General features: G+C 71.6%; 93 protein-coding genes and 1 pseudogene (1 of these 94 running past the window's edge). 50 read left to right on the plus strand and 44 right to left on the minus strand.

Annotated elements, in window-relative coordinates:
* Positions 1-322: 322 nt before the first annotated feature.
* Positions 323-2,014, minus strand: a complete 1,692-nt coding sequence (locus ABZ404_RS27300) for a fumarate hydratase (protein WP_358837096.1) — start codon at positions 2,012-2,014, stop codon at positions 323-325.
* Between the two features lie 205 nt (positions 2,015-2,219).
* Here ABZ404_RS27300 and ABZ404_RS27305 point away from each other — a divergent pair, with 205 nt between their 5' ends.
* Entirely contained in the window at positions 2,220-2,924 is a 705-nt protein-coding gene (locus tag ABZ404_RS27305) for a DUF1707 domain-containing protein (RefSeq protein WP_358837097.1), read from the plus strand.
* A 149-nt stretch (positions 2,925-3,073) separates the two neighbouring features.
* Positions 3,074-3,430 (plus strand): WhiB family transcriptional regulator, encoded by a 357-nt coding sequence (locus ABZ404_RS27310; RefSeq protein ID WP_067163559.1) that lies wholly within the window; start codon positions 3,074-3,076, stop codon positions 3,428-3,430.
* Between the two features lie 125 nt (positions 3,431-3,555).
* Here ABZ404_RS27310 and glpX read toward each other — a convergent pair whose 3' ends face one another.
* Positions 3,556-4,587 carry a class II fructose-bisphosphatase gene (glpX, locus tag ABZ404_RS27315; RefSeq protein WP_358837095.1) on the minus strand — a complete coding sequence of 344 codons (1,032 nt, stop codon included), beginning with the start codon at positions 4,585-4,587 and terminating at the stop codon, positions 3,556-3,558.
* Positions 4,588-4,713: 126 nt separating this feature from the next.
* On the opposite strand from glpX, the gene ABZ404_RS27320 reads away from it, so the two are divergent.
* Entirely contained in the window at positions 4,714-5,247 is a 534-nt protein-coding gene (locus tag ABZ404_RS27320) for a DUF4245 domain-containing protein (protein ID WP_358837094.1), read from the plus strand.
* A 113-nt stretch (positions 5,248-5,360) separates the two neighbouring features.
* On the opposite strand, the gene ABZ404_RS27325 is transcribed toward ABZ404_RS27320, so the two are convergent.
* The 4 genes from ABZ404_RS27325 to ABZ404_RS27340 form a co-directional block, all read right to left on the minus strand.
* Positions 5,361-5,951 (minus strand): malonic semialdehyde reductase, encoded by a 591-nt coding sequence (locus ABZ404_RS27325; protein WP_358837093.1) that lies wholly within the window; start codon positions 5,949-5,951, stop codon positions 5,361-5,363.
* 853 nt (positions 5,952-6,804) lie between these two features.
* The gene (locus ABZ404_RS27330) at positions 6,805-7,038 is read right to left on the minus strand and encodes an exodeoxyribonuclease VII small subunit (protein WP_358837245.1); all 234 of its coding nucleotides are present in this window, start codon (positions 7,036-7,038) and stop codon (positions 6,805-6,807) included.
* 91 nt (positions 7,039-7,129) lie between these two features.
* A complete protein-coding gene (gene xseA, locus ABZ404_RS27335) occupies positions 7,130-8,344 on the minus strand; it encodes an exodeoxyribonuclease VII large subunit (protein WP_358837243.1) in 1,215 nt (404 codons plus the stop codon).
* A gap of 113 nt (positions 8,345-8,457) precedes the next feature.
* A complete protein-coding gene (locus ABZ404_RS27340) occupies positions 8,458-9,843 on the minus strand; it encodes an APC family permease (RefSeq protein WP_358837242.1) in 1,386 nt (461 codons plus the stop codon).
* A 72-nt stretch (positions 9,844-9,915) separates the two neighbouring features.
* On the opposite strand from ABZ404_RS27340, the gene ABZ404_RS27345 reads away from it, so the two are divergent.
* Together ABZ404_RS27345 and ppgK are read left to right on the plus strand one after the other, a co-directional pair.
* Complete coding sequence (locus ABZ404_RS27345; protein WP_358837241.1) at positions 9,916-10,905, plus strand: 4-hydroxy-3-methylbut-2-enyl diphosphate reductase; 990 nt, start codon at positions 9,916-9,918, stop codon at positions 10,903-10,905.
* A gap of 71 nt (positions 10,906-10,976) precedes the next feature.
* Positions 10,977-11,717: a polyphosphate--glucose phosphotransferase gene (gene ppgK / locus ABZ404_RS27350; protein ID WP_358837240.1), complete on the plus strand. Its 741-nt coding sequence runs from the start codon at positions 10,977-10,979 to the stop codon at positions 11,715-11,717.
* Positions 11,718-11,972: 255 nt separating this feature from the next.
* Here the strand turns inward: ppgK and ABZ404_RS27355 are convergent, their stop codons facing one another.
* A complete protein-coding gene (locus ABZ404_RS27355) occupies positions 11,973-12,458 on the minus strand; it encodes a DUF6542 domain-containing protein (protein WP_358837244.1) in 486 nt (161 codons plus the stop codon).
* A 390-nt stretch (positions 12,459-12,848) separates the two neighbouring features.
* Between ABZ404_RS27355 and ychF the strand changes: the two genes are divergently transcribed.
* A complete protein-coding gene (gene ychF / locus ABZ404_RS27360; RefSeq protein ID WP_358832525.1) occupies positions 12,849-13,937 on the plus strand; it encodes a redox-regulated ATPase YchF in 1,089 nt (362 codons plus the stop codon).
* 412 nt (positions 13,938-14,349) lie between these two features.
* On the opposite strand, the gene ABZ404_RS27365 is transcribed toward ychF, so the two are convergent.
* The 5 genes from ABZ404_RS27365 to ABZ404_RS27385 all read right to left on the minus strand — a co-directional run bounded on the left by ABZ404_RS27365 (position 14,350) and on the right by ABZ404_RS27385 (position 25,100).
* Complete coding sequence (locus tag ABZ404_RS27365; protein WP_358832551.1) at positions 14,350-16,512, minus strand: DEAD/DEAH box helicase; 2,163 nt, start codon at positions 16,510-16,512, stop codon at positions 14,350-14,352.
* 8 nt (positions 16,513-16,520) lie between these two features.
* Positions 16,521-17,855, minus strand: coding sequence for a BREX system ATP-binding protein BrxD (brxD, locus tag ABZ404_RS27370; protein WP_358832526.1), 1,335 nt, complete (start codon positions 17,853-17,855; stop codon positions 16,521-16,523).
* The gene (gene pglZ / locus ABZ404_RS27375) at positions 17,852-20,605 is read right to left on the minus strand and encodes a BREX-2 system phosphatase PglZ (RefSeq protein WP_358832527.1); all 2,754 of its coding nucleotides are present in this window, start codon (positions 20,603-20,605) and stop codon (positions 17,852-17,854) included. The genes brxD and pglZ overlap by 4 nt, the downstream gene beginning before the upstream one ends.
* Entirely contained in the window at positions 20,602-24,504 is a 3,903-nt protein-coding gene (locus ABZ404_RS27380; RefSeq protein WP_358832528.1) for a hypothetical protein, read from the minus strand. The genes pglZ and ABZ404_RS27380 overlap by 4 nt, the downstream gene beginning before the upstream one ends.
* A 245-nt stretch (positions 24,505-24,749) precedes the next feature.
* On the minus strand, positions 24,750-25,100 hold the full coding sequence (locus ABZ404_RS27385) for a hypothetical protein (RefSeq protein WP_358832529.1): 351 nt from the start codon (positions 25,098-25,100) through the stop codon (positions 24,750-24,752).
* A 218-nt stretch (positions 25,101-25,318) separates the two neighbouring features.
* On the opposite strand from ABZ404_RS27385, the gene ABZ404_RS27390 reads away from it, so the two are divergent.
* The 3 genes from ABZ404_RS27390 (at position 25,319) to ABZ404_RS27400 (ending at position 26,367) form a co-directional block, all read left to right on the plus strand.
* Positions 25,319-25,819 carry a Scr1 family TA system antitoxin-like transcriptional regulator gene (locus ABZ404_RS27390; protein WP_358832530.1) on the plus strand — a complete coding sequence of 167 codons (501 nt, stop codon included), beginning with the start codon at positions 25,319-25,321 and terminating at the stop codon, positions 25,817-25,819.
* On the plus strand, positions 25,765-26,031 hold the full coding sequence (locus tag ABZ404_RS27395; RefSeq protein WP_358832531.1) for a Scr1 family TA system antitoxin-like transcriptional regulator: 267 nt from the start codon (positions 25,765-25,767) through the stop codon (positions 26,029-26,031). Before ABZ404_RS27390 ends, ABZ404_RS27395 begins: the two co-directional genes overlap by 55 nt.
* A gap of 129 nt (positions 26,032-26,160) precedes the next feature.
* On the plus strand, positions 26,161-26,367 hold the full coding sequence (locus ABZ404_RS27400; protein WP_358832532.1) for a DUF397 domain-containing protein: 207 nt from the start codon (positions 26,161-26,163) through the stop codon (positions 26,365-26,367).
* A 73-nt stretch (positions 26,368-26,440) separates the two neighbouring features.
* On the opposite strand, the gene pglX is transcribed toward ABZ404_RS27400, so the two are convergent.
* The 9 genes and pseudogenes from pglX to ABZ404_RS27445 all read right to left on the minus strand — a co-directional run bounded on the left by pglX (position 26,441) and on the right by ABZ404_RS27445 (position 43,408).
* Complete coding sequence (pglX, locus tag ABZ404_RS27405) at positions 26,441-30,271, minus strand: BREX-2 system adenine-specific DNA-methyltransferase PglX (RefSeq protein WP_358832533.1); 3,831 nt, start codon at positions 30,269-30,271, stop codon at positions 26,441-26,443.
* 93 nt (positions 30,272-30,364) lie between these two features.
* Positions 30,365-31,843 (minus strand): hypothetical protein, encoded by a 1,479-nt coding sequence (locus ABZ404_RS27410; RefSeq protein ID WP_358832534.1) that lies wholly within the window; start codon positions 31,841-31,843, stop codon positions 30,365-30,367.
* Positions 31,840-33,255 carry an AAA family ATPase gene (locus tag ABZ404_RS27415; RefSeq protein ID WP_358832535.1) on the minus strand — a complete coding sequence of 472 codons (1,416 nt, stop codon included), beginning with the start codon at positions 33,253-33,255 and terminating at the stop codon, positions 31,840-31,842. Before ABZ404_RS27415 ends, ABZ404_RS27410 begins: the two co-directional genes overlap by 4 nt.
* Positions 33,252-33,758, minus strand: a complete 507-nt coding sequence (locus ABZ404_RS27420; RefSeq protein ID WP_358832536.1) for a hypothetical protein — start codon at positions 33,756-33,758, stop codon at positions 33,252-33,254. Before ABZ404_RS27420 ends, ABZ404_RS27415 begins: the two co-directional genes overlap by 4 nt.
* Positions 33,759-33,799: 41 nt before the next feature.
* Complete coding sequence (gene pglW, locus ABZ404_RS27425; RefSeq protein ID WP_358991000.1) at positions 33,800-38,215, minus strand: BREX system serine/threonine kinase PglW; 4,416 nt, start codon at positions 38,213-38,215, stop codon at positions 33,800-33,802.
* 515 nt (positions 38,216-38,730) lie between these two features.
* Positions 38,731-38,841 (minus strand): annotated as a pseudogene (locus ABZ404_RS27430) (Uma2 family endonuclease); the annotation flags it as partial.
* 226 nt (positions 38,842-39,067) lie between these two features.
* Positions 39,068-40,948 carry a DUF2075 domain-containing protein gene (locus ABZ404_RS27435; protein WP_358832538.1) on the minus strand — a complete coding sequence of 627 codons (1,881 nt, stop codon included), beginning with the start codon at positions 40,946-40,948 and terminating at the stop codon, positions 39,068-39,070.
* A gap of 110 nt (positions 40,949-41,058) precedes the next feature.
* Complete coding sequence (locus ABZ404_RS27440; RefSeq protein WP_358832539.1) at positions 41,059-43,116, minus strand: DUF2075 domain-containing protein; 2,058 nt, start codon at positions 43,114-43,116, stop codon at positions 41,059-41,061.
* Positions 43,117-43,279: 163 nt separating this feature from the next.
* Positions 43,280-43,408 carry a DUF6408 family protein gene (locus tag ABZ404_RS27445; protein ID WP_358832540.1) on the minus strand — a complete coding sequence of 43 codons (129 nt, stop codon included), beginning with the start codon at positions 43,406-43,408 and terminating at the stop codon, positions 43,280-43,282.
* Positions 43,409-43,664: 256 nt separating this feature from the next.
* Here ABZ404_RS27445 and ABZ404_RS27450 point away from each other — a divergent pair, with 256 nt between their 5' ends.
* The gene (locus ABZ404_RS27450) at positions 43,665-44,546 is read left to right on the plus strand and encodes a carbon-nitrogen hydrolase family protein (protein WP_358832541.1); all 882 of its coding nucleotides are present in this window, start codon (positions 43,665-43,667) and stop codon (positions 44,544-44,546) included.
* 17 nt (positions 44,547-44,563) lie between these two features.
* Here ABZ404_RS27450 and ABZ404_RS27455 read toward each other — a convergent pair whose 3' ends face one another.
* Positions 44,564-45,751 (minus strand): threonine synthase, encoded by a 1,188-nt coding sequence (locus tag ABZ404_RS27455; protein ID WP_358832542.1) that lies wholly within the window; start codon positions 45,749-45,751, stop codon positions 44,564-44,566.
* A 160-nt stretch (positions 45,752-45,911) separates the two neighbouring features.
* Here ABZ404_RS27455 and ABZ404_RS27460 point away from each other — a divergent pair, with 160 nt between their 5' ends.
* The 6 genes from ABZ404_RS27460 to ABZ404_RS27485 all read left to right on the plus strand — a co-directional run bounded on the left by ABZ404_RS27460 (position 45,912) and on the right by ABZ404_RS27485 (position 52,452).
* Positions 45,912-47,174 (plus strand): DUF4190 domain-containing protein, encoded by a 1,263-nt coding sequence (locus ABZ404_RS27460; RefSeq protein WP_358832543.1) that lies wholly within the window; start codon positions 45,912-45,914, stop codon positions 47,172-47,174.
* 136 nt (positions 47,175-47,310) lie between these two features.
* Positions 47,311-48,063, plus strand: coding sequence for a GntR family transcriptional regulator (locus ABZ404_RS27465; protein ID WP_358832544.1), 753 nt, complete (start codon positions 47,311-47,313; stop codon positions 48,061-48,063).
* Positions 48,064-48,487: 424 nt separating this feature from the next.
* A complete protein-coding gene (locus ABZ404_RS27470; RefSeq protein ID WP_358832545.1) occupies positions 48,488-48,667 on the plus strand; it encodes an SPOR domain-containing protein in 180 nt (59 codons plus the stop codon).
* 89 nt (positions 48,668-48,756) lie between these two features.
* Positions 48,757-49,185: a (deoxy)nucleoside triphosphate pyrophosphohydrolase gene (locus tag ABZ404_RS27475; protein ID WP_358832546.1), complete on the plus strand. Its 429-nt coding sequence runs from the start codon at positions 48,757-48,759 to the stop codon at positions 49,183-49,185.
* Between the two features lie 139 nt (positions 49,186-49,324).
* Positions 49,325-49,720 (plus strand): ATP-binding protein, encoded by a 396-nt coding sequence (locus ABZ404_RS27480; RefSeq protein WP_358832547.1) that lies wholly within the window; start codon positions 49,325-49,327, stop codon positions 49,718-49,720.
* A 167-nt stretch (positions 49,721-49,887) separates the two neighbouring features.
* Complete coding sequence (locus tag ABZ404_RS27485; RefSeq protein ID WP_358832548.1) at positions 49,888-52,452, plus strand: SpoIIE family protein phosphatase; 2,565 nt, start codon at positions 49,888-49,890, stop codon at positions 52,450-52,452.
* Between the two features lie 74 nt (positions 52,453-52,526).
* Here ABZ404_RS27485 and ABZ404_RS27490 read toward each other — a convergent pair whose 3' ends face one another.
* Both ABZ404_RS27490 and ABZ404_RS27495 read right to left on the minus strand, forming a co-directional pair.
* Positions 52,527-53,243, minus strand: coding sequence for a PspA/IM30 family protein (locus ABZ404_RS27490; protein ID WP_358832549.1), 717 nt, complete (start codon positions 53,241-53,243; stop codon positions 52,527-52,529).
* A complete protein-coding gene (locus tag ABZ404_RS27495) occupies positions 53,240-55,285 on the minus strand; it encodes a TPM domain-containing protein (protein ID WP_358991002.1) in 2,046 nt (681 codons plus the stop codon). The genes ABZ404_RS27490 and ABZ404_RS27495 overlap by 4 nt, the downstream gene beginning before the upstream one ends.
* Positions 55,286-55,529: 244 nt before the next feature.
* Between ABZ404_RS27495 and ABZ404_RS27500 the strand changes: the two genes are divergently transcribed.
* Positions 55,530-56,483: a glycosyl hydrolase family 18 protein gene (locus tag ABZ404_RS27500; protein WP_358836315.1), complete on the plus strand. Its 954-nt coding sequence runs from the start codon at positions 55,530-55,532 to the stop codon at positions 56,481-56,483.
* A 78-nt stretch (positions 56,484-56,561) separates the two neighbouring features.
* Here the strand turns inward: ABZ404_RS27500 and ABZ404_RS27505 are convergent, their stop codons facing one another.
* The 4 genes from ABZ404_RS27505 to ABZ404_RS27520 are packed head-to-tail and all read right to left on the minus strand — an operon-like array spanning position 56,562 to position 60,409.
* A complete protein-coding gene (locus ABZ404_RS27505; protein ID WP_358836313.1) occupies positions 56,562-57,335 on the minus strand; it encodes a succinate dehydrogenase/fumarate reductase iron-sulfur subunit in 774 nt (257 codons plus the stop codon).
* Positions 57,332-59,281 carry a fumarate reductase/succinate dehydrogenase flavoprotein subunit gene (locus ABZ404_RS27510; protein WP_358836312.1) on the minus strand — a complete coding sequence of 650 codons (1,950 nt, stop codon included), beginning with the start codon at positions 59,279-59,281 and terminating at the stop codon, positions 57,332-57,334. Before ABZ404_RS27510 ends, ABZ404_RS27505 begins: the two co-directional genes overlap by 4 nt.
* Positions 59,281-60,099, minus strand: coding sequence for a hypothetical protein (locus ABZ404_RS27515; protein WP_358836311.1), 819 nt, complete (start codon positions 60,097-60,099; stop codon positions 59,281-59,283). The genes ABZ404_RS27510 and ABZ404_RS27515 overlap by 1 nt, the downstream gene beginning before the upstream one ends.
* 22 nt (positions 60,100-60,121) lie before the next feature.
* Complete coding sequence (locus ABZ404_RS27520) at positions 60,122-60,409, minus strand: hypothetical protein (protein ID WP_358836310.1); 288 nt, start codon at positions 60,407-60,409, stop codon at positions 60,122-60,124.
* 312 nt (positions 60,410-60,721) lie between these two features.
* Between ABZ404_RS27520 and ABZ404_RS27525 the strand changes: the two genes are divergently transcribed.
* The 12 genes from ABZ404_RS27525 (at position 60,722) to ABZ404_RS27580 (ending at position 77,610) form a co-directional block, all read left to right on the plus strand.
* Entirely contained in the window at positions 60,722-63,244 is a 2,523-nt protein-coding gene (locus ABZ404_RS27525) for an ABC transporter family substrate-binding protein (RefSeq protein WP_358836309.1), read from the plus strand.
* 307 nt (positions 63,245-63,551) lie between these two features.
* Positions 63,552-65,459, plus strand: coding sequence for a translational GTPase TypA (gene typA / locus ABZ404_RS27530; protein WP_358836308.1), 1,908 nt, complete (start codon positions 63,552-63,554; stop codon positions 65,457-65,459).
* A gap of 454 nt (positions 65,460-65,913) precedes the next feature.
* Positions 65,914-67,533 (plus strand): ABC transporter substrate-binding protein, encoded by a 1,620-nt coding sequence (locus ABZ404_RS27535; protein WP_358836006.1) that lies wholly within the window; start codon positions 65,914-65,916, stop codon positions 67,531-67,533.
* 146 nt (positions 67,534-67,679) lie between these two features.
* Positions 67,680-68,606: an ABC transporter permease gene (locus ABZ404_RS27540; RefSeq protein WP_358836005.1), complete on the plus strand. Its 927-nt coding sequence runs from the start codon at positions 67,680-67,682 to the stop codon at positions 68,604-68,606.
* Positions 68,599-69,540, plus strand: a complete 942-nt coding sequence (locus ABZ404_RS27545; protein WP_358836004.1) for an ABC transporter permease — start codon at positions 68,599-68,601, stop codon at positions 69,538-69,540. The genes ABZ404_RS27540 and ABZ404_RS27545 overlap by 8 nt, the downstream gene beginning before the upstream one ends.
* A 14-nt stretch (positions 69,541-69,554) precedes the next feature.
* Positions 69,555-70,610 carry an ABC transporter ATP-binding protein gene (locus ABZ404_RS27550; protein WP_358836003.1) on the plus strand — a complete coding sequence of 352 codons (1,056 nt, stop codon included), beginning with the start codon at positions 69,555-69,557 and terminating at the stop codon, positions 70,608-70,610.
* Positions 70,603-71,751, plus strand: coding sequence for a dipeptide ABC transporter ATP-binding protein (locus tag ABZ404_RS27555; RefSeq protein ID WP_358836002.1), 1,149 nt, complete (start codon positions 70,603-70,605; stop codon positions 71,749-71,751). The genes ABZ404_RS27550 and ABZ404_RS27555 overlap by 8 nt, the downstream gene beginning before the upstream one ends.
* A gap of 198 nt (positions 71,752-71,949) precedes the next feature.
* Positions 71,950-73,575 (plus strand): ABC transporter substrate-binding protein, encoded by a 1,626-nt coding sequence (locus ABZ404_RS27560; protein WP_358836001.1) that lies wholly within the window; start codon positions 71,950-71,952, stop codon positions 73,573-73,575.
* Positions 73,576-73,647: 72 nt separating this feature from the next.
* A complete protein-coding gene (locus ABZ404_RS27565) occupies positions 73,648-74,571 on the plus strand; it encodes an ABC transporter permease (protein WP_358836000.1) in 924 nt (307 codons plus the stop codon).
* Positions 74,564-75,583 (plus strand): ABC transporter permease, encoded by a 1,020-nt coding sequence (locus ABZ404_RS27570; protein ID WP_358835999.1) that lies wholly within the window; start codon positions 74,564-74,566, stop codon positions 75,581-75,583. Before ABZ404_RS27565 ends, ABZ404_RS27570 begins: the two co-directional genes overlap by 8 nt.
* 13 nt (positions 75,584-75,596) lie before the next feature.
* Positions 75,597-76,571, plus strand: coding sequence for an ABC transporter ATP-binding protein (locus ABZ404_RS27575; protein WP_358835998.1), 975 nt, complete (start codon positions 75,597-75,599; stop codon positions 76,569-76,571).
* Positions 76,564-77,610: a dipeptide ABC transporter ATP-binding protein gene (locus ABZ404_RS27580; RefSeq protein ID WP_358835997.1), complete on the plus strand. Its 1,047-nt coding sequence runs from the start codon at positions 76,564-76,566 to the stop codon at positions 77,608-77,610. Before ABZ404_RS27575 ends, ABZ404_RS27580 begins: the two co-directional genes overlap by 8 nt.
* A 378-nt stretch (positions 77,611-77,988) precedes the next feature.
* Here ABZ404_RS27580 and ABZ404_RS27585 read toward each other — a convergent pair whose 3' ends face one another.
* The 5 genes from ABZ404_RS27585 to ABZ404_RS27605 all read right to left on the minus strand — a co-directional run bounded on the left by ABZ404_RS27585 (position 77,989) and on the right by ABZ404_RS27605 (position 84,184).
* The gene (locus ABZ404_RS27585) at positions 77,989-79,143 is read right to left on the minus strand and encodes a dipeptide ABC transporter ATP-binding protein (protein WP_358836805.1); all 1,155 of its coding nucleotides are present in this window, start codon (positions 79,141-79,143) and stop codon (positions 77,989-77,991) included.
* A 26-nt stretch (positions 79,144-79,169) separates the two neighbouring features.
* Positions 79,170-80,237 (minus strand): ABC transporter ATP-binding protein, encoded by a 1,068-nt coding sequence (locus tag ABZ404_RS27590; protein ID WP_358836806.1) that lies wholly within the window; start codon positions 80,235-80,237, stop codon positions 79,170-79,172.
* 65 nt (positions 80,238-80,302) lie between these two features.
* Positions 80,303-81,280, minus strand: a complete 978-nt coding sequence (locus ABZ404_RS27595; RefSeq protein WP_358836807.1) for an ABC transporter permease — start codon at positions 81,278-81,280, stop codon at positions 80,303-80,305.
* A gap of 64 nt (positions 81,281-81,344) precedes the next feature.
* A complete protein-coding gene (locus tag ABZ404_RS27600; RefSeq protein ID WP_358836808.1) occupies positions 81,345-83,126 on the minus strand; it encodes an ABC transporter substrate-binding protein in 1,782 nt (593 codons plus the stop codon).
* A gap of 29 nt (positions 83,127-83,155) precedes the next feature.
* A complete protein-coding gene (locus tag ABZ404_RS27605) occupies positions 83,156-84,184 on the minus strand; it encodes an ABC transporter permease (protein WP_358836809.1) in 1,029 nt (342 codons plus the stop codon).
* Between the two features lie 444 nt (positions 84,185-84,628).
* Between ABZ404_RS27605 and ABZ404_RS27610 the strand changes: the two genes are divergently transcribed.
* The gene (locus tag ABZ404_RS27610; protein WP_358991005.1) at positions 84,629-85,705 is read left to right on the plus strand and encodes a hypothetical protein; all 1,077 of its coding nucleotides are present in this window, start codon (positions 84,629-84,631) and stop codon (positions 85,703-85,705) included.
* A gap of 27 nt (positions 85,706-85,732) precedes the next feature.
* On the opposite strand, the gene ABZ404_RS27615 is transcribed toward ABZ404_RS27610, so the two are convergent.
* Positions 85,733-87,862 (minus strand): prolyl oligopeptidase family serine peptidase, encoded by a 2,130-nt coding sequence (locus ABZ404_RS27615; RefSeq protein ID WP_358837332.1) that lies wholly within the window; start codon positions 87,860-87,862, stop codon positions 85,733-85,735.
* 202 nt (positions 87,863-88,064) lie between these two features.
* Between ABZ404_RS27615 and ABZ404_RS27620 the strand changes: the two genes are divergently transcribed.
* The 8 genes from ABZ404_RS27620 to ABZ404_RS27655 all read left to right on the plus strand — a co-directional run bounded on the left by ABZ404_RS27620 (position 88,065) and on the right by ABZ404_RS27655 (position 95,639).
* Entirely contained in the window at positions 88,065-88,259 is a 195-nt protein-coding gene (locus tag ABZ404_RS27620; protein ID WP_101389912.1) for a hypothetical protein, read from the plus strand.
* A 76-nt stretch (positions 88,260-88,335) separates the two neighbouring features.
* Positions 88,336-89,223: an N-acetyl-1-D-myo-inositol-2-amino-2-deoxy-alpha-D-glucopyranoside deacetylase gene (gene mshB / locus ABZ404_RS27625; protein ID WP_358837333.1), complete on the plus strand. Its 888-nt coding sequence runs from the start codon at positions 88,336-88,338 to the stop codon at positions 89,221-89,223.
* Entirely contained in the window at positions 89,223-89,645 is a 423-nt protein-coding gene (locus ABZ404_RS27630) for a DUF6113 family protein (RefSeq protein ID WP_358837334.1), read from the plus strand. Before mshB ends, ABZ404_RS27630 begins: the two co-directional genes overlap by 1 nt.
* Positions 89,646-89,810: 165 nt before the next feature.
* On the plus strand, positions 89,811-91,961 hold the full coding sequence (locus tag ABZ404_RS27635; protein WP_358991008.1) for a hypothetical protein: 2,151 nt from the start codon (positions 89,811-89,813) through the stop codon (positions 91,959-91,961).
* A 135-nt stretch (positions 91,962-92,096) separates the two neighbouring features.
* Complete coding sequence (locus ABZ404_RS27640) at positions 92,097-93,020, plus strand: ABC transporter ATP-binding protein (RefSeq protein ID WP_358834775.1); 924 nt, start codon at positions 92,097-92,099, stop codon at positions 93,018-93,020.
* Positions 93,017-93,757 carry an ABC transporter permease gene (locus ABZ404_RS27645; RefSeq protein ID WP_358834776.1) on the plus strand — a complete coding sequence of 247 codons (741 nt, stop codon included), beginning with the start codon at positions 93,017-93,019 and terminating at the stop codon, positions 93,755-93,757. The genes ABZ404_RS27640 and ABZ404_RS27645 overlap by 4 nt, the downstream gene beginning before the upstream one ends.
* Positions 93,758-93,762: 5 nt before the next feature.
* Positions 93,763-94,923 (plus strand): sensor histidine kinase, encoded by a 1,161-nt coding sequence (locus ABZ404_RS27650; protein WP_358834791.1) that lies wholly within the window; start codon positions 93,763-93,765, stop codon positions 94,921-94,923.
* 110 nt (positions 94,924-95,033) lie between these two features.
* Positions 95,034-95,639 (plus strand): response regulator transcription factor, encoded by a 606-nt coding sequence (locus ABZ404_RS27655; protein ID WP_358834777.1) that lies wholly within the window; start codon positions 95,034-95,036, stop codon positions 95,637-95,639.
* Between the two features lie 13 nt (positions 95,640-95,652).
* On the opposite strand, the gene ABZ404_RS27660 is transcribed toward ABZ404_RS27655, so the two are convergent.
* Together ABZ404_RS27660 and ABZ404_RS27665 are read right to left on the minus strand one after the other, a co-directional pair.
* A complete protein-coding gene (locus tag ABZ404_RS27660) occupies positions 95,653-96,492 on the minus strand; it encodes a transglutaminase-like domain-containing protein (RefSeq protein ID WP_358834778.1) in 840 nt (279 codons plus the stop codon).
* Positions 96,493-96,557: 65 nt separating this feature from the next.
* On the minus strand, positions 96,558-97,553 hold the full coding sequence (locus tag ABZ404_RS27665) for a GNAT family N-acetyltransferase (RefSeq protein WP_358834779.1): 996 nt from the start codon (positions 97,551-97,553) through the stop codon (positions 96,558-96,560).
* A gap of 141 nt (positions 97,554-97,694) precedes the next feature.
* On the opposite strand from ABZ404_RS27665, the gene fdxA reads away from it, so the two are divergent.
* Together fdxA and dapC are read left to right on the plus strand one after the other, a co-directional pair.
* A complete protein-coding gene (fdxA, locus tag ABZ404_RS27670) occupies positions 97,695-98,030 on the plus strand; it encodes a ferredoxin (RefSeq protein ID WP_067163693.1) in 336 nt (111 codons plus the stop codon).
* 104 nt (positions 98,031-98,134) lie between these two features.
* On the plus strand, positions 98,135-99,229 hold the full coding sequence (dapC, locus tag ABZ404_RS27675) for a succinyldiaminopimelate transaminase (RefSeq protein ID WP_358834780.1): 1,095 nt from the start codon (positions 98,135-98,137) through the stop codon (positions 99,227-99,229).
* Between the two features lie 100 nt (positions 99,230-99,329).
* Here the strand turns inward: dapC and ABZ404_RS27680 are convergent, their stop codons facing one another.
* Positions 99,330-99,779, minus strand: a complete 450-nt coding sequence (locus tag ABZ404_RS27680; RefSeq protein ID WP_358834781.1) for an ATP-binding protein — start codon at positions 99,777-99,779, stop codon at positions 99,330-99,332.
* Between the two features lie 289 nt (positions 99,780-100,068).
* Positions 100,069-101,031: a hypothetical protein gene (locus ABZ404_RS27685; protein WP_358834782.1), complete on the minus strand. Its 963-nt coding sequence runs from the start codon at positions 101,029-101,031 to the stop codon at positions 100,069-100,071.
* A 108-nt stretch (positions 101,032-101,139) separates the two neighbouring features.
* On the opposite strand from ABZ404_RS27685, the gene dapE reads away from it, so the two are divergent.
* Both dapE and ABZ404_RS27695 read left to right on the plus strand, forming a co-directional pair.
* Positions 101,140-102,219 (plus strand): succinyl-diaminopimelate desuccinylase, encoded by a 1,080-nt coding sequence (gene dapE / locus ABZ404_RS27690; protein WP_358834783.1) that lies wholly within the window; start codon positions 101,140-101,142, stop codon positions 102,217-102,219.
* Positions 102,220-102,298: 79 nt separating this feature from the next.
* Positions 102,299-103,057, plus strand: coding sequence for a TIGR00730 family Rossman fold protein (locus ABZ404_RS27695; protein WP_358834784.1), 759 nt, complete (start codon positions 102,299-102,301; stop codon positions 103,055-103,057).
* A gap of 45 nt (positions 103,058-103,102) precedes the next feature.
* Here the strand turns inward: ABZ404_RS27695 and folP are convergent, their stop codons facing one another.
* Entirely contained in the window at positions 103,103-103,963 is an 861-nt protein-coding gene (folP, locus tag ABZ404_RS27700; RefSeq protein WP_358834785.1) for a dihydropteroate synthase, read from the minus strand.
* 148 nt (positions 103,964-104,111) lie between these two features.
* Here folP and ABZ404_RS27705 point away from each other — a divergent pair, with 148 nt between their 5' ends.
* Together ABZ404_RS27705 and ABZ404_RS27710 are read left to right on the plus strand one after the other, a co-directional pair.
* Entirely contained in the window at positions 104,112-104,435 is a 324-nt protein-coding gene (locus ABZ404_RS27705) for a DivIVA domain-containing protein (protein WP_358834786.1), read from the plus strand.
* Positions 104,432-105,022, plus strand: coding sequence for a DNA-3-methyladenine glycosylase I (locus ABZ404_RS27710; protein WP_358834787.1), 591 nt, complete (start codon positions 104,432-104,434; stop codon positions 105,020-105,022). The genes ABZ404_RS27705 and ABZ404_RS27710 overlap by 4 nt, the downstream gene beginning before the upstream one ends.
* 99 nt (positions 105,023-105,121) lie before the next feature.
* Here ABZ404_RS27710 and ABZ404_RS27715 read toward each other — a convergent pair whose 3' ends face one another.
* Entirely contained in the window at positions 105,122-105,922 is an 801-nt protein-coding gene (locus ABZ404_RS27715; protein ID WP_358834788.1) for an enoyl-CoA hydratase-related protein, read from the minus strand.
* A 309-nt stretch (positions 105,923-106,231) separates the two neighbouring features.
* Here ABZ404_RS27715 and ABZ404_RS27720 point away from each other — a divergent pair, with 309 nt between their 5' ends.
* Positions 106,232-106,399, plus strand: coding sequence for a DUF3117 domain-containing protein (locus ABZ404_RS27720; protein WP_009997451.1), 168 nt, complete (start codon positions 106,232-106,234; stop codon positions 106,397-106,399).
* Between the two features lie 144 nt (positions 106,400-106,543).
* Here ABZ404_RS27720 and ABZ404_RS27725 read toward each other — a convergent pair whose 3' ends face one another.
* Positions 106,544-107,281: an O-methyltransferase gene (locus ABZ404_RS27725; RefSeq protein ID WP_358834789.1), complete on the minus strand. Its 738-nt coding sequence runs from the start codon at positions 107,279-107,281 to the stop codon at positions 106,544-106,546.
* Positions 107,282-107,399: 118 nt separating this feature from the next.
* Here ABZ404_RS27725 and sigE point away from each other — a divergent pair, with 118 nt between their 5' ends.
* The 5 genes from sigE (at position 107,400) to ABZ404_RS27750 (ending at position 112,829) form a co-directional block, all read left to right on the plus strand.
* Entirely contained in the window at positions 107,400-108,209 is an 810-nt protein-coding gene (gene sigE, locus ABZ404_RS27730; RefSeq protein ID WP_358834792.1) for an RNA polymerase sigma factor SigE, read from the plus strand.
* Entirely contained in the window at positions 108,206-109,144 is a 939-nt protein-coding gene (locus tag ABZ404_RS27735; protein WP_358834790.1) for a zf-HC2 domain-containing protein, read from the plus strand. Before sigE ends, ABZ404_RS27735 begins: the two co-directional genes overlap by 4 nt.
* Before the next feature lie 87 nt (positions 109,145-109,231).
* Entirely contained in the window at positions 109,232-111,367 is a 2,136-nt protein-coding gene (locus ABZ404_RS27740; RefSeq protein ID WP_358991011.1) for a trypsin-like peptidase domain-containing protein, read from the plus strand.
* Between the two features lie 166 nt (positions 111,368-111,533).
* Entirely contained in the window at positions 111,534-111,992 is a 459-nt protein-coding gene (locus ABZ404_RS27745) for a sec-independent translocase (RefSeq protein WP_358835416.1), read from the plus strand.
* 162 nt (positions 111,993-112,154) lie between these two features.
* Positions 112,155-112,829 carry a hypothetical protein gene (locus ABZ404_RS27750; protein ID WP_358835415.1) on the plus strand — a complete coding sequence of 225 codons (675 nt, stop codon included), beginning with the start codon at positions 112,155-112,157 and terminating at the stop codon, positions 112,827-112,829.
* 181 nt (positions 112,830-113,010) lie between these two features.
* On the opposite strand, the gene ABZ404_RS27755 is transcribed toward ABZ404_RS27750, so the two are convergent.
* The 3 genes in view from ABZ404_RS27755 to ABZ404_RS27765 are tightly spaced (at most 40 nt apart) and all read right to left on the minus strand, a layout consistent with a single transcriptional unit that may run on beyond the window.
* Positions 113,011-114,144 carry an Mrp/NBP35 family ATP-binding protein gene (locus ABZ404_RS27755; RefSeq protein ID WP_358835414.1) on the minus strand — a complete coding sequence of 378 codons (1,134 nt, stop codon included), beginning with the start codon at positions 114,142-114,144 and terminating at the stop codon, positions 113,011-113,013.
* A 40-nt stretch (positions 114,145-114,184) separates the two neighbouring features.
* Positions 114,185-114,766 carry a DUF1003 domain-containing protein gene (locus tag ABZ404_RS27760; RefSeq protein WP_358835413.1) on the minus strand — a complete coding sequence of 194 codons (582 nt, stop codon included), beginning with the start codon at positions 114,764-114,766 and terminating at the stop codon, positions 114,185-114,187.
* A protein-coding gene (locus ABZ404_RS27765) for a CBS domain-containing protein (protein ID WP_358835412.1) crosses the window boundary here: on the minus strand, positions 114,759-115,343 show its final stretch. The gene runs 687 nt beyond the window's last position; the window shows 585 of its 1,272 coding nt (coding positions 688-1,272); the start codon falls outside the window, past its right edge — the gene reads right to left on this strand; it ends in the stop codon at positions 114,759-114,761. The genes ABZ404_RS27760 and ABZ404_RS27765 overlap by 8 nt, the downstream gene beginning before the upstream one ends.

Raw genomic sequence — 115,343 nt, forward strand, 5'->3', positions numbered from 1 at the left:
GCCGATGGCCAAGGCCTTCGCGCGCGCGGGTTACGTGACCTTGGGGCGAAGGGGCGCTTCAAGGGGCGCGGGGAACTGCGCGACCAGCCCGCCACGGTCCGCAGGCGGCCTCCGTGCCCTGGGGGGCACCCCGGTTGCCTCCGGGCGCTCAGCCCCTCCGGCGTTGGAGGAGCCGGGTCCGGGGCGGAGCCCCGTGGTGGGGTGCAGGGGGCGCAGCCCCCGCGACAGGGGGCCCGGGGGCGTAGCCCCCGGGAGACCACCTCAACCCGCCCCACCCACCCCCGGAGGGTTTGGGGAAGGGGCGGGGAGGGGCCAAAACCCCCTACGCCTGCCCCACCCCCCGCACGGGAATGTTCAAGAACGTGGGCGCCTCAGCCGGAGCCTGGAAGAAATCGTTCCCCTTGTCGTCGACCACGATGAACGCCGGGAAATCCTCCACCTCGATCCGCCACACCGCCTCCATCCCCAGCTCCTCGTACTCGACGACCTCGACCTTCTTGATGCAGTCCTGCGCGAGCCGCGCGGCCGGCCCCCCGATCGACCCCAGGTAGAACCCCCCGTGCGCGTCACACGCCCGAGTGACCTGCGCCGACCGGTTCCCCTTCGCCAGCATCACCTTGGACCCGCCCGCCGCCTGGAACTGCTCCACGTACGAGTCCATGCGCCCGGCCGTGGTCGGCCCGAAGGACCCCGACGCGTACCCCTCCGGCGTCTTCGCCGGACCGGCGTAGTACACCGGGTGGTCCTTGAGGTACTGCGGCATCTCCTCCCCCGCGTCCAGCCGCTCCTTGATCTTGGCGTGCGCGATGTCGCGCGCCACGACCAGCGGACCGGTCAGCGAGAGCCGGGTCTTCACCGGGTACTTGGTGAGCTCGGCGAGGATGTCGTCCATCGGCTGGTTGAGGTCGATGCGCACCACGTCGGACGACTCGTCGAGGTGGTCGTCCGTCGTGTCCGGCAGGAACCGCGCCGGGTCCTTCTCCAGCTCCTCCAGGAACACGCCCTCGGCCGTGATCTTCGCGACCGCCTGGCGGTCCGCCGAACAGGACACGGCGATCGCGACCGGCAGCGAGGCGCCGTGCCGGGGCAGCCGCACCACGCGCACGTCGTGGCAGAAGTACTTGCCGCCGAACTGCGCCCCGATCCCGATCTTCTGCGTCAGCTCGAAGACCTTCTCCTCCAGCTCCGTGTCACGGAAGCCGTGCCCGGTCGCCGAACCCTCGGTCGGCAGCTCGTCGAGGTAGTGCGCGGAGGCGTACTTCGCGGTCTTCAGCGCGAACTCGGCGCTGGTGCCGCCGACCACGATCGCCAGGTGGTAGGGCGGGCAGGCCGCCGTACCGAGCGAGCGGATCTTCTCCTCCAGGAACTTCATCATGGAGGCCTCGTTCAGGACGGCCTTCGTCTCCTGGTAGAGGAACGACTTGTTGGCCGAGCCGCCGCCCTTCGCCATGAAGAGGAACTTGTAGGCGCCGCCGTCCGTCGCGTACAGCTCGATCTGCGCGGGCAGGTTCGAGCCGGTGTTCTTCTCCTCCCACATGGTGAGCGGAGCCATCTGCGAGTACCGCAGGTTGAGCTGGGTGTACGCGTCGAAGATGCCGCGCGAGAGGGCTTCCTCGTCGCCGCCCTCGGTCAGCACGTTCTGCCCGCGCTTGCCCATGACGATCGCCGTGCCGGTGTCCTGGCACATCGGCAGCACGCCCGCCGCCGCGATGTTCGCGTTCTTCAGCAGGTCGAGCGCCACGAACTTGTCGTTGCTGGACGCCTCGGGGTCGTCGATGATCCGGCGCAGCTGGGCCAGGTGGGCCGGGCGCAGATAGTGCTGGATGTCGTGGATCGCCTCGGCGGCCAGCTTGCGCAGCGCCTCCGGCTCGACCTTGAGGAACGTACGGCCGTCGGCCTCGAAGGTGGAGACACCTTCGGCGGTCACCAGGCGGTAGGGCGTGTTGTCCTCTCCCAGGGGGAGCAGGTCGGAGTACGCGAACGCAGGGCTGGGAGGGCGGGAGACGGGGGACATGTGTACGGCCATTCCTCACTCGGCAGACAGCGGCTGACCTCCATTGGCACAGCGCCCTCAAGCGTATGCCGCCGCCACCGCGCCGATTCTGTGAGGTAGGGCTCAGTCGCGGCGGGGTGACGCGCGCGGGACGGACGCGCCGACTGTCGCGAACCCCTAGTCGCGATCTATCGCGTTTGGGTACGCTGGCCGCGTGGACGATTCCGTGGACCTGGAGAAGCACGCCGAGCCGCAGCCCCCGAAGCCGCCGGAGGCCGCGCTCCTGCGCGCCTCCGACGCCGACCGCGACCGGGCCGCCGACATCCTGCGCGAGGCGCTCGCGGAGGGCCGGCTGGACGCGGAGGAGCACGCCGAGCGCATCGACGGCGTCTACCGCGCGAAGACGGTCGGCGAACTGGAGCCGCTCGTACGGGACCTCCCGGCGGCCGCCGGCGGCGCGCACCGCTTCGGCGCGCCCGCCACCGCCTCATCCGCGCCCGCGTACGCGACCGCACACGCCCCGGACGAGCCCGCCGGACCCGTCGCCGCCGAGAACCTGGTCGCCGTCTTCTCCAGCTCGACCCGCAAGGGCCGCTGGCGCGTCGGCCGCCGCACCAACGCCTTCGCGCTCTTCGGCAGCGTCGAGATCGATCTCACCGAGGCCTACTTCGAACAGCGGCTTTCCGTCATCAACGCCACGTCGATCTTCGGCAACGTGGAGGTCCGCGTCCCCGAGAACCTGACCCTGCGCGGCAGCGGGACCGGCGTTTTCGGCAACTTCGAAGTGGACACGCTGGAGGCCGAGCACCCCGAGGCGCCCGTGGTCGTCGTCAACGGATACTCGGTATTCGGCAACATCGAGGCGAAGCCGAAGCGCGGCAAGCGGATCGCCGACCTCCACGGCCGCCTGCGCAAACACCTCGGCTCCTGAGGCGTCGCGTCCGCACACTTCCGGTCAACGGCGCGCGTTCGCACTTCCGGACATCGGAACTCAGTGCATAGGCACGCGTACAGCGGGTAGGGACTGTCGCATCGTCGCTCGCTCGCGAAGCCGTCGTCAGCCGTCGTCAGGAGTTGGCCGTGCTGCATCCGCCGCATCAGTCCCTGCAGGTCGCCGTCGCCGTCCCGCCGCAGCGCGGCCCCGCTCGGGAGGACCAGGCGGGCCCGTGGCACACGGAGGCGGTCTGCCGCCGGGACGAGGCGGGGCTGTTCTTCGCCCCCTCCAAGGAACCGACGGCCGCGCGCCTGTCGCGCGAGGAGGCCGCCAAGCGGGTCTGCGCCCGCTGCCCGGTCATGGTCGAGTGCCGTGAGCACGCCCTGCTGATGCCCGAACCGTACGGGGTGTGGGGCGGTCTGACGGCGGCCGAGCGGCGTGTGGTGCTGGCCCGGCGGCGCCGGCGCGAGGTCGAGCTGAAGAAGGCGGCGTCCGCCGCCTGACGCGCGCGTACGTACGCGAAGGGGCGCCCCCGTCCGCACAACGGGAGCGCCCCTTCACGTACGTACGCGACCCGAAGCCCCGGGCCGGACCGGGGCTTCGGCCCCCCTACGCCGCTACCTCTGCGTCACTTCGCCCGGTCGAAGTCGATCTGGCTGTAGGCGCGCAGCTTCGAGAGGCGGTGGGTGGAGTCGATCTGGCGGATCGTGCCGGACTTCGAGCGCATGACCAGCGACTGGGTGGTGGCCGTCTCGCCGCGGTAGCGCACGCCGCGCAGCAGCTCGCCGTCGGTGATGCCGGTGGCGACGAAGAAGACGTTGTCGCCGGAGACGAGGTCGTTGGTCGACAGGACCCGGTCGAGGTCGTGCCCGGCGTCCAGCGCCCGCCGGCGCTCGGCGTCGTCCTTGGGCCAGAGCTTGCCCTGGATGGTACCGCCGAGGCACTTGATGGCGCAGGCGGAGATGATGCCCTCGGGCGTGCCGCCGATGCCCATCAGCAGGTCCACGCCGGTGCCCTCGCGCACGGCCATGATCGACCCGGCCACGTCGCCGTCGGAGATGAACTTGATGCGGGCGCCCGTCTCGCGGATCTCCTTGACGATGCCCTCGTGGCGGGGCCGGTCGAGGATGACGACGGTGACGTCCTCGGGCGAGGAGTTCTTCGCCTTGGCGACGCGGCGGATGTTCACCGAGACGGGGGCGTTGATGTCGACGAAGTCGGCGGCCTCGGGGCCGGTGACCAGCTTGTCCATGTAGAAGACGGCCGACGGGTCGAACATGGTGCCGCGGTCGGCGGCGGCCAGGACGGCGATGGCGTTCGGCATGCCCTTGGCGTTCAGGGTGGTGCCGTCGATCGGGTCGACGGCGATGTCGACCTCGGGGCCGGTGCCGTCGCCGATGCGCTCGCCGTTGTAGAGCATCGGGGCCTCGTCCTTCTCGCCTTCCCCGATGACGACGACGCCGTTCATGGAGACGGTGGAGACGAGGGTGCGCATGGCGTTGACCGCGGCGCCGTCGGCGCCGATCTTGTCGCCGCGCCCGACCCAGCGGCCGGCGGCCATGGCGGCGGCCTCGGTGACCCGGACCAGTTCCAGGGCGAGGTTGCGGTCGGGAGCCTCGGGCGAGACCTCGAGTTGGGGCGGCAAGTTGTGCTCGGTCATCGGAGCGCACCTTTCTGTACGGCGACGGCCGGGAAAAAAGAGGGTGCCTGGACTCTATCGTCACGTCGACAAAATGAGCAGTGGGGGCCACGTATGAGCAGCGACATGACCTGAGACCATGGGTGCGTGGCAGGAACACGTGGCAAGCAGAGTGTGCGGAACATGCTGCAGTCGTTGGCGGTGATCGGTATCGCCGTGGCTGTGATCTACATGTTCGTCCCGCACGACGGGAAGAAGGACCCGGTCAAGGCGGTCGACTACCGGGTCGAGCTCCTGACGGTCCGGCGCGCCGCGCCGTATCCGGTGGCGGCGCCGGTCGGGCTGCCCGACCAGGACAAGTGGAAGGCGACCTCGGTCACCTACGACGGCCAGGCCGACAACGCCTGGCACCTGGGCTTCCTGGACCCGGACAAGGAGTACGTGGCGATCGAGCAGTCCTCGGCGCCCGACCACGACAAGTTCGTGAAGTCCGTCGCCAAGAAGGCGGCGAAGACCGAGCACACCCAGCGGATCGCGGGCGCGACCTGGCGCCGCTGGGAGGGCCCCAAGTACGACGCGCTCGTCCGCGAGGACAAGGGCTCCACGACCGTGGTGACCGGCACGGCGGGCTTCGCCCAGCTGGAGCGGATGGCGGCGGCGCTGGAGCTGAAGAAGGCCTAGGCGCGACGGCCCCCGGGCTCTGGTCCCCGGGCCCTGGGACCCCCAGTACGGCGAAAGGCCGCCGCACCCCGAGCGGGGGATGTGGCGGCCTTTCGCCGTACTGTCGCCGGGCCTCAGACGGTGGTGACGACCTCGTCGTACGCCAGGCGCGGGCTGCGCGGGTACGAGGCGCCCTCGCCCGGCTTGCCGATGTTGACGACCATCAGCGGGGTGTGGTCGCCGTCCAGGAACTCCTTCTGGAGCCCGGCGGGGTCGAAGCCGGTCATCGGGCCGGCGGCGAGCCCGGCGGCGCGGACGCCGAGGATGAAGTACGCGGCCTGGAGCGCGGCGTTCAGACCGGCGGCGTTCTCGCGGGCCGGGCGCTCGCTGTAGAACACGTCGGCGGCCTGCGGGAAGGCCGGGAACAGCTTCGGCAGCTCCTCGTGGAACTCGTTGTCGGCGGCGAGGATGGCGACCAGCGGGGCGGTCGCGGTCTTGGCCCGGTTGCCCTCGGACATGTGCGCCACCAGCCGCTCCCGCGCCTCGGCGGAACGCACCAGCACGATGCGCAGTGGCGTCTGGTTGAAGGCGGTGGGCCCGAACTTGACCAGGTCGTAGATCGCCTGCACCTGCTCCTCGCTCACCGGCTCCTCGGTGAACGTGTTGGCGGTACGGGCCTCACGGAAGAGGAGGTCCTGGGCGGCGGGGTCAAGGACGAGAGACATAACGAACCTTCCGGACTTACGGGGATTCCACTTGTGGGGATCAAGCGGTGGTGTCACCGTACGACGGAGATAGGTTAAGTTTCAACTAAGTGGGGGGTGGGGTGATGGGGCTCACAGGGAGGGGCGGTTTTCGGCCAGGTTGGTGGGGTGGGGTGGGGAGGGGAGGGCCGGGATGGGGTGGGTTTCCGTCTGCGGGCCGTGGGTGGCTGGCCGCGCAGTTCCCCGCGCCCCTTCAGGGCTCGGTGTTTGGCTGCGGGCCGTCCGTGGCTGGTCGCGCAGTTCCCCGCGCCCCTTGGGGGCCCGGTCTTCGTCTGCGGGTCGGTTGTGGGTTGCTCGCGCAGTTCCCCGCGCCCCTTGGGGGTTGCGGGTGCTGTGTCTGCGGATCCTCGGCGGGATGATCCAGCCCCTCCGACGTCTGAGGGACGGGCCGCAGGCCCGGCTTTCAGGGGCGCGGGGAACTGCGCGATCAGCCACCGACGACCCGCACGGTCAACGCCGAGCGGGATGCGGGGCCGCACTGCAGGCCCCGCTCGGAGGCACTGGCGTGCGGAGCCCCGGGAGCGAGGGGGGCGGGCCGCAGGCCCGGCTTTTAGGGGCGCGGGGAACTGCGCGACCAGCCCACGACGGCCCGCACGATCAACATCGAGCGGGGTTCGGGGGGCCGCAGGGCCCGCTTTGCAGGGGCGCGGGGAACTGCGCGATCAGCACACGACGGCCCGCAGGTCGGGGGCCAGCGGGGTGCAGGGGCCGCAGGCCCCGCTGGGGGTCGGGGGCGTAGCCCCCGGGAAACAACCAACCCACCCCGCCCCGCCCCACCCCCGGAGGGTTTGGGGAAGGGGCGGGGAGGGGCACCTCACCCCTCGGCCTCCAGCGCCGCATCCAACCGCGCCCGAGCCCCCTCCAACCACCGCCGGCACACCTTCGCCAGCACCTCCCCCCGCTCCCACAGCGCCAACGACTCCTCCAGGGTCGTCCCCCCGGCCTCCAACCGCCGTACGACGTCGATCAGCTCGTCCCGAGCCTGCTCGTACCCGAGCGACTCGGACGAGGCCGACGCCCCGGCCGGCCCTCCGGCCCCAGCCTCCACGGAGCCCGAGCCCGAGTGCGCACCCGCACCCGAGCCCGCACCCTCTCCGCCGCCCCCACCCGAACTAACCTTCGCTGCCATACCCGTCACCCTACGCATCCGTCCCGACGACAACCGTGAACTCCCCCTCGGCCACTCTGGCCCGCAACTCCTCGCCCCCGGCGACCTCCCCGGGGGCCCGCACCACCGCCCCGTCCGCCCGCTGGAGCACCGCGTACCCCCGCTCCAGCGTCGCCGCCGGCGACAGCGCGACCACGCGCGCGCGGGTGTGGGCGAGTTCGGAGTCGGCGCGGTCCAGCAGATGGCCCAGGACCCGGCGCGAACGGTTCACCAGCGCGTCCACCTCGTCCGCCCGGTCCTCCACCATCCGGTGCGGCCGGTCCATCCAGGGGCGGCCGAGCATCCCGGCGAGACCCCGCTCCTCCCGGTCGACGAGGCCGACGACATGGCGGCGCGCCCGGTCCCGCAGCATCCTGACCCGGTCCAGCTCCTCCCCGACGTCGGGGACGACCTTCTTCGCCGCGTCCGTCGGCGTCGACGCCCGCAGATCCGCGACCAGGTCGAGCAGCGGCGCGTCCGGCTCGTGCCCGATCGCCGAGACCACCGGCGTACGGCACGCGGCCACCGCCCGCACCAGCTGCTCGTCGGAGAACGGCAGCAGGTCCTCGACGCTGCCGCCGCCCCGCGCCACGATGATCACGTCGACCTCCGGGAGGCCGTCCAGCTCCCGCACCGCCTCGACGACCTGCGGCACCGCGTGCACCCCCTGCACCGCCACGTTGCGCACCTCGAAGCGCACCGCGGGCCAGCGCCGCCGCGCGTTCTCCAGCACGTCCCGCTCGGCGGCCGAGGCGCGGCCGACCACCAGCCCGACCAGCTGCGGCAGGAAGGGCAGCGGCTTCTTGCGGTCGAGCGCGAAAAGCCCCTCCGCCGCGAGCGACTTCTTCAACTGCTCCAGACGGGCGAGCAGCTCACCGATGCCGACGGGCCGTATCTCCGCGGCCCGCAGCGACAGCTGGCCCCGCGGCGCGTACCACTCCGGCTTCGCGTGGACCACGACCCGGGCGCCCTCGGCGACCACGTCCGCCACCGCGTCGAACACCTGCCGGTAGCAGGTGACCGACACCGAGATGTCGTGCGACGGGTCGCGCAGGGTCAGGAACACCACCCCCGCGCCCGGCCGCCGCGAGAGCTGGGTGATCTGTCCCTCGACCCACACCGCCCCCAGCCGGTCGATCCAGCCGCCGATGAGCCGCGACACCTCACCGACCGGCAGCGGCGCCTGAGCACTCGTATGCAGACCCATGCACGCAGGCTAACGGCCCCCACTGACACCCCACCCCGAACGCGCGGCCGGCGCCCGGCCGCCGCCGCGACCGGAAAGGTCCACCGGCCCGCGCCGCCGGGCACCCCGCAGCGCTAGCGCACCCGGCCGAAGCGTTCCGCCCCCTGCACCATCAACACCCCGATCCCCAGCACCAGCCATACCAGCCCGACCACCTGCGCCGTACGGGTCGCCTCCCACATCACCGCCACGATCACCGCGGCGCCGAGCAGCGGCAGCACCGCGTGCGTCAGCCAGTTCGGCGGGCCCCCGCGGCGCCGTACCGCGTACCAGGCGATCACCGAGGCGTGCAGCAGCAGGAACGCCGTCAGCGCGCCCATGTCGACCACCGACACCAGATGGTCCATGCCGTCGTCGCGCCGCGCCGCCCAGACCGCCGCCACCAGCGTCACCACCGCGGCCACCAGCAGCGCCGCGCGCGGCACGCCCGAGCCGGTACGCGCCAGGACCCCCGGCAGCCGCCGCTCGCGCGCCATCGCGAACACCAGCCGCCCCGCCGCCGCCTGCCCGGCCAGCGCCGCGAACGCCGCCCCGATCGCCTTGCTCACCGCGACCAGATCGTGCAGCCAGGTGCCCACGGATGCCTCGACGGTGTCGTAGAAGGCCGAGCCCTGCTGGACGGGATCGGCCGCCAGCGCGGCCGATCCCGACGGCTCCAGGAGCGCCGCCAGGTACGTCTGCGCCACGAACAGCACGCCCGCCAGCGCCAGACAGAACAGCACCGCGCGCGCGACCTTCTCCGAGCCCCCCGTCACCTCCTCCGCGAAGGAGGCGATCGCGTCGAAGCCCAGGTACGAGAGCACCGCCACCGAGACCGCGCCGAGCACCGCCGCGAGCGAGAACCCCGCGTCCCCGGCCAGCGGCGACAGCCAGTCGCGCCGCGCCCCGTCCCGTACGAGCACGACGGAGGCGGCCACCACGAACACCAGCAGGACCGCGATCTCCATCGCCAGCACCGCGAACCCGACCCGCGCCGCCGCCCGTACGCCCCAGAGGTTGAGCGCGGTGGTGATCACCACGGCCAGCGCGGTCCACACCCAGCGGGAGACCTCCGGGACCAGCGAGTGCATCGCGATCCCCGAGAAGAGGTACGCGACGGCCGGGATCAGCAGGTAGTCGAGCATCGCCATCCAGCCCGCCACGAACCCGGCCCCCTCGCCGAGACCCGCGCGCGCGTAGGCGAAGACCGAGCCCGCCTGCGGGGCGACGCGCACCATCTGGGCGTAGCTGGATGCGGTGAACGCCATGGCGACCGTCGACACGACGTAGACCAGGGCCACGGCCCCGTGCGACTTCGCGTCGAGCGTGCCGAAGATGCCGACGGGCGCCATGGGGGCGATGAACAGCAGCCCGTACACCACGAGGTCACGGAAGCCCAGGCTGCGCCGCAGCCCGCCGTCCCGCGGCGCCCGCGGCCCGCGCGCCCCGCCTTCCGCGCCTTCTTCGAGATGCGCACCCATGCGGCCAGTGTCGTCGGCCGGACGATCTTTGGCCCGCCGGGCAGGCCAGGGGTGTCGGACCCCGGCCGTACCATGGACCGCATGACTGCAACGCCTGCCCGCCGTGTCCTGCTCGCAGCACCCCGTGGCTACTGCGCGGGTGTGGACCGCGCCGTGATCGCCGTCGAGAAGGCCCTGGAGCAGTACGGGTCGCCGATCTACGTACGCCACGAGATCGTCCACAACAAGTACGTCGTGCAGACGCTGGAGAAGAAGGGCGCGATCTTCGTCGAGGAGACGGCGGAGGTCCCCGAGGGCTCGATCGTCATGTTCTCGGCGCACGGCGTGGCGCCGACGGTCCACGAGGAGGCGGCCGAGCGCAAGCTCGCCACCATCGACGCGACCTGCCCCCTGGTCACCAAGGTCCACAAGGAGGCCGTCCGTTTCGCCAAGGAGGACTACGACATCCTCCTGATCGGCCACGAGGGCCACGAGGAGGTCATCGGCACCTCCGGCGAGGCCCCCGACCACATCACGCTGGTCGACGGCCCCAAGGACGTGGCGAACGTCGAGGTCCGCGACGAGTCGAAGGTCGTCTGGCTCTCCCAGACCACCCTCTCGGTCGACGAGACCATGGAGACGGTCGACGCCCTCAAGCAGAAGTTCCCGCTGCTGGTCTCCCCGCCGAGCGACGACATCTGCTACGCCACGCAGAACCGCCAGATCGCGGTGAAGCAGATGGGCGAGGACGCGGACCTGGTCATCGTCGTCGGCTCCAAGAACTCCTCGAACTCGGTCCGCCTGGTCGAGGTCGCCCTCGGCGCGGGCGCGCGCGACGCCCACCTGGTGGACTTCGCCGACGAGATCGACGAGGCGTGGCTGGAGGGCGTGAGCACGGTCGGCCTCACCTCCGGCGCGTCCGTCCCCGAGGTCCTGGTCGACGGCGTCCTGGAGTGGCTCGCCCAGCGCGGCTTCGAGGACGTGGAGATCGTCAAGGCGGCGGAGGAGTCGATCACGTTCTCGCTGCCGAAGGAGCTGCGCCGCGACCTGCGCGCCGAGGCCGCGGAGTTGTCCGGGAGCTAGGTGTCCGGGAATCAGCCCTGGTCAGGCGGTTGTGTGGGTGACTGTCAGTGCCCGCCCGTAACGTGGGGTCCATGAACGTGTTCGGAGTGGACATCGGCGGGTCCGGGATCAAGGGTGCTCCCGTGGACCTGGAGCGCGGCGACCTGACCCAGGAGCGGTTCAAGGTCCTCACCCCGCACCCCGCGACGCCGGAGGCGGTGGCGGAGGGCGTCGCGGAGGTGGTCGCCCAGTTCGGCTGGTCGGGCCCGGTCGGCGTCACCTTCCCGGGTGTCGTCACGGGCAACACGATCCGCACGGCGGCCAACGTCGACAAGACCTGGATAGGCGTGGACGGCGCCCGCCTGCTCACCGACCGCCTGGGCGGCCATCCGGTGACGGTGATGAACGACGCGGACGCGGCGGGCGTGGCCGAGATGAGCTTCGGCGCCGGCCGGGGCCGCAAGGGCACGGTGATCCTGCTGACGTTCGGTACGGGCATCGGCAGCGCCCTCTTCCTCGACGGCCGCCTCGTGCCCAACACCGAGCTGGGCCACCTTGAGCTGCACGGCCACGACGCGGAGAAGCGCGCGTCGACCAAGGTCAAGGAGGACGAGGACCTGAGCTGGTCCCACTGGGCCCACCGCGTCCAGAAGTACCTGGCCCACGTGGAGATGCTGTTCTCGCCGGAGCTCTTCATCATCGGCGGCGGGGTGAGCCGCAAGGCGGAGAAGTTCCTGCCGCTGATCGAGGGGATCCGGGCGGAGATCGTCCCGGCGGAGTTGCAGAACAACGCGGGGATCGTGGGGGCGGCGATGACGGCGGGGCGGGGGTAGCCAGGGGGGGCGCGCCCGTGAGGGTGGCCGGCGGGGGCGCCGTGGGGCTGCGGTGCGGCCGTATGGCCCGCGGCCCTGTCCCCCTACGGCCCTGTCCGCCTACGGCCCTGTCCTCCTGCCGCCCTGTCCTCCTGCGGCCCTGTCCCAGCGTCCGGCGGCTTGCAGCGCCCGCAGTACCTCAGCACGCCCCGGCGGACGGTTCCACGGCGTCGCGGATGACGGCGGCAGCGGGCGGCGGGCAGCGGGAGGTGGCCCCTACCGCCGGGGCCCGGGACCGGGACCGGGACCGGGACCGGGCCCGGGGCCGGCGGGCCGTGGGGTCCGCCGCCCCATCAGCCGCAGCTTCCGTACGCTCGCGATCACACCCGCCACCAGCGTCCCCCCGTACAGCCAGCCGGCGTGCAGGGCGAGGGCGGTGACCACGGCCATGGCCTGGCCGCCGACACCGCCGGAGCCGCCCGCGATGGGCACGATGCCGAAGGCGAAGGCGATCGGGACGCTGATGGGGGCGCTGACCAGGTCGGCCGGGCGCACCCAGAGCGCGGTGACGGCGCTCACCGGCAGGAACAGCAGCCCGTACACGGCGGGCGAGCCGTCGAAGAGCAGCCAGTCCAGACAGCCGAGCAGGAACATCACGGCGGCGGAGAAGAGCCCGCCGCCGAGGCTGGTGAGGCGCGGCTGGGGGAGCCGGCGCAGGGCGAGGACGAACGGCGGGGCGGGCCGGGCCGCCACCCGGTACACGGCCGCCGCCTCCCCGGCGGGGACGGGCGGTCCGAGCGGGGCGGCCCGGCCGGGGGTACGGCCGGGCGCGCCCGCGGCCGGGCCACCGGCGGTGCGTGCTCGCTGTCCGGGCTGCGGGGTGCGCGTCCTGTATTGCTCCACCGCACCAACGTAGGTCGCAACAGGGGAGGAACGACCCGTGGGACACGCCCTTTGGGTGAGCTTGGCGTTGCGTTCGACGCGAAACCGACCCTCGGGGCGGTGGACGGGGGCCGGGGGCGGACCCGACGAGGGCCGTCGCCGACGCCACGGCGCGCCCGTAAACTGGTGAGTCGGCCCCCATCCGCGGGGGCGTCGGCCCCCGGCCCGGGGGCGGACGGACCATCACCCTCGTACCGGGAAGTCGCCAACGTGTCGCTCACGATCGGAATCGTCGGTCTGCCGAATGTCGGCAAGTCGACCCTGTTCAACGCCCTGACCAAGAACGACGTACTGGCGGCCAACTACCCGTTCGCCACCATCGAGCCGAACGTCGGCGTCGTGGGCGTCCCGGACGCCCGCCTCCACAAGCTCGCCGAGGTCTTCAGCTCGCAGCGCGTGCTCCCCGCGACGGTCGACTTCGTCGACATCGCCGGCATCGTGCGCGGCGCCAGCGAGGGCGAGGGCCTGGGCAACAAGTTCCTGGCCAACATCCGCGAGTCGGACGCGATCTGCCAGGTCATCCGCGCCTTCAAGGACGAGAACGTCGTCCACGTCGACGGCAAGGTGTCCCCGAAGGACGACATCGAGACGATCAACACCGAGCTGATCCTCGCCGACCTCCAGACCATCGAGAAGGTCCTGCCGCGCCTCCAGAAGGAGTCCCGGATCAAGAAGGACGTCGCTCCCAAGGTGGCGGCGGTCGAGGCGGCGAAGGAGATCCTGGAGAAGGGCGACACGCTGTTCTCGGCCGGGATCGTCCAGGGCTCGGAGAAGGCGGAGCTCCTCCACGACCTTCACCTCCTCACGGCGAAGCCGTTCCTCTACGTCTTCAACGTCGACGAGGACGAGCTGACCGACGACGCCTTCAAGGCCGACCAGCGCGCCCTGGTGGCCCCCGCCGAGGCGATCTTCCTCAACGCCAAGCTGGAGCAGGACCTCGCGGAGCTCGACGAGGCGGACGCGCTGGAGCTGCTCCAGTCCGTCGGCGCCGAGGAGCCGGGCCTGGCCACGCTGGCCCGCGTCGGCTTCGACACCCTCGGCCTCCAGACGTACCTGACGGCCGGCCCCAAGGAAGCCCGCGCCTGGACCATCAAGAAGGGCGCCACGGCCCCCGAGGCGGCCGGTGTCATCCACACCGACTTCCAGAAGGGCTTCATCAAGGCGGAGGTCATCTCCTTCGAGGACCTGGTGGAAATGGGCTCGGTCGCCGAGGCCCGCGCCAAGGGCAAGGCCCGCATGGAGGGCAAGGAGTACGTGATGCAGGACGGGGATGTGGTGGAGTTCCGCTTCAACGTTTAGGCGCAATTCCACCACATCGCTGATTTCAAACGTGCAGGTCAGAAGGGGCCCGAGTCTTCGTGATCGGGCCCCTGGTCGTTTCCCGTGCTGGGATGGTGCTGGGAGATGACCTGTCGTCACCTCTGGCCACCGCTGCTCATATCGCCGTGGCGGGGTGGCGCGGGGGTCTGGGTGGATTGTTCGAGGCCCTGCAGGACTCCAAGCCCGAGCCGCTCAGGTACCTATTGATCGGGTCGTAGTCGAGATGGACGGACAACAAGCACCGTCCCGCTAATCCGGTCACGGACGACGAGGTCATCGGTCTCGCGGCGTGGCGCCCCCACGACCGAGGTGGCCGCTGATCGTCGCCCGTAGTCATCGCTTATGGCATTTCGCACGCTAACCCGTGCTGCGTCGCTCGGACCCAACGCACTCAGGATTTGGCTGGAAGGGTGGCGAACCGGATCGGCTCTTCGAGGGTGCAGCGGGCACCCGGCTCGTCCATGGTGCGTGCGGCCAGCGTGGCCTCGGCGAGCCTGGCGGGCAGAGCCTCGGCGAACTTCAGGCCGCGCACAGCGCGCCCGTCGATCTCGGGCACGCTCAGGCCGTCCTCCGCCTGTGCCATGGCGCTTGCCCATTCGTCGCGGGTGAGGTCGTCCCGCAACCGGATCCAGTGGGCGTGGGAGCGCTGGTGGGGAGCCACGGCGGGCAGCAGGGTGGCGGCGAGCGTGGCGTTGGCGCGATGACCGGCCCAGGTCCACCAGCGGACGTCCCCGTCGGTGCGGCGGGTGATGACGGTGCCCCCGGGGTGCACCGCTTCCAGGTGCGTCTCCCTGGCCTCGGCGAGGCGTGCCGAGGCCCGCCCGGTGAGGCGTACGGGCGGGTCTTGGCCGAGGAGTACGTCGCGCGCAGCGCGGGTCAGCTCGAAGGAGAGGACCCGCTCGGCGCCGAAGCCGTTCCACCGGGCTCGCCCGCCATAGTCGGCCGGGGCGACGAAGCAGCGGCGCCGACTGAAGTCAATGTGGGTGACCTGCCAGCTGCGTCCGGCGAGCAGGAGCCTGCGGGGGCCCTTGACTTCCTCGGTGAGCAGGTCGGGGTCAGTGCGGCCGATCTCGTTGCGGCCGTTGAGGACGGTGAATTCGGGCGGGGCGGTGAAGACGGCCGTCAGGTTCATGAAATGGCGTTGCCCGTATCGGCGTTCCGCCTGCGGGCCGATGAACAGAAGACCCGATTCCTGGTCGAGGTAGCCCTGTTCGACCAGGTGCCGGACGACAGGTGCGGCTCCGGGGCCGAAGGGGCCCATTCCGCCCCACCACTCCTGCCACAGGTTCTCGCCGACCTGGTGTTCCTGGAGGCACAGCGCCAGCAGTTGCTGGGCGACGAGATGGCGGGGCTCAGGGGGCGGGGTGACGGGTTCCACCCAGTCGCGAGACCACTGCAGTAGCAGGGCCGCCGAGGCGAGGAGCCCTTCCTCGTCCAGCGCGAGGAAGAGGCAGTTGCGGCTGCTGCCGGGGCGCCGCCCGGTGCGGCCCAGTCGTTGGAGGAAGGCGGCGACGGTGCGGGGCGCGTCGAGCTGGATGACTCGGTCCAGGTCTCCGACGTCGATGCCGAGTTCTAGCGTGCTCGTCGAGACGATCACACAGTCCCGCGCCTCGGCGAACGCCGATTCGGCCCGTCTGCGTTCGTCCACGGAGAGCGAGGCATGCGAGAGGAACGTCGTGACCCCGCGCAGACGCAGCTGCTCGCCCAGCTCCTCGACGGTGCGCCGGCTCTCGCAGAAGACAAGGCGCTTTTCACCGTGGTGGAGAGCGGCGATGACGATGGCGGCATTGGCGACGGAGCCGACGTAGTCGAGTTCGATCTCTCCGGCCGGTTGCACGGTCCCCGCTGGGGGAGGCTGAGGCCGCGTGTCGGGGGCGATGACACTGCCGGGACGCTGCCCGTGTCCGGAACCCTGGAGCCAGCCCAGCAGCTCGGCGGGGTTTCCGATGGTCGCGGAGAGGCCGACGCGCTGGAGAGGACGGCCCGAGATGCGCGCCAGGCGTTCGAGTACGGCCAGCAGGTGCCAGCCGCGGTCGTCCCCGGCGAAGGCGTGGACCTCGTCGATGATGACCGAGCGCAGGCCGCCGAAGAAGGAGTGATGGTCGATGTGTGTGCTGACCAGCATCGACTCCAGGGACTCGGGCGTCGTCAGCAGGATGTCGGGGCGCTCGACGAGCAGCCGGCGGCGGCGCGAGGTGGTGACGTCACCGTGCCAGAGGCCCGTGTTGCGGCCCAGCCAGCCCGCGTACCTCTCCACACGCGGATGCAGGTTGTTCAGGAGGGCCTTGAGCGGACACACGTACAGCACGCTGGTGCCCTTCCAGCCGCGCCGGTTCATCCGGCTCAGCAGGGGGAAGACGGCCGCTTCGGTCTTGCCGCCCGCGGTGGGGGCGAGAAGTACGGCGTCCTCGCCGGCGAGAAGCGGGGCGACCGCCTCGCTCTGGAGGGGACGCAGGGTGTGCCAGCCGAGGGTGTTGACGATGTGGTGTCCAAGGACGGGGTCGAGCAGGTCCACGGCGTCGGGCGCGCGCCACTCGCCGCCCTCGTCGGACATTCGGTGGCTCACGGCAGGTCCAGGGGGATGTCCGCCGCACTGCTCGCCGCGTTGTGCTCGGTGACGCTGAGCTCGGCCGTGTGCAGGGTGAGGGAGTAGTGCCTGCGCGGGTCGAAGTGTTCGAACTCGTCGATGCGGTCCAGGACGTCGGCGACCAGCTTGCGCAGGTACAGGCGCGGTGCGATGCCGACCTTGCCGCCGAGCGCGCCGGTGACGGCGCGGGCCAGTTCGTCGAGGTAAGAGTCGTCCGCGCGCGCGGCCAGCCGATCGGGGTGGCGCGCGTCGGGCGCGTAGATGTCGCGCACCTTGCGCCCCAGTTCGCCGAGAGAGGCGAGGTCGAAGCCCGGCAGCCGCAACTGCACCGCCCGCGGGGAGTCGAAGCGGGGATCGGTGGTGAAGTCGGTTGCGAGGCGCTGGGCGAGAGGCGCCAGGCGCTGTACACCCTGCTGCCCGTCATAGAAGGCGGGGGTGCCGGTGATGACGAGGAACAGACCGGGAAAGCGCCCGGTGTCGATCTCGTCGAGGAGCTGGCGCAGCGCGTTCAGGGACTTTTCCCGGACGTCGCCGCGCACCCGTTGCAGCGTCTCCACTTCGTCGAGGACGAGCATGAGCCCGGGGTGCCCACAGTCCCGCAACACGGTGAGCAGGCCCTGCAGGAAGCCGAGGGCGGCGAAGTGGTCGAGGTCGCCGCGGATTCCGGCGGCACGCTTCGCGGCGGCGGCCACCGACTTCTGGCCGCCGAGCCAGGCGATCAGGGCTTCGGCGAGGGCGCCGTCGCCGGCCGCCACGGCCCGCCGGTAGCCGCGCAGCGCTGCCGAGAAGGCGGGGGTGGTGCGGGCGACGGCGGCCAGCCGCTGTTCCAGGAGTACGTCGACGGCGGCTGCCAGCGCCTCCTCGTCGTCGTCCGCCACGTCACCCCCGGCCAGGGCCTCCTCCTCCAGGGCATAGAACCAGGAGTCGACGATCGCACGCAGGGCGGACGGCTGGTGGGTGGCGGTGGCGAGCCGTTCGGTGAGTCTGCGATAGACGGTCTCCAGCCGGTGCAGTGGGGTCTCGGTCTCCGAGATCTGGACCTCGCTGACGGCGAGCCCGCGCCGTTTGGCCCGTTCGGCGAGCCACCGGGCGAAGAACGTCTTGCCGGAGCCGTACTCGCCGCGCAGGGCGTGGAAGGCAGCCCCGCCACGGGCGACGGTGGTCAGATCGTCGTCGAGTGCTCTCTCGAAGCGCTCCAGACCGACGGCGAACAGGCCGAGCCCTGCCTGCGGGACGGTGCCGCGACGCAGCGCGTCGACGACATCGCGGCGCCGCGCGGCGCTGATGTCGTCGAGGGCGGGGCGGGTCATGCGCTGCCCTCCGGGGACGGGAACTGCTGGCTTAGCAGGGCACGGTCGAGCTGCACGGTACGACCCGATTCGATCAGTTGGAGCACGGGGTAGCCGTCGATGTTGAGCAGCCGCTCCAGCATCGTGGCGAAGCGTGCCGGATTGCGCTGTGACTTGCCGGTGGCGGCCTGGGCGGCTGCGGCGACCGCTCCGGGCGACAGCTTCCCGCCCGCCGCGTCCAGGGCGTCGAGCGCGGCCTCGACGGCCTTGTCGGTGGGCGCGGCGCGCACGAACTCGCGCTGCGTCCGGTACGGGGCGCTGCGCACGGTCCGCTGCCCGAGGGTGAGCCGACCGGACACCGGGAAGGGGCGGGCGGGCCGAGCCTTCGGTTCGGTGGAGTCGACGGGCGGCTCCGACGCGCTCCGGGGCGCGTTCTCGGCCTCGGCTGCGGTGTCGGACTCCCTCCACCACGGGGGCTCGGCCGACTCGGGCGGCAGCAGCATCCAGCCGGACGGCACGGCCCCTTCCGACGGCACCAGAGTGATCACGGGAACGGTGACCTCGGCGAGTGAGGCACCGCCGTGGTAACCGGCCTGCCGCGCGGTGTAGCGCAAGTCATCACGCCAGGCGGCGGTGATACGCCGGCCGTCGGTCAGGACGCGCGGACCGGACAGGGCGACTTCCCCCTCACCGGGGTCCCCGGTGCGCCAGCGGGCGCCGCGCACTTCGGTGACTTCGGCGGGCTGGTGTCCGCGTTCGGTGCGGTCGATGATGTGGCCGTGGTCGGAGACGAGCACGACGGGACGCCCGTAGTCACGGGCGGCGTTGAGGAGGTCGGGCAGTTTCCCGATGTCGGTCAGGCCCCACCGGCCGCTGGTCCCCTCCCGTCCGTCGGCCAGCGTGTCGTCGATGGTGTTGACCACGACGGCGACGATGTCGTCGGAGGCGAGGACCTGAAGGAGTTCGGGGGCGAGCCGGTGACCGGGCGGGCCCTCGTAACCTCCTTTGTGGAAGAGGTGCGCGCTGCGGTGCCGCCTGCGCCAGAAGGCGGCGAAGCCGATGCGCTCAGCGCTCTGGCCGCCCTCGGAGGGACGGCCGCTCAGCAGTGACGCCCGGCTGACGCGGGTGACCGACGGCAGCATGGACACCGCCGCCTGCCGGAGCGGCAGGGCGCCCTTCGCAGCGGCGGGCACGATCTCGGTCCAGGCCCTTCCATCCAGTTCCCCCGCGATCCGGACGGCGACGTCCGCACTCATCCCGTCCAGGACGAGAACCAGAGGGCGGCCGCCGCCTTGGGCGAGCGGGGCCGCCGTCCTGGCAAGGACGTCCTCGATGAGCAGCGCACCGCCGTTCGCCTGCTGGCAGGCGGTCTCGGACCAGGAAGCGAGGAGGCCGGCGAAACGGGCGTCGAGAGCGGTACGGCGTTCCCGCGCCGCTCCTATCAACCGCCGGTACGCCTCGCCCACGGCAGCGTCGCGGGACGCGTCTCCCTCCACGAGGACACCGACAGCCAGGTCGGCCCAACCCGAGGAGGCGAGGTGTTCCCGCACGGCCTGCCCGACGGTCACCGGAGACGCGGGAGCGGTGGCCAGCCAGCGCATCAGACGGACGGCGGTACGGGCGGTTTCGGTGGACTCTGCGTACAGCGCGGCGAGCTGGTGTGCCTCCAAGTCGCGCAGGGCGGACTCGGCGAGTGCGGTCGCGCCCTCACTCGGGCTGCCGAGGCGGGCGGCCACGGTCCGCAGCCGCCCCAGGTAGCCCGACGGGAGCAGCCGGTCGCCGCGGACCAGATCGGTGAGGCGGGCGTCGGCGGCGAGCCGGTCGGCGCGCTCAAGGACGGCCACCACCCGGGAGCGGGCGGCCCCGGCCGGTGCGGCGGTGCCTTCCGCCTTGGCGATCCAGCGGGTAAGGACGCCGGTGGCGGCGCCGGCGAAGGGCCGCAGCGTGTCGAAGGAGGCGAGGGCCGGGCCGAACAGGGTGCCCAGGGCGAAGCCCGCGGCCTCCGCCGAGCGTGAGCCCAGGGCGGCCGAGGCGAGCACGCCCAGCGGCAGCGCGTCACTGCCCCGGCCCTCGGCAGCGAGCGTGAGCAGAGTGGGGGCGGCGGGCCCGACGGTCCGAGCCAGCCAGGCCTCCAGTCCGCGCTGCTCCTCCTTCGGCAGGGCGGCGTAGAGCGAAGGCCCAGCCGGGGTACGGGTCCAGGCGAACAACGCGTCGGCGTCCAGGTCCAGGGTGTCGGACGCGGGGTTGCCGAGCCCGAGGCGTGCACCGAGCAGGGCGCGTACGGCCCGGTCGCGGGTGAGAACGGTACCGACCCGGGGCCAGCCGTCGAGGGGCTCGGCCTGGAGCAGCGCGTCGAGCAGCCAGTGCTCGCCCAGCATCCGCGGATCCAGGTCGGCCGCCCCGAAGAGCTGGGCGACGATCTCGGCGCGGTCGACGGGCAGCGGATGCCTGCGTACGGCGTGGGCGCGCAGGTCCAGCCCGAGCTGGTCGGGCGGGACGGTTCCGGTGACGACCAGGACACTGTCGTCGTCCCCCGTGCCGCCCGCCAGGTGGCGGTGCCAGGCATCGGTGACGCCGAGCGGGGAGTGCTGGTCGGTGACGACGACGCGGCGGCGCTCGCCGCCGACCGCGACGGTGAACTCGGTGTCCTTCTCGTCCGGGTCCCAGACCGCGTCGACCAGGACGAGGCGCCGGTCGGGCGCGTGCTGCAGCTCGGTCTGGAGCAACACCTCGACGGCGCGCCGGCCGGCGACGGGCCGGGTGGCCGTCACCGGCTCTCACCGTCCGGCTCGGCACGCCAGGAGATCTCCACCGGCGTGTCCGGGTGCAGGGCGCGGAACGCCTCGATTTCCTCGCGTACGGCGGCGAGGTCGGCGTGCAGCGCTGCGGGGCCGGGGGCGATGGTCCGGCGGGCGGCCCGCGGCGGACCGGACTTCTCCGTGCCGGTCCCGGTCTCTTCGGGGTCCCAGGACAGCGGCTGCTGCTCGCCCTTGACTGCCCCTCCGGGATCCGAGGAGACCGGTGGGGCGCCGTGCTCGGACAGAGTGATCCGCCCGGCGTCCGTCACCGGGCCCGGCCCGGTGGGCACGTCGGCGAGGGCGGGCCGCTCCAACCGCAGGGCGGCGTCCAGCAGGGCGTGCCCCGTTTCGCGGGCCTCGCCGAGCACGGGGATCAGGGAACGCTCGCGCTCGGGGGCGCGCGCGGCCTCGCCGATCCGGTCCATGAGCCGCTGCGCACGGTCGCCGATGCTGTCGTCGCGGCCGGTCAGCCCGTGCACGCTGGCCAGCAGCCGCCAGTTGGTCCCGTCCAGGGCCGCCAGCACGTCGGCGGCGCTATCCATCGCGTGGGATAGCTCACGGGCAGGCGTCTCGTACGAGACGGAGGCCAGCTCGCACACCAGGCCGGTGGCGTCATCGGTGTGGCGCACGAGGCGGGCCAGGAGGGCGGCGGCCTCGCGCAGGACCGCGCTGCGCGCAGCCGTGCCCTCCCCGTCGAGTCCGAGCAGCGTGGCATGCCGCTTGAGCACGGTCCGCACGTCGCCGACGCTCTTCTCGTACGCGGTCGTCTTGGCCAGGACATCGGCGGCGAGCCGGTTGACATTACGGGCGAACAGACCCGGCTTGGCGGTGACGCCGAACAGCCGCCCGGCGCGGTCCCGGGCCGTGGCGTACTCCTCCTCGGTGGGCAGCTGCTGCGCGCGCAGCTTCCAGCCCAGGCTGATCTCGGACAGCTGCGGTGGCGTGGTCTCGGTGCCCGAGTACAGCACCCAGGAGCGGTCGTCGAGCAGGGCGTAGGCGGCGATGAGCAGGCTGGAGACGTGCTTGTCCAGGCCGCGCAGGCCGAGATCGTCCCTGATCCAGTTGCGGATGTCCTCCACGGCTAGTTCGCCGTGCTCGCCGTGCGCGGAGGCGGCCTGGTTGATCCGCGCGCGCAACTGGTCGCCGCGCACGACGAGCGGGCCGTCGTGGACGGTGCCCAGCTCCAGCGCCTCGACGATGCGCTTGACCGTACGCAACTCCTTCGGCTCGACCTCGGCCCGGCCACCCTCGTCCATGGCCCGGGTGAGCCATTTCAGGGCCGTGCCGAGCTCGGCCGGGGTGACGGCCCGGGGTGTGGTGCCCGGCCCCGGTCCGAAGTCGGGGTGCTTGTCGTAGAGGGCCGAGAACAGCCCGTCGGCGAGCTGCGCCACCGCCTGGTCGAACGGCTTGCTGCCCTCCGGCTGCGGGCGCGGGAACTCGGGTTGGAGGGACAGCACGTGCCGCCCGTCGGGCACCTCGGCGCCCCGCGTACCGTCCTTGGCCTCGGCGAGCCCGTACACCTCGCGCAGCGAGTCGACCAGGGTGCGGGTGAGGTTGTCGCGGGCGTGCTCCAGGCTGCGGCGAGCCTTGAGGCGGTCGTCCGGCGGGAAGTTGCGGGTGTAGTCGGACAGCCGATCGCGGTCCAGCAGGAAGTTGATCCGCATCAGGCGGCCGAGCTGGGCCTTGCGCTGCTCGGAGAAGTGGTCGCACAGCCAGACCAGCACGGGGGCGCCGGGGTGCGACTTGCGTAGCTCGGCGACGCGCCGGTAGGCGTCGTCGGGGGAGCGGCCCGGTTCCTCGTCGAAGGGGCAGTCGAGGATGATCCGCATGTTGCCCGCGGTGGCCGGGTCGAAAGCCTCGTCCGTGACACTGCGCGGGTCACGGACCGTACCGAATACGAACTCCACCGTGCGCTCGGAGCCGCGCCACACGATCTTCTTCTCGTCGAAGAGCTGACCCTGTCGACCGGTGAGGCCCAGCTCCTCCCACAGCCGCTCGCGCAGCCAGGTGCGCCGCACACCGCTCTTGTCCTCACCGACGACGGCGTCGAGGATCGGCTCGATGTCCAGGTCGGACAGGTGGAGCGAGAAGACCGGGTCGTCCTTGCCCTCGGAGCGCAGTTCGCTCGGGAACTCGCCCTGCAGGGCCTGCATCCGCTCGACGACCTTGTCCCGTACGGGCACGGCCCGCGAGCGCACCGAGCCGTGGTTCAGGGCGGCGAGCCGCCCGGCGGTCAGGCGGCGCAGCGCGGGCACGTCGGGTGCGATGGCGGCGAGCAGCAGCGTCTTGACGAAGCGCTCGTCGGCGAGGAAGTCGGGGTGGTCGACCCGGCCGTACCTGTTTAGCAGGAAGCGGCGGGCCTTGGCGTGGAAGCGGCGGGCGGTCTCCGACTCCAGCTGGAGCTTGGCGGTGAACGCGGTGCTGGTGGGGTCGACGAGGACGTCCCACAGGTCGCCGAGCGGGATCAGCCGGCCGAACTCGGCGTCGGCGTTCCGCTCCAGCAGCTGCTGGACCAGCTTGAGTCCGGTGCGTTCACGTTGGAGCGCCCCGGACAGGGCCACGAGGACGTTCAGCAGGGCCGGGGAGAGGGGGTAGACGGCTCGGAAGTCCTCCCAGTCGGCGCCGGTGGCGCCCTCCCCGTCGAGGAGTACGTCCTTGACGAGCTGACCCGCTTTGTCGACCCCGGCAAACGCGGCGTCCAGCACCCGCTCCTGCCCGGGGAGCGGCTTGAGAACCCGCTCCCTGATGATCTCGGGAAGGTTCCGGTCCTCCAGGTCGATGACGGTGACGCGCTCCTTGAGGTACTCCAGAGCCTGTTGGAGGTTTTCCACGTCCGAACCGAGGATGTCGGACCCCATGAGCTGGGACAGGTCGCGCTGGCGGGAGATGAACGAGACGATCGGCACCGGCCGGTCGGGATTGCTGGACTCGATCAGCTTGACCAGCTTCTGGATCTGGTCGTTGATGAAGGTCCGGTCGGACATCCGGGCCTGCAGCCACAGCACCAGCTCGTCCAGGAACAGCACCACGCCGTCGTAGCCGAGCAGCCGGGCGTGCTTGCTCATCTCGCTGAGCCCGTCGTCCAGCGATACGTACGCGGCCGCGTCACCGCTGACCGTCTCCGCGTAGTGCTTGTTCGGCCCGTTGAACAGGGCTGTCAGCAGCTGGTCGCGCTGCGGGTCGCCGGCGGGTGCGCTGAAGGCGGCGTCGAGCGACGCAGCGGTCCAGCCGACGGCGGGGACGGCACCGATGGGCGTCAGCTCGCCGTCCTCGTCGTCCTGGTCGTCCGCCACGGCGGCCTGCGGAGCGACGGGCGCGGGAAGCAGCCCGATGAACGCCTCGTCGCCGATCTTCGCGCGCAGCTCCCGGGCGTCCGCGAGCAGCGAGTCGGCCCGGAACACCAGCGGCGTGGGCGCCTCGGGCCGCTCGCGGCGCACGGCCTTCACATAGCCGTCGAACAGCGCCGACTCCAGGCTGGCGGCGCCCACGAGGTGGTAGGGCACCATCAGGAACTTCTTGCCGGGCAGCCAGTCGGCGTGCTCGGCGACCACCTCGCGCAGCCGCTCCTTGTCCTCGGTGGAAGGGTCCCCGTTGAGTACGGCGTGCAGGACGGTCAGGAAGTGGCTCTTACCGGCACCGAAGGAACCGTGCAGGTACGCGGCGTGTGAGGCGTTCTTGCGCAGGGCACTGCCGACCAGCTTCAGGGCCTTGCGGAATTCCCCCTGGAGCTGCGCCGTGACCACGTAGTCGTCGATCGACCCGGCCGCCGCGCCGGTGAACCCCTCGGACAGGGCGACCTTGAAATCGCCGGAGTGGAGATCCTCCTTGATGTCGAGGACATCCCTCAGCACGACCCCGTTGCCTTTGGCCATCAGCCGCTTCCGCTCCCCACAGCCTCGTCACGCCCGGCCGCCGCGGCCGGGCTCCCGGCGGGCCCGGGCCCGCGCACACCTCGTCCGTCTATCCTGCCAGGGCGGCGGGTGCCAGTGGGACGGCTGGGAAGATCAGTGTCAGGACGAGGCCCCCGGACCGCTTGCGCGCAGCACCGCCCAGACGGTCTGGCCCGGAGTGCCTGTGCGGGGTGTCACACCCCAGGTCTCGGCGAGCGCGCCCACGATCAGCAGTCCGCGTCGGCCCTCCTCGGTGTCCACCGCGACCGGTCCGGTGGTGGGCCGGCGCTCGCCCCGCGGGTGTCGCTGACCTCGACCCGCAGCCGCCCCTCGGCCAGGACCAGCCGCAGCAGGGCGTCACGGCCGGGCACGAGGCTGTGCGCGACGGCGTTCGCGGCCAGCTCGGGGACGACGAGGCTCGCGCTCTCGTTGGTCTCGCAGCCGTACGGGTGTCCCCAGGAGTCGAGGCAGTGCGCGGTGAGGCGGCGGGCGAGCCCGGCCCCGCGCGGGGTGGACGTGAAGCGCAGCTCGAAGGTGGCGGGCGCAGGAGCCGTCGGGGTGTCGGCGGGGAGTGTCATGCGTCGACGGTGACGCGGGCAGGACGGGCGCGGCCAGGGGCGGCGGCGGTACGGGAGGGGACTGTTGGGGTGGGCGGGGTGGGTGTCGGGGGAGTACGGATCACTCGTACGGGAGAGCGCGGGGCGACGGCGCCGCTCTCCTGGGGGGGTGTTCCTAGGCGGGGAGATCGCCTGCGGGCGGGCGCGGCCGAGGGCCAGGCTTCGAGGGGGCGGTGGACATGGATCCGGCGAACGGGATCGACACGGTGGGCGTCGCCGACGGCGTGGACCCGGGGAACGGATTCCTGCGCTGCTTCGGCCGCCAGATGAAGCTGCTGCGCGAGGCGGCGGGCCTCACCCAGACGGAGCTGGGCGTGCAGGTGGGGTTCGGGGAGGCGCAGATCGCGTCGGTGGAGCAGGGCCGGCGGATCCCCAAGCCGGAACTGGTCGATGCGGTGGACCGGGTAGTGGGCGGGCGCGGGGTGCTGTCGGCGATGAGGGGGGTGGCGAAGGCGCGGTATCCGGGGTTCTTCCGCCAGTGCGCCCAGCTTGAGACCGAGGCCGTCGAGCTGCACGTCTACGACACCCACATCGTCAATGGGCTGTTGCAAACGGAGGAGTACGCACGAGCGGTCTTTACCATGCGACGGCCCCTACTGGACGAGGAGAGGATCGAGCAGCGAGTGTGGCCGCACGACTGGCCCGCCAGGAGATCTTCTCCCGCAAGTCGCGACCGTTGATGAGCTTCGTCGTCGAGGAAGCCGTTCTGCACCGTCCAGTAGGCGGCACTGATGTGCTGCGAGGACAGCTGGAGCAGGTTCTGCTCATCGGCCACAACCGCAACGTGGAGGTTCAGGTCATGCCCACCGCCCGAGCCGACCACGCGGAGCTCAGTGGGCCGTTCACACTGGCGAGCCCGTGGGACAGCACTGCATCGACTACGCGGAAGTAGCCAGCATCAGCGGGTTGCTCACCGAGCGGAACGCGGCCGCGAACTGGAGGCGCCGTATGGAATCATCCGAGCGCAAGCGCTGACGCCAAGCGAGTCGCTGGCATACATCGAGAAGTTGCTGGGAGAGGTATGAACCTCCGTACGGATGACCTGAGGCAGCCCCTCGTCTGGAAGAAGAGCAGCTACAGCAGCGGTGAGGGCGGCCAGTGTGTCGAGGTCGCCCGGACGGCCGGAGCCGTCCATGTTCGGGACTCCAAGCGGGCCACGGGCCCGGTCCTCACGGTCGCTCCTACGGAGTGGAGCGCGTTCCTACGGATAGCAGTGGAGCGCGGCTGACCTCAGGCGTACGCGTACGAGGGGGCGGGAATCCAGGATTCCCCCCCTCGTACACCTTCGGAGCCGGCCGGGACTACTTGCCCGCCCTGCCCCGCTTCTTCTCGGGGCGCCAGGCGGCGAGGTCGTCCGGGGAGAGCTGGCGGGCGTACATGCCGGCGACGAGGGCGCTGTTGAACTCCTCGGCCGGGTTGCCCTCCCACTCGTCGTCGTACTCGTCGTGCCACTGCTTCACCCACGGCATGACCTCCGCGAGTCCGGCGAGGAGCGGGACGAAGCGGGGGTCTTCCTTCCGCCAGCCGTCCACGTTCAGACGGTCGTTCAGGAGGTTGACGAGGGCCTCGGCTTGATGGCGGTGGTCCCAGCCGGCCCAGCCGATGAGGAGGGAGGGGTCGTTGTCAGGCGAGGCACCCGGGTAGGAAACGAACCGCTCCTTGGGGACGTCCAGCTTGCCCCGGTTCGACCAGTAGCTGTGCTTGAGGAAGTCGGCGGACGTGTACTTGGGCGGGACCTTGATGTCGCGCCGCTCGCCCTCCTCGTCCTCCTTGCGCTGCTCCTCCCAGACCTTCTCCCACTGCGCGCGCTTGCGCAGACCGGACTCCTTGTAGCGGAGCGCGGCGAGATGGGGGACGTGCTCGGGCTCGACGACGGCGGCCAGAACCGTGGACAGCGGGACGTCCCGCTTGTCGAGGTGCCGGTCGGCGTAGAGCGCGGCCACGTCCTGTACGTCCTTGTCGTGGCGCAGGGCGTCGGCGAGCTGGAAGATCGTGAGCGGGCGGGGGGAGGCGATCCCGTCGCGCTCATCGAACCACAGCTCCTCACGCTCCATGGCGTCCAGCAGCCAGGACCGCAGGGCGGCGGCCTCGCGGTCCTTCCAGGGCTTGGTGGTCCAACGCCGCTTGTGCTCGGGCCGCTCGATCAGGCGGATGTCCTTGTTGTCGGCGATGAGGTCGAGCCGTGCCTGAACGATCCGGCGGTAGGACTCGGGCCAGTCGGCGGGGACCTCGGTAACCGGAGTAGAACCGTGGCGCTCGAACCAGGCGGTGTCGGCACCGCTGCGGGCGAGCGCGATCTCGAACGCGCGCTGACCGAGTTGGAGGCGGGGTACGTCGAAGTCGGTGAGGTCGGCCGGATCACTAGGCAGGGTGATGCGCGCGACCTCGGCGGGCGTGAGCAGCCCGTACAACCCGTACACGGTCCAGTCCAGCTCCTCTTGGAGCAGGATCATCCGTGCCCGAATCCGCTCCTGCTCGCCCTCGGCGGCTTCGAGGGCTTCGCGGGCGGGGGGTGTGGTGGTGGAGGAGGCGGTGAGGGTGGCGGCTTCGTGGGCGGCCAGTTCTTGGATAAGCGTGTCGAGTTGGCAGGCGAGGGTGAGTGGCAGCTCGGAGGGGAGGGGAAACTGCTGGAGCTTGGTGCCGGTGAACTCGTAGAAGCGTTCCCACTCCTGTGACTTGAAGCCTTCGTTGACTCCCTGGCTTCCTTTGTCGTGACTGACTTGCTTCAACCAAAAGCAAGCGACCGACGAGTTCAGCACTCCCAGCAGCTCCAGGTGCCGCTTCTCGCTGGCGCCCTCCGGCAGCTTGATCACCGGGGCGGAACGGTTGAACACCTTCCCGCCCCGGTCCAGCACGAAGTGGTTGTGCGTGGCTACGAACGCGAACGCGATCGACAGAGGCGTCCGGTAGCGCTCCGCCACCCATCGGTACCAGGTCCACCACGGCTCGTCGGACTCGGCGCGCGTCTTGCCGCCGAAGCCGATGGTCGACCCGAGTTGTGTCCGCATCGTCCAGAGGTGTTTGCCCCAACTCGTCTCGGGGCGGTACGCCGCGGGCTTGTTGTCAGAGCCGTATGGCACCAAGGCAGGCTCATCCGCGTCGATGTCCCAGTCCCGCACCACATCGCCCGTCACCAATGGGCGGCGAAGCGCGCTGGTGTCCGGCCTCTGGCGGAACCACGAGGGGGATAGGAAGAAGACCTCGTCCTGCCCCGGAAAGCTCGCGAACCCGATCTTCCCGTCGAGCAGGTTGCCCAGCACGCGCGGCGCCTTCTCTACCTTGCTCATAAGCCCGGACGCCCCACCTCCAGAGAGGCTCCAAGGAAACTTGGCCAAATCTGCCCGAGGCAGGTCCTCTACGCTCACCCACTCCTCAGGCCCTACCCCCGGCCTCCGCCACTGCGAGATGATGGCCTGCCAGACCTTGCCCTGAACCTCAGCCCCCTTCGGCGGCTGGCCAGGCTCCCCCCGAACCCCCAGCACCGCCCGAATCGGCAGCGTCTGCCGCGGTCCCTGGTTCCGCCCCACCAGGATCACCGTCGGCGTACCGTGCCCCGGAATGAACGCCCCGGATGTGTCCAGCACATGGGTCAGTTCAACGCCCGGGAAGTCGCGCCGGCGGCGGGTCTGCGGGTCCTTGTACGGCCCCCCGTGGAAGAACGACTCGATCAGCGTCGCGCCGAACTCCCGCTTCATGAAGGAGTTCGCCGTGATCTGTCCCGTGAAGCCGCCGTTCCGGTGGTCACCGCCCGCCCGGACCGCCAGTTCGAAGATCCGCTGCGCGAACGGCACCGACAGCGCGTACTTCCCGGAGCACGCCCAGTAGATCTTGCGGTAGTTCTCGTTCTCGGCCTTGTCCTTGACTGTGATGTAGGGCGGGTTCGCCACGACCACGTGATACGAGCCGCGCCCCAGCAGGTCCGCCTCCTTCACGTACTGCGCCACGTCCTCCGTGCGGTACGTAAATGTCTCGCCCCGCTCGATGTCATCGAACGTGCGGTCGGTCTCGCGGCCGGCTTCCCGCCCATGCAGCAGGGAGTCGCCGACGGCGATGCGGATGGGCATCGACGGAGCCGCCGACAGGCGGTCGACCCGGCACTCCTTCAGCATGGCGACCAGGAGACGGAAGCGGGCGATGGAGACGGCGAAGGGGTTCTTGTCGACGCCGTGGACGGATTCCAGGGCGCGGCGCACCAGCGTCCAGTTCTCCGTGCCCGGCTCGGCCTCGCGCCAGGCGGCGAGCACGCGGCGGAAGAGGCCGAGGAGGAAGTGGCCGGAGCCGCAGGCGGGGTCGATGCAGCGCAGGCCGCGGACGACGGTGGTGACGTCGCCGTTCTCGTCGATCTCCTCGGACGTCTCGCCCCGCCAACCGTCGGGGACGTGCTTCCACACCGGGTCCAGGCCGAACTCCTCCAGGGCCGGGTCCAAAGTGAGGTCGAGGATGAACTCCTCGACGAACTCAGGGGTCTGGAGCAGCGCGTACGTCTTGCGGGCGTGCTCGGACAGGTGCTGGTAGAGGTCGCCGAGAAAACGGGTGTCGAGGGCCGGGTCGCTGAAGTCGTGGCGGATGCGGCCGTCGGGGCCGCGCTCGCGCCAGAATGAGAGCAGACGGGCGGCGGCGTCGTAGGACGGGTCCAGTTCCCACAGCGGGTTGTGGGCCGGGTCGAAGAGGCCCTCCGCGATCACGTGCTCGCGGCCGAGCGCGCGGAAGGACTCCTTGAGCCAGTCGCGGTCGTTCAGCTCGGGGCTCACCCGGAAGAACGCGTCGTGGTTGTCCTGCGCCTCGGCGAGCCGTTCGCCGGGGCCGGACAGGCAGGCGTCGGGGACCAGGCCATTGTCCTCGCAGAAGCGGACGAAGACACAAGCGAGGATCCAGGCGGCGGCGATCTGCACCACCCGCTCCTCCAGCCACGACTCGTACATGACGGAGGTGCGGTCGGACGTCAGGGCCCGCTCGTACTCGGCCTTCAGGGCCTCGGCCTGCTCGCTGTCGCCATGGGCACGCTCGCGCAGGTCTTCCTCCAGGAGCGCCACCTGCTTCTGGAGGTCCTTGAGCAACGTGGCGTGATCCAGCGGCGCTGCGGCCGGCGAATCCGTCGCCTCGGCGGTCGTAGGGGCTTCCTGGGAGGGCACCGGGGTGTTCCTTCGCTTCGTGGTCGCGGCGCGTGCTCTCGCGCCGGTCCGTCCATCCTGCCAGCCCGGACGGCACGGCGGACCCACCGGGACCTACCGTCCGGCGAGCGGAATCCCCCCGAGCCGCCCCAGGCCGAAAGCCAGGCGGTAGATGTCGGGCAGGTCGAGGAGGGAGAAGTCGTCGACGCTCTGGTCACGGCGGCGCAGGACGCCGAGCTCGATCAGCTCCTGGACCAGGCGATGCAGGTCGTCGGGGTGGCGGGGGCCCGTGCGGACCAGCTCCGGGCGCTCGGGCTGCTCGTAGCGGGCCGTGTCTTCCCGAAGAAGCCTTGGGAGATCACGGTCCTGCCAGATGCCGATGATCTTCCCCTGGGCGAGGGGGACCTGGCAGCCGGCGAGCGGCTTTATCGCCAGCTCGACCCACGGGGTGTCCTCGCAGATCTGGTCGACGCGGACCGCGGACGCCTCACGGACGCCGCTCCGAATGGCGTCGTGGTGCAGGGCGCGGTCGTGTGAGGCGCTCGTCGTCCCGGCGGCCACCTCGAGGGCCTTGAGGAAGCTGCGCGGACTGATCCGGCCGTTGCTGTCCATCAGGTGGTTGGGCAGCCAGCTGTAGGGGCGGCCCTGACGGACGTTCGTGCCCATGAACGGGTCGGCGATACGCTCGAAGAGCTGCTGCTGGACCTTCTCGTCGTTGCGCAGGTCGGGCGCGGGAGCGTACCGCACCGGTGTGCCGGGGGCGGAGGGCTGCCAGCCGCCGGTGAAGCGGCGGAACCGCTCGGCCGCCTCGTCGTCCTCGTTGCCCAGGTGGTGGAAGAGGAGCCCGTACAGGTCGGCGCGGGTCCACTCCAGGCGGGCCGCGTTCCCGGACAGCTTCGACGCGTCGGGGAAGAGCTGCTTCGCCGCGTCGAACATGTCGGGGCGCAGGAACACCTTCAGGCGGATGTTGCGCGTGCCGAACCGCATCCGCATCGCCAGACGGAGCAGCTCGGCGATCAGCCGGTTGCGGGTGTCCCAGCCGCTGTGCAGGTGCTCCAGGCCGTCGAAGACCAGCAGGTGCACCGTGTCCTCGGCGGCGGCCTCCGCGTCCGCCTGCGCGAGGGTGGCCTCGGCCGGTCCGGCGTTGGCGCGCAGCCAGGCGACGCGCTCGGCCCAGTTCGCCGTAGCCCTCAGTTCGGGCTGTCCCAGGGCGGTGAGCAGGACGGCCTGCCAGATCTCCTCCGGGAGGGCTCCGCCGGCGAGCAGCGAGGGCAGGGCGAGAGGGCCGGGGTAGTGCGGCACGATGTCCATGCCGTAGCCGGACGTCACGCGCAGGCGGTTCAACCGGTTGATGCGGTACTCGCGGGCCGCCGCTTCACGCAGCTCGGGGTCGAGCAGGGAACGCGCCCAGAACGTCTTGCCGACGCCTCGGTCACCCTGCACGACTGTGCTGTCGACGTACAGCGCGGTGCGGTGCGCGTCCGGCATGTACAGGGTGTGCGGCTCGGGGGGCCGGGTGTCCGCGTCCACGGTGCCCTCCAGCGCGCGCGACAGCAGGTCGCGGTACTCGCCGGGGGTCAGCGAATCGGTCATGGGCGGTCGTCCTCGGACTCGGTGGACTCGGCGGATCCGGCATCGGGATCCGCGGCCGGGCCCGCCAGGATCAGCGGGACGGCCGTGTTCAGGAAGTCACGGTACGCGGCCTCGACGAAGGCGCGCTCCTGCCAGTCCGGGGCGTTGGGCACGTTCATGCCGACTAGGCCCGGCTCGAACAGGATGGGGATCGGGGAGTGGGGCGCGGTGTCGTCATCCAGTTCCCAGGAGCCCTTCGTGGCACCGGAGACCTCGTCCCGCGCGAGCGAGTTGTAGAGGATGCCGAACTCCGCGTGGGCGTTGCGGCGGAAGGAAGCGAGGTGGGTGTCCTTCGAGTAGTGCACCGAGTCCGGGACCATCGAGGCCACCATCCGCAGCTTGTGCCGGATCGCCGGGGCCTGGCCGGACGCCGCCCACGCCTCGAAGAGATCTCGGTATCCCGACCACGTCTGATCGTTGTCCGCGCCGAACAGCAGCGCGTAGTCACACAGGTGCGAGATGGTGACAGCCGCCACGTCGTGGATGCCGGCGCGACTGTCGAGCAGCACCACGTCGGGCAGGCATCCGCTGTCGCTCGCTTCCACCGCCTCCTCGCATGCACGGACCGTGGCGGCCAGGCGGTCGGCGAAACGGGCGCCCTCCGTGTCGGCGTACACACGGTTGAGTTTGTCCACGTACCCGTTCGAGACGCCTTCGGTGCCTGCGCCGCGCGCCGGAGCGATCCACAGCTCGCCCTTGTTGCGTGGGGTGTACCCGGAGCGGGTCACGATCTCCAGGCCGTCCGCGTTGCCGAGCGCGGACTCCACCAGGTGATCCACGACACCGTGTGTGCAGAGCGTGCCACCTGCCAGCAGGAGCGGGCCCACGCCGGGCGACTCCAGGTCGAGGTCGACGACCAGCACGATCTTGCCCTGGTCGGCGAGCCGACGGGCGAGAACGGCGGTCGCCGTCGTGCGGCCCACGCCGCCCTTGAACCCGTACAGGGCGGTACGGCGGGTGCGTGCTGCCACGCTGCTCGCGGCGGCGGAGGGAGTGGTGACATGGGACCACTCCTCGCCGACGACCGTGTTGTCCAGGAGCCGGACCGCGCCCGTCGTGGCGGTGGCCGCATCGACCTCCATGGAGCGAGGCGAGGCCGTCAACGTTCTCGGCAGCCGCACGACCGAGGTCAGGACGAGCGGACGTTCTCCGCAGTAGCGGCCTAGTCGTCCGGTGAACGACTCACGCCAGCGCGCGGCCTGCGCGCTGCTCGCTCCGTCTCCTCTTTCCTTGTCGTCCACCACCAACGAGAACCGGCCCAGGACGTCCCGTACGAGCAGGACGTCGAAGCCCTCCGCGGCGACTTCGCGGGCGACGGCGAAGGCGGCCGGGCGCGCCTCGTCGAAGCGGACGGGTACGGCGTAGAGGGTCATGGCAACTTTCCGGTGAATTGAACGTGCAGGAGCAACTCTTGGGCGAGCGTCGCCGCCTCCTGGCGGCGGGAGAAGAGCACCGCGTCGAGGTGGGTCCCGTCGGCGTAGCGCTCGTCGACACGCCACTCCTCAAAATCCTCGGAGACCCTCGTCAGAGCTTCGGTGAGCGCGGGGCCGGGGCGTCCGTCGAGCAGCAACGGGAGAGCCTGACGCATCTCGTTGATGTGCCCCAGTGGCTTTCGCTTCTTGTTCTGGTTCTGGGCCTGGGGGTCGTCCCACCAAAGCCGACCGCTCTCCGAGCCCCCGCTGTCCCGCATGGACACTCCACCCGCCCCGCCGAACCGCAGCAGCAAAGCCTTCATCAAGCACTCCACCGCGAGCCCGAACAGATGGTCCGCGTTCGGCAGCCGCCCGTCGCCGTGGAGGAAGGAGGCATCTTCGTAGTGCCGTTCCCCCGCGCAGGCGTAATTTGTCTTCGCCTTCTTGCTTCCGTCGTCCCCCACGACGCAGATCATAGGGTCTTCGACTGATCCGAGGTCAGCGTTCAGGTCAGCTCCAGAAGCCCCTCCAGCTCCTTCATGAACAGCCCCTCCAGAACCACCCACTCGCTCACCCGGTCCACCACGTCCACCGTGCGGCCGTCCAGCGCCGGGGTGGCCTGCGGGTCGTCCATGGGAACCAGCAGCCACAGACCGTGCGGCACGGCTGTCGGGCGGCGCGCCGCCTCCTGGAGGGATACCAGCAACTCGCGGCCGCCCACCTCCCAGTACCGGGCTACGAGCGAGGCCCGGTGGGCGAGGAGCACCGTGCGGGGCCCCGCCTGCTCGGCGAGTGTCGTGCAGCGGGCGGCGACGCGCTCGGCGGCGAGCCGGGTGTAGGACGCCAATGCGGTCCCGACCCGGCCCGTGGTGGTGTACTTGGCGTCCGCCTTGAGCAGTGCTCCCCACCGCACCTGCTGCTCGTCGGCCAGAGCACGCAGGGCGCCCAGGAACAGCTCGTCCACATCGACCGGCAGCACGCCGAACCGGGCGGCGAGGCGCTGCGCCGTGCCGGGCAGCTGGACGCCCCGGACGGTCAGAGCGAGGAACCCGCCCCGGCGTGCCGCCTCCTGGAGCCGCACCTCCATCACCCGGCGTGGGTCGCGGCCCTCCGCCAGCTGGCCCTGCGCAGCGTCGTACAGGGCGCCGGTGCTCGTCAGCACCGAGCCGGTGAACGCCGGTCGGCTCTGCTCGGAATCCCGCGCGGGCGGGAAGAAGCGCCGCCTTTCCCGGTCGTACTCCAGTGGGAATTGCGCGTCGGACAGTGCCTCCTCCCACTCCACATACGTGACGTTGGCGAGCGCGGCAAGGCCGGGGAAACGGGACCTCACCCGGCTCAGCAGGTCGTCGATACCGATGCCGATACCGGGGCGTACCCCGGCCGCCGCCTGCGAGATCCTCAGCGCCCGGTCGAGCCCCAGGTCCAACGGGAACAGCTCGAAGCGCGGCGTGACGCCGACTCCGCCCGCTATCGCGGCGGCCAGGGTCAGCAGTCGGGTGTCGGCCAGCGGGGCCATGCCCTCCGGGGCGGGCACCGCACGCAGCTCCCGCAGGACGGCGCCGCCGCCGGGCAGCGGGTCGCGGCCCGCCAGGTCCTCGGCAGCCCGGCCGAGGAGGGTCGCGTACTCGGCGAGCTCCACCGGAGTCGGATCGTCGCTGCCCGGCAGGTCCACCAGGGCCAGCAGCACCGTGCTGCCGCGCCGCAGCACGGCGAACCGTGAGGCGCCGTCCCCGTCCCCCGCGGCGGCGGCATCGTCGCGGCGGGACTCGATCTCGGCGGCCGCCCGCACCACGGCCAGGGCCTGAGCCTGGAGGACGGCCCGGTCCTCCGTACCGTCCTCGTCGTGCCGCGTGTGCCGTACCCGCAGCTCGGTGGAGAGCTCCTGCGCCGTCATCACCCTGCCCTGCTCGGACAGTATGGTCACCAGCTCGTCGCGGATCTTCTCCAGCCATGGGAACGCCGCCCACTGCTCGATCGCGGCGCTCACGTTTCCGGAGACGGTCGGCTGGCTGACGCCGAGGGCCTTGGCAATCGCCGACTGTGCTGGCCACGGCGGTAGTTCACCAGCCTGCTCGACGCCCGGCAGGCCAAGCGTGGCGAGGATGATGTCACGTCGGGGACGGGTGCGGGTGCCGCCCGGGATCAGCCGGGCCGCGAGCGTCTCCACGGACTCCACAGACTCGACGGGCGCATCGGTCGGCACCCGTACGGGCTTCTTCGGCGCGGCGCGCCTGCGGAGATCCTGGGTCCACTGGCGGTGGCGTCTGTTGAGCTCCTTGCGGATCACGTTGCCCGCACCCCGCGCCCGGGAGATCGTGTGCGGCGGGACGTCCAGGAGCTGGCCCACCGTCTCGGCACCGAGGCCGGCGGCCACCGACACCGCCCGCGGCGACAGCCCCGCGGCGTACAGAGGGGTCGCCAGGTCCGCGGCGGCGGCGGCCTGCTCGCGCGCGTCCTCGACGTCCGCCGCCTGAGTGTCGACTGTCGCCGGTGTGGTGGGCGGGCGGGTCGAGTCGGCGCGGCGGAAGACCTGACGCCATGCCTCCTGCATCTGACGGAGACTGTCGAAGCGCTGTTCGACATCACGGTGCAGGGCCTGTCCGAAGAAGTCGGTCAGGCCCTCCGCCAGCGCGGGCTCGAACAGCTCGCGGGCCACGTACAGCTCCGCCTTGGGGACGGTCAGCGGATCGCCCTGGCCGTCACCCCACACCGGCCGCTCGCCCGAGGCCATCTCGTGCAGCGTGACCGCTGCCGCGTACCACTCCGCGTGATCGTCGTAGCGGGCGCGGCGACTGCCGCCCAGGAACGGGTCGAGGTAGCCCCGAGTGCCCGCTTGGAGGTCCTGATCGGGGGCATCGGCCAAGGAGAAGTCGAACAGCATCAGCTGCCAGGAGCCGTCACTGCGCTTGAACAGGCCCAGGTTGTCCGGCTTGATGTCGCGGTGGCGCACCCCACGGGCGGCCAGGCTGTCCAGGGCCTCGAAAAGATCGTTGCCGAACCGCTCCAGCTGCGCGTAACCCAGTCGGCCCTCGCCGCGCAGCCGGGACCCGAGACTGACCGGCTCCCGGTCGTCCGCCGACCGGAACCCACCCGCGTACTCGATCTCCAGGGCGGCATGTCCGCCCAGCTCACGAGGGGCGGCGAGCAGCTTCACGATGCGGTTGCCGCCCACCTCGCGCAGGGCCTTCGCCTCCGCGTGGAGCCGTGCGTCCTTCTCCCGGTCGAGCGCCACCTTGAACACGCGCAGGGACGCCGGGTCCGGCACGCCGTCCTCGACACGGCGCACCAGAAGGGCGCGGGCAGTCGCGCCGGTCCCCAGGACCCGTACGACCTCCCACTCGGCGTCGACGCGGCAGCCGACCTTGGCCGTGAGTGGGTCCGCGACCTCGACGGCCCCGCGCCGGACCGCGGCATCGTCCGCCTCCGCGGCGTCGAGCCGCCGCAGGAACTCCTCGGCGGACGACAACCTGTTCTGCACGTCGGAGGCGGTGGCCCGGAAGACCAGGTCGTCCAGCGCCGCGGAGACGCTGTCGGACACCGCGTACGGATGGAGGCCGCCGTCCGCAGCGAGCCGGTCCACCAGGGCGCCCCGGGCGTCGGCGGGCGGCTTGCCAGTCAGCAGCAGGTAGGAGAGCGCCCCGATGCCGAAGACATCGAGGTCCACCGGGTCGGCGAACTCCCTGGCGGTCTCCGGGGCGAGGTACACCTGGGCGATGTCGGCGACCAGCCCGGTATCCAGCGGTGTCTGCCCGAGGCTGAGGTGCGAGGTGGTGTCGAAGTCCCTGGCGGCGGTCTGCCAGTCGGCGATCCGCAGCACCGGTTCCGTGCCGTCCTCACGCGCGGACACGTACACCGAGCGTGCCGACAGTGCCCGGTGGTACAGCGATCGGTTGTGGGCGTAACGGACGGCCTCGGCAAGCTGGCGCACCAGGTCGAGGCGCACGGCGGGCGAGAGCCGGTCGCCGTACGCGTCCAGATAGGCGTCGAGCCGCAGGTCCGACTCCCGGTGCCGGAAGAGGATTGCCGGGCCGCCCTGGTGTTCGCGGATCTGGACGGCCTGGACGATGCCGCGGTGGTTGATGCCCTGGAGCACCTGGTACTCGCGGAGGGCCGCCCGGTCCACCCGACCGCGCTGCTCCGCTGAGGCGGCTTGGCCGGACAGGTAGATCCGGACCCTGCCGCTCTCCTTGACCAGGCTGTCGTCGCGTACGGCGAGCCGGTCCTCCCAGCCGGGGCCCGCGTCCAGCGCGCGTGAGGCGAGCCGCCAGTCGTCTCCGAAGCGCAGGTGGCTGGTGGAGTGGCTGATCCCGATACGCTTCATCAGCATTTCGAGCCGCTGGCTGTCCTGTGGGGTGACGCGCCAGCTTTCCCGCTCCGGCGGCAGCCGTAGCAGACCGTCCCAGACGCCGGGCAGGCCGCTCGTGCCGTCGTTGCGTCCGTAGACCGACGCGCGCTGGAACTCGTCCAGCTCGCTGACCAGGTCGGGGTCGTGCAGGAAGATCGCCGGCTTGATGAAGGGGATCTTCGCCTCGGGGATTCCTGTCGCCCGGGCGGCACGCTCCAGCTGGGCTTTCAGCTCCTTCGCCTTGAGATCGGTGAGATGCAGGGGGTTGCGCAGCGTCCGCACCCGGTCGCCGTGGAACTGCCAGGTGTCCCCGTGGCTCACCACCCGGCCCGGGTGCCCCTTGAGCTCCAGCAGGTATACGCCGCCGGGCACGGCGATCAGCAGATCGCACTCGTTGACCCGGCCCGTGACACCGGTAAACCTGAATGTCGCCCATGCCCGGTATGGCTCTGCGTTCGGCATCAGCTGCCGCACGTGCTCAAGGCCCTCCTGCTCCCACCGGTAACCGGACCGGCGCGGCTGGAACCAGTGCTCGCGACGCGCCGGCGGGCCGGGTTTGGCGGCGGTCGGCGTCACGTGTAGTCCTCCGGTCATGGGGGGGCGGCGTAATAGGGCAAGCCTAGCGATGCCAAGCACGGAGCCAGCGGCCCCTTCTGGCGGTGTGCGCTGGCTCGATCATCAACTGCGGACTCGGGAGGCACGGCGGATTTCTGGTACGGGGCGCTGTTCCGCCGCTGGGCGGCGATGATGCGGCGGGTCTTCGATTCCTGGGGTATCCAGCCTCCCGCTGGCGGTCCGCGGCGTCACGTAGTTCATTGACGCTCAGGAGGAGGCTTGCCAGCCAACGGCAATCCGACGGTGCGAGCAACGCGGAGCTGATTTCGAGCCGATTGGTGCTGGGGGCGCCTCCCGTGCTGGGATCGTGCTGAGATGGGCCCGCCCGCAGCCATATTTCCTCAGGTGGGAGCTCTGTGCCATACATTCCGGTTCAACGTGTAGCCGGAGCTGACGGAAGGGGCCGGGCTTGGGCGAGTCCGGCCCCTTCCGCGTTGCGCGTCACCTGTTCCGCGGTCCGTTTCCGCGCCGCCCGTTCAGCCCCGTCGTGGCGGTGCCAGTCCTTCCGGGTCCAGGTTGATCTCGAACGGGACGGCGCGCCCGAGGGTCCCCCGGAAGATGTCGGCGGGTGCGTAGCGGCCGGTCGGTCGTCTATTTGGGCACGGACAAGGAGATGGGCATCCCCACGGCTCGGTACCGCTACTGACCGCGTCCGAGCGAATGACGCAACGCTAAGCCCTGAAGTGTAAAGGTGCAGCTCAGAAGGGGTTGGACTCGGGCGACTTCTCTGCCCCGGCGCGTGATCACCACTGGCACAGGTGCGCCGAGCGTCTCGTGCCTGGACAACGCCTGGGAAGCGCGGCCCGCCGTGGGTCACACGGATGTCAGACTCGAGACCCCGCCCGCCAGCTCCCGCAGTTTCTGGCGTGTCTCGGCGTCGGTCGAGTACACCACCGTTCCGATCATTCCCCGGGTCAGCAGGACCTTGTACGTGTTGCGGATCAGTCGGTCCACGTCCGCGTCCGGGGTCGACTTCTTGAAGACGGGGTCCTTGGACGCCGTGCGGTCGGTGATCCAGCGATCGCCGCGCCACACCAGGTCGGGGCCGATGATGACGCCGCTCCAGTCGTACTCGAAGCCCTGGGCCGTGTACACGCAGCCCACCTGTCCGAAACCCGCGGGATCGGTCGCCCACAGCGCGGCCGGCGGCGCGCCGTCGACGGCCCGGTCGCCGAAGACATTCCAGGGCCGCGCCCAGTCCCCGACCACGACGTCGGTCGGCAGTGCCTGCCCGGGCAGCACCTTCTTCGTCCACTTCCAGCAGTAGCCGGCGGACATGCGCGCGCTGTACTTCCGCGCGCGTCGCTCGTCGAGGAAGGCCTCCATCTCCTGCGGACTGTCCGCCACCAGGAGCCGCATCTTTCCGTCCGGTTCCCAGATCACGGGGCCGCCCGGTTCGAGCCCGAGCAGCCGCACCACCCACCGAAGATAGGCGTCGCTGCCGCCGCACCGGAACTGGCTGTCCAGGGGTACCACCTGGCACCGAATCCCCTTCTTCGCGGCGGCCGCCTCGATCTCCGCGACCGTACCCATCTCGCCGGGCCGCACGACCTGGTGTTCGTCCAACAGGAACACCGGGACGCGCGCCGCGTCGATGAGTTCCTCGATCTGCGGTCTGCCGGTGCGGTTCGACGCCGAGGTGTAGCGGTTGGCCGAGGTCTCGCGTATACGGTGGGCCTCATCGCAGATCAGGACGTCCAGAGCGTTGCGCTCGGCGGTCATGAAGCTGTTGAAGTACTTGAAGAGCTCCTTCACCTCGCGCTTCCGGGCGCCCGCGACCTTGCGCATGGTGGTCGTGAACGAGCTGGAGCCCGTCGCGTGGAGCGCGCTGACGCCCTGCCGGTAGAGCTCGCCGAGGAGCGACAGCGCGATGACGCTCTTGCCGGTCCCGGGGCCGCCGGTCACGATCACGACTTCCTTGTGGTCGGCCCGCTTGGCACGGCGAACGGCGTTGAGGACCTCCCGGTAGGCGATCTGCTGCTCGTCCAGCAGCACGAACTGCTCCCGCTCGCGCACCTCCTGGGCGGCCACCGCCATCAACTGCTTGGACGGGCCGATCTTCCCGCTCATCAGCTCGTCGGCGGCCCCCGCGCCGGACCCGGCCCCCAGCCTCGTCCGCAGGTAGTCGATGAACTCCCCGCGGCGCGCACCGATGAAGAGCCGGCCGTGCTGGTCCTGCTCGGCTTCGAAGAGCCCGCCGACGCCGAACTCGGTGGCGTTGTGCAGATACGCTGCGCCGCTGACGCGTTCCGGGTGTGCGGCCAGCACTCTGTTGAAGGAGATGAGGTACTCGCAGTAACCGCGCACCTGGTTGACGGGGTTCAACACCGCCCGGGCGTACGCGTCGACGCGGCACAGCGACGGGTCGTCGTCGTCCGGCTCGGCGCTGCTCCACTGCTTCAGCTCCACCACGACGTACGACGGCACACCGGTCTTGGGGTGCACCCCGGCGAGCACGGCGTCGGCCCGCTTGCTGTTCAGCGGCAGCCCGTACTCCAGCAGCATCTCGACCTGTCCGAGTCCCGCGTCGTTGAGCGCGTTCGCCAGGACGGGAATGCTCCGCTCCCACGAGCGGACCTCGGACGGACCCGGCTTGTGGCCGTGCACGTGCACGAACTGCTCCGTCAGACGGAAGAAGAGAGCACCGGAGAGGCACTCGGCGGCGACCGCGGCGGCGGAGTCGCGGAACAGCAAGGAATGCCCCCAGGCAGCACGAAGGAACTCGTGCGGGTGGGGGCATGTCCTCGGTGACTCCGCCGGGCGGAGCGGAAGCCCGGCGGGCCGCAGCTACGATGGGATCAAGGTTACCCGTGACGTCTGCCGTAGGCGGGTGGCAGTTGCGATCCCTCGGCGGTGAGCTGCGCCTGGGCGCCGTCATAGTGCTGCATGCCGATCGTGCCCGCGATGAGCCTGCGCAGTTCGTTGTGGGTCGCCGGGTCCGTCGCGTAGACCACGGTGCCGACGACGCCGCGGGTGAGGAGCACGTGGTAGGCGTTGCGGACACACCGTTCGACGGTCGCGTCGTCGACTTGGCCGCGGAAGGCGGGGTCGTGCGACGCCGTCCGGTCCACGGTGAACCTGCCGTCGCGGAAGAGCAGGTCGGGGCCGATGATGACGCCGTTCCAGTCGTACTCGAAGGTCTGCGCCGTGTAGACGCAGCCGATCTGCCCGATGCCACGTCGGTCGGTCGACCACAGGTCGGACCGGGGTGCGTCCGGAACCCGGTGTTCCGGCTTCACGTTCCACGGTCGGCGCCAGTCCCCGATGTGCACGTCGTCGACGAGCCGTTCCCCGTCCGGATTGCTCCACGGCCAGCAGAAGCCGGCGGTGATACGCGCGGTGGCTCCCGCGAGGCCACGCTCCTGGATGAACTGCTCCAGTTGCTCGGGGGAGTCGGCGACCGTGAGCGTCATCCGTCCGTCCGGTCTCCAGGGCGCCGGATCGGTACTGTCCAGGCCCAGCAACCGCCGGACCCAGTGCTGGTATCGCTTGCTGCCGCCCGCCCGGAAGGTCCCCTCCAGATCCGTCACCTCGACCAGGCAGCCGTCGTCCTCGGCGAGCTTCCTGAGGTAGTCGGCGGTGCCCACCTCGTCGGGACGGATCGACTGATGGTCGTCGAGTAGGAAGATCGGCACCTTGGCCGCCCGGATCACCTCCGTCGCCTGCGGGCGGTTGTCGTCGCGCAGTTCCTTCGGCGTCCAGCGGTGGGTCGAACTGCGCCGCATGCGGTGCGCCTCGTCACAGATGAGGACGTCGATGCTGTCCGGCGGTGTCTCGCTGAAGCTGTTGAAGTACCGGTACAGCCGGTTGGCCGCGCGGCGCTTGTCCGCCAGCCGCCCGGAGCGTGCCGTACCGAGCATGATCTCTCGCAACGTCTCCGTGTACGCGTGGGAGCCGCTGGCCAGAACGGCCTCGCGGCCCTTGAGTCCGAGCGCTCGCTGCAACTCCAGGGCCACGGCGCTCTTCCCGCTGCCGGGTCCGCCCCGCAGGATGTAGACGCGTTTGGCGCCCTGGTCCGGAGCGGTTCCGTGATCGGTGTCGGGTTCGTAGAACAGGTCCGCGCCCGAGTCGGTGAACCGTGCTGTCTTCTCCAGGTGCCGGGTGATCCGGTCGACCGCGACGTACTGCTCGTCGAGGAGGGTGAGGCCGCCGCCGACGACGGACCGCTGACGGGCCACGTCGGTGACCTTGAGCAGGGGGTCGCGGCGCGCCCGCTGGAGTGCCTCGGCGGCCCGTTTCCCGGACGCGGTCGTGAACCTCGAGGTGAGGACTCTGCGGAACCGGTCCATGTCGTCGAGGGTGTAGAGGAACCCGTGGTCGGTCTCCGGCAGATTGAACAGCGCCTCCACACCGGCGTCACGTGCGTTGTGGAGCAGCACCACGCCCATCAACTGGTCCGGGTCCTGCCGCAGATGGGGCAGATAGCGCATCATGTACTCGCAGTAGCGCTGGACCTGCCGTACCGGATGCAGTTTGTTCTTCCGGTCGCCGAAGCCGAGGTCGACGGCGATCGGGCAGCGGGGGTCCACCGTGGCGTGCCGCACCTGCTTCAGCTCGACCGCGAGGTAGGAGTCCGTCCCGGTGCCGGGATACTCGCCGCACAGCACCAGGTCCACCGCGGAGTTGGTGTGCGGCAGGTCCACCTCGACCTGTACCTCAACGGCCTCTAGACCGCGGTCCAGCAGAGCCTCGACCACCACCGGGACGCTGTTGTTCCAGGCGGCCACATCGCCCTTACCGGGCTCTCCGCCCTTGATCCGGACGTGCTCGTCGATCAGCAGCTCGGCGAGCGGGAGGAGTGTCGATCCGGCCCGGGCCACGATGAGTCGACCGAGTTCGGCCGCGGACAGTTGCAGGAGCACGAAGGTTCCCCAGGCACGAGATGACTCGTGCGGGTGGGGGCATGTCCTTCGTGACTCCCCCGGGGGAGAGCGGAAGCCCGTCGGGCCGCAATGACAGTCCGTAGGTTAACGCGCGCCGCGGCGGGGTGAGGCGGGCCCCCGGAGGCCCGCCCGCCGCCAGGGCTCAGCCGAGGCGGTGCACCACGGCCTGCGCCAGCGCCCACATCAGGTTCGAACCGAAGCTCGCCGTGATGCCCACCAGGACGTCACGGACCCAGTTGCGGCGCTTGGGCGTGTACTCGACTGCAGCCATACGAATGCGTCCCCTTCGGTTGTGACCGGTGACGGTTGCCGGATGACTCCCGCCGGGAGCGCACCATGGGTTCGTGTCACCGAACCGAAAGGCCTACGACTTCGCAGGTCGCGTCGCGTACATCCTCCGGGAGGACACGCGGTGCGGAACAACGCTAGCTCACGAGTGGGCTCTGTGACCAAGGAGTTGAGACGTGTGGCGTCGCATCGTTCGGACGTGGGGACGACGGGATGCACCGCCGTGATCGAATTCCCCCGTGACCACGACCGCCACCCCCGTCCCCCTCCCCCCAAACCCCCTCCGCATAGCCACCGCCCAGACCCCCGTCGCCCCCGGTGACATCGTCGCCAACGCGGCCGCCGTCGCCCGGGTTGTCCGGGCGGCCGGGGACGGTGGGGCCAGGGTTGTGGTGTTCGCGGAGAAGTTTCTCAGTGGGTATGAGCCGGAGCTCATTCGCAGCGACCCACGGCGGTGTGCCGTCAGTTGGCCCGAGGACTCGCGGCTCGGTGTGGTCGTCGACGCCTGTCGGGACAGTGGGGTCGTCGCCGTCGTGGGGGCCGCCGTGTACGACGGCGGGGAGCTGTACGTCTCCGCCCTCGTCGTCGACGGGTCCGGAGTCCTCGCGCGGTATGACAAGCAGCACCTTTTCAAGGCCGAGCGTGCTCTTTACCGGCCCGGCTCCGCCGGTCTCGCCCTCGACGTCGACGGGTGGCGGCTCGGGCTCGGGGTCTGTTACGACTCCGGGTTCCCCGAGCACGCGCGCGCGGCGGCGCTGGACGGCTGCCACGCGTACGTGGTGGGCGCGCTGTTCGGGGCGGGGAACGGGTACCACGAGTCGCGGGTGTGGTTTCCCGCGCGGGCTCTCGACAACACCGTGTACGCGGTGCTCGCCAATCACGTCGGGCGGACGGGGGAGTGGGACACCTGTGGGAGCAGCGCGGTGTGGGGGCCCGACGGGCGGCTCGTCGCCGAGGCCGGGCCCCACGCCGAGGAGATCGTCTGGGCCGATCTGGACCCGGAGACCCTACGCGCCACCCGCGACGCCGAGCCGATGCTCCGGGATCTGCGGCAGGACGGTGGGGTGCCTCCCCGGCGGGTCGTACGTGTGGCGGCCGCCCCGGGCGCGGCAAACCCGTAACCCCTGCCCCACCCTCCCTACCCCACCACCCCCACCCCCGTCTTCAACCCCGCCCCGCACAACGGCACCACCGCGTCCCCGGCCCCCAGGACCTCCGGGCTCGCGCTGACCGCCGCCCAGCACGCCACCCCGGTCGACTCCACGTACAGGCCGCGGGCTGCCAGGTCGCGTTGGGCCGTGGCGATCTGGGTTTCCGTCACCGTCAGGAACGTGCCGCCCGAGGCGCGTACCGCTCGTAGGATCTGGCGGCCCCGGGGCGGGCGGGGGATCGCGATTCCCTCCGCCAGGGTGTTGGCCGCCGCCGTCGGAGTCGGCTCGTCCGCGCCCGCTCGGAACGCCGTCGCCAGCGGTGACACCGCCTCCGCCTGGACCGCGATCAGGGCGGGGCGTTCGGGGATCAGGCCGTGCGCGTACAGCTCCGCCGCGGCCAGGGCGGCGCCCAGCAGCAGTGTGCCGTTGCCGACCGGCACCACCAGCGAGGCGGGGAGGCGGCCGCCGAGGTCCTCCCACAGCTCGTAGACGTACGTCTTGGTGCCGTGCAGGAAGTACGGGTTGAAGACGTGGGAGGCGTAGAACGTGCCGGGGGTGTCGGCCGCCTCCCGGGCAGCGCGCGCCGTGGCCTCGCGGTCACCGGGGACGCGCTCGACCCGGGCCCCGTGCGCCGCGATCTGCTCGACCTTCTTCGGGGAGGTGGCCTCCGGCACGTACACCGTGGTCGGCAGTCCGGCCCGGGCCAGGTACGCGGCGAAGGACGTCCCCGCGTTGCCGCTGCTGTCGGCGATCACGCGCTCGGGGGCGAGGCGCCGGGCCAGCTCGGCGAGGACGACCGCGCCCCGGTCCTTGAAGGACAGCGTCGGCATCAGGAAGTCCAGTTTCGCCGAGACCGTGCCGGTCAGGGGCGTCAGCGGGGTCCGTCCCTCGCCCAGGGTGACCGGCGGCGGGCCGTCGAGCGGGAGGGCCTCCGCGTACCGCCAGAGTGAGTTCACCCGGCCGGCCAGGGCCTCGCGGGGCACTGCCCCGGTGGTGAAATCCAGGTCCCACGGGCCCGCGCACACCGGGCAGCACCAGGGGGCGGCGGCCTCGACCGGCGCCCGGGTGCCGTCCTGCGGGCAGCGGTACGCCACCGTCGCGTCCGCCCTCCCGTCCGCTGCGGAAGGGGCGGAAGTGGCGGAAGGGGCGGGATACCGGCTGTTCGTGTGTGTCATACAGCGACCCTAGAGCGTCGGAGGTGACGGCCCGTCAGGTCGTTGTGGCCGGTGCCGCGCGCTGCGGCGGAGGCCGGGGGTCCGCCGCGCGGCCACCCCTCCCGTCCCCCACGTACGATTCGCGCAGCAGTTCGCCTGACCTCGACGAGGAGCCCCACCCGTGGACATACCGCCGCCGCCCGCGCCCGAGCCGCCTGCGCAGCCGGGCCAGGGCCACGGCCCCGGCTGGCCGCCGCCCCACCCCGGGCCGCAGCAGCCCTGGTACCCGTATCCGCAGCCGTTCCCGGAACCCGTCGCCACCAGCGGTCTGGCCATCGCCTCGCTGGTCACCGGCATCCTCTGCTGTGTGCCGCCGCTCGGGCTCGTCCTGGGCGTGCTCGCCCTGGGGCGGATCCGGAAGAAGGGGCAGCGCGGCAAGGGCATGGCGATCACCGGTGTGGTGCTGTCCTCGGTCAGTACCCTGCTGGCCGTCGTCCTCGTGGCGACCGGCGCGCTGAGCGCCTTCTGGGACGGGGTGCGCGACGGCATCGACGACGCCAGAAGCACCCGCAGCACCATGGACCTGCGCAAGGGCGACTGCTTCAACGTCCCCGGCGGCGAGCTGGAGGCCGAGATCGTCGACGTGGCGGTCGTGTCCTGCGCCGAGCCGCACGACGGAGAGGTCTCCGGCTCCTTCAAGGTGGAGGGCACCTCCTTCCCGGGTGACAAGGAGGTCACCGCGCTCGCCGACCGCAGATGCTGGTACGTCGAGCAGGAGTACGCGCTGGACAGCTGGGCGCTGCCGGTGGAGGCCGAGTCGTACTACTACACGCCGAGCAGCCGCAGCTGGCGGCTCGGGGACCGCACCGTCACCTGCTCCTTCGCCACCACCAGCGGCAAGCTCAAGGGCTCGGTGCGCAACGACGTCCGCCGGCTCGACGCCGACCAGGTGACCTATCTGCGCTCCTCCAACGCCTATGACCGGGTGCTGGCCGCCGGCCCCGACCAGGACCGGGTCGAGGACGATCTGCCCGCCTTCAAGGAGTGGGCCGGGCGGGTCTCGCAGGTGCTGGTGCAGGAGAGCGTCCGGCTGCGCGGGCGCAGCTGGCCGGCCACCGCGAACGCGCAGGTCAGCGCTCGTGCCAAGGAGATGGAGGCGGCGGGCGCGGAGTGGGCGAAGGCGGCCCGGGCCGCCGACGCCGACGCCTTCTCCACGCACTCCGTCGCCGCGGACGGCGCCCTGCGCCAGGCCACCGAAATCGCCGCCCGCCGAGCCCTGCGTCTGGCGACCACCCCGCCCGACACCGGCTCCGGCGGCAGCGACGGCGGCGGCAGGGGCGGCGCCGACGGCGGTACGGACGGTACCGACAGCGGCGGTACGGAGGACGGGCCGGGAACCGGGCGCGGGACCGGAAACGGAAGTGGCGGTTCCAAGGCGGTCTGAGAGGGGTAGCCCTACTCGCGGTATCCGCTGGGCACGGGCAAGATCATCACTTCGGGTGAATGTCTGGCCATGGCTTGCCGCGCACAACCCACGGTTGCCACGCTGTTGCAGTCTGTCAACCTGATGGGAGTGGCCAGTGACTTTCGGTGAGCAGCCGGCTTATCTGCGCGTAGCCAGCGATCTCCGGCAGAAGATCGTCAGCGGGTCGCTGCCGCCGCATACCCGCCTCCCCTCACAGGCGCGTATCCGCGAGGAGTACGGCGTCTCCGACACGGTCGCCCTGGAGGCCCGCAAGGTCCTGATGGCCGAGGGCCTGGTCGAGGGCCGCTCGGGGTCGGGTACGTACGTGAAGGAGCGCCCCGTCCCGCGCCGGGTGGCCCGCTCCGGGTTCCGCCCGGCGAAGGGGGCCAGCCCGTTCCGCCAGGAGCAGGCCGAGGACGGCACCCGGGGCACCTGGGAGTCGAACAGCGAGCAGGAGGACGCGTCCCCCGAGATCGCCGAGCGGCTCGGCATCCTCCCCGGCGACCGGGTGATGCGCACCCGGTACGTGTACCGGGACGCGGGCGAGCAGATGATGCTCTCCACGTCCTGGGAGCCGCTCGCGGTGACCGGCCGCACCCCGGTGATGCTGCCCGAGGAGGGCCCGCTCGGCGGATGCGGGGTGGTGGAGCGGATGGCCGCGATCGACGTGGTGGTGGACAACGTCGTGGAGGAGGTCGGCGCGCGCCCGGGGCTGGCGGAGGAGCTCATGGCGCTCGGCGGGGTCCCGGGCCATGTGGTGATCGTCATCGAGCGGACGTACTACGCGTCGGGCCGCGCGGTGGAGACGGCCGACGTCGTGGTCCCCGCCGACCGCTACCGGATCGCCTACCACCTGCCGGTGAAGTGACCACCCTGGCAGCGGCCCCGCCCACCCCTCTCGCCCGCGCACTCGCCTGCCGGTGAAATGGCCGCCCTGGTAGCGGCCCCCCATCCCCTCTACCCCTGCCGGTGAATGGCCGCCTTCCCGGCGGCCCCACCCCCTCCCACCTGCCCGTGAAGTGGCCCCCTCCCGCCCACCGGTGAGGCGGGTGGCCGCCTCCCGGGCGTGAACCTGCGGTGTCCCCCGAGGGCTGATCCGGCGTCAACTTCCCTCACGGGGGCGCACTCCGAGGAGTGCGCCCCCGTCGCTCTGTCCCGCTGTGGCCGGATCCGTATCTCTTCGTGAGAACACGGATCCGCTGAGTGAAGGTCAGGCGTAGGCTCGGGCATATGCGGAATGCGGTTTCCTGGGGATCTTCACCGACCTGCACGCCGACAGCGGGAGGGGCGCGATGAACGACGGTGGCGTGGTGCTTTCCTGGCAGGTCATACGGCAGGACGACAACGGCAACCGCTACCGCGTCGGACGGTACGCCACCCGGGCCGAGGCCCAGAAGATCGTCGACAGCCTCGACGACCTGGGACACCGCCGGCTCTACTGGGTCGAGCGGATCGCCCAGCCGGCGCAGTAGCGGGACGCCCCGCGGGGGCGGACGGGGAGGCGGGCCGGGCGACGGCCCGCAGGACCGGACTCCGCCCGGCGCGGGTTACGCTCCGGCGCATGGACGTTCGTGTGGTGGTGGCCGGAGCCCTTCTCGACCGCGGCAGGCTGCTCGCCGCGCGCCGAAGTGCCCCGCCCGAGCTGGCCGGCCGCTGGGAGCTGCCCGGCGGCAAGGTGGAGCCGGGCGAGCGCCCCGAGGACGCCCTGGTGCGCGAGCTGCGCGAGGAACTGGGCGTGGAGGCCGAGCCGCTGGAGCGCATCGCGGGGGAGTGGCCGCTGAAGCCCGGGCTCGTCCTGCGGGTGTGGACCGCCCGGCTGGTGTCCGGCGAGCCCCTGCCGCTGGAGGACCACGACGAGCTGCGCTGGCTCGGCCCCGACGAGACCGACCAGGTCGACTGGCTGCCCCAGGACCGCCCGGCGGTGGCGGAGGCGGCGCGCCTGCTCGCGGGGGGCGTCCGGGCGGCGCACGAGGGCGCGCCGGGTCGCTGAACGCCCCTCCCTCCCCCCGGGTCCCTACGCCGTTCGTGCCACCATGCGCCCCACCAGGGGATAGCTGGACCTAAATATCGGGTATGTGGCTATTAATCCTTCCAAACCCCCCGAAGAGTCGGATGCGGGTGAGAGCGGCGTGATCGACACATCCGGCGGCTGCGCCGAATGGACTTTTCCGGCGGAGGCCAACGCCGTGCGCACCGCGCGACACGCCGTCCGGGACACCCTGCGCGGCTGGGAGCTGGACGCGGCCGTCAGCGATGTGGCGGTGCTGCTGGTCAGCGAACTCGTGACCAATTCCCTGCGGTACGCCTCGGGCCCCATCGGCGTACGGATGGTCCGGCTGGAGCCCGGCGCCCTGCTGGTGGAGGTCTCCGACCCGCTGCCCGAGGAGCCCGTCGAGCGGGACGCCGGACCCGACGACGAAGGGGGCCGGGGCCTTCAGTTGGTGGCCTGTTCCGCACGGCGCTGGGGGACCCGGCGCGGCAGGACGGGCAAGACCGTGTGGTTCGAGCTGGCCCTGCCGGGTTAGAAGGAGGGAGGGACGAACGATCACCCCTGCCCGGAAGACGGCGCCCGAGTGCGGCCGGAAAAGAACGAGACCGGGATGTGATCGTGAACGCCGTGTCGGTGGCGGCCGTAGTACTGAATACTGCGGTCAAGGCCGGTCCGGTGCGGTGAGCTGGAGGGGACGGTCGCGTGAGCGAGATACCTGGGACGGCGGGCGGCGTCGTGTGGCAGAGCAGCCCGCCTGGCTCGATCTATGACTACATCAGGGTCGCCTCGTTCTCGATCGGGCCCGACGGGCTGGTCGAGCAGTGGAGCCGACGGGCCGAGGAACAGTTCGGGCTGTCCGCCCGCGAGGTCGTCGGACTCGACCCGGTCGACGCCTTCATGCCCCCCGAGCTGCGCACCACGGGCCACCGCCGGGTCGCCGAGATCCTGGACGGGCGCGAGTGGACCGGCCTGGTCCCCTTCCGTACGCCCGAGGGCCAGGGGCGGCACGGGCTCGCCGAGCTGTATGTGATGCCCAGTGAGACGGCGGCCGGGAAGCGCGGCGCGCTCTGCATCGTCGTCGACGTCCGGGCGCTGCGCGGGATAGAGACCGACCTCGCCGCCTCGCAGGCCATTTTCGGTCAATCTCCCTTCGGCTTCCTGCTGTTCGACACGGACCTCACCGTCCTGCGGGCCAACAGGCGCTTCGCCACCGTCTTCGGCGGCGAACCGGACGAGCACCGCGGCCGGACCGTCCACGACTACCTGGGCCGCGCCGAGGCCGACCGGATGGCCGCCGCCCTGCGGCGCGTCCTCGACACCGGGGAGGCCGTCACCGACCTCCAGCTCGTCGGCACCGCGCCCGGCGACCCGGCCCGCCGGCACTGGTCGATCAACCTCTACCGGGTGCACAGCGGGACCGGCCGCCCCATCGGCGTCGCCAGCCTCGGCATCGACGTGACCCGCCGCCACAACGCCGCCCGCGAGGCCGCCGACGCCCGCCGCAACCTCGCCCTCCTCAACGAGGCGGGCAACCGCATCGGCAACTCCCTCGACCTGGAGACCACCGCCCGCGAACTCCTCGACGTCGCCGTCCCCGGCTTCTGCGACCTGGCCTCCGTCGACCTCTACCAGGCGCTGCTCGCCGGGGACGACGCCATCCAGAACCGGGTCGACGGCAAGGCCGAGCTGCGCCGGGTCGCCTTCGCCAGCGCCGTCTCCGACGCGCCGCCCACCCTCACCGGCGGCACCGCCCCGGCCGCGACCGTCTCCGTCGGGGACGTCCACCGCTACCCCTTCCACTCGCCCTGCGCCGACGCCCTGCGCACCGGGCGGCTGCGCGCCGTACCGGGCGGCGAGGGCAGCCTGGTGCACACCACGCTCGCCGTGCCGATGGTCGCCCACGACACCGTCGTCGGCCTGGTCCAGTTCTCCCGCGCCAAGGGCAGCGAGCCCTTCGGCGAACGCGACCGCGCCCTCGCCACCGAACTCGCCTCCCGCGCCGCCGTCTGCATCGACAACGCCCGCCTGTACCGGAGGGAGCACGAACGCGCGCTGATACTCCAGCGCTCCCTCCTCCCGCCCGGCGACCCCGAGGCCGCCGGGCTCGACATCGCCTGCCGCTATCTGCCGGGCAACGCCGCCACCGAGGTCGGCGGCGACTGGTTCGACGTCATCGAGCTCCCCGGACACCGCACCGCCCTGGTCGTCGGCGACGTGATGGGCCGCGGTCTGCGGGCCGCCGTCGCCATGGGCGAACTGCGCACCGCCGTACGGACCCTGGCCATGCTCGACCTGGAGCCCGCCGAAGTGCTCTCGCACCTCGACGAGATCGCCCGGGGCCTGGGCGACCCCGGCGGCCCCGACCGCGCGGGCGCGGGCAACCGGCGCGGGCGCCCCGGCTCCCGCTCCGCCCACAAGTCCCGCGAGGCCGACCTCTCCGAGGTCTACCTGGCGACCTGTGTGTACGCCGTCTACGACCCGGTGACGCGCCGCTGCTCCATCGCCAACGCGGGCCATCTGCCGCCGGTCCTGGTCGAGCCCGGCGAGCCCGCGCTGTTCCTGGACATGCCGCCCGGGCTGCCGCTGGGCGTGGGCGGCGAGCCGTTCGAGGAGATCGAGGTCGACCTTCCCGAGGGGACCCTGCTCGCGCTCTACACCGACGGTCTCGTGGAGTCCCGCGACCACCCCCTGGACGAGGGCCTGCGGGCCTTCCGCAAGGCCATCAGCGACCCGGTCGCGGGCCTGGAGGACGTCTGCGACCAGGTCCTCAACACCCTCGACACCCGCCACGGCGAGGACGACATCGCCCTGCTCATGGCCCGGATCCAGGGCCTGCCCACGGACGCCGTCGGCGACTGGCGGCTGCCGCGCTCGCCGCGCTCGGTGGGCCGCGCCCGCGAGCTCGCCCGCACCCAGCTGCTCGCCTGGGACCTCGACGACCTCGTCGACACCACCGAACTGCTGGTCAGCGAACTCGTCACCAACGCCCTGCGGTACGGCGAGGGCGAGGTGCGGCTGCGGCTGCTGCGCGACCGTACGCTCGTCTGCGAGGTGTGGGACGCGGGTCTCGTCCAGCCGAGACGGCGGCGGGCCCGGGACACCGACGAGGGCGGCCGGGGGCTCCAGCTCGTCGGGCTGCTGAGCGCGGCGTGGGGCTCGCGCCGCACCCCGCGCGGCAAGACGGTCTGGTTCGAACTCGCCCTCCCCGACGGCGAGTCCACCCCGGTCGCGGAACTCACGGAGGAGCAGTTGCTCAGCATGTACTGAGCAGGGGGCGCGGGGCGGTCCGGGGAAAGGCCCGGCTCCGGGGAAGCCGTTCGGCCGGGGGCGGTGCCCGCCCCCTACGTCGTCGCCTTCAGTGCCGCCAGCCGCGCCTCCACCTCCGCTGTCTCGCCCGGTGCGTCCAACTGCTCGAACTGGGCGTCCAGCGTCGAGGCGGCGAACCGGCCCGCGTCCCCCGTTCGCGCCTCCTCGCGCCGCAGCTTGTCCTCGAAGCGGCGTATCTCGTACGCCGGGTCGAACAGGTCGACGCTGCCCAGACCGTCCGGCATCCGGCCCGGCCCGCCCGCCGGGGCGGCCCCGTCCGCCACCTCGCGCTCCTCCGCCCGCAGGACGTCCAGCTGGGACTTCATCCGGGACAGGCCCGACCTGAGCCGGTCCACCACCTCCGTCTGCGTGGCGATCACCGGTTCCGCCGCCCGCGCCTCGTTCTCCGCCCGCACCTGCCTGCCCAGCGCGACCTTGGCGAGGTGATCGAAGCGGTCGGCCTCCTGGGCCGAACCGTTCGCGCGCAGCCCGTCGGCCCTCCTGCTGGCGGTGACCGCCTGGCCGCCCCACTCCCGGGCGACGGCCAGATCCTCGCCCCGGTCGCCCTCCAGCAGCCGCAGCTCGCGCAGCGCCGAGGCGAGGGCCTCCTCCGCCTCCGCGATGGTGCCGGTGTACTCCCGGACCAGCTCGTCCAGCATCTTCCGCGGGTCCTCGGCCTGGTCGAGGAGCGCGTTGACGTGGGCCTGCGCCAGCCGGCCGACCCGGCCCAGTACCGACTGCCTGTCGCTCATGGCTCTTCTCCTTGCCCAGAAGCGTTCCCTTGCCCCGAAGCGTTCCCGTGGTCCGAAGGGTTGCCGTGCGCCCCGTGGTCGTTCCCGCCGAACGTCCTCGGTGCGTCCTCCTCGACGCGTACGTCCGTGTCCGCGAGGGCGCGTGCCCGCCGCGCCAGGGCGTCCGCCCGCAGCACCTCGGCGAGGGCGCCGTCCGCGTCCGGTACGGCCGCCCCGGCGGCCCGGGCGAGGTGGCGGCGGGCCTCCGACAGGCGGGTGCGGGCGGCGCAGCCGACCGCGTCCCGGTGGGCGGTGACGCGGTCCTCGGCCGCGGCGACGGCCGCCCGGGCCGCGAACGTCGCCCGGTCCAGGAGCGCGCGGGCGTGCTCCACGCCGCCCTCGCGCTCCCGTACACCCAGAGCCGTCAGGGCCTCGCCCAGAGCGGCCTCCGCCAGGACGACCCGGCGCAGTGCGTCGAGCGGGTCGTAAGGGCCGGCCGCCCGCGCGCGTCCCACACCGATGAGCACCGCCTCGGCCCGGGCGATCCGTGCGGGCAGGCCGTGGGGATCGGCGGCCCCGGACCGCTCGGCGGGGGCGCTCACCTGCCGGGCCGCCGTCACCGCCGCCCGCGCGCCGGCGAGCCCCGCGGGCAACCGTTCCTCGGCCTCCGCGAGTTCACCGGCGCGCCGGTCGACCCCGTCCACCAGCGCGGTCACCAGGGCGACGGCGCTCTCGGCGGCGCGCACCCGCGCCGCCGCCTCACCCGGGTCCTGCGCGTCGAGCGCCTGGCGGGCGGCGTTGAGGGAGGCCGTGGCCGCCACCAGGTGCTCCTTGGCCTCCTCGACGTGGCTTTCGACGGGCGCGGTCGCCCCCGGCGCGTACCTCTGGCGCAGCGCGGTCAGGGCCGAGTCCGCGGCGGCCGTGCGGCCGGTGAGCGTACGGAAGGCCGTCTCGGCGCCTTCGAGCGCCGGTGAGGGGTCCCGCTCCAGCGCGCGCAGCGCGTCGAGGGTCTCCGCCTCGGCGTCCAGGCGGCGGCCGGCCGCCGCGCACCGCGCGACGATCTCCCGCAGCATCCGGCGCCGCGCCGCGCCGCCCTCCTCGGGCCGCTCCGGCTCGTCGGGCGGGGCGGGCCCCTCCGGGAGGGCGAGCCCCCGCGGGGGCGGGTCGTCGTCGAGCTGCTGGCGCAGCCGGAACGCGGTGGCCAGTTCGGACCGGGCGTACGTGAGGGCCCCGGCGAAGGGCCGGGTCGCCGCGTCCCCCAACTGCGCGAGCGCGAAACCCAGTTCCTCGTCACTCGATCGTATGGCGTCATCGGTGGCGACCAGGGTCCGGTCCGCCTCGGCCTCCAGGACGGCGAGGTCCGGCGGGGCCGTGTCCGGCTCCCACTCCCGGGCGCCCGCGCCATGGGTGCTCGCCGGTGTCGTCCGGGTCGCGGCCCGCCGCCTGCGGCGCGCGTACGCGTAGGCGGCGACCAGGCCCGCCGCGGCGAGGACGGCGACGGGCAGTACGTAGTCACCGGCCACGGTGGAGCCGTCGCGCCGGCCCGGCCCGGCCAGGGCGGTGTCCAGCCCCTCGGCGGCGCCCACCGCCGTCCCGGCCCAGTCGCCGCGCCGCAGCGCCGGCTCCACCGACTCGCGGGCGACCTCGCCGAGCACCTGGTCGCTGAGCCGGAAGTCCTGGTCGACGGAGTACGCGTACTGGCGGGTGCCGGTCGCGACGGCCAGCAGGACGTCGTCGCGGCCGAGGGAGTTCTGCTGCGCGGTGGTGTCGGCCCAGTCCTGGGAGGTACGGCCGGAGAAGTCGCCCACGTACACCGCGAAGAGCTGGACCCCGCGGTCCTCGTGGAGGCGGTCGAGCGCGGCCGCCACCCCGGGCTCGCGGGCGCCCAGCGCCCGCGCCCGGTCGGTGATCCACCCGCTCGCGGAGAGCGTCACCGGGTCCTCCGCCCGCGCGGTGCCCGCGCCGGGCAGCGCGGCCCAGCACGTGGCGAGCAGCACGGCCACCAGGGCCCGGACGGCCCGGACGGCTGTGCGGGGTCCGGTGCGACTGACACGCGGCGTCACATTTGTGAGCGTATGGCGGTATCTGCCGCTCCGCGACCGGGAGGGGGCACCCGGGACCCGCCGGTCCGCCCCCCGCTCGTTGGGCAGCACGCCACCGGGAGGTCATACTTCCACGGCACACTGACAGTCAGGGGTACTCGTGCGGACAGCAATATCGGCCGGAGTCGACGGTCTGCGCCGGTGGTCGCGGCGCCCGGCACGGACGTGGGTGCGGCGTGCCGCGCTGGCGGCCGTGCTCCTGGTGATGGCGCCCATGGTGGTCGGCGCGGTCGCGCTGCGCAGCAGCTACGCGGGCGACCCGGGCGAGGGCACCAAGTCGCGCGGGCGCGACGCCATCTGGCTCGGCCACGCCTGGGTCGACGGCCGCAAGGGCGAGGCCGACCTGGACGCCTTCGCCGCGCGTGTACGGGAGACGGGCATACACGACCTGTACGTCCACGCCGGGCCGCTGGAGCACGACGGGACGCTGCCCGCGGGCCGCTACCCAAAGGCGCGCTGGCTGGTCGACGGCGTGCACCGCAGGCTGCCCGGGGTGCGGGTGCAGGCGTGGCTCGGCGACAAGCTCGCCACCGAGGGCCCCACGGGCCTGCGCCTGGAGCGGGCGGCGACCCGTACCGCGATGGTGGACTCGGCGCGCCACGCCCTGGCGGACGGCGGCTTCGACGGCGTCCACTTCGACCTGGAGCCGATGCCCTCGGGCAACCGCCCCTTCCTGCGCCTGCTGGAGGCGGTACGGCCCGTCACGCGCGCGCACCACGCGACGCTCTCGGTCGCCGCGCACCAGATCGACCCCGTGCCCCGCCTGCACGCCGCCGCCGGCAAGATCGCCGGGCACCCCAAGTGGTGGTCGCAGGCGTACTTCGGGCAGGTGGCCAAGCGCGTGGACCAGATCGCGGTGATGTCGTACGACACGTCGATGCCGCTGGAGAGCCTGTACGGCGGCTATGTCGCCCAGCAGGCCTCGCTGGCGCTGGAGGTCACGCCCAAGGACACCGACCTGCTGATGGGGCTGCCGTTCTTCCAGACGGAGACCATGGGCCACCACGCCTCGGCCGAGACGGTGCAGGCGGCGGTGCGCGGGGTGCGGCTGGGCCTGGGCCGCACCGACCGGCACCGCGAGCACTTCGGGGTGGCGCTCTACGTCGACTTCACCGCGCGTGACCGCGACTGGGCCGCCTACGACAAGGGCTGGAACTGAGGGAGCGCGGTACGGCGGCGGGGCCCGGCATCCTTACCGATGCCGGGCCCCGCCCTCTTCCTTACAGAAGGCTCCTGCCTAACTCCCCGGCCGACGGCCGATCTTGCTGCCGAGCCAGACCAGCGGGTCGTACTTGCGGTCCACCACCCGCTCCTTCAGCGGGATCAACGCGTTGTCGGTGATCTTGATGTGCTCGGGGCAGACCTCGGTGCAGCACTTGGTGATGTTGCAGTAGCCCAGGCCGTGCTCGTCCTGGGCGGCGCGCTTGCGGTCCAGGCCCGTCTCCTCGGCCGCGTCCAGCGGGTGCATGTCCAGCTCCGCCACCCGCATCAGGAAGCGCGGCCCGGCGAAGGCCCCCTTGTTCTCCTCGTGGTCGCGCACCACATGGCAGGTGTCCTGGCACAGGAAGCACTCGATGCACTTGCGGAACTCCTGCGAGCGCTCCACGTCGATCTGCCGCATCCGGTACTCACCCGCCGCGACGCCCTTCGGAGGGACGAAGGCGGGAACCTCCCGCGCCTTCTCGTAGTTGAAGGAGACGTCGGTCACCAGGTCGCGGACGATCGGGAATGCCCGCAGCGGGGTGACCGTGATCGTCTCCTCGCGCGCGAAGACCGACATCCGGGTCATGCACAGCAGCCGGGGCCGCCCGTTGATCTCCGCGGAGCAGGAACCGCACTTGCCTGCCTTGCAGTTCCAGCGCACGGCCAGGTCGGGGGCCTGGGTGGCCTGGAGGCGGTGGATGATGTCGAGGACGACCTCGCCCTCGTTCACCTCCACCGTGAAGTCCTTCAGGGCGCCCCCGCCGGTGTCGCCCCGCCAGACCCGGAAGCTCGCGTCATACGTGGTCACTCGTGGAGCTCCTCTTCGGCGAGGTACTTGACCAGCTCCTCCTTCTCGAAGAGGGCGAGCAGGTCGGCACGGATGGGTTCGGTCTCTTCGCGTGTCAGTCGGATCTGCCCCCGGGCCGGGTCGGCCGCTCCCGGATCCCCGGCGGGGTCGGCCAGCCGGCACAGCAGGTTCGCCCGCCGCCAGCTCCGGTCCATCGCGGGCCAGTCCTCGCGGGTGTGGCCGCCCCGGCTCTCGGTGCGCTCCAGCGCCGCGCGCGCCACGCACTCGCTGACCAGCAGCATGTTCCGCAGGTCCAGGGCGAGGTGCCAGCCGGGGTTGAACTGGCGGTGCCCCTCCACCCCGGCCCGCCGGGCGCGGACGCGCAGCTCGGCCAGCTTCTCCAGGGCCTGCCGCATCTCCGCGTCCCGGCGGATGATGCCCACCAGGTCGTTCATCGCCTGCTGGAGCTCCTGGTGCAGGGTGTACGGGTTCTCCGGCGCGGCGTCCGCGGCCCCGGCCGGTTCGGCGCTGAAGGGCCGCAGTGCCTCGGCCGCCGCCAGGTCCACCTGGGCCTCGTCGACGGCCGGGCGGGCACCGGCGAGCGCCGAGGCGTACCCGGCGGCGTGCAGCCCGGCGCGGCGGCCGAAGACCAGCAGGTCGGAGAGGGAGTTCCCGCCCAGGCGGTTGGAGCCGTGCATCCCTCCGGCCACCTCGCCCGCCGCGAAGAGTCCGGGCACCCCGCGCGCGGCGGCGGTGTCGGAGTCGACGGCGATGCCGCCCATCACGTAGTGGCAGGTCGGGCCGACCTCCATCGGCTCGGCCGTGATGTCCACGTCCGCCAGCTCCTTGAACTGGTGGTGCATGGAGGGGAGCCGGCGCCGGATGACCTCGGCGGGCATCCGGGTGGAGACGTCCAGGAAGACACCGCCGTGCGGGGAGCCGCGGCCGGCCTTGACCTCGGAGTTGATGGCGCGGGCGACCTCGTCGCGCGGGAGCAGTTCGGGCGGGCGCCGGTTGTGGTCGGGGTCCTCGTACCAGCGGTCGCCCTCCTCCTCGGACTCCGCGTACTTCTCCTTGAAGACGTCCGGCACGTAGTCGAACATGAAGCGTCTGCCGTCGGAGTTGCGCAGCACCCCGCCGTCGCCGCGCACCGATTCGGTGACCAGGATCCCCTTGACCGAGGGCGGCCAGACCATGCCGGTGGGGTGGAACTGCACGAACTCCATGTTCAGCAGCGGCGCCCCGGCCAGCAGCGCGAGCGCGTGGCCGTCGCCGGTGTACTCCCAGGAGTTCGACGTCACCTTGAAGGACTTGCCGATGCCGCCGGTCGCCAGGACCACGGCCGGGGCCTGGAGGACGAAGAACCGGCCGGACTCGCGCTCGTAGCAGAAGGCGCCCGCCACCCGGTCGTCCTCCGTCGGGCTGTGTTCTTTCAAGATCCGGGTGACCGTGCACTCCTGGAAGACCTTGAGGCGGGCCTCGTGGTCGCCGAACTCGCGCTCGTCCTCCTGCTGGAGCGAGACGATCTTCTGCTGGAGGGTGCGGATGAGCTCCAGGCCGGTGCGGTCGCCGACGTGGGCCAGCCGCGGGTACTCGTGGCCGCCGAAGTTGCGCTGGGAGATCCGGCCGTCCGGCGTACGGTCGAACAGCGCGCCCCAGGTCTCCAGCTCCCACACCCGGTCGGGCGCCTCGCGCGCGTGGAGCTCGGCCATCCGCCACTGGTTGAGGAACTTGCCGCCGCGCATCGTGTCGCGGAAGTGGACCTGCCAGTTGTCGCCGGAGTTCACGTTGCCCATGGAGGCGGCGATGCCGCCCTCGGCCATCACGGTGTGGGCCTTGCCGAAGAGGGACTTGCAGATCACGGCGGTACGGGCGCCCTGCTCGCGGGCCTCGATCGCGGCCCGCAGGCCCGCCCCGCCCGCGCCCACCACGACCACGTCCCACTGCTGGCGTTCCGCTTGCGTCATCAGAAGAACCTCGGATCGTCGAAGGCCCCGGTGGCGAGGAAGTACACGTACAGGTCGGCCAGCGAGACGCTGATCAGCGAGGCCCAGGCGAGCAGCATGTGATGGCGGTTCAGCTTCCCGGCCCAGCTCCACATCCGGTAGCGCACCGGGTGCTTGGAGAAGTGCCGCAGCCGGCCGCCGACGATGTGCCGGCAGGAGTGGCAGGAGAGGGTGTACGCCCAGATCAGCACGATGTTGGCGGTGAAGACCAGGGTGCCGAGACCCATGTGGCCCCACCGGTAGTGCTCGTCGCGGTAGGCGAGCACCGTGTCGTACGTGAGGAAGGCCGCGACCGGCAGCGCGAAGTAGAACGTGTACCGGTGGATGTTCTGGATGATCAGCGGGAAGCGGGTCTCGCCCGTGTACCTCTTGTGCGGCTCGGCCACCGCGCAGGCGGGTGGCGAGGCCCAGAAGCCCCGGTAGTAGGCCTTGCGGTAGTAGTAGCAGGTGCCGCGGAAGGCGAGCGGGAAGATCAGGATCAGCAGGGCGGGGGAGAGGCCCCACCAGCTGCCGAAGAGGTCGGCGTTCGGGCCGCCCCGCATCGGGACGCAGTTGTCGGCGACGCACGGCGAGTAGAACGGCGAGACGTAGGGAGCGGCGTAGTAGTCGTCGTTCACGAAGGCCCGCCAGGTCGAGTAGACGACGAAGGCGAGCAGTCCGGCGGCGGTCACGGCGGGCGCCAGCCACCAGCGGTCGGTGCGCAGGTGGCGGGGCGCGATGGCGGCGCGCGAGGCGCCGGACACGCCGGTGAGCGGTTGGGGTTCGGTGCCTGTGGCCAACAGTGGCTCCCGTTCCGTTCAGTCAGGGGGCGCGCCGGTCGCGGGCGCCCAGACCTTCGTCGTCCGAGTCCGTCCACAGCGAGGTGTCGTACGGCGTGTCCGGGATGGTGAGCAGGTCGGGGCGCGCCTCGGTGGCGGGGGCCGCGGTCTGGCGCAGCAGCGCGACGCTCTCGCGCAGATGGTCGGTGTCGGTCCGTATCCGGCGGATGTCCAGCCCGTCGTCGCCGATCTGTTTCTCCAGCCGCCCCACCGACCTGACCAGGTCGTCGAGACAGCGCTGAACGGCCGTCAGCTCCTCGTGCAGGGACATGGCGTGCCTACCTTCCGCAGTGGCGGGCGGCGGTGACCGGTCATGCGGGAGGGCGACCTCCCGTTCCCCCGAAAGGTCATGCGCCTGAGAGTGTCGCGCGTCACTTCCGTGGTTGTGAAGGTGTGTGCACCGGGTTCCCGGGGCGCACACCGAGTCGCACGCGCCCCTCGTTGCGCCGCATGGGTGGGATCCGGCCGCCGCCGCGCCGTGTCGCGGTACGGACGGGGGCGGCGTCCTCTTCAGTGGGTGGGCAATACGTGTGATCATCGCGAAATGCCACCAAGCACACAAAATTGACGAAGAGGTACAGACATGCCCCACGTCGGCGTCCAGCGCGGGAGGGCATCTTCCCGGGCGACCCGCACCGTCGCCGCGATCCGCACCGTCGCGTCGCTCCGGTCCGTCGCGCTGCTCACCTCCGGTGTGCTGGCGCTCCCCGCCCTGGCCGGCTGCTCCTCGGGCGACGACGCGGCCGACGCGCTCGTCGCGCCCCAGGACATCGGCGCGGCGCCCCGGCCGCAGGTCGCCGACGGGGGAACCCTGCGCTGGGCCGTCGACGCGATGCCGCAGACGCTCAACGCCTTCCAGGCCGACGCGGACGCCGCGACCACCCGCGTCACCGGCGCGGTGCTGCCGTCCCTCTTCATCCTGGACCAGCGCGGACGCCCGCAGCGCAACCCGGACTACCTGGAGAGCGCGGAGGTCGTCCAGCGCGAGCCCAAGCAGGTCGTGCTCTACAAGCTCAACCAGAAGGCGGTGTGGAGCGACGGCCGCGAGGTCGGCGCCCCCGACTTCGTCGCCCAGTGGCGGGCGCTGAGCGGGCGCGACACCGCGTTCTGGACCGCGCGCAACGCCGGGTACGAGCGGATCGAGAAGATCGAGAAGGGCGCCAACGACCTGGAGGTCAAGGTCACCTTCGCCAAGCCGTACGCGGACTGGCGCGCCCTGTTCAGCCCGCTCTACCCCAAGGACGTCACCGGCACGGCGAACGCCTTCAACGACGGTGCCCGCACCAAGCTGAAGGCCACCGCAGGACCGTTTCTCCTCAAGGCCTACGAGCACGACAAGGGCACCCTGACCCTCGCCCGCAACCCGCGCTGGTGGGGCCGGCCCAGCAAGCTCGACGAGCTGGTCCTGCGGGCCGTGCCGCGCGACAAGCGGGTCGCCGCCCTCGCCGACGGCAACCTGGACGTGGCCGAGATCGACCGGTCCGCCGCCGACCGCATCACCCAGGCCGAGCGCGACAAGGGCGCCGGCCGCGGCGCCGAGGGTCCCGGACTCGCCCACGGCGTCGACTCCGCTCTCACCCCCGCCTCCGCCCTGCGCTCCTGGGCGGTCGCGCACGGCTCCGACGAGGAGCGGGCCGAGGCCGAGGCGCGGGCGCGCAAGCAGACCCGCGAGGCCATCGCCCGGTACGCGGACGAGCAGACGGGCCTGGCGCGGCTCGCCATCCGCAAGTCCCTGGAGCCCGCCTACACCCAGCTCGCCCTCAACGGCAGCACCGGTCCGCTCGCCGACGAGCGGGTGCGGCGCGCGGTGGCCCGGGCGCTGGACCGCCAGGAGCTGGCGGAGATCGTGCTCAAGCCGCTCGGGCTGCCCGCCCGGCCGCCCGGCAGCCATCTGGCGCTGGCGGGCCAGCCGGCGTACGCCGACAACAGCGGCGCGCTCGGCGGGCAGGACACCCACGAGGCGCAGGCCCTGCTCGCGGACGCGGGCTGGACCCCGGGCGGCGCCCGGCAGAAGTCCGGCACCGGCACGACCAAGGCGGGCAGCAAGGCGTCCGGCGCGGGCGCGGACGGCGACGCCAAGCGGGAGAGCGCCGGGGACGACGGCACCTACATCGTCGGCGACGACAAGGCCAAGAGGGTCCGGTCGAGCCCGAACCTGTACTCCCTGGGCGGCGCGAAGGTCGGCGAGGGCCCCTACTACGCGGACGAGGAGAAGCCCGCCGGCTCCTCGCACGGCCGGGAGGACTCCGGTGGGAGCGACGACCGGCCGGGCGACAACCGGCCCGGCGGCTCCGGCCCCGGCGCCGACACGCATGTGCTCGCCCCGGCCCGCGCCGCCGCGCTCCAGGAGGTCGCCCTGATGCGGCAGGCCGACGCGCTGGACGACGCCGGCTCCGGCCACCGGGGCGCCGCCCAGGACGAGGCGGCCGGCCGGAGCGAGCACGGCACGGGCAGGGACGCCCACCGCACCGAGGCCCAGCACAAGGGGGGCGCGCCCGGCGCGTACGCCCCCAAGGGCACCGCGGCCCCGGGAGCGGCCGGGCCGCTCGGCAAGGACGGCAAGCCGCTCAGCCTGCGGTTCGTCCTGCCGTCGGGTCCGGGCTCCGAGGCGCTGCGGGCGGTGGGCGACCGGATCGCCCAGATGCTCCGGGCCGTCGGGATCAGCACCGAGGTCTCCAAGGTGGCCGACGACAGCTACTTCAAGGACCACATCGCCTCGGGCGACTTCGACCTCGCCCTGTACTCCTGGCCCGGCACCGCCTACCCGGCCACCGACGACCGGCCGGTCTTCGCCAAGCCCGAGCCCGCCTCGGACGGCTCGCTCGTCGTCGAGCAGAACTACACCCGGGTCGGCACCGACCACATCGACCAGCTCTTCGACCAGGCGGCCGGGGAGCTCGACGAGGACGAGGCCCGCGAACTGGTCCGCAAGGCGGACGCCCGCATCTGGGCCGCGGCCGGTTCCATCCCCCTCTACCAGCGCCCCCAGCTGGTCGCGGTGAAGCCCAACGTGGCCAACGCGGGCGCCTTCGGGTTCGCCACCCCGCTCTTCCAGGACATCGGTTTCAAGAAGTCGGACAATGCCCCGAAGAAGCCTGAGAAGTAACGGAACGGACCCCCACCCGCCTTAAGAAACAGCAGGTCACAACCTCAGAACTGGCTCAAGTCCCTTGCCCGTCGGTCCGCCGGCGGGCAAGGTCGTACCTGCCCTTGACCCGGCCATGGGGCGGCCTCGACCAGGGCTGCCCCGCTGCTCCCCGCACCCCGATAAACGATCACAGGTTCGGCCCGGGAGGCCTCCGGCGCGCCAGCCCCGTACCATAGGACTAGCCGTGGCGTGTTCGCGCCCGGCGGGCGGACGAGGCTTCGACCGTCAGACGCCTGATTCCCGATCGAGAGAAGCGCCAGCCAGCATGCCCACGCGCCACGACATCCGCAATGTCGCCATCGTCGCCCACGTCGACCACGGCAAGACGACCATCGTCGACGCCATGCTCAAGCAGGCCGGCTCCTTCGCCGCGCACGCCGCCGAGTCCCTCGACGACCGCATGATGGATTCGAACGACCTGGAGCGTGAGAAGGGCATCACGATCCTCGCCAAGAACACGGCGGTGAAGTACCACCCCAAGGACGGCGGGGCCCCCATCACGATCAACATCATCGACACCCCCGGCCACGCCGACTTCGGTGGTGAGGTCGAGCGCGGTCTGTCGATGGTGGACGCGGTCGTGCTGCTGGTGGACGCCTCCGAGGGCCCCCTCCCGCAGACGCGCTTCGTGCTGCGCAAGGCGCTCCAGCAGCGGCTGCCCGTCATCCTCTGCATCAACAAGACGGACCGCCCCGACTCCCGGATCGACGAGGTCGTCAACGAGACGTACGACCTGTTCCTGGACCTGGACGCGGACGAGGACCAGATCGAGTTCCCGATCGTCTACGCCTGCGGCCGCGACGGCATCGCCTCGCTGACCAAGCCGGAGGACGGTACGGTCCCGGCCGACTCCACCAGCCTGGAGCCGTTCTTCTCCACCATCCTGGAGCACGTCCCGGCCCCGACGTACGAGGAGGACGCGCCGCTCCAGGCCCACGTCACCAACCTCGACGCCGACAACTTCCTCGGCCGTATCGCGCTGCTCCGCGTCGAGCAGGGCGAGCTGCGCAAGGGCCAGACCGTGGCCTGGATCAAGCGCGACGGCTCGATCTCCAACGTCCGCATCACCGAGCTGATGATGACCGAGGCGCTCACCCGCAAGCCCGCCGAGGTGGCGGGCCCGGGCGACATCTGCGCGGTCGCCGGTATCCCGGACATCATGATCGGTGAGACCCTCGCCGACCCCGAGAACCCGGTCGCGCTCCCGCTGATCACGGTGGACGAGCCCGCGATCTCCATGGTCATCGGCACCAACACCTCGCCGCTGGTCGGCCGCGGCGGCACCGGCAAGGGCGCCTCCGCCAAGGCGGCCGTCAAGGACCGCAAGGTCACCGCGCGCCAGGTGAAGGACCGTTTGGACCGCGAGCTGATCGGTAACGTCTCGCTGCGCGTGCTCGACACCGAGCGCCCCGACGCCTGGGAGGTGCAGGGCCGCGGTGAGCTGGCGCTGGCCATCCTGGTCGAGCAGATGCGCCGTGAGGGCTTCGAGCTGACCATCGGCAAGCCGCAGGTCGTCACCAAGCTCGTCGACGGCAAGGTGCACGAGCCGGTCGAGCGCCTCACGGTGGACGTGCCCGAGGAGCACATGGGCGCCGTCACGCAGCTCATGGGCGTCCGCAAGGGCCGGATGGACAACATGTCCAACCACGGCTCGGGCTGGGTCCGCATGGAGTTCGTCGTCCCGTCCCGCGGCCTGATCGGCTTCCGTACCGAGTTCCTCACCGGTACGCGCGGCACCGGCATCGCGCACTCCATCCACGAGGGCCACGAGCCGTGGTTCGGCCCCCTGACGACCCGTAACAACGGTTCGCTGGTCGCCGACCGCGCGGGCGCCGTCACCGCCTTCGCGATGACCAACCTCCAGGAGCGCGGTGTGCTCTTCACCGACCCGGGCACCGAGGTGTACGAGGGCATGATCGTCGGCGAGAACTCGCGCGCCGACGACATGGACGTCAACATCACCAAGGAGAAGAAGCTCACCAACATGCGCTCCTCCTCCGCCGACTCCTTCGAGGCGATCGTCCCGCCGCGCAAGCTCTCCCTGGAGCAGTCCCTGGAGTTCTGCCGCGACGACGAGTGCGTCGAGGTGACCCCGGAGGCCGTCCGTATCCGGAAGGTCGTCCTGGACCAGAAGGAGCGCGGCCGCACGGCCTCGCGCGCCAAGCACGGCTGAGCCCCGCCCTGCAGGGCCGGCGGCCCGGCTCCCCGCGATCTTCGCGGGGAGCCGGGCCGCTGCCGTACGGTGGGGTCCGCGGCGGCCGCGCACCCTGCCCTCCGCGCCTCGCGCGGTCAAGTCGTTTTCCCCTACATGCTGTTCGGATATCGAGCGTCGCTCTCCGGAAGATGTGTTAACGGTCCGTTTCGGGCGTGTCTGTCTGTGCTCTGTTTGTCCGGATTTCGGACTGTTGGCCTGACCTGATGTTGTCAAAACGAGACCCTTTAAGTGTGGTTTACAGCCCGGCCGTACTTAATAGTTGGCTCCACTGAGCTCGGGTCAATGGGTCACGCACTGTGGGGAGTGCCGACTCACGAGCACACTCGGGGCGTTTGATCGATCGCCGTCAGGGGTGTCGGCGATCTTTTTATGCCCCTCTTGTTGTGACAAGTGGACTCATGAGGAGGAACCCATGCGTGGTGCCAAGAGCGCCAAGTGGGTCGCGGGTGCGGCGATCGTTGCCCTGGCTGCGACCGCCTGTGGTGGCGGCGACGGTGACAGCAAGGGCAAGGGGGGTTCGGACGGCGTCATCTCCATGGAGATCGGCGAGCCGCAGAACCTGCTCGTGCCCTCGAACACCTACGAGACCGAGGGTGGCGAGGTCGTCAAGGCCGTCTTCACCGGTCTCACCAAGCTGAACGAGAAGAACGAGGTCGTCAACGACCTCGCGCAGTCGATCGAGACCAAGGACTCCAAGGTCTGGACGATCAAGCTGAAGCCCGGCTACACCTTCCACAACGGTGAGGCCGTCACGGCGAAGTCCTTCGTCGACGCCTGGAACTACGGCGCCAACCAGGACAACGCGCAGCAGACCAACCCGCTCTTCTCGCACATCGCCGGCTTCAAGGACCTGAACCCCGGCAAGGGCAAGAAGGTCGCCACCAAGGAGATGTCGGGCCTCAAGGCCGTCGACGACAACACCCTCCAGGTGACCCTGGAGACGCCGTTCTCCGCCTTCACCTCGCAGCTCTCCTTCTCGGCGTTCATGCCGCTCCCGAAGGTGTTCTTCGACAACCCGAAGGCCTTCGGCGAGGCGCCGATCGGCAACGGCCCGTACAAGATGTCGGGCAAGTTCCAGCACAACGACAAGATCTCCGTCGTCAAGTACGACAAGTACCCGGAGGCCTCGAAGTACGAGGTCAAGGGGATCAACTTCAAGATCTACTCGAACTCCGACACGTCCTACAAGGACCTGGTCGCGGGCAACCTGGACATCGACGACTCGATCCCGACGTCCGGCCTGGCCACGTACAAGAAGGACCTCGGCGAGCGCGCGATCGACGAGTCGGACTCCGGCGTCGGCTACATCGGCTTCCCGCTGAAGTACAACGAGGCCTTCAAGAACAAGGACCTCCGCAAGGCGATCTCGATGGCGATCGACCGGAAGGCGATCGCCGACAAGATCTTCCTCGGCTCCCGCATGCCGGCCGACGACTTCATCAGCCCGATCATCACCGGCTACCGCCAGGGCGCCTGTGGTGACGCGTGCAAGCTGGACGCGGCGAAGGCCAAGGAGCTCTACAAGACGAGCGGCGGCCTGCCGAACAACACGCTGGAGATCGGCTACAACGCCGACGGCGACCACAAGGGCTGGATCGAGGCGGTCGCCAACCAGATCCAGCAGAACCTCGGCATCAAGGTCACCGCGAAGCCGTTCGAGCAGTTCCAGACCATCCTGAACGACCTGGACGCCAAGAAGTACAGCGGCGGGTTCCGTATGGGCTGGAACATGGACTACCCGAACGCGGAGAACTACCTGCGGCCGATCTTCTCCAAGGACGCCATCGAGAACGGCTCGAACTACGCGGGCTACACGAACGAGAACTTCGAGAAGCTTCTCGTCCAGGGCGACCAGGGCAAGACCCCGGAGGAGGCTGTCAAGGGGTACCAGGCGGCCGACGACATCCTGCTCGACGAGATGCCGTACATCCCGGTGTACTTCTACAAGCTCAACGCTGGCTACAGCTCGAAGATCAAGAGCATGAAGATCGCCGGTGGCGACGTCCTCTGGGACACCGTCAAGCTCAGCTGAGCGATCCAGCCCGTGAACCAACGGGCTGAGGGTGGGCAGGGGGAGTCCATTGGAGGTCTCTCCCTGCCCACCCTGTCTGCCGTCCAGCCGTCCGCACTGCCACCCCTCACCGGCACCGGGCGAGTCAGCACCCCTCTGGAGAACCGATGGGCCGATTCGTCGTGCGCCGTATCCTGCAGGCGATCCCTGTACTGATAGGCGTTACGTTCCTCATCTTCTACCTGGTCTTCGCACTCAAGGGCGACCCGATCCAGGCCCTGGCGGGCGAGAAGCGCGCCGACCCCAACATCGCGGCCATGCTGCGCGAGCAGTACCACCTGAACGACCCGAAGATCGTGCAGTACTGGCACTACATCAGTGGTGTCTTCACCGGTGACCTCGGTACGACGTACACCGGACGCTCGATCTCGGAGATCGTCAGCGAGCGCTTCCCGATCACCCTCAAGCTGGCGCTCACGGCGTTCGGCATCGAGGCGGTCATCGGCATCGTCGCGGGTATCTTCGCGGCGCTGAAGAAGGGCAAGTTCCTCGACAACCTGGTCCTCATCAGCACGCTGCTGCTGATCTCGATCCCGGTGTTCGTCCTCGGCAACGTTCTCCAGCTGGAGTTCGGCGTCAAGTGGAAGATCACGCCGGTCGCCGGAGTCGACGACGGCTGGCCCACCAGCTACGTCCTGCCCGCCTTCGTGCTGGCCTCGACCTCCATGGCGTACATCGCGCGACTCACCCGCGCGAGCATGATGGAGTCGATCCGCGCGGACTACGTGCGCACCGCGATCGCCAAGGGCCTGCCCCGGCGCCGGGTGATCGGCATCCACACGCTGCGCAACTCGCTCATCCCGGTCGTCACCTTCCTGGGCATGGACCTGGGTGCGCTGATGGGCGGCGCGATCATCACGGAGCGGGTCTTCAACCTGCCCGGTATCGGCGGACAGCTGGCCCAGTCCGTCTATCTGCGCGAGCGTCCCGTGGTGGTCGGCATCGTCACCCTGCTCGTCCTGATCTACCTGGTGGCCAATCTCGTCGTAGACCTTCTCTACGCCGTGCTCGACCCGAGGATTCGCTATGAGTGAGAAGACCATGGAGAAGGCCGCCCAGGCCGACGCGACGGTGAGCGACAAGGCGGCCGAGGCCGAGGAGAAGGCGGCGGCCCGCCAGGCGAGCCTGCTGCGCGACGGCTGGATGGACCTGCGCAAGCGGCCCATGTTCCTCATCTCCGGCTTCGTCATCGTGATCCTGCTGGCGCTGGCGATCGCCCCCGGGCTCTTCACCTCGCGCAGCCCCTTCAGCGACGGCTTCTGCCAGCTGCAGAACTCGATGGAGCCGCCCAGCTCCGGTCACCTCTTCGGCTATGACCTCCAGGGCTGCGACATCTACACGCGTACGGTCTTCGGCACCCGGAACTCGATCATCGTCGGTGTGGCCACCACGCTGATGACGACGTTCTTCGGCGCGCTGCTCGGCATGATCGCGGGTCTGCGCGGCGGCTGGATCGACGCGATCCTCTCGCGGGTCACCGAGGTCTTCTTCGCGCTGCCGCTCATCGTCGGCGCGCTGCTGATCATGTCGATCATCGGCGGCGGCGACCCCTGGTCGGTGTCGTTCATCCTCGCGGTGCTCGGCTGGCCGCAGGTGTACCGGATCATGCGCGGCGAGGTCATCGCCAACAAGCACAACGACTACGTGATGGCGGCGAAGGCGCTGGGCGCGGACACCAAGCGGATCGCGTTCCGGCACATCCTGCCGAACACGCTCGCGCCGGTCATCGTCGTCACGACGATGAACCTAGGTGTCTACATCTCGGCGGAGTCGGCGCTCTCCTACCTCGGCATCGGCATCCAGCACCCCAACATCTCCTGGGGTCTGATGATCAGTGACGTGCAGGACCGGTTCCTGACCTCCCCGCACGCCCTGCTCTTCCCCGCCGCCGTGCTCAGCATCACCGTGCTGGCGTTCATCATGCTCGGCGACGTGGTCCGCGACGCCTTCGACCCGAAGATGCGCTAGGGAGGGCGTACTCCATGACCATCATTGAGAAAACGGCGGGTGTACCCGCCCCGCGTTCCGAGGGCGACTCCGCGCCGCTCCTCGAAGTGCGCGACCTGCACGTCGAGTTCCACACCCGGGACGGCATCGCCAAGGCCGTCAACGGTGTCAACTACACCGTCGCGGCCGGCGAGACCCTCGCCGTCCTCGGCGAGTCCGGCTCCGGCAAGTCCGTGACCGCGCAGGCGATCATGGGCATCCTGGACATGCCCCCGGGCCGCATCCCGCAGGGCGAGATCCTGTTCCGCGGCAAGGACATGCTGAAGATGTCCGGCGAGGAGCGGCGGAAGATCCGCGGCCAGAAGATCGCGATGATCTTCCAGGACGCGCTCTCCTCCCTCAACCCGGTGCTCACCGTCGGCTACCAGCTTGGCGAGATGTTCCGGGTCCACCAGGGCGCCTCCCGCAAGGTGGCCAAGGCCAAGGCCATCGAGCTGATGGACAAGGTCAAGATCCCCGCCGCCAAGGCGCGGGTCAACGACTACCCCCACCAGTTCTCCGGCGGTATGCGCCAGCGCATCATGATCGCGATGGCGCTCGCCCTGGAGCCCGACCTGATCATCGCGGACGAGCCGACCACCGCGCTCGACGTGACGGTCCAGGCGCAGGTCATGGACCTGCTCGCGGAGCTCCAGCGCGAATACCACATGGGTCTGATCCTGATCACCCACGACCTCGGCGTGGTCGCCGACGTCGCGGACAAGATCGCCGTGATGTACGCGGGCCGGATCGTGGAGACCGCACCGGTGCACGAGCTCTACAAGCGCCCGGCGCACCCGTACACCCGGGGTCTGCTCGACTCGATCCCGCGCCTGGACCAGAAGGGCCAGGAGCTCTACGCGATCAAGGGCCTGCCGCCCAACCTGCTCAAGGTCCCCTCGGGCTGCGCCTTCAACCCGCGCTGCCCCAAGGCCCAGGACATCTGCCGTACGGACGCCCCGCCACTGCACCAGGTCACCGAGGCCGACGGCACGGTCCTGACCGGCCGCGGCAGCGCCTGCCACTTCTGGAAGGAGACGATCCATGGCTGAGCCGGCCAAGAAGGACGAGGCCGTGGACGCGACTCCCAGCGTCACCGACGTCGTGAAGAAGGACGCCTCGACGACGACCGAGGTCGAGGCGCTCCTCGACGCCAAGGTCGACCGCGGCGAGCCGATCCTCCAGGTGCGCAACCTGGTCAAGCACTTCCCGCTGACCCAGGGCATCCTCTTCAAGAAGCAGATCGGCGCGGTCAAGGCCGTGGACGGGGTCTCCTTCGACCTCTACCAGGGCGAGACGCTCGGCATCGTCGGCGAGTCCGGCTGTGGCAAGTCCACCGTCGCCAAGCTGCTGATGACGCTGGAGCGGGCGACCGCCGGCGAGGTCTTCTACAAGGGCCAGGACATCACCAAGCTGTCCGGGCGCGCGCTGAAGGCCGTCCGCCGCAACATCCAGATGGTGTTCCAGGACCCGTACACGTCCCTGAACCCGCGGATGACGGTCGGCGACATCATCGGGGAGCCCTTCGAGATCCACCCCGAGGTGGCTCCCAAGGGCGACCGGCGCCGCCGGGTCCAGGAGCTCCTGGACGTCGTGGGCCTCAACCCCGAGTACATCAACCGCTACCCGCACCAGTTCTCGGGCGGTCAGCGCCAGCGCATCGGCATCGCCCGCGGCCTCGCGCTCAACCCCGAGATCATCATCTGCGACGAGCCGGTCTCCGCGCTCGACGTGTCGGTCCAGGCACAGGTCATCAACCTGATGGCGAAGCTGCAGGACGAGTTCAACCTCTCCTACCTCTTCATCGCGCACGACCTGTCGATCGTCCGGCACATCTCGGACCGCGTCGGTGTCATGTACCTCGGCAAGCTCGCCGAGATCGGCTCCGACGAGGAGATCTACGAGCACCCGACGCACCCGTACACCCAGGCGCTGCTCTCCGCGGTGCCGGTGCCGGACCCGGACGCCCGTGAGCACCGCGAGCGGATCATCCTCACCGGTGACGTGCCGTCGCCGGCCAACCCGCCGTCGGGCTGCCGCTTCCGCACCCGCTGCTGGAAGGCCGAGGAGCGCTGCGCCACCGAGGTGCCGCTGCTCGCCGTGCCCGAGCGCTTCCTGGGTCAGGACACCCCGGCCGCGCACGAGTCGGCGTGCCACTTCGCCGAGGAGAAGGACGTGGTGGGCGCGGCCTGACCGCACCACCCCCGCGCCACACGGAAGGGGCGCCCGGAACCACACGGTCCCGGGCGCCCCTTCGGCGTGGGCCCCGCGCCCCCGTCGTTCCCCCACCCGTTGATTCCTCCGCCCATTCGGGTGCGGCAGACATGCGTCTCGTCCTCTTCTGGGGTGATATTTGGGCCTAAGTCATACTTGGGACTCTAGGAGGACTCCATGCGCGGAGCCACGCACGCCAAGTGGGCCGCCTGTGCGGCGGTCGTCGCTCTCGCGGCGACGGGCTGCGGGGGCGGGGACAGCGGTGGCGGCGGCGCCTCCGGCATCGTGAGCTCGTCCTGGGGCGATCCGCAGAACCCCCTGGAGCCCGCCAACACCAACGAGGTGCAGGGCGGCAAGGTCCTCGACATGCTCTTCCGGGGCCTCAAGCGGTACGACCCGAAGACCGGCGAGGCCAAGGACATGCTCGCCGAGAAGATCGAGACCACCGACTCGACCACCTTCAACGTCACCGTCAAGGACGGCTGGACGTTCTCCAACGGCGAGAAGGTCACCGCGAAGTCCTTCGTGGACGCCTGGAACTACGGCGCCAATCTGAAGAACAACCAGAAGAACGCGTACTTCTTCGGATACATCGAGGGCTACGACAAGACCCACCCCGACAAGGGCGACCCCAGCGCCGAGAGCCTGTCCGGGCTGAAGGTCACCGGTGAGCGCACCTTCACCGTCAGGCTCAACCAGAAGTTCTCCACCTGGCCCGACACCCTCGGCTACGCCGCCTTCGCCCCGCTGCCCAGGGCCTTCTTCGACAACCACGCCGCGTGGCTGTCCAAGCCGGTCGGCAACGGCCCCTACACGGTGAACTCCTACACCAAGGGCTCGAAGCTGGAGATGCGCAAGTGGGACGGCTACCCGGGGACGGACAAGGCGCAGAACGGCGGTGTCGACCTCAAGGTCTACACCGACAACAACACCGCCTACACCGACCTGACCGCCGGCAACCTCGACCTCGTCGACGACGTGCCCGCCTCCCAGCTCAAGAACGTCAAGGCGGACCTCGGGGACCGGTACATCAACACCCCGGCCGGCATCATCCAGACGCTCGCCTTCCCCTACTACGACGACGCCTGGAACACCCCGGGCGCGGCCAAGGTCCGCAAGGGCCTGTCGATGGCGATCAACCGCGCCCAGATCACCGACACCATCTTCCAGAAGACCCGCACCCCGGCCACCGACTGGACCTCGCCCGTGCTCGGCGCGGACGGCGGCTACAAGGCGGGCCTCTGCGGTGACGCGTGCACGTACGACCCGGCCGCCGCCAAGAAGCTCATCGAGGAGGGCGGCGGGATCCCCGGCGGCCAAGTGAAGATCTCGTACAACGCGGACACCGGCTCGCACAAGGAGTGGATCGACGCCATCTGCAACAGCGTCAACAACGCACTCGGCAACGACCGGGCCTGCGTGGGCAACCCGGTCGGCACCTTCGCCGACTTCCGCAACCAGATCACCCAGAGCAAGATGTCGGGGCCGTTCCGGGCCGGCTGGCAGATGGACTACCCGCTGATCCAGAACTTCCTCCAGCCGCTGTACTACACCAACGCCTCCTCCAACGACGGCAAGTGGACCAACGCCGAGTTCGACAAGCTGGTGAACCAGGCGAACGCCGAGACGGACAAGGCCAAGGCGATCGACCTCTTCCAGAAGGCCGAGGGCGTGCTCCGCGACGAGATGGGCGCCATCCCGCTCTGGTACCAGAACGGCAGCGCCGGTTACTCCTCCCGCATCTCCCACGTCGCCCTGAACCCCTTCAGCGTCCCCGTCTACAACGAGATCAAGGTCAGCTGACGCCGGCGGCGGTACGGCCCGGCGCGCGCCCCGCGCCGGGCCCGGCCCCTTCCCCGACTCTCGGAGCGGTTCATGGGACGGTATGTGATCCGGCGTCTGCTGCAGATGATCCCGGTCTTCTTCGGCGCCACACTGCTGATCTTCCTCATGGTCAACGTGATGGGCGACCCCATCGCGGGGCTCTGCGGCGACAAGGCGTGCGACCCGTCGACCGCGACCCGGCTCAAGCGGGAGTTCGGCCTCGACAAGCCGGTCTGGCAGCAATACACGACGTACATGGGGAACGTGTTCACCGGTGACTTCGGGACCGCGTTCAACGGCCAGAAGGTCACCGAGCTGATGTCGACCGCCTTCCCCGTCACCATCCGGCTCACGATCATCGCGATCCTCTTCGAGATCGTCATCGGCATCACCCTCGGCGTCATCACCGGTCTGCGGCGCGGCCGGCCGGTCGACACCGCGGTGCTGATCCTGACCCTGGTGGTCATCGCGATCCCCACCTTCGTCACCGGTCTGGTGCTCCAGCTGCTGCTCGGCGTCGAATGGGGGTGGATCAAGCCCTCGGTCTCCCCGGAGGCCCCCTTCGACGAGCTGCTGCTGCCGGGCCTCGTCCTCGCCTCGGTCTCGCTCGCGTACGTCACCCGGCTCACCCGGACCTCGATCGCGGAGAACTCGCGCGCCGACTACGTCCGCACCGCCGTCGCCAAGGGCCTGCCCCGGCGCCGGGTGATCACCCGGCATCTGCTGCGCAACTCGCTGATCCCGGTGGTCACCTTCATCGGTACGGACGTGGGCGCCCTGATGGGCGGGGCGATCGTGACCGAGCGGATCTTCAACATCCACGGCGTCGGCTACCAGCTCTACCAGGGCATCCTGCGCCAGAGCACCCAGACCGTCGTCGGGTTCGTGACCGTTCTGGTGCTGGTGTTCCTGGTGGCGAATCTCGTCGTCGACCTCCTCTACGCCGTACTCGACCCGAGGATCCGCTATGCCTGAGCCCGACTTCGACGAACGTTCGGTCGCCGCGACCGGTGCGGGCGGTGTCGACGAGGGAGCCATCGCCCCCACCGGCACCAGCGGCGCGATGGACCTCGCGATCAGCGAGGGCGCGACCCTGGAGAAGCGGGCCTCCGGCGGTCCGGAGGGCACCGGCCCGACGGGCAGGCCCCGCAGTCTGTGGGGCGACGCCTGGCGGGACCTGCGGCGCAACCCCGTCTTCCTCATCTCCGGCCTGATCATCCTCTTCCTGGCCGTCATCTCGCTGTGGCCGTCCCTGATCGCCTCCGGCAACCCCCTCACCTGCGACCTCTCCAAGGCCCAGCTGGGCTCCCGGCCCGGCCACCCCTTCGGCTACGACGGCCAGGGCTGCGACGTCTACACCCGGACCGTCTACGGCGCCCGCACCTCGGTCACCGTCGGCGTCTGCACCACCCTCGGGGTCGCGCTCTTCGGCTCGGTCCTGGGCGGGCTCGCCGGGTTCTTCGGCGGCGGCTGGGACGCGCTGCTCTCCCGGATCACCGACATCTTCTTCGGCATCCCCGTGGTGCTCGGCGGTCTGGTCTTCCTCTCCGTGGTCACCTCGACGACCGTCTGGCCGGTGATCGGCTTCATGATCCTGCTGGGCTGGCCGCAGATCGCCCGTATCGCGCGCGGCTCGGTGATCACCGCCAAACAGAACGACTACGTCCAGGCGGCCCGCGCGCTCGGCGCCTCGAACTCCCGGATGCTGCTGCGGCACATCGCGCCCAACGCGGTGGCCCCGGTGATCGTCGTGGCGACCATCGCGCTCGGTACGTACATCTCCCTGGAGGCCACGCTCTCCTACCTCGGCGTCGGGCTGAAGCCACCGTCCGTCTCCTGGGGCATCGACATCTCGGCCGCCTCCCAGTACATCCGCAACGCCCCGCACATGCTGCTGTGGCCGGCCGGGGCGCTGGCGATCACGGTGCTGGCGTTCATCATGCTCGGCGACGCGGTGCGCGACGCCCTCGACCCCAAGCTGCGCTGAGGAGTTGGACACCATGCTGCTCGAAGTGCGCGACCTGCGGGTCGAGTTCAGGACGCGGGACGGCGTCGCCAGGGCCGTCAACGGGGTGACGTACTCGGTCGCGGCCGGCGAGACGCTGGCCGTGCTCGGCGAGTCCGGCTCGGGCAAGTCGGTGACCGCGCAGGCGGTGATGGGCATCCTGGACATGCCGCCGGGCCGGATCACCGGCGGCGAGATCGTCTTCCAGGGCCGGGACCTGCTCACCCTCAAGGAGGACCAGCGGCGCGGGATCCGCGGGTCCGGGATGGCGATGATCTTCCAGGACGCGCTGTCCTCGCTCAATCCGGTGCTGAGCGTGGGGGCGCAGCTCGCCGAGATGTTCACCGTGCACCGGGGGATGTCCCGGACGGACGCCAGGGCCAGGGCCGTCGAGCTGATGGACCGGGTGCGCATCCCGGCCGCCAAGGAGCGGGTCAACCAGTACCCGCACCAGTTCTCCGGCGGTATGCGCCAGCGCATCATGATCGCCATGGCGATGGCGCTGGAGCCCGCGCTGATCATCGCGGACGAGCCGACCACCGCGCTCGACGTGACCGTCCAGGCCCAGGTCATGGACCTGCTCGCGGAGCTCCAGCGCGAGATGAACATGGGGCTGATCCTCATCACCCACGACCTCGGGGTGGTCGCGGACGTCGCGGACCGCATCGCGGTGATGTACGCGGGCCGGATCGTCGAGGAGGCCCCGGTCCACGAGATCTACAAGGCACCGGCGCACCCGTACACCAAGGGCCTGCTCCGGTCGATCCCGCGCCTGGACCAGAAGGGGCGCGAGCTGTACGCGATCCGGGGCCTGCCGCCGAACCTGATGCACATCCCGCCCGGCTGCGCCTTCCATCCGCGCTGCCCGATGGCGCGGGACGTGTGCCGCACCGACGTCCCCCCGCTGGCGGTCGTCTCCGAGAGCCGCAGGAGCGCGTGCCACTTCTGGAAGGAGTGCCTGGATGACTGAGGCGATTCTGGAAGTACGCGACCTGGTCAAGCACTACCCGCTGACCCGGGGCATCCTCTTCAAGAAGCAGATCGGCGCGGTGCGGGCGGTCGACGGGGTCTCCTTCGACCTCGCGGCCGGCGAGACGCTGGGCATCGTCGGGGAGTCGGGGTGCGGCAAGTCGACGGTCGCCAGGATGCTGGTGAACCTGGAGCGGCCGACGGCGGGGCAGATCAAGTACAAGGGCACGGACATCACGAAGATGTCCGGCAAGGCGCTGCGGGCGGTCCGCCGCAACATCCAGATGGTGTTCCAGGACCCGTACACGTCCCTGAACCCCCGGATGACGGTCGGGGACATCATCGGGGAGCCGTACGAGATCCACCCCGAGGTGGCGCCCAAGGGCGACCGGCGCCGCAAGGTGCAGGACCTGCTGGACGTGGTGGGGCTCAACCCCGAGTACATCAACCGGTACCCGCACCAGTTCAGCGGCGGCCAGCGCCAGCGCATCGGGATCGCGCGGGGGCTCGCGCTGCGGCCCGAGGTCATCGTGGCGGACGAGCCGGTCTCCGCGCTCGACGTGTCGGTGCAGGCGCAGGTGGTCAATCTGCTGGAGCGCCTTCAGGACGAGTTCTCGCTGTCGTACGTGTTCATCGCGCACGACCTGTCGATCGTGCGGCACATCTCCGACCGGGTCGGGGTGATGTACCTCGGCCGGATCGTGGAGACCGGGCGGGACGAGGAGATCTACGACCATCCGACGCATCCGTACACGCAGGCGCTGCTGTCGGCGGTGCCGGTGCCGGATCCGTCCGCGCGGGAGCACCGCGAGCGGATCATCCTCACCGGGGATGTGCCGTCCCCGGCGAACATCCCCTCCGGGTGCCGGTTCCGTACGCGGTGCTGGAAGGCGCGGGAGCGGTGCGCGCTGGAGGTGCCGGAACTGGCGGTCCCGGCGGTGTTCCGCCTCGCGACGGGCCCGGCCCACCACCCGTCGGCGTGCCACTTCGCGGAGGAGAAGCAGGTGGTGCCGCCGGAGGCGGCCTCCCCGGGCACGTGACAGACCCCTCGCGCAGTTCCCCGCGCCCCTTTCGGGCCCGGTCTTTGTCTGCGGCGGTGTGGTGGGTTGCTCGCGCAGTTCCCCGCGCCCCTCAGGGGCGCGGGCGAGGGCGGAGCCGAGCCTTTCAGGGGCGCGGGGAACTGCGCGACCGGCCACCCACGGTCCGCGGATGACAGGGGGGTTAGGGGCGCGGGGAACTGCGCGCGCAGCCCCCACCGGCCCGCAGACGAACGGGGCATTTGGGGGCGCGGGGAACTGCGCGAGCGACCCACCACCGGGCCGCGGGTGAAGCGAGGGGTGGTGCGGGGCCCGCGCCCGGTTGAGGCGGGGTGTACGGACGCGGGCCCGGTTCCGACGGGGAGGCATCGGCCGCTCGGGTCAAGGGGCCGTGTCCGCCGCCTCCTCGATCGCGGCGAGCGCGGGATCGAGCACCACATCCGCCCCCCGCGCCGCGACCGTCGGCTCCTCGGGGAAGTGGCACGCGGTCAGATGCCCCTCCCGGTTCCCCTCAAGACGCACCAGCGGCGGCGTCTCGGTGGCGCACCGCTCCGCCGCCTTCCAGCACCGCGTACGGAACCGGCACCCCGACGGCGGGTCGATCGGCGACGGCACGTCACCGGCGAGCCGGATCCGCTCGCGCCCCTCGCCCTCGTCGTCCACCACCGCCTCCGGAACGGCCGACAGCAGCGCGTGCGTATAGGGGTGGCGGGGCCGGTGGTAGATGGAGTCCCGGTCGCCGATCTCCACGATGCGGCCCAGGTACATCACCGCCACCCGTTGCGAGAAGTGCCGCACGATCGCCAGGTCGTGGGCGACGAACAGGAACGCGATCCCCATCTCCCGCTGGAGGTTCTGGAGCAGGTTGACCACCTGCGCCTGGATCGACACGTCGAGCGCGGAGACCGGCTCGTCCGCCACGATCAGCCGCGGCCTGAGCCCCAGCGCCCGCGCCACCCCGATGCGCTGGCGCTGCCCGCCGGAGAACTCGTGCGGGAAGCGGTTGTAGTGCTCGGGGTTGAGCCCGACGATCTCCAGGAGCTCGCGCACCCGTTTCTCCCGGCCGCCCGGCGGACTGACGCCGTTGACCGCCATCGGGTTGGAGATGATGTCGCCCACGGTCTGGCGCGGGTTGAGCGACGCGAACGGGTCCTGGAAGATCATCTGGATCTCGGACCGGATCGGCGCCAGCTCCTTGCGCGAGGCGTGGCTGATGTCGCGTCCGTCGTACGTGATGGTGCCGCGGGTCGGTTCGAGGAGGCGGGTGATCAGCCGCCCGGTGGTCGACTTGCCGCACCCCGACTCGCCGACCAGGCCCAGGCTCTCGCCCTGCCTGATGGTGAAGTCGACGCCGTCCACCGCCCGTACGTCCCCGACATGGCGCCTGAGGACGAGACCGCTGGTGATCGGGAAGTACTTGACGAGCCCGGCCACCTCGAGGAGCGGCGCGGACGGCTCCGGGCCCTGGCCGCCGCCCTGCTCGCCGCCCTCGTCGCGGGGCCCCGGCACCTTGGTGAGGCTCAGCTGTTCGCTCATGATGGGTTCTCGACTCCTGCTCGGGGTCAGCGCAGCCGCGGCCGGATCTGCTCGGCGAAGAGGGTGGTTTTCTGGTCGGGCGTCAGATGGCAGGCCGACCCGTGCGGCTCGCCCTCCTCGATCACCGGGCGCACCGAGCCGCACGCCCCGCCCGGCACCCGGTCGGGGAAGGCGCACCGCGGATGGAAGGGGCACCCCGGCGGCGGCGCGAGCAGGCTCGGCGGGGTGCCGGGGATCGGCACCAGAGGCAGGTCGACGGGTGAGTCGAGCCGGGGGATCGAGCCGAGCAGCCCCCAGGTGTAGGGGTGGCGCGGGGTGCGCATGATCTCCCGTACCGTGCCGCGCTCCACACAGCGCCCCGCGTACATCACCATCACCCGGTCCGCGGTCTTCGCCACCACGCCCAGGTCGTGCGTGATGATGACGATCGCCGACCCGGTCTCCTGCTGGAGGTCCTTGAGCAGGTCGAGGATCTGCGCCTGGACGGTGACGTCGAGCGCGGTGGTCGGCTCGTCCGCGATGATCAGCTCGGGATCGCAGACCAGCGCCATCGCGATCATCGCGCGCTGGCGCATCCCGCCGGAGAACTGGTGCGGATAGTCGTCGACCCGCAGCCTCGGCTGCGGGATGCCGACCTTGCCGAGCATCTGCACGGCCCGCTCCCTGGCCTCCTTGCGGGAGGCGCCCATGTGCTTCATGTACGGCTCGGCGATCTGGCGGCCCACGGTGTAGTACGGCGAGAGCGCGGCGAGGGAGTCCTGGAAGATCATCGCCATCTTCTTGCCGCGCAGCTGCGAGAGCCGGCGCTCCGAGGCACCGGTCAGCTCCTGCCCGTCGAGCAGGATCTCGCCCCGGATCGTGGTGTTGCGAGGGTTGTGCAGCCCGAGGACGGCGAGGTTGGTGACCGACTTTCCCGAGCCGGACTCGCCGACGATGCCCAGGGTCGAGCCGCGCTCCAGGTCGAAGGAGAGCCCGTCGACGGCCTTGACGACACCGTCCTCGGTGGCGAAGTGGACGTACAGGTCACGGACCGAGAGGAAGCCGCGGGACGCGTCGGCGGACGGCCTCGCCCCGGGCTTGCTGAGGGTGCTCACGGACGGTTTCTCCTCCGCAGGTGCCTGGGTCCCGGGGTTCCGGGACCGTGAGGGTCGACGTGCTCTCAGGAGAGCCGGATCCGCGGGTCGATGAAGGCGTATGCCATGTCGACGACGATGTTGCAGAGGACGATGATCGTGGCGCCGATGAGCATCACCGCCATCTCCAGCGGCAGGTCGCTGCGGAGCACGGCCTGCACCGAGAGCGAGCCGAGGCCGTGGAGGCCGAAGGTGACCTCGGTGATGATCGCGCCACCGAGCACCGCGCTGAGGTCGACACCGAAGATGGTGACGACGGTGGCCATCGCGCCGCGCAGCGCGTACCGCAGGAAGACGTAGCGCGAGCTCATGCCCTTGGCGCGGGCCGCGCGGATGTGGTCCTCCGACATCTGCTCGACCATCAGCGAGCGTGTCTGCCGGCTGTAGTTGGACCAGAAGATCACCGAGAGGATCAGACAGGGCAGCAGCAGCCCCGACACCGAGTCGGCCGGGTCGCTGGTCCAGTGCGGGTCGTGGCCGCGGTCGAGCAGGTGCATCTTGGTGGAGAGCAGCAGGATGGCGATGGGGCCGATGAAGTAGATCTGCACGGACTGGCCGAGCAGGGAGGCCGCGCTGGCGATCCGGTCGAAGAGCCGGCCCTGCTGCCAGGCGGAGACCAGGCCGAGGCCGACGCCGACGGTCAGGAAGATCGCGGCGCCGCCGACGCCCAGCGAGAGCGTCGTGGGATAGCGGTCGGAGATGGTGCTCCACACCAGCTGCTGGTCGGCGAAGGAGTAGCCGAAGCAGGGCGCGGGGCAGTGGCCGACGGGCATGTCGCGCCCGGCGAAGATGCCGGTCATGAAGTGCCAGTACTGCACCCAGATCGGCCGGTCGAGCCCGAGGTTCTTGCGGATCAGGGCGACGTTCTGCGGGTCGCAGTTCTTGCCGCAGGACAGCAGCGCCGGGTCGGAGGGCAGGAAGAAGAACAGGAAGTACGTGATGGCGCTGATCAGCAGCAGGATGACCGCGGCGCCGAGCAGTCGTCGCACGAGGAAACGGAGCATCGGACTCTTCCGTCTGTATGCGGTCCCCGGCCCGTGAGGCGGGCCGGGGACCGGGCCGCCACTGCTACTGCTTCACGAAGATGGTGCTCGGGTTGATGGTGCCGTAGACCTGGTTGTAGGTGACGCCGCCGAGGCCGTCGCCGTGCAGGTTGAAGTACTTGTCGTAGATGAACGGGATCTGCGACGTGTCGGTCCGGAGCACGTACTCGGAGAGCTTGCGCCACTCGTCGTTCTGCTTGTTGATGTCGGTGAGCGCCATGATCCGGTCGATCTCGGAGTTCACCTTGGGGTCGTTCAGGAACGCGTAGTTGTTGGTGCCGTCCTGGAGGTTGCGGCCGTCCATGGTCGGCGGGACCACGGTGGAGGCGCTCGGCCAGTCGGCGCCCCAGCCGGTGCGGTAGATGTCGTACGGCGTGTTCACCTTGCCGACCACCGTGTAGTACGAGGTCGGGTCGATGGCCTTGCGCTCCACCTGGAAGCCGGCCTTCTCCAGCGCCTTGGCGAGGGTGAGGGAGACGTTCTGCCAGCGCGGGGTGTTGGCGTAGGCGTAGGAGAGCTTGACCGGGGTGGTGACCCCGGCCTCCTTCAGGAGCTGCTTGGCCTTCTCCGGGTCGCCCATGGGCTTGTCGAGCTTGCCGAACGGGTCGAACTTCTGCCAGCCGGCCACCGTCGGGCTGATCAGCGTGGTGCCGAGCTCACCCTGCGCGCCGCCGCCGAAGGCCTGCTGGATCTGCTGCATCGGGAAGGCGTACATGATCGCCTGGCGGACCTTGGGGTTGGTGATCCGCTTGGTGTTGATGTTGATGACCTCGACGTACGGCTGGTACTCGTTGACGATCCGCGACTTGTACTGCGCGTCCGTCGTCAGCGTCTGCATCTTCGACGGGTCGGCGGAGCCGGACATGTTCACGGCGTACTTGTCGGGCCCGGACTGTGCGGCCATCCGGTTGGTCAGACCCGGCTCGGCTATCCCGAGCTGGAACTCCCACTTGTCGGGGTAGGCGTTGCGGATCGGGTCGCTCTTGGGGTCCCAGTTGGTGTTGCGCACGAAGGAGAGGGACTTGCCGGGCTTGTAGTCCGCGATCCGGTACGGCCCCGAGGCGACCGGGTGGTTGTTGTACTTCTGCCTGTCGTCCTTGGCCTTGGGCACCGGCGAGACGTTCGGCATGGACATCGCGTACGGGGCGTCGGCGTGCGGCTCCTTGAAGTGGAAGACGATGGTCTTGTCGTCCGGGGTCGCCAGGGCCGTGTCGGGCAGCTCCTTGCCCTCGTACGGGCCCTTGTAGGCCTTGCGGTAGTCGGTGCCCAGCATCCACTTCTGGACGTACTGCGGGCCCTGCGTCTGGTAGTCTGCGAAGAGCCGCTCGATGCCGTACTTGACGTCCTTGGACGTGATGGGCGTGCCGTCCTCGAACTTCAGGTTGTCCTTGAGGGTGTACGTCCAGGTCTTGGCGCCGTCCGACGAGGTGCCGGTGTCGGTGGCGAGGTCGCCCACCAGAATCGTTTTGCCGGTCTTGGCGTCGATCTTGTAGCCGGTCAGCGTGCGGTTGTAGAGCAGTTGGAGCGAGAGCATGTCGCTCACGTACTGCTGGCCGGGGTCGAGGTAGTCGAAGCCCGCCTGGTCCAGGTCGTAGGCCGTGCCCCCCGGTTTGGCGCCCGCGACGGGCGCCGCGGGACCGGTGGAGTCGGCCTTGGTGCCCAGGCCGAAGTTCTGCACCGACGCCTTCTTCTCGTCGCCCGCGGGTTTCTTCCCGTCGTCGGCCCCGCCGCTGCTGCACGCAGCGGACAGTGTCAGAGCACCCACCGCCAGAAACGCGGAGGCGTAGCGCGCCTTGCGAATTCTCATTGATTCCTGCCTGTCAGGATGTGGACGGTTCAGCGGACGGTCTTGGGGTCGAGTGCGTCCCGGACCGAATCCCCGAGCAGATTGAAGGCGACGACGAAGATCAGCATCGCGATGCCGGGGAAGAACATGAAGGTGACGTCGGACTCGAAGTACGAGGCGCCCGACTGGAAAAGCAGTCCCCAGTCGGGGGTCGGCGGCTGAATGCCGACGCCCAGAAAGGAAAGTCCCGCCTCCGCCGTGACATTGGCCGGAAGGAGGAGTGTGGACTGGACGAGGACCGTCGACCAGATGTTCGGCAAGATCTCTTTTCGAATGATCCGCCAGTTCGACGCGCCGCTGAGCCGGGCCGCCTCGATGAACTCGCGCTCGCGCAGCGAGAGCACCTGGGCGCGCACCAGCCGGCCCACCACCATCCACCCGAGCAGGAACTGCACCAGGATCAGTGCCACGATCCGCACATAGGTGGGCTCCTCGTCGCGCGGGGAGACGAAGAGCGCGACGATCACCGGGGTGAAGGCGATGAAGAACAACTGCTGCGGGAACGACAGCATCAGGTCCGAGAACCGGCCCAGGAAGTAGTCGACCTTGCCGTGCAGATAGCCCTGGACCAGGCCGATCAGCACGCCGGTGGCCACCGAGACCACGGTGACGGCCAGCGAGATGAACAGCGAGGTCCGGATCCCGTAGATCAGCAGCGTGAACACGTCGCGGCCCAGGTTCGGCTCGACGCCGAACCAGAAGTCCGCGTCGATCCCGCCGTTGGGCTTGAGCGGAATGCCGTAGCTGTTCAGCAGTCCGCGGTCCTGCCCGTAGAGCTGATAGGGATCCTTTCCGTACAGCTTCGCGATCAAGGGTGCCGCGAAGGCGATGAGAATGAACGCGAGCACCGTGACGGCACAGGCGATACCCACCCGGTCGCGTTTGAACCGCGCCCATGCGAGGCGGCCGGGAGAGCGTCCCATGAGTTCGGTCGCGTTGAGTCCCGTGCCCGTGCCCGGTTCCCCGCCGGAAGGAAGGGGATCGGTTGGTTCAGTGGCGGCCTGGGTTGAACTCGTCATCGCGCATAGCCCCCGCACCGAGAGAGTCGAACGGCGCCCCAAGGCGTCATTGATTGACCGGAACATTCATGGGCCCGGCCTTGTGCGTCAAGAGGTTGGCGCATGCTGGTGTGCGATCACGGGAGAACTTGGCACAAGATTTCGCACATCGAGGCGACGGCGTGCTTGACAGAGCGGCGGGGCGGGCGACATGGCTCCATAAATGCCCATCAATTTCGTTAACAAGCAGGCAACTTGACTGAAGCAACACCGATATACGAACGCGCCACGCTGAACACCGTACGGCCGTGCGGGTGCCGTAAGCCTGCCGGGGCGGTCGGACCGCCCCGGCAGGCCGCCCGCTCAACGTCCTTGCCACGCACCCCTCTTGTCCATCCGCGCACCGCGGGTGGAGGATTCGCCCAGCAGGTGCTCGCACGCCAACCGGGGGGACGGCCAAGGGGCATGACGCAGCCACAGACACTCACGGCCGGAGCCCGGCTGACCGGTTCCGTCCTGTGCGCCCTGCTCGCACTGATCACGGCCGCCTGGCTGGCCCGCGACATCCACGCCGCCAGAAGCCTGCCGGACCTGTGGCGGTTCTGGTCCGGCACGTCCCGGGGCGGCAGCCGCACCCCGCTGACCACCGGCATCCTCGACCCCGTCCTGCTGCTGGTGTACGCGGTGGCGGCCGCGGTCGTCCCGCGCGCGCCCTCGGCCGCCGCCGTGCTGAGCTGCGTCGGGGCCGTCACCGCGCTGCTGCGGGTCTCCTCGCTGTGGGTGCTCCACCACGACGACTGGACGGACTCCACCGCCCTGCACGATCTGCACCGCCGGGCCCTGCTCAGCACCTTCGCGGCGCTGGCCGGCGGACTGGCGCTGGTGATCACGGCAGCCGCCGGACGCCGCTCCGGTCCCGCGCCGGGCCCGGGACCGCGCGGCAGGCCGGGCCCGGGGGCGGCCACCACCGCGCTGCTGGTGCTGGGCGCGGCCGGACTGGTGATGGTCGCCTGGGAGATCTACTGGGCCGTGCAACTGCCCGGCGAGGAGTACCGGTCGCGGTTCGCCGGGGCGCGTCTGCCGCTGCTGTGGCTGCCCGGCGGCTGGGTGGCCGTCGTCCTCGCGGTGATCGCGCTGGCGGCCGCGGCAGGCGGCCCGTCCCGGGCCCCGTACGTACGTCCCCTGGGGCTGATCACCGCCGCGGTCCTCGTCGCCGCGGGCGCCTCCGGGGTGGCGCTGGCCGCCCGGTTCGAGCTGCTCGACCGCTTCGGGGACCTGGACACCGCGCCCCAGTTGCAGATCGTGACGTGGTTCTTCCAGCTGGTGGCCGGGCTCCTGCTGGTGCCGGTGCTCGCCCGGCGCGGGCCCGAGGACCCGGCGGGCACGCCCGGGGCGCCGTGGGCGCCGGGTTATCCGCCGTACTCGCCCTACTCGCCGCAGTCGCCCCAGGGCCCGCACGACGCCCACGGCGGCGGCTTCGGCCCGCCGCCGCCGGGCTTCGGGCCGCCCCCGCCGCCCTCCTCGCCGCCGCCGGGCTGGTGAGGGCGCGGGGCGGCGGGGAGCGGGGCGTCAGATGCCCAGCGAGCGCCTCAGGAAGTCCACCTGGAGCAGCAGCAGGTTCTCCGCCACCTGTTCCTGCGGGGTCATATGGGTCACGCCCGTCAGGGGCAGCACCTCATGGGGGCGGCCCGCCGCGAGCAGGGCCGAGGAGAGCCGCAGGGTGTGGGCGGCCACCACGTTGTCGTCCGCCAGACCGTGGATGATCATCAACGGCCGGTGCTGCTCGGCCGGCTGGACCAGACCGGCGTCGCTGACCAGCGAGTTCGCCTCGTAGACCGAAGGGCTGCCCTGCGGGTCGCCCAGATAGCGCTCGGTGTAGTGGGTGTCGTAGAGCCGCCAGTCGGTCACCGGGGCGCCCGCGATGCCCGCGTGGAAGACGTCGGGGCGGCGCAGCACCGCCAGCGCCGAGAGGTAGCCGCCGTAGGACCAGCCGCGCATCGCCACCCGTCCCAGATCCAGCGGGAAGGCGCCCGCGAGGCCGTGCAGCGCCTCGATCTGGTCGTCGAGGGTGAGGGTGAAGTCGTCCCGGATCGCCTTCTCCCAGCCGGGTGAGCGGCCGGGGGCGCCGCGGCCGTCGGCCACGACCACCGCGAAGCCCTGGTCCGCGAACCACTGCGAGGTGAGATGGGCGTTGTGCGCGGCGTGGACGCGGGGGCCGTGGGGCCCGCCGTACGGATCCATCAGCACAGGAAGGGGACCGTCCGATTCCGAGTAATCGGTGGGGAGCAGTACGGCGCACGGGATGCGCCGCGCGCCCCCCTCGGTCAGCCGCACCCGGGCCGTGAGCACCGGGGTCTCGGCGTACGAGTCGACCACCGCGACCGTCTTGCCGTCCCGCTCCACCCGGACCGTGGTGCCCGGGCTGTCCGGACGGGCCGAAGTGAGTACCGTCACCGGTCCGCCCCGGACCGCCGAGTGCACCCCGGCGCCCTCCGAAACCCGCTCGATACCCAGCTCGTTGACCCGGTACACATGGATCTCCCCGGTTTCGGGTGCACGGGCCGCCTCCCCGGCCGACGCCGAGACCAGGATGTCGTCGTCCCCGATGTCGAGCACGGCCCGGATCTGCACCTGCTCCCCGGTCAGCGGACGGTCACCCACCGCCAGGACGCGCGCCCCGCCCTCGTCCGCGATCCGCACCAGCCGGCCGTCCGGCGCCCAGGCCGGAACGCCGGGGAACAGATCCAGCCACACCGCGTCCTCGTCCGCGTGGACCGTCCGGGTCGTCCCCGAGGCGGTGTCCACGGCCAGGTGCAGCTGGACGCGCTGGTCCCGGGCCTGCACCAGAAGCAGCGGGGCGCCCGCCGCCGACCAGTGCACCCGGGCCAGGTACGGATAGCGCGTCCGGTCCCAGACGATCTCGGTCCGGGTCCCGTCGAGCCCGTACCGGAACAGCCGCACCTCGGCGTTGGGCGTGCCCGCGGCCGGGTAGGCGACCCGCTGCGGCTCGCGGTCGGGGTTGGCCGGGTCGGAGATCCACCAGCGCCGCACCGGGCTCTCGTCGGCCCGCGCCACCAGGAGCGCGTCCGACCCCGGCGACCACCAGAAGCCCCGGGCGCGGTCCATCTCCTCGGCCGCGATGAACTCCGCCAGCCCATAGGTGACCTCGGGCGCCTCCGGCTCCGCGAGCGCCCGGTCGCCCTCGCCGCCGGCCCCGGTGACCCGCAGGACGCCCCGCGCCACATAGGCGACGAGCCGGCCGTCGGGCGAGGGCCTCGGGTCGATCACCGGCCCGGGAACGGGCAGTTCCCGGGTGGTCCCGGCGCGCAGCTCGGCCGTGAAGAGGCGCCCCGAGAGGGTGAAGGCGGCCAGCTCCACGGCCGCGTCCGTCGCGTACCCCACGATGCCCGCCGCGCCCTCGCGGCTGCGCTCGCGCCGCGCCCGCTCCTCGTCCGACAGCTCCTCCGAGGCTCCGCCCAGGAGCGCGCGGGGGTCGGCCGCGAGCCGTTCGCGCGCGCCGCCCTCCAGATCGAGCACCCAGAGGCTGTTGGCCGGATCCGTACCCCCAGGAGCCCGCAGAAAGGCCACCCGGCTGCCGTCCGGGGCCACCGTGAAGGCGCGGGGCGCACCGAGCGTGAAGCGCTGGGTCCTGGCGTACTGACGGGGAAACGAGGTCGTTCCGGGGGCAATTGAGGTCATGGGGCGAACCTAGCGGCACCCGCTCGCACCTGCTCGTACGTGGGGGGTGTGCGCCCCTTGTGCGCCCGTGCACCGATCAATGCGTTCCGCCGGATAGTTATGATCCATAGTGGGGGGTGGGTATGACATCTGCATGCCCCCGGGCTCGCTGTTTTGCCCGACCGACTGGCTCTGCCCGACCGACAGATGGAGGTGAACCGCCGTGGCACTCTCGATTTCGGCGGTGGTGCTGCTGGCGATCATCGTCTTCCTGCTGGTCAGGAAGTCCGGACTGAAGGCCGGACACGCGGTGGTCTGCACCTTGCTCGGGTTCTACCTCGCCAGTTCGTCCATGGCGCCCACCATCAACGACCTCAGCAACAACGTCGCGGGCATGATCAGCGACATCAAGTTCTGAGGGCGTCGCCGCCGCCCGGCGCGGCCGGGGGATCCGAGGCATGCCGCCGTGCGGCATGCCTCGTAGGCTGTCCCGTATGACGGATCTCCCCGCCCGGCGGCTGCTCCTGGTGCACGCCCACCCCGACGACGAGTCGATCAACAACGGCGCCACCATGGCCCGCTACGCCGCCGAAGGCGCGCTGGTCACGCTGGTGACCTGCACCCTCGGCGAGGAGGGCGAGGTCATCCCGGCCGACCTCGCGCACCTGACCGCCGACCGGGAGGACCGCCTCGGCGCCCACCGCGTCCAGGAACTCGCGGCCGCCATGAAGGAGCTGGGGGTCACCGACCACCGCTTCCTCGGCGGCCCCGGCCGTTTCCGCGACTCCGGGATGATGGGCCTGGAGCAGAACCACCGCCCCGGCGCCTTCTGGAGCACCGACGTCGACGACGCCGCCCCCCACCTGGTCGAGGTGATCCGCGAGGTCCGCCCCCAGGTCCTGGTGGCCTACGACCCGGACGGCGGCTACGGCCACCCCGACCACATCCAGGCCCACCGGGTCGCGACGCGCGCCGCCGAGCTCGCCGCCGACCCCGCCCACCGCCCCGACCTGGGCGAGCCGCACACCATCGCCAAGACCTACTGGAACCGGGTGCCGCGCTCGGTGGCCGAGGCCGGCTTCGCTCGGCTGCGGGAGTCCGGGGCCTCCTTCCCCGGCGTCGCCGACGTGTCCGACATCCCGGGCGTGGTCGAGGACGGGCGGATCACCGCCGAGATCGACGGCGCCGCCCACGCGGAGGCCAAGGCCGCCGCGATGCGCGCGCACGCGACCCAGATCGCCGTGGACGGCCCGTTCTTCGCGCTCTCCAACGACTTGGCCCAGCCGCTCTTCACCGTCGAGTACTACGAGTTGGTGGACGGCGAGTCCGGTGCCCCCGCCGGCGAACGCGAGCACGACCTCTTCGCCGGGCTGGGCGTGTGATGAGCGCTACGTCCCGTACGTCCCCTCCGTCGGTCAACTCCCGTCCGGCGGGCGCCCGCCCCGGGCGGATCGCCGCCTTCCTGGGCCTGTTCGTGCTCGGCGCGCTCACCGGGGCCGCGGGGGCACTCCTCCAAGCCGCCTGGTTCCCCGGCGGGTTGCTGCTGTCGCTGGCCGCCGCCGCCGGACTCTTCTGGACCGGTACCGCCCTGACGGGCAGCCGCGCCGGGGTCGGTTCGGCGGGCGCCGGCTGGCTGGTCGCGGTGCTGTTCCTGACGGCCACCCGGCCCGAGGGCGACTTCGTCTTCGGCGCGGGGCTCGGCTCGTATGTCTTCCTGCTCGGCGGGATGGCCGCGGCTGTGATCTGTGCCACGGTCGGCAACCTCGTCCGGCCGCCCGGGGATTCGGTGCGAACGGGCCAGTGACGTGCGCGGCTCCGGCGGCGCAGTACAGGTCGTGGCGCCCCGCTTGCCCGGGCCGACCGGTGCGTACCGACGGCGGCCAGTATGGTGGTGCGCGCCGCCGAGCCGTCCGCGCACAGGCACACGAGACAAGAGCGGGTGGCGGAGCCGATCGGGAGAGAACCTGCCTTGAGTCGTGAAACTGACAGTTCGACCTCCGGCCCCCAGGGGCGCGGCGGAGCCGCGTACCCGTCGGGTACCCCGCCGTACGGAACGCCGCACTCTCCGGCGCACGACGCCCCGGAAGCCGCCGCCCAGCCGGACGAGCCGAAGACCGAGACCACGCTGACGACGCGTATCCGGATCAACATCCCCGGGTCCCGGCCCATCCCGCCGGTCGTGATGAGAACGCCGGTGAGCGAGGCCGACAAGGCGTCCGCCGCCCGGAGCGAGCGGGAGAGAGCCGCCGCCGAGGAGACCGAGGAGGCGTCGCCCGCCGCCGCGGCCGAGGAGAAGACCAGCGACTGGTTCGCGCCCCGCAAGGCGGGCTCCGGCGCGACCCCGCCCGCCGGCACCCCGCGCGCGGACCTCCCGTACTTCTCGGACGGCCCGCAGGCCGCGCCCGCCGACGGCTCGGCCACGGGCTCCTTCGCGCGCCCGGGGAACGACGGCGAAGGCGACCCGTTCGCGAACGCGGGCGGCGGCGACGGCCGCGGCTTCGCCTCCGGCCCGGCCGGACCCGGCGGACCCGGCGGCGCCGAGGACCACGGCTTCGCCTCCGGCGGACCCGACGCCACCGGCGGCTTCCGCCCCGGTCCCGCCTCGGCCAACGGCTCCGGCCGCGCCTCCCTCGGCGGGAACGGCGGCCCCGCCGGACCCACCACCGGCCCCGTCACCGGCACCTCCGCGCTGCCCACCCGCCCGGTCGGCCCCCGCAAGGGCCAGCAGCGCCTCGGCGGCGCGCCGGGCGCCCAGGGCCCCGGCCCCGGAACGCCGGGTCACGGCACGCCGAGTCACGGCACCCCGTTCCCGGGCGCGCCCGGCCCCGGCGGTACGCCCAGCCACGGCACGCCGGTCGTGGGCCCGCCCGGCGTGCGGCCCGGCCCGGTCGCGCCGGTGCCGCAGCTGTCCGACGACACCGCGATCCTGACCCCGCAGACCCCGGCCCCGGTGCCGGGTGCCCGGGGCGTCGGCGCGCCCCCGCCGGCGGGCCACGTCTCCGGGGACACGCTGACCAGTGGGATCCCCGTCGTGTCCGAGGAGAACCGTTCCTCGTTCCCGCCCGGCGCGGGCGCGGGTCCCGACCTCGGTCCGGGGACGCCGGCGCCGGACGGGCCGCGCCCGGTCCAGGAGCCGCCCGCCCCGGCCCGTACGAGCACGCCGCCCGCCAAGAAGAAGGGCCGCTCCAAGCTGGTCCTGCTCGCGGTGGCGGCGGTCGGCGCCGCGGTCGTCGCGTACGGCGCGGGCCTGCTGCTCAACCACTCCGAGGTCCCCAAGGGCACCACGGTCCTCGGTGTCGACATCGGCGGCGGCAGCAAGGAGCAGGCGGTCGCCAAGCTCGACGCCACGCTCGGCAAGCGCGCGGCCCAGCCGCTGCGGCTCACCGTCGACGGCAAGAAGGAGACGCTCGCCCCGGACAAGGCGGGCCTGTCCCTGGACAGCCAGACGACCGTGCGCAACGCGGCGGGCAGCGACTACAACCCCGTCTCCGTCATCTCCTCGCTCTTCGGCGGCAAGCGGGTCGCCGAACCGGTCATCCCGGTCGACGAGGAGAAGCTGGGCGTCGCGCTCACCGACCTCGCGGGCGCCTCGGGCTCGGCGGTCGAGGGCACGATCAAGTTCGTCCCCGGCAAGGCCGTGGCCGTACCGGGCAGGGCGGGCAAGAGCCTCGACGTCGCCCGCTCGATGATCGCGGTCAAGGACGCGTACCGGGCGCAGGTCCAGACGGGCAGGCCCAACGAGGTACGGCTGCCGGTCACCGGACGCCGCCCGACCGTCACCCAGGCCGAGATCGACCGGGCGATGAACGAGTTCGCCAAGCCCGCGATGTCGGGACTGATCACCATCAAGGCGGGCGGCAAGAAGATCGACTTCGGTCCGGTGAAGTCGCTCCCGAAGATCCTCTCCATGAAGCCGATCGAGGGGAAGCTCGTCGAGGTCTACGACAAGAAGGCCATCGACCAGCTCATGGGCAGCGCCTTCAACGGCGTGATGATCATGAAGGGTGACGGCCAGAAGCACCAGCTGACCTCGGACGACGTGGCCAAGGCGATGCAGAGCGCGCTGCGCGGCAAGACCCCCGCGCAGCGAATCGTGACGATCGACCTGAACCCGAGCTGACCCGCGGTCCGCCCCCGGCCCCCGTACGCCCCGGCGTCCGGGGGCCGTGTCATGCCGTCCGCATGACATCTGTCATCCGACAGTCACGACACCCGGCACTGCCCCCCGGCCGGCCCCGCGGGCGAACCTTGGGGCATGACCACCACCACCTCCACCACCACGTCCGTGGTGAGCTTCGAGCGCGTGAGCAAGAGCTACGGGGACGTCCGCGCCGTCGCGGACCTCTCCCTGGAGCTGCACCCCGGCGAGACGGTCGCGCTCCTGGGGCCGAACGGCGCCGGCAAGTCCTCCACGCTCGACCTGCTGCTCGGACTGCGCAAGGCCGACACGGGCGCGGTGCGCCTGTTCGGCACCACGCCCGAGCAGGCCATCAAGGACGGCCGGGTCGGCGCGATGCTCCAGAGCGGCGGTCTGATGGAGGAGGTCAGGGTCCGCGAACTGGTGCGGCTCGCCTGCGCCCTGCACCCGCGGCCGCACCCGGTCGAGGAGGTCCTGGACCGGGCCGGCGTCACGCAGATCGCCGACCGGATGGTCAACAAGCTCTCCGGCGGCCAGGAGCAGCGCGTGCGCTTCGCGCTCGCCACCGCCGGCGCCAACGACCTGATCGTCCTGGACGAGCCGACCACGGGCATGGACGTCACCGCCCGCCAGGCGTTCTGGGCGACCATGCGCGAGCAGGCGCAGCAGGGCCGTACGGTCCTGTTCGCCACCCACTACCTGGAGGAGGCGGACGCGATCGCCGACCGCGTCCTGGTGCTCCACAAGGGCCGCCTCCTCGCCGACGGGACCGCATCCGAGATCAAGGCGAGGGCCGGTGCCCGCCGGATCGCCTTCGACCTGGAGGGCGCGATCGACGAGGCGCTCCTGCGCGGACTGCCGTTCCTGGCGGGCCTGGACGTCTCCGGCCGTACGGTCCGCCTCCAGTCGACCGACGCCGACGCCACCGTCCACGCGGTGTACGGGCTCGGTCTGTACCCCCGCAACCTCGAAGTCGCGGGCCTCGGCCTGGAGCAGGCCTTCGTCGCCATCACCGAGGCCGAGGAGGCCAGGACCGCGTGAACACCCTGATCAAGCTCGAGATCGCCCGCACCCTGCGGAACAAGAAGTTCATGTTCTTCTCGGTCATGTACCCGTCCGCGCTGTACCTGCTGATCTCCGGCTCGCAGAGCACCACGGACACGATCGGTGACACCGGTCTGACCTTCCCCGCCTTCTTCATGGTCTCCATGGCCTCGTTCGGCGCGATCACCGCCGTCCTGATGGGCAACAGCGAGAAGATCGCCAAGGAGCGCGAGAAGGGCTGGGTGCGCCAGCTGCGGCTGACCGCGCTGCCCGGCCGCGGCTACGTCCTGGCGAAGATCGCGAGCGCCGCGGTGGTCACCCTGCCGTGCATCCTGGTGGTCTTCCTGGTGGCCGCCACCGTCAAGGACGTACGGTTCGCGGCCTGGCAGTGGCTGGCGCTGACCGGCGCCATCTGGGCGGGCTCGCTCTGCTTCGCCGCCCTCGGCGTGGCCATCGGCTACCTCGCCAGCGGTGACGCGGTCCGCCCCCTGACGATGATCATCTACTTCGGCCTCTCCATCCTGGGCGGCCTGTGGATGCCCACCACGACCTTCGCGCCCTGGCTGCGGTCGCTCGCCACCTGGCTGCCCACCCACGCGTACGCTGCGCTCGGGCAGGCCATCGAGGCGGGCAACGCCCCGCACACCAAGGACGTGGCCGTCCTCGTCGCCTACTTCCTGCTCTTCGCGGGCGGCGCGGCCTGGCTGTACCGGAAGGACACCCTGAAGGCGTGACGAGCGTGAGGGAAGACCGCGGCCCCCTCCCGGGCCGGCCGCCGACGAACCGTCAGGAGGCGCTGCGCAAGCTGCTGTGGATCGGCATCTGGCTGGCGTTCCTCGGCGCCCCGGTTACCGACCTCCTCAAGGAGGAGCACACCGGGTGGGCCACCACGCTCGGCTGGCTCGCCCTGGTGGCGTTCGTCGGGGTCTATCTGGCCCTGGTCTTCCGCCACACCGCGCGTCCCTTCGCGCGCGTCACGGTCGCCTCGATGCTGGCCTTCCTCACCGGCATCGCGGTGGCCACCTCGCTGACCCTGGACGCGCCCTGGCTGGTGCTCTTCGTGTACGTGTCGGTGGGCTGCGGGGCGGTGCTGCCGCTGCCGCTCGCCCGCTGGGCGATCCCGGGCGCCACGGCGGTGATGGCCCTCATCGGCCTGACCACCCGGGGCGACTGGGGCGACTTCGTGCCGGGCCTGGCGATCCCGGCCCTGCTCGGCGGCTTCGCCATGACGGGGGTGCGCCACCTCGTCCGTACGACCGTGGAGCTGCGCCAGGCCAGGGCGACGGTGGCCCAGCTCGCGGCCAACGAGGAGCGGCTGCGCCTCGCCCGCGACCTGCACGACCTGCTGGGCCACTCGCTCTCCCTGATCACCCTCAAGAGCGAGCTGGCGGGCCGGATGCTCCCGGACCGCCCCGACCAGGCGGCCCAGCAGGTCGCCGACATCGAACAGGTCAGCCGGCAGGCCCTGGTGGACGTACGGGAAGCGGTCACCGGCTACCGCAGGGCGACCCTGACCGGGGAACTGGCGGGCGCCCGCACCGCGTTGACGGCGGCGGGGGTGGCCGCGGACCTGCCGGTGACGGCCGACCTCCCGCCCGGCCTGCCCCCGGGCGCGGGGGAGGCGCTGGCCTGGGTGGTCCGGGAGGCCGTCACCAACGTGGTCCGGCACAGCGCCGCCCGCTGGTGCGCCATCACCCTCGGGGAGTGCCAGACCCTGGACGGCCGCTTCCTGGAGCTGAAGGTCGCCGACGACGGCCGGGGCGCCTGCGCCGTCACCGCCGGCAACGGCCTGACGGGCCTGGCGGAACGGCTGTCGGAGGTGGACGGCACCCTGGAGCCCTCGGCACACAAGGGCAGGGGTTTCACGCTGACGGCGAGGGTCCCGCTGGCCACCCCCTAGGGGCGCGGGGGAAGCCGGGTGCGGCTCCTTCGCCGCGCGGGCACGGCCGGTCGGCGCGGGGCCCGCGACCGGGCGAGGGGCGCCACCGCGGCGGCGCCTAGAATCCGGGCATGATCCGCCTTCTCCTGGCCGAAGACCAGTCCATGGTCCGCGAAGCCCTCGCGGCCCTGCTCGGCCTGGAGCCGGACTTCGACGTGGTCGCCCAGGTGGCCCGGGGCGACGAGGTGCTGGACGCGGCCCGCGCCTGCGCCCCCGATGTGGCGCTCCTGGACATCGAGATGCCCGGGATGACCGGCATCGAGGCCGCCGCGCTCCTCCACCGCGAGCTGCCGGAGCTGAGGATCGTGATCCTGACGACCTTCGGGCGCCCCGGCTATCTGCGCAGCGCGATGGAGTCGGGCGCCGCCGCCTTCCTGGTGAAGGACGCCCCGGCCGCCCAGCTCGCGGCGGCGGTGCGCAAGGTGCTGGCGGGGGAGCGGGTGATCGATCCGACCCTGGCCGCCGCCGCGCTCGCCGAGGGCGCCAACCCGCTGACCGACCGCGAGCGCGACGTCCTGCGCGCGGCGGCGAACGGCGCCACCAACGCCGAACTCGCCCGCGTCCTCTGCCTCTCCCAGGGAACGGTCCGCAACTACCTCTCCATGGCCATCCAGAAGCTGGCGGCCCGCAACCGCGCGGAGGCGGTGGGCATCGCCCGCGAGAAGGGCTGGCTCTGACCCCGGCCGGGCGTCAGTTCAGCATCGCCCGCGCCGCCCGCGCCCGGCTCCGGACGGTCTCGGCGGTGCCCGGCTCCACCGGCTCCAGGATGTCCGCGTAATCCTCGAACTCCGCCGCGCCCGCGAGGTAGTCGCCGCGCCGGACCAGGAGCTCGGCCCGGTCGTAGCGCAGCCGGGCCGGGTGCGTGGGCAGCAGCAGGGACAGGTCCAGCGCCCACAGGGCCACGTCGCTGCGCTCCGGGCGGGCCGCGGCCCAGGCACGGATGTTGTTGAGGACGCGCAGCACGACCGCCAGGGGGTCGGCCGGGGCGATCGTCGACGGGTCGAGCGGGGCGCCGGTGGCCCCGGCCACCAGGAGTTCCGCATCAGCGCCGGTCAGCGGCCGCCCCCCGTCGAACGGATCCGCGAGCACCCGCTCCTCGGGGCTGCCGAGGCCCACCACGAAGTGGCCGGGCAGGGCCACTCCGTACACCGGGGCGCCGGCCCTGCGCGCCACCTCCATCCAGACCACCGACAGCAGGATCGGCAGCCCCCGGCGGCGCCGCAGCACCTGGGGCAGCAGGGAGGACTCCAGCCGCTGGTACTCGGCCGGGCCGCCGCGGAAGCCGCAGCCGCCGCCGAGCAGTTCGGCCAGGGCGAGCGCCCAGGGACGGGCCCCGGTGACGCCGTGGGGGAGCAGGCCGGCCAGCCGGTCCAGCTCCATCTGCGCCGCGTCCAGGCCGGGCCGGCCGAGGCCGGGATCGGCAACCGCGCCGATCAGCAGGCACAGCGTCGCCAGGTCCGGCCGTACCGACCGGGCCTCCTCGGTGAACTGCCGCCGCCAGTCCTCGGCGCCGGGGCTTTCGGGGTCCATAACCGCCTCGTACCCGTTGGTGGGATCGGAAAGTCCGGCGCGGACCCGGAGCCCGCCCGGGGCGCTCAGCCCTGCCGGAAGTGGTGGTAGGTGTGGTGGGTGGCGAAGCCCTGGGCGTCGTAGAGGGCCCGGGCCCCCTCATTGTCCGCCTCGACCTGGAGCCAGGCCGCCGAGGCTCCCTCGGAGAGCGCCTGGCGGGCCAGCGCGGTCATCACGGCCGTGGCGAGTCCCCGGCGGCGCTGCGCCGGGTCCACCTCGACGGCCATGAACCCCGCCCAGCGGCCGTCGACCACGCACCGGCCGATCGCGGCGGGCACCTCCCCGTCCCCGGCCACGGCGGCGAACCACGTGGAGGGGCCGCTCTCCAGTACCGCGCGCACCTGGGGCCCCGGGGTGCCGGCGCGCTGGTAGCGGGCGAGCCAGCCGGGCCCGACGGAACGGCCGAGGACGACCTGGGAGACGTCCGCGTCGAGGTCCCCGATCGGGGCAAGTGCGGCGATCCGCAGTTGGGCGCTTACCTCGCGAACCCACCCAAAGTTTTCAAGATCGGCACAGAGCGCCTCCTGGGTCCCCTCGGCGCCCGTGGACGTCTGTACGTAGGTGGGAAGGCCACGGGCGGTGTACCAGGCGCGCGCGTACGCGAGGGCCTCCTCCAGCGGCATCCCGGGCTCGCCCAGCGGCAGCACCGAATTGGCCCGCCGGGTGAATCCGCCGGCCGCCCGCAGGGTCCAGCCGCCCAGCGCCTCGCTCTCCACGGGCTGCCAGGCACGTGCGCTGACCAGCGCCAACTCCCGGAAGGTGGCGGCCGGACCGCGGCGCCTCGCGGGCTCGGCCGGGATGACCTTGCCCGCGACCATCTCGCTCTCCGGGACGCGGACCGCCTCCCCGTTCCTGCGGACGATCGACAGCACACCGGCATCCCACGATGTGAGAACGCCGACCGTGTCGGTGAACTTCGCGCCCCGTTCCCCCGCCTTCGCCAGGTGCCTGACTGATACGCGTTTGCCCTGATCTTCCGGCGTGATTCTGACGACCAGCCGTCCGCCGGTGGTGAACTCCACAGCTCTCTTCGCCCCTCCTGTTCGGATCCCGCCCCGGAACGGAGATACTAGGTGTGGGCATCGACGACGCCGCGCTCCCGCGCGCCACGTGGACGGAGCCGCAGACCGGCCCGCCGCGCCCTATCGAGGAGGAACGACAGCGTGACCTACGTCATTGCGGAGCCTTGTGTCGACCTTAAGGACAAGGCATGCATCGAAGAGTGCCCGGTCGACTGCATCTATGAGGGCAAGCGGTCCCTCTACATCCACCCGGACGAATGTGTCGACTGCGGTGCCTGTGAGCCGGTCTGCCCGGTCGAGGCCATCTTCTACGAGGACGACACCCCGGAGGAGTGGAAGGACTACTACAAGGCGAACGTCGAGTTCTTCGACGAGCTCGGTTCGCCCGGTGGCGCCTCCAAGCTCGGCCTGATCGAGCGCGACCACCCCTTCATCGCCGCGCTGCCCGCCGACATCAACGCCGACAGCGAGCACTGACACCCGCACCGCGTGTCCGCCCGGTCCCGTACGGCGTCCTCCGCCCTGCGGGACCGAGGCGTTTGCCCGGCACGGCATTTTGCAGAAGAAAGTGAGCACCTTCCGTGGGCGCAGTCTCCGCACGCCTGCCCGTCTTCCCCTGGGACAAGCTGGAGCCGTACAAGACGACGGCCGCGGCCCATCCGGACGGCATCGTGGACCTGTCCGTGGGCACCCCGGTCGACCCCGTCCCGGCGCTGATCCGCGAGGCGCTGGCGGGGGCCGCGGACTCGCCGGGCTATCCGACGGTGTGGGGGACCGCGGAGCTGCGTGACGCGCTCACCGGATGGCTCGGACGCCGGCTCGGCGCGGTCGGCGTCGGCCACCGCAACGTGCTGCCGGTGGTCGGGTCCAAGGAGCTGGTGGCCTGGCTGCCGACCCAGCTCGGCCTCGGCCCGGGCGACAAGGTCGCCCACCCGCGCCTGGCGTACCCGACGTACGAGGTGGGCGCCCGGCTCTGCGGCGCGGAGCCCGTCGCGTACGAGGACCCGACCGCGCTCGACCCGTCCGGGCTCAAGCTCCTCTGGCTGAACTCGCCGTCCAATCCGACCGGCCGGGTCCTGCCCAAGGAGGAGCTGGTCCGGATCGTCGCCTGGGCGCGCGAGCACGGCGTCCTGGTCGTCTCCGATGAGTGCTACCTGGAGCTGGGCTGGGAGGCCGAGCCCGTCTCGGTGCTGCACCCGGACGTCTGCGGCGGTACGTACGAGGGCCTCGTCGCCGTCCACTCGCTCTCCAAGCGCTCCAACCTGGCCGGCTACCGTGCCGCGTTCATCGCGGGCGACGAGGCCGTCCTCGGCGAGCTGCTCCTGATCCGCAAGCACGGCGGGATGATGACCGCCGCGCCCGTCCAGGCGGCCACCGTGGCGGCGCTGGGCGACGACGTCCACGTACACGAGCAGCGGGCGCGCTACGCGGCCCGCCGCGCCGCCCTGCGCGAGGCGCTGGTCAAGCACGGCTTCCGCATCGAGCACAGCGAGGCCAGCCTCTACCTGTGGGCGACCCGCGACGAGGGCTGCTGGCAGACCGTGGCCCACCTCGCCGAGCTCGGCATCCTGGTGGCGCCCGGCGACTTCTACGGCGAGGCGGGCGCGCGGTTCGTACGGGTCGCCTTCACGGCGACCGACGAGCGCGTCGAGGCGGCCGTGAAGCGCCTGGGCTAGGGCGTACGGACGCCGGAGCACGGGCACCGCGAAGGGGCCCCGGGGACAGGATCCCGGGGCCCCTTCGGCGTCGGCCGCGCGGGAGGCGCGGCGGTGCGGCTCAGCCGACGGGCAGGCCCTTGAGCGGCAGCTGGTCGGTGGAGGGCAGGCCCTGGGTGGGCAGCTGGCCGCCGGCCGGGAGGCCGTCCAGGCTGGCCGACTTGGCGGTGGTGCCCAGCAGGTCGCCCGCGTTGCCCGCGGCGTCGCCCGCCGTCTTCTGGGCCGCCGGGGTCGCCGTCTTCCCGGTCTTGCCGACGGTCTTGCCCGCGGCGGGGACCGCCTGCTTGACGGCCTTGCTGCCGGCGTCGCCCGCCAGGCCGGTGGCCTGCTGCGCGGCACCGTCGACCGTGTTGCCGAGGTTCGCGCCGTCGAGGGCGGTCAGACCGCCCAGGTTCGCAGTCTCCGGAAGCGCGGCGGCGCTCGCCGCGCCGGCCGCGCCGACCACGGGAACTGCACCCGCCGCGATGAGCAGCGCGGCACGGGCGATCCGACGGGTCAGGGGGAGGGACATGATGCTCCTTGAGACGGGAGGAACGGCGTTCGGACGCTGTGACAACTCCTCGGGGTGCGGCTCAGGTTGCGGAGGGCCCGGGTAAAGAGTTCGTAATGCGTCGCATTATCGGGTTCGGATAAAAACGGGCAAACGAACTGCGGCGACCCGCTGCCGAGCACCGTCGCATCCCCGTGTTCCCAAGGGAATTGACGATTCTTCGGAAGGGCGCGGGGGTGGGTGTACGAAACGGTGTACGTGAAAGGCGTCTGTGCCCCGTACGGGTGGCCGCCCGAACGGCTGTCGCGCGCTAGGGAGTGAGCTGGATTCGGACCTGGCCGAACGCGCCGGAACTGCCCGCGCCGTTCGCCGCGTCGGCGGTGTCCCCGCTGGTGGCGTCCGCGTCCGCCCGGGCGTCGTCGGTGTGCCAGCCCTTGCGGGAGCCGTCCGCGCGCCAGGTGTGCCCTGCGTACGACACCCGCTCCACCCGGAAGGCCGCGGCGTGGGCGACCGCCCAGTGGGCCAGCTCCCAGCCGTGCTGCGCGGCGCCGCCCTCGGCGTCGGCCCCGGCGCGCGCGGGCGTGCGCACCGGCACGGTCACCTCGCGCCCCTCGCTCTTGTCGGGGACCACCCCGGCGCCGAACGCGCGGGTCAGCTCGGCGCGCACCTGCGCCGGGTCGCCCGGGCGGGTGTCCTTGGCGATGGTGCAGGTCAGCGAGGCGGGGCTGCGGCCGGTCAGCGCGGCCGTGAGCAGCGCCGCGTCCGGCTCGTGCTTGGCGTACGCCTGCGGGAAGCCGCTGCGCTGGACCCGCTGCGCGGCCACGGTCAGCGGCAGCCGCGAGTAGCCGGGCACCTCGGCCAGACGCTGGTAGAACTTCCCGGCCGAGTACACCGGGTCCATGATCTCCCGCACGGTGCCCCAGCCCTGCGAGGGCCGCTGCTGGAAGAGCCCGATGGAGTCGCGGTCGCCGTGTGTGATGTTGCGCAGGCCCGACTCCTGGAGCGCGGTGGCCAGCGCGATGGTGACCGCCCGCTCGGGCATCCCGCGCGTGGTGCCGACCGCGGAGATCGTCGCCGCGTTCTCGGCCTGCTCGGGGCTGAGCCGGTAGGTGTCGTCCCCCGACCCCACCGTGCATCTCGGCGCCCCCGGCCCCCCGCTCAGGTACTGCACCACCAGATAGCCGGCCACGGCGAGCAGCACGACGGCCGCGGCCACGAAACGGAAGAGACGGCCGCGCCGTGCGGGTCGTTCGGGAGTGCGGGGCTGGGACACGGGGACCACCGTACTGGAGGGCGGGGCGAGCCCCCCGGGGCCGGGCGCCACTCGTGTGCCTGTGGACGCCCCGGCCCTGGTCGGGGGGTGCGCGCTAGGGTCGGGGCCATGGCAGACAGCGCACTCGACCTGACCCTGGACGGCCCCGCGCTCACCGCGTGGCTCGTCGACTTCCCGTCCGAGAGCGGAACGGAGAAGCCGCTCGCGGACGCGATCGAGGCGGCCCTGCGGACCCTGCCGCACCTGACCGTGGACCGCCACGGCAACAACGTCGTCGCGCGCACGCGTCTGGGGCGCGCCGAGCGGGTCGTCCTCGCCGGGCACATCGACACCGTCCCGATCGCGGACAACGTGCCCTCGCGCCTGGACGACAACGGCGTCCTGTGGGGCTGCGGCACCTCCGACATGAAGTCCGGCGTGGCCGTGCAGCTGCGCATCGCGGCGACCGTCCCCGAGCCCAACCGCGACCTGACGTTCGTCTTCTACGACAACGAGGAGGTCGCGGCCCACCTCAACGGGCTCGGGCACGTGGCCGAGGCGCACCCCGACTGGATCGAGGGCGACTTCGCGGTCCTCCTGGAGCCCTCCGACGGCCAGGTCGAGGGCGGCTGCCAGGGCACCCTGCGGGTCGTCCTCCACACAGAAGGGGAGCGGGCCCACTCCGCGCGCAGCTGGATGGGCTCCAACGCCATCCACGCCGCCGCCCCGATCCTGGCCCGGCTCGCCGCGTACGAGCCGCGCCGGCCGGTGATCGACGGGCTGGAGTACCACGAGGGCCTGAACGCGGTACGGATCGAGGGCGGCGTCGCCACCAACGTCATCCCCGACGCGTGCGCGGTCACCGTCAACTACCGCTACGCCCCGGACCGCACCGCCGAGGAGGCGCTGGCCCACGTCCACGAGGTCTTCGCGGACTGCGGCGTCACGGCGTTCGTGGTCGACGACCACTCGGGCGCGGCCCTGCCCGGACTCTCACACCCGGCCGCCGCGGCCTTCATGGAGGCGGTCGGCGGCACCCCGCAGCCCAAGTTCGGCTGGACCGACGTCTCCCGCTTCGGCGCGCTCGGCGTCCCGGCCGTCAATTACGGCCCCGGGGACGCCCTGTACGCGCACAAGCGCGACGAACACGTGGCCGTCGACCGGATCACCCACTGCGAACGGCGACTTCACGCCTGGCTGACTGCCTGAATTTCATCATTCGTCACGTAGGTCGTCCTACCCTGGCCGGACGCGTCATATGACTGGAGTCAGCGGAAAGGAGCACGCAATGGCCTATCCCGAGGGAGAGTTTCCGGGCGAACAGCGGCTGGAGCAGCGGCTCGGGCCGGTGCTGCGCCGCCGCGAGCAGGTGAAGCCCGGAACCACCGACCAGCGGCTCCTGGACACCGAGGGCGACTCGGAGTGGGTGCACACCGACCCCTGGCGGGTGATGCGCATCCAGTCCGAGTTCGTCGAGGGCTTCGGCGCGCTCGCCGAACTGCCCAGCGCCATCAGCGTCTTCGGCTCGGCCCGCACGCCGGTGGACTCGCTGGAGTACGAGGCGGGTGTGCGCATCGGCCAGGCGCTGGTCGAGGCGGGCTTCGCGGTGATCACCGGTGGTGGGCCGGGGGCGATGGAGGCGGCCAACCGGGGCGCGCGCGAGGCGCGGGGCGTCTCGGTCGGCCTCGGCATCGAGCTCCCCTTCGAGCAGGGGCTCAATCCGCATGTCGACATCGGCGTGAACTTCCGCTACTTCTTCGTCCGCAAGACGATGTTCGTGAAGTACGCGCAGGGCTTCGTCGTGCTGCCCGGCGGCCTCGGCACGCTGGACGAGCTCTTCGAGGCGCTCACGCTCGTCCAGACCGGCAAGGTGACCCGCTTCCCGATCGTCCTGTTCGGCTCCGAGTACTGGACGGGCCTGGTCGACTGGCTCCGCGACACGGTGGTCGCGGGCGGCAAGGCCTCCGAGGCCGACCTGCTCCTCTTCCACGTCACCGACAGCGTGGAGGAGGCGGTGGCCCTGGTGACCAAGGAGGTGGGGCGGTAGGGGCGCCGGACGCGCCCGCACCGCCGCCGTACCGACGGGGCCCGGTCAGGCCAGCCCGCGCCGGGCCACCGCGGGCGGCCGGTGGCCCGCGATGGACGCCACCATGTCCAGCACCTGACGCGTCTCCGCGACCTCGTGCACCCGGTACACCCGCGCCCCCAGCCACGCCGACACCGCGGTCGTGGCCAGCGTCCCGATGACCCGCTCCTTGACCGGCCGGTCCAGCGTCTCCCCGACGAAGTCCTTGTTGGAGAGGGAGACCAGGACCGGCCACCCGGTCGCCGTCATCTCCCCGAGCCGCCGGGTCGCCTCCAGGCTGTGGCGGGTGTTCTTGCCGAAGTCGTGACCGGGATCGATCATGATCCCGTCCCGCCGCACCCCGAGCGCGACCGCCCGCTCCGCGAGGCCGACGGTGACCCGCAGGATGTCCTCCATCACGTCCTCGTACGCGGTCCGGTGCGGCCGGGTGCGCGGCTCGACGCCGCCCGCGTGCGTGCACACCAGCCCCGCCCCGTACCGCGCCGCGACCTCCGCGAGCTTGGGGTCGACCCCGCCCCACGCGTCGTTCAGCACGTCGGCGCCCGCCTCGCAGACCGCCTCGGCGACCTCGTGGCGCCAGGTGTCGACGCTGATCACCACGTCCGGATGCCGCCGCCGCACCTCGGCCACGAAGCCGACCGTGCGCCGCGCCTCCTCCTCGGCCGTCACCTCCTCGCCGGGGCCCGCCTTGACCCCGCCGATGTCGATGATGGCGGCCCCCTGGGACACCGCCTCCTCCACGCGGGCCAGCGCGGGCTCGTCGTGGAAGGTCGCGCCCTGGTCGTAGAAGGAGTCCGGGGTCCGGTTGACGATCGCCATGATCACCGGCTCGTACGCGTCGAACTCGCGCCGTCCCAGCCGCAGCATCCGCTGTTTCCTCCTCGGGTAAGAAGCCCGTGACCTCTGGTTCCGTGCCCGGTGGGCCGGGCCTTGCCGACCGACAGACCCTAACTCCCGGCTCCGCATGGCACGATCGGACCCGACGGTTTCCGGCTGGCGGGGAGAGGCTTCGCGCGTGTTCTGGTTCTTGCTGATCGCCATGGTCGTGGTGGTCGCCGCGGTGACGCTGGCCGTGGTGGGCGGCGGCGACGACGCCGTCCTGCCCGAGACGGGCCCCGAGCGGCTCTCGGACCCGCTGCCCGAGGACCGGCCCGTGGAGCGCGCGGACATCGACGCCCTGCGGCTCCCGGTGGCCGCCCGCGGCTACCGCATGGCCGAGGTCGACGACGTACTGAGCCGCCTCGCCGCGGAGCTCTCCGAGCGCGACGCCCGGATCGCCGCCCTCCAGCAGGCGCTCAGCGCCGCCCACGCCCGCCGCGACGAGGAGCCCCGCCAGTGAGCGCCGCCATCCCCGGCCCCGACGGCCGGCCGCGCTGCCCGTGGGGGCTGTCCACCGCGGACTACGTGGCGTACCACGACACCGAGTGGGGCCGCCCGGTCCACGGCGACGACGCCCTGTACGAACGGCTGTGCCTGGAGGCCTTCCAGTCGGGGCTGTCGTGGATCACCATCCTGCGCCGCCGGGAGGGCTTCCGCCGCGCCTTCGCGGGCTTCCGGATCGCCGAGGTGGCCGCGTTCACGGACGAGGACGCGGCGCGGCTGCTGACCGACGAGTCGATCATCCGCAACCGCGCCAAGATCGAGGCGACCCTCGCCAACGCGCGCGTCCTGGCCGACTGGGCCCCCGGCGAACTGGACGAGCTGATCTGGTCCTACGCCCCGGACCCCGCCACCCGCCCGGCTCCCCGCACCCTGGCCGACGTCCCCCCGGTCACCGACGAGTCGACGGCGCTGTCCAAGGCCCTCAAGAAGCGCGGCCTGCGCTTCATCGGCCCCACCACCGCCTACGCCCTCATGCAGGCGTGCGGCCTTGTGGACGACCACCTGGAGAACTGCGTGTACCGGGGCGGCGCCGGCGCCGCCTGACGGGCGGCGGGGCCCTCCAGGGGCGCGGTGAGCCGTGCGGCGGACCCGAAGGGCCCGCCCCGCGGCCGCCGCGGGGCGGGCCACGTCACCACGAACGGCTCAACGCCCCACATACTTCGGCTTCTCCTTCGCCAGGAACGCCGCCACCGCGATTCCGTGGTCCTCGGAGGCCCCGGCACGCGTCTGGAGTTCGTCCTCCTTCTCCAGCGCCTCGGCCAGGCTGTGCCCGGCCCCGTACGCCAGTGACTCCTTGAGCGCCGCGTACGCGAGGGTCGGCCCGTCGGCCAGCGCGCGCGCCACGGCCGCGGCCTCGGCCGCCAGGTTCTCCGCCGGGACCAGCTTGTTCACGATCCCGAGGTCGTACGCCTCGCGCGCGGAGATCGAGCGCGGGAAGAGCAGCAGGTCGGCGGCGCGCGACTGGCCGATGAGGCGGGGCAGCGTCCAGGAGACGCCGGAGTCGGCCGTCAACGCGACCCCCGCGAAGGAGGTGGTGAAGGCGGCCGTGTCCGCGACCACCCGGTAGTCCGCCGCCAGCGCGAAGCCGAGGCCCGCGCCCGCCGCGACGCCGTTGACCCCGGCCACGACCGGCTTGGGCATCTCGGTGAGGGCGCGCACGATCGGGTTGTAGTGCTCGCGGACCGTGCTCATCGTGACCGTGGTGCCCGCCTCGCGGTCCGCCGCGAGCAGGCTCACGTGCTCCTTGAGGTCCTGGCCCACGCAGAACGCCCGGCCGGTCGCGGTGAGCAGGACCGCCCGCACCGCCGGGTCCGCCGCGGCCGCCCGTACCGCGTCCCGCAGGGCGACCTTGGCCTCGATGTTCATGGCGTTCATGGCGTCGGGACGGTTGAGCGTGATCGTCGCGAGCCCGTCGGTCACCTCGTAGAGCACGGTGTCGGCCATTGGGATGGATCCCCTCCGTTGCGGTGTCGTGTCCGCCCAGCATGGCGGAGATCATCGGCGCCGCACATGTGACCTGCGTCAAACAATCCCGGTCGGCATCCGCACCGGGGGTGGCGAAGTATCGCAGGCGGATCGCCGAATTGGGTGGTTTTGATAGAGCGCGTTGCGCAAGCGATGCGGACCGATGTTGGTCATCGGGTCCTGCCATGCGGGATAATGACCTGGAAGCAATGTGTTCGATGCCGGTAACACCATGCCTGTCATGGGGCCGCCGGCTGCGATGAGCTGGTTTCAGGAAGGGGAAACAGCATGGCGGCCATGAAGCCGCGGACGGGCGACGGCCCGCTCGAGGTGACCAAGGAGGGGCGGGGCATCGTCATGCGCGTTCCGCTCGAAGGCGGCGGACGGCTTGTGGTCGAGCTGACCCCGGACGAGGCCGAGGCGCTCGGAGACGCGCTCAAGAAGGTCGTCGGCTGATTCAGCAGGCTTGACCGCCATCTGTGCCCGCCCCGGGCCGGTACGCAGGTACCGGCCCGGGGCGGAGTGTTTTCCAAGGCCGACCGAAGGGTGACCAGGGGCTGACCAGGGGGCGAGGAGACCGCGGCGCACCCATGCCGCCTCTCAGGGCCGCTTCACCGCGCACAGGAGTCCGTCGCCCACCGGCAGCAGCGACCCGACCAGCTCCTGGCTCTCGCGGACGGTCCGCAGCAGGTCCCGCAGCCGCAGCACCTCGGCGGGCTGGACGCCCGAGTCGACCGTACGGCCGTCGGCGAAGACCCCTTCGAAGCAGACGATTCCGCCGGGCCGCAGCAGGCGCAACGATTCAGCTAGGTAGTCCAGGGACTCCGCCCGATCGCCGTCGCAGAACACCAGGTCGTATCCGCCGTCGGCCAGCCGCGGCAGGACGTCCAGGGCGTTCCCGGGGATGAAACGCGCCCGGTTCCCGGCGAATCCCGCCGCGCGGAAGGCCTGCTTGGCGAACTGCTGGCGGTCCGCCTCGGGGTCGACGGTGGTCAGCACGCCGTCCGGCCGCAGGCCCTGGAGCAGATAGATCCCGGAGACGCCCGTTCCGGTGCCGATCTCGGCCACCGCCTTGGCGTCCGCGGTGGCAGCGAGCAGGCGCAGCGCGGCGCCCGTCCCCGGGGACACCGAACGCAGTCCTGCCTCCCGGGACCGCTCGCGGGCCCAGCGCAGCGCGTCGTCCTCGGCGACAAAGGCGTCGGCGAACGCCCAGCTCGTCTGCCGGTTGGCGGTAATGGCCCTCTCCTGTCCCCGTAGTTGGCGCGCAACGGTGACTGTATCCGCTGCGCCCGGGAACCCGCAGATGGGACCAGGCGTTATGAAGGGCGGGGGTGACATGGACGAGTACGAAATCCCGGTCCCCGAGGGGTCCGGGAAGCGACGCGGTCGCGGGGGCGGGAAGCCGGTCCCAAATGCGCGTAAAGATTCTTATCCGGAGCTAACGGGCGAGGTGGCTATGGTAGGGGCTCCGCTGGACACCACCAGAGCCGACAGGGGAGGTGCGGCTGCGCCTGTGGATCGGGGAGGAGTGCTCCGGCGCTTTCTCAGGTCGGCGGGTGAGCCGAAATCCGTGACCGAGACCGCTGACCGCCCCCATGGCCTCAACGGCCTGGGAGGGACTCCCATCAACGCCGCACCTTCCGCAGCCACCGCGACCTTCGCCGACGCGGAATCCCCGGCGTGGACCCCTCCCACGTGGGAGGAGATCGTCAGCACGCACAGCGGCCGCGTCTACCGCCTCGCCTACCGCCTGACGGGCAACCAGCACGACGCCGAGGACCTCACGCAGGAGGTCTTCGTCCGCGTCTTCCGCTCCCTGTCGACGTATACGCCGGGCACCTTCGAGGGCTGGCTGCACCGCATCACCACCAACCTCTTCCTGGACATGGTCCGCCGCCGCCAGCGCATCCGCTTCGACGCGCTCGGCGACGACGCGGCCGAGCGGCTGCCCAGCCGTGACCCGTCCCCCCAGCAGGTCTTCAACGACGCGCACTTCGACGCCGACGTCCAGCAGGCGCTGGACACCCTCGCGCCCGAATTCCGCGCGGCCGTCGTCCTCTGCGACATCGAGGGCCTGTCGTACGAGGAGATCGCCGCCACCCTCGGCGTGAAGCTCGGCACCGTGCGCAGCCGGATCCACCGGGGCCGCTCGCATCTGCGCAAGGCGCTGAAGCACCGTTCGCCCGAGGCCCGTGCCGAGCAGCAGCGTGCCCTCGCGGGGGTGGCGCCCGGCGCCCCGGGGGCGGTCGGAGAGGGGACAGCGTGACCGGCACAGGTCCGACCCCCGCCGAGCAGCATCTGGGGGACCGCCTCGCCGCCCTGGTCGACGGCGAGCTCAGTCATGACGCGCGCGAGCGCGTCCTTTCTCATCTGGCCACCTGCCCCAAGTGCAAGGCCGAGGCCGACGCCCAGCGCCGCGTCAAGAGCGTCTTCGCGCAGACGGCGCAGCCCACCCCCTCCGAGGGGCTGCTGGCACGGCTCCAGGGGCTGCCCGGGGGCCCCGGAGGCGACGACGACGGTCGGGGACCATTCGGCGGGGGCCGCCTCACCGAGGGGGTCTTCACCCCCGGCGCCCTGAGTGATCCGGGCGACCCGGCCGGCCGCTTCGGCTACGCGCCCGGCGGGGCGCACGCGGCCGTCCTCGGCGGCGGGCTGCCCGGACGGGGCTTCCGTATCCATGAAGTGGCCCGCGCCGAGGAGCGTTCGGGTTCGCCGTGGCGCGGGCGCAGGATCGCCTTCGCCGCGGCCAGCGCGGTCTCCCTGGCGGCGATCGCGCTCGGCGGCGCGATCCCCTCGGATTCCGGCGCGGACACCAGCGCCCGGGGCGAGGGATCGGGCAGCAGGGTCACGCCGGTGCGGGCGCAGAGCCCGTCGGCCGGTCCCGCAGGCGCTGTTTCGGGCGTGCCGCTTTCCCTGGACGCGGAGCGCAGACACGGCGGCGCGGCGAGCGCGCCGGTGGGTCCGCAGACCGGCGCACCGGCTCCGATGGGGCTGGCCGGGCTCAACGGCATACCGTCCCAGCCCGCGCCGCAGCAGTTCGGCAACCCGTTCCGCGCGGCGCTGCTGAGCGGCTCGGCCCTGCCTCCGCTGATACGGCCGGTGCTCTCCGCCCCGGCGGTACGGCCGGTCGCGCCGCTGTCGGCGCTGCCGGGCGCGAGTCCGTCCTCGTCCCCGACGCGGCTGGCGGCTCCGCGGCACTGACCGCCTGCCCTGCGCTCCTCCCGGCAAACCTGATTGAATCCCCGGGAGGGGTGCCCCCGGGGCACGCGGGACATTTGCGGGGAGAGCATGAACGACGGGAAGCCCACCGGGCCCAGGGCGAGATGGTGGAGCCGTCCCACCCCGCGCGAGGACGGCTCCGCGGCCGAGGAGACGTACGACCTGGCCCCGCCCGCGGGCGGGACGCCGGACGCGTCCGCTCCGGGTGCGCAGGACGGCCCGGCCGCCGCGGCGCCGGAAGGTTCCGGCGCCCGGGACGTGCCGTACCCGCTGGCCCCGGGAGCCCCGGTCGAGGAAGAGTCCGCGTACCGACTGGCACCACCCGCCCCGGCGGCACCGGCCGACTCCGCGCAGGTGGTTTCTGCCGAGCCCGGACCGGTGGCGTCGGCCGATCCCGCGCAGGTGGTTTCTGCCGAGCTCGGACCGGTGGCGTCGGCCGATCCCGCGCAGGCGGTTGCCGTCGAGGCCGGACCGGTGGCGTCCGCTGGTCCTGCGCAGGCGGTTCCCGCCGAGCCCGGGCCGGTGGCGCCTGCCGAGCCCGCGCAGGCCGTTCCCGCCGAACACGGCCACGGGCCCACGCCCGTCGAGGGTGTTGACCTTGGGTCGACACCGGCGGAGCCCACCGCCTCCCAGACGTCGGCCTCGGCGGAGCCCACCACTCCCCAGCCTTCGGCACCGGCGGAGCCCACCGCTTCCCAGCCCTCTGCGCCCTCTGCGCCCTTTGCGGCGGCCGAGGCCACCGCCCAGGCGTCGGCGGCGGCGGCCGAGGGCCCCGGTGACGGTTCGGCCCAGGGGCCCGACGGGGCCGTGCCGCTCCGGCGGCCCCTGCACGCGCCCGATCCGTACGGGACGCCGCCGTACGGCGGTCCCGGGCCGTGGGCGCCCGCGCCGCCGGTGCAGCGTCCCGCGCCGGTTCCGGGTGCCGTGCCGCCCGCCGCGGCCGTGCCGTCCCAGGGGGCATACCCGGCGCCGGAGGCCCCGGCGGCCCCGTACGTCGTACCGGAGGCCGTGCCGCCGGTCCCGCCCTCGTCCCAGTGGGTGCACTACGACCCGTGGGGCGCGGCCGGGCAGCAGCCGCTCAGCACGGCGGGCGCACCGGCCCGGCGCGGGCCCCGGCGTGGGGCGCTCGTCCTCGGGGCCGTCGTCCTCGCGCTGGTCGCGGGCGGTATCGGTGGTGGCATCGGCGCGTACGTCGAGCGGACCGGCACCACCCACGTCAGCCTGCCGCAGGCCGGCAAGGGGCCCATCGGCCGCGCGCCCGACAGCGTCGCCGGGATCGCCGCCAGCGCCCTCCCGGGCGTCGTCACGCTGCACGTCAGCGGGGAGAGCGAGTCCGGCACCGGCACCGGCTTCGTCCTCGACAACGCCGGGCACATCCTCACCAACAACCACGTCGTCCAGCCCGCGGGTTCGTCCGGCGACATCAGCGTGACCTTCAGCGGGGGCGAGAGCGCCCGCGCCACGGTGGTCGGCCGCGACGCCGGGTACGACCTCGCCGTGGTCCGGGTGAGCGGTGTCTCGGGGCTGAAGCCGCTCCCGCTCGGCAACTCCGACAACGTCCAGGTCGGCGACCCGGTGGTGGCCATCGGCGCCCCCTTCGACCTCTCCAACACCGTCACCTCCGGCATCATCAGCGCCAAGGAGCGCCCGATCACGGCGGGCGGCGAGAAGGGCGACGGCAGCGACGTCAGCTATGTCGACGCGCTCCAGACCGACGCCCCGATAAACCCGGGCAACTCGGGCGGACCCCTGCTCGACTCGCGCGCCCACGTCGTCGGCATCAACAGCGCGATCCGCGCCGCGGGCACCAGCGACAGCGGCGGCCAGGGCGGCTCGATCGGGCTCGGCTTCGCCATCCCCGTCAACCAGGGCAAGCGGGTCGCCGAGGAACTGATCAACACCGGCCGGGCCACCCACCCGGTCATCGGGGTCACCCTCGACATGAAGTTCTCCGGCGACGGCGCCCGGGTCGGCGCCAAGGCCGCCGACGGCAAGCCCTCCGTGACTCCCGGCGGCCCCGGCGCCACCGCGGGCATCAGGCCCGAGGACGTGATCACCAAGGTGGACGGCCAGCGGGTGCACAGCGCCGAGGAGCTGATCGTCAAGATCCGCGCGCACCGCCCCGGCGACCGCCTGGAGCTGACGCTCAGGCGCGGCGGCCAGGAGCAGCGCCTCACCCTCACCTTGGGCTCCGCCACGTCCTGACCTGCGCCGGGGCCACCGCCGCGGCTCGCCCCCGGGTCACCTATCGGTCACCCGGGGGGCAAGCGACGGCCAAAGGTCACCGGGTAGGTACCGTTTCGACAGTTTCGACGGGTACCGTGGAGCGGTCCATGACTGGACCCGGGAGCAGAGCCACGAGGAGCAGCAGGTGTTCAACGACATAGGGCCCATGGAGCTCGTCACCCTCGTGGTCCTCGCCGTGCTCGTCTTCGGCCCGGACAAGCTGCCCAAGCTGATCCAGGACGTCTCGGGGTTCATCCGCAAGATCCGCAGCTTCTCGGAGACCGCCAAGGCGGACATCCGCGCCGAACTCGGCCCCGAGTTCAAGGACTTCGAGTTCGAGGACCTGAACCCGAAGACGTTCGTGCGCAAGCAGCTGCTCGACAACGACGACCTGGGTCTCAAGGAGATCCGCAACAGCTTCGACCTGCGCAAGGACATGGAGGAGGTCGCGGACGCGGTGCACGGCCGCGAGAGCGCCTCCGCGGCCCCCACGACCGCCGCCAACGGCTCGGCCGCCGGTGTGCCGGGCGCGCCCGACCTCGTCAAGAAGCGCGAGAAGCTCGACCCGGGCGAGCGCCCCCCGTTCGACGCCGACGCGACCTGACGCGCCCCCCCGAACTCCGTACGGGACGTCAATCCGAGCCACGTCCGCACCGTCATTCCCGGTGGACGCGACCGGGGTGGCTATCCTCCATAGGTCCGGCAGCCAGGACGCCCGAGGGGGGCGGGCCGCTGCGGACACCTACGGACAGGAGGCGGCCGGGCAGTGGAGACGACGAGTCGGGTTTCGGCACAGGGGTCCACGGAGGACACCCCGTCCACACCAGAAGGGGTGCCGGCGGCCCGGCGTACGGTCGACGGCTATCTGCGGGCACCGTTCGCCTGGTACGGCCTTGACCAGGCCTTCACCGGGCCGCGCTGGCTGATGCAGGTGGCCACGGCGGCCGACGGCACGGTTCAGTACGGCTCCACCGGCCACGGCGACGAGCCGTCGATACGGCCCGACGCGACCGACCGCTCCGCCGCCGACCGCGAGCGCTTCGCGGTGGTCGTGAGCATCCCGGCCAACCCCACGCGCCGCAGCGGCGACGGTACGGGAGTGCTGGAGGCCACCACGGTCTCCTCCGCGGCCTGGCTGGCCGGGTCCGGGCTGCTCTCCTTCACCTGGCCCGCCCAGATGGACCACGTGCTGCGCGACGAGTGGCTGGACCAGCAGACCGAGGCGGCGTGGGAACTGGCGGACGACCTCGCCGGGCCGGACTGGACCACGCTCTCGCTGCCGGTCGACGGGGTCGCGACGCCGTTCCACTACCGGGAGTCCGAGTTCGGCTGGGTGCTGGCCGGCTCCGCCGGGGGCGGGGTGCACCTGGGGGCGTACGGGCGGGGGATGAGCGCGTACGGGCTCGGGTTCGCGGTGGTGGACATCACGTCGTACGCCTAGGTCCACGTCGGCCGGGGCGCCTTGCGGCCACAGCTCGTGGGCGGTTGCTCGCGCGGTTCCCCCGCGCTCCTGAGAGGGGCCCGAAGGGCCCTCCCAGGGGCGCGGGGAACCGCGCGACCAGCCACAGACGGCCGACGGATCAGAACCCGCGGATCAGAACCCGCGGATCCGAACCCGCGGATCAGAACTTGTTGCGCGGAGTGATCCCCAGCGACATGCCCGACAGGCCGCGCTGGCGGCCGCCCAGCTTGCCCGCGATCGCGCGCAGCGCGGCGCCCGCGGGGGACTCCGGGTCGGAGAGGACGACCGGCCTGCCGTCGTCGCCGCCCTCGCGCAGGCGGACGTCGATCGGGATCGAGCCGAGCACCGGCACGTTCGCGCCGGTCGTCTTCGTCAGGCCCTCCGCGACCTTCTCGCCGCCGCCCGTGCCGAAGACGTCGACCATCTCGTCGCAGTGCGGGCAGGGCAGGCCCGCCATGTTCTCGACGACGCCGACGATCTTCTGGTGGGTCTGGACCGCGATCGAGCCCGCCCGCTCGGCGACCTCGGCGGCGGCCTGCTGGGGGGTCGTGACGACCAGGATCTCCGCGTTCGGGACCAGCTGGGCGACCGAGATCGCGATGTCGCCGGTGCCCGGGGGCAGGTCGAGCAGGAGGACGTCCAGGTCGCCCCAGTAGACGTCGGCCAGGAACTGCTGGAGGGCGCGGTGGAGCATCGGGCCGCGCCAGACCACCGGGGCGTTGCCCGGGGTGAACATACCGATGGAGATGACCTTCACGCCGTTCGCCGACGGCGGCATGATCATGTTCTCGACCTGGGTGGGACGGCCGTCCACGCCCAGCATGCGGGGCACGGAGTGCCCGTAGATGTCGGCGTCGACGACACCGACCTTCAGCCCGTCCGCCGCCATCGCCGCGGCGAGGTTCACCGTCACCGAGGACTTGCCGACGCCGCCCTTGCCGGACGCCACCGCGTAGACGCGGGTCAGCGAGCCGGGCTTGGCGAAGGGCACCTCGCGCTCGGCGGTGCCGCCGCGCAGCGACGCCGCGAGCTCCTTGCGCTGTTCGTCGCTCATCACATCGAGCGAGACGTCGACGCGCGTGACGCCCTCGACCCGCTCGACCGCCTCGGTCACGTTCTTCGTGATCGTCTCGCGCATCGGGCAGCCGGAGACCGTGAGGTACACCGTGACGGCGACCGCCCCGTCCGCCCCGATCTCGACCGCCTTGACCATGCCGAGCTCAGTGATCGGGCGGTGGATCTCTGGGTCGTTCACCGTCGCCAGTGCCTCGCGCACCGCGTCATCCGTAACCATACGGAGATGGTACGGCGCGGGGTGCCGCCCCCGGAAAGCCCTAGCGGTGGTCTGATTCGTCACTTCCGTGCGGGGCCTCCGGCGGGAATACCACGCGCCGGTCCTCCATCTCCTTGATCAGGTCCTGGAGTTCCGAGCGGATCCAGTCGCGGGTGGCCACCTCGCCGAGGCCCATCCGCAGCGCGGCGATCTCCCGGGTGAGGTACTCGGTGTCGGCGATGGAGCGCTCGTTGGACTTGCGGTCCTGCTCCAGGTTGACCCGGTCGCGGTCGTCCTGCCGGTTCTGCGCGAGCAGGATCAGCGGGGCCGCGTACGAGGCCTGGAGGGACAGGGCCAGCGTCAGGAAGATGAACGGGTACTCGTCGAAGCGCAGCGCGGCCGGCGCGAAGATGTTCCAGACCACCCACAGGATGATCACCAGGGTCATCCAGACGATGAACCGCCCGGTGCCCAGGAAGCGGGCGATCTTCTCGGAGAACCGGCCGAACGCCTCCGGGTCGTACTCGGGCAGCAGCCGCCGCCGTGGCGCGCGCGGCTGGTCCAGGCGGGCGCGCGGGCCGCGTGAGAGGGCGCTCGCGCCCACCGCGCGCGTGCGCTCGCGCTCCTCGGTGCGGTCAGCCATCCGTGCCCCCCTCGGCGCCGTGGAACTCCGCCTCGCGCCAGTCCTCGGGCAGCAGGTGGTCCAGGACGTCGTCGACCGTGACCGCGCCCAGCAGGGACCCGCTGTCGTCCACGACGGGCGCGGCGACCATGTTGTACGCGGCGAGGAACGCGGTCACCGCGGGCAGCGGCGCCTCGGGGGAGAGCGGCGGCAGGTCGGTGTCCACGATCGAGGAGACCAGGGTGAACGGCGGGTCGCGCAGCAGCCGCTGGAAGTGCACCGTGCCCAGGTACTTGCCGGTCGGCGTCTCGTCGGGCGGCCGGCACACGTACACCTGCGCGGCCAGCGCCGGCGAGAGGTCCTGCTGGCGTACGCGCGCGAGGGCGTCGGCGACCGTGGCGTCCGGGCGCAGCACGATCGGCTCGGTGGTCATCAGACCGCCCGCGGTGCGCTCCTCGTACGACAGGAGCCTGCGCACGTCCGCCGCGTCGTCCGGCTGCATCAGGGTGAGCAGGCGCTCCTTGTCCTCCTCGGGCAGCTCGGAGAGCAGGTCGGCCGCGTCGTCGGGGTCCATCGCCTCCAGGACGTCGGCGGCCCG

Source organism: Streptomyces sp. NPDC005878, assembly GCF_040629815.1.
Classification (GTDB): Bacteria; Actinomycetota; Actinomycetes; order Streptomycetales; family Streptomycetaceae; genus Streptomyces.

What these genes read in the sequence shown, in the direction of transcription:
- ABZ404_RS27300 (WP_358837096.1), bottom strand. Translation starts at nt 2,014, where the DNA reads ATGTCCCCCGTCTCCCGCCCTCCCAGCCCTGCGTTCGCGTACTCCGAC.
- glpX (WP_358837095.1), bottom strand. Translation starts at nt 4,587, where the DNA reads ATGACCGAGCACAACTTGCCGCCCCAACTCGAGGTCTCGCCCGAGGCT.
- ABZ404_RS27325 (WP_358837093.1), bottom strand. Translation starts at nt 5,951, where the DNA reads ATGTCTCTCGTCCTTGACCCCGCCGCCCAGGACCTCCTCTTCCGTGAG.
- xseA (WP_358837243.1), bottom strand. Translation starts at nt 8,344, where the DNA reads ATGGGTCTGCATACGAGTGCTCAGGCGCCGCTGCCGGTCGGTGAGGTG.
- ABZ404_RS27340 (WP_358837242.1), bottom strand. Translation starts at nt 9,843, where the DNA reads ATGGGTGCGCATCTCGAAGAAGGCGCGGAAGGCGGGGCGCGCGGGCCG.
- ABZ404_RS27345 (WP_358837241.1), top strand. Translation starts at nt 9,916, where the DNA reads ATGGACCGCATGACTGCAACGCCTGCCCGCCGTGTCCTGCTCGCAGCA.
- ppgK (WP_358837240.1), top strand. Translation starts at nt 10,977, where the DNA reads ATGAACGTGTTCGGAGTGGACATCGGCGGGTCCGGGATCAAGGGTGCT.
- ABZ404_RS27365 (WP_358832551.1), bottom strand. Translation starts at nt 16,512, where the DNA reads ATGTCCGACGAGGGCGGCGAGTGGCGCGCGCCCGACGCCGTGGACCTG.
- brxD (WP_358832526.1), bottom strand. Translation starts at nt 17,855, where the DNA reads ATGACCCGCCCCGCCCTCGACGACATCAGCGCCGCGCGGCGCCGCGAT.
- ABZ404_RS27380 (WP_358832528.1), bottom strand. Translation starts at nt 24,504, where the DNA reads ATGGCCAAAGGCAACGGGGTCGTGCTGAGGGATGTCCTCGACATCAAG.
- ABZ404_RS27385 (WP_358832529.1), bottom strand. Translation starts at nt 25,100, where the DNA reads ATGACACTCCCCGCCGACACCCCGACGGCTCCTGCGCCCGCCACCTTC.
- ABZ404_RS27390 (WP_358832530.1), top strand. Translation starts at nt 25,319, where the DNA reads ATGGATCCGGCGAACGGGATCGACACGGTGGGCGTCGCCGACGGCGTG.
- ABZ404_RS27400 (WP_358832532.1), top strand. Translation starts at nt 26,161, where the DNA reads ATGAACCTCCGTACGGATGACCTGAGGCAGCCCCTCGTCTGGAAGAAG.
- ABZ404_RS27410 (WP_358832534.1), bottom strand. Translation starts at nt 31,843, where the DNA reads ATGACCGATTCGCTGACCCCCGGCGAGTACCGCGACCTGCTGTCGCGC.
- ABZ404_RS27415 (WP_358832535.1), bottom strand. Translation starts at nt 33,255, where the DNA reads ATGACCCTCTACGCCGTACCCGTCCGCTTCGACGAGGCGCGCCCGGCC.
- ABZ404_RS27445 (WP_358832540.1), bottom strand. Translation starts at nt 43,408, where the DNA reads ATGGCTGCAGTCGAGTACACGCCCAAGCGCCGCAACTGGGTCCGTGAC.
- ABZ404_RS27455 (WP_358832542.1), bottom strand. Translation starts at nt 45,751, where the DNA reads ATGACACACACGAACAGCCGGTATCCCGCCCCTTCCGCCACTTCCGCC.
- ABZ404_RS27470 (WP_358832545.1), top strand. Translation starts at nt 48,488, where the DNA reads ATGAACGACGGTGGCGTGGTGCTTTCCTGGCAGGTCATACGGCAGGAC.
- ABZ404_RS27475 (WP_358832546.1), top strand. Translation starts at nt 48,757, where the DNA reads ATGGACGTTCGTGTGGTGGTGGCCGGAGCCCTTCTCGACCGCGGCAGG.
- ABZ404_RS27490 (WP_358832549.1), bottom strand. Translation starts at nt 53,243, where the DNA reads ATGAGCGACAGGCAGTCGGTACTGGGCCGGGTCGGCCGGCTGGCGCAG.
- ABZ404_RS27500 (WP_358836315.1), top strand. Translation starts at nt 55,530, where the DNA reads ATGGCGCCCATGGTGGTCGGCGCGGTCGCGCTGCGCAGCAGCTACGCG.
- ABZ404_RS27510 (WP_358836312.1), bottom strand. Translation starts at nt 59,281, where the DNA reads ATGACGCAAGCGGAACGCCAGCAGTGGGACGTGGTCGTGGTGGGCGCG.
- ABZ404_RS27520 (WP_358836310.1), bottom strand. Translation starts at nt 60,409, where the DNA reads ATGTCCCTGCACGAGGAGCTGACGGCCGTTCAGCGCTGTCTCGACGAC.
- ABZ404_RS27525 (WP_358836309.1), top strand. Translation starts at nt 60,722, where the DNA reads ATGCCCCACGTCGGCGTCCAGCGCGGGAGGGCATCTTCCCGGGCGACC.
- typA (WP_358836308.1), top strand. Translation starts at nt 63,552, where the DNA reads ATGCCCACGCGCCACGACATCCGCAATGTCGCCATCGTCGCCCACGTC.
- ABZ404_RS27535 (WP_358836006.1), top strand. Translation starts at nt 65,914, where the DNA reads ATGCGTGGTGCCAAGAGCGCCAAGTGGGTCGCGGGTGCGGCGATCGTT.
- ABZ404_RS27540 (WP_358836005.1), top strand. Translation starts at nt 67,680, where the DNA reads ATGGGCCGATTCGTCGTGCGCCGTATCCTGCAGGCGATCCCTGTACTG.
- ABZ404_RS27545 (WP_358836004.1), top strand. Translation starts at nt 68,599, where the DNA reads ATGAGTGAGAAGACCATGGAGAAGGCCGCCCAGGCCGACGCGACGGTG.
- ABZ404_RS27550 (WP_358836003.1), top strand. Translation starts at nt 69,555, where the DNA reads ATGACCATCATTGAGAAAACGGCGGGTGTACCCGCCCCGCGTTCCGAG.
- ABZ404_RS27555 (WP_358836002.1), top strand. Translation starts at nt 70,603, where the DNA reads ATGGCTGAGCCGGCCAAGAAGGACGAGGCCGTGGACGCGACTCCCAGC.
- ABZ404_RS27560 (WP_358836001.1), top strand. Translation starts at nt 71,950, where the DNA reads ATGCGCGGAGCCACGCACGCCAAGTGGGCCGCCTGTGCGGCGGTCGTC.
- ABZ404_RS27565 (WP_358836000.1), top strand. Translation starts at nt 73,648, where the DNA reads ATGGGACGGTATGTGATCCGGCGTCTGCTGCAGATGATCCCGGTCTTC.
- ABZ404_RS27570 (WP_358835999.1), top strand. Translation starts at nt 74,564, where the DNA reads ATGCCTGAGCCCGACTTCGACGAACGTTCGGTCGCCGCGACCGGTGCG.
- ABZ404_RS27575 (WP_358835998.1), top strand. Translation starts at nt 75,597, where the DNA reads ATGCTGCTCGAAGTGCGCGACCTGCGGGTCGAGTTCAGGACGCGGGAC.
- ABZ404_RS27580 (WP_358835997.1), top strand. Translation starts at nt 76,564, where the DNA reads ATGACTGAGGCGATTCTGGAAGTACGCGACCTGGTCAAGCACTACCCG.
- ABZ404_RS27585 (WP_358836805.1), bottom strand. Translation starts at nt 79,143, where the DNA reads ATGAGCGAACAGCTGAGCCTCACCAAGGTGCCGGGGCCCCGCGACGAG.
- ABZ404_RS27595 (WP_358836807.1), bottom strand. Translation starts at nt 81,280, where the DNA reads ATGCTCCGTTTCCTCGTGCGACGACTGCTCGGCGCCGCGGTCATCCTG.
- ABZ404_RS27600 (WP_358836808.1), bottom strand. Translation starts at nt 83,126, where the DNA reads ATGAGAATTCGCAAGGCGCGCTACGCCTCCGCGTTTCTGGCGGTGGGT.
- ABZ404_RS27605 (WP_358836809.1), bottom strand. Translation starts at nt 84,184, where the DNA reads ATGACGAGTTCAACCCAGGCCGCCACTGAACCAACCGATCCCCTTCCT.
- ABZ404_RS27610 (WP_358991005.1), top strand. Translation starts at nt 84,629, where the DNA reads ATGACGCAGCCACAGACACTCACGGCCGGAGCCCGGCTGACCGGTTCC.
- ABZ404_RS27615 (WP_358837332.1), bottom strand. Translation starts at nt 87,862, where the DNA reads ATGACCTCAATTGCCCCCGGAACGACCTCGTTTCCCCGTCAGTACGCC.
- mshB (WP_358837333.1), top strand. Translation starts at nt 88,336, where the DNA reads ATGACGGATCTCCCCGCCCGGCGGCTGCTCCTGGTGCACGCCCACCCC.
- ABZ404_RS27630 (WP_358837334.1), top strand. Translation starts at nt 89,223, where the DNA reads ATGAGCGCTACGTCCCGTACGTCCCCTCCGTCGGTCAACTCCCGTCCG.
- ABZ404_RS27640 (WP_358834775.1), top strand. Translation starts at nt 92,097, where the DNA reads ATGACCACCACCACCTCCACCACCACGTCCGTGGTGAGCTTCGAGCGC.
- ABZ404_RS27655 (WP_358834777.1), top strand. Translation starts at nt 95,034, where the DNA reads ATGATCCGCCTTCTCCTGGCCGAAGACCAGTCCATGGTCCGCGAAGCC.
- ABZ404_RS27660 (WP_358834778.1), bottom strand. Translation starts at nt 96,492, where the DNA reads ATGGACCCCGAAAGCCCCGGCGCCGAGGACTGGCGGCGGCAGTTCACC.
- ABZ404_RS27680 (WP_358834781.1), bottom strand. Translation starts at nt 99,779, where the DNA reads ATGTCCCTCCCCCTGACCCGTCGGATCGCCCGTGCCGCGCTGCTCATC.
- dapE (WP_358834783.1), top strand. Translation starts at nt 101,140, where the DNA reads ATGGCAGACAGCGCACTCGACCTGACCCTGGACGGCCCCGCGCTCACC.
- ABZ404_RS27695 (WP_358834784.1), top strand. Translation starts at nt 102,299, where the DNA reads ATGGCCTATCCCGAGGGAGAGTTTCCGGGCGAACAGCGGCTGGAGCAG.
- folP (WP_358834785.1), bottom strand. Translation starts at nt 103,963, where the DNA reads ATGCTGCGGCTGGGACGGCGCGAGTTCGACGCGTACGAGCCGGTGATC.
- ABZ404_RS27715 (WP_358834788.1), bottom strand. Translation starts at nt 105,922, where the DNA reads ATGGCCGACACCGTGCTCTACGAGGTGACCGACGGGCTCGCGACGATC.
- ABZ404_RS27720 (WP_009997451.1), top strand. Translation starts at nt 106,232, where the DNA reads ATGGCGGCCATGAAGCCGCGGACGGGCGACGGCCCGCTCGAGGTGACC.
- ABZ404_RS27725 (WP_358834789.1), bottom strand. Translation starts at nt 107,281, where the DNA reads ATGTCACCCCCGCCCTTCATAACGCCTGGTCCCATCTGCGGGTTCCCG.
- sigE (WP_358834792.1), top strand. Translation starts at nt 107,400, where the DNA reads ATGGTAGGGGCTCCGCTGGACACCACCAGAGCCGACAGGGGAGGTGCG.
- ABZ404_RS27740 (WP_358991011.1), top strand. Translation starts at nt 109,232, where the DNA reads ATGAACGACGGGAAGCCCACCGGGCCCAGGGCGAGATGGTGGAGCCGT.
- ABZ404_RS27755 (WP_358835414.1), bottom strand. Translation starts at nt 114,144, where the DNA reads ATGGTTACGGATGACGCGGTGCGCGAGGCACTGGCGACGGTGAACGAC.
- ABZ404_RS27760 (WP_358835413.1), bottom strand. Translation starts at nt 114,766, where the DNA reads ATGGCTGACCGCACCGAGGAGCGCGAGCGCACGCGCGCGGTGGGCGCG.